General features: G+C 46.7%; 111 protein-coding genes (1 of these 111 only partly in view). 65 read left to right on the top strand and 46 right to left on the bottom strand.

Going from position 1 to position 115,343, the window contains the following annotated elements; all coding sequences use genetic code 11:
• The first annotated feature begins 17 nt into the window (after positions 1 to 17).
• Genes B2337_RS06555 through B2337_RS06540 form a run of 4 tightly spaced genes read left to right on the top strand, consistent with a single transcriptional unit; the run spans position 18 to position 2,531 of the window.
• Positions 18 to 299: a hypothetical protein gene (locus B2337_RS06555; protein WP_292361332.1), complete on the top strand. Its 282-nt coding sequence runs from the start codon at positions 18 to 20 to the stop codon at positions 297 to 299.
• Complete coding sequence (locus B2337_RS06550; protein WP_292414634.1) at positions 296 to 1,939, top strand: PepSY-associated TM helix domain-containing protein; 1,644 nt, start codon at positions 296 to 298, stop codon at positions 1,937 to 1,939. The genes B2337_RS06555 and B2337_RS06550 overlap by 4 nt, the downstream gene beginning before the upstream one ends.
• On the top strand, positions 1,939 to 2,289 hold the full coding sequence (locus tag B2337_RS06545) for a DUF3325 domain-containing protein (RefSeq protein ID WP_292361330.1): 351 nt from the start codon (positions 1,939 to 1,941) through the stop codon (positions 2,287 to 2,289). Before B2337_RS06550 ends, B2337_RS06545 begins: the two co-directional genes overlap by 1 nt.
• Before the next feature lie 26 nt (positions 2,290 to 2,315).
• Entirely contained in the window at positions 2,316 to 2,531 is a 216-nt protein-coding gene (locus tag B2337_RS06540; protein ID WP_292361329.1) for a hypothetical protein, read from the top strand.
• Here B2337_RS06540 and B2337_RS06535 read toward each other — a convergent pair.
• Positions 2,528 to 3,874: a DUF5924 family protein gene (locus B2337_RS06535; RefSeq protein WP_292414635.1), complete on the bottom strand. Its 1,347-nt coding sequence runs from the start codon at positions 3,872 to 3,874 to the stop codon at positions 2,528 to 2,530. The two genes, B2337_RS06540 and B2337_RS06535, sit on opposite strands and share 4 nt — an antisense overlap.
• A gap of 120 nt (positions 3,875 to 3,994) precedes the next feature.
• Positions 3,995 to 5,377 carry an argininosuccinate lyase gene (gene argH, locus B2337_RS06530; protein ID WP_292414636.1) on the bottom strand — a complete coding sequence of 461 codons (1,383 nt, stop codon included), beginning with the start codon at positions 5,375 to 5,377 and terminating at the stop codon, positions 3,995 to 3,997.
• Positions 5,378 to 5,495: 118 nt separating this feature from the next.
• Here argH and hemC point away from each other — a divergent pair, with 118 nt between their 5' ends.
• The 4 genes from hemC to B2337_RS06510 are packed head-to-tail and all read left to right on the top strand — an operon-like array spanning position 5,496 to position 9,405.
• Complete coding sequence (gene hemC, locus B2337_RS06525; protein ID WP_292414637.1) at positions 5,496 to 6,425, top strand: hydroxymethylbilane synthase; 930 nt, start codon at positions 5,496 to 5,498, stop codon at positions 6,423 to 6,425.
• Positions 6,415 to 7,182, top strand: coding sequence for a uroporphyrinogen-III synthase (locus B2337_RS06520; protein ID WP_292362995.1), 768 nt, complete (start codon positions 6,415 to 6,417; stop codon positions 7,180 to 7,182). Before hemC ends, B2337_RS06520 begins: the two co-directional genes overlap by 11 nt.
• Positions 7,172 to 8,206, top strand: a complete 1,035-nt coding sequence (locus B2337_RS06515) for a uroporphyrinogen-III C-methyltransferase (protein WP_292414638.1) — start codon at positions 7,172 to 7,174, stop codon at positions 8,204 to 8,206. Before B2337_RS06520 ends, B2337_RS06515 begins: the two co-directional genes overlap by 11 nt.
• Positions 8,203 to 9,405 (top strand): heme biosynthesis HemY N-terminal domain-containing protein, encoded by a 1,203-nt coding sequence (locus B2337_RS06510; RefSeq protein WP_292361323.1) that lies wholly within the window; start codon positions 8,203 to 8,205, stop codon positions 9,403 to 9,405. Before B2337_RS06515 ends, B2337_RS06510 begins: the two co-directional genes overlap by 4 nt.
• A gap of 65 nt (positions 9,406 to 9,470) precedes the next feature.
• Here the strand turns inward: B2337_RS06510 and dnaN are convergent, their stop codons facing one another.
• Together dnaN and dnaA are read right to left on the bottom strand one after the other, a co-directional pair.
• Positions 9,471 to 10,574 (bottom strand): DNA polymerase III subunit beta, encoded by a 1,104-nt coding sequence (dnaN, locus tag B2337_RS06505; protein ID WP_292361322.1) that lies wholly within the window; start codon positions 10,572 to 10,574, stop codon positions 9,471 to 9,473.
• A 14-nt stretch (positions 10,575 to 10,588) separates the two neighbouring features.
• The gene (gene dnaA / locus B2337_RS06500; protein ID WP_292361321.1) at positions 10,589 to 11,953 is read right to left on the bottom strand and encodes a chromosomal replication initiator protein DnaA; all 1,365 of its coding nucleotides are present in this window, start codon (positions 11,951 to 11,953) and stop codon (positions 10,589 to 10,591) included.
• A gap of 267 nt (positions 11,954 to 12,220) precedes the next feature.
• Between dnaA and rpmH the strand changes: the two genes are divergently transcribed.
• The 8 genes from rpmH (at position 12,221) to gloA (ending at position 18,295) form a co-directional block, all read left to right on the top strand.
• Positions 12,221 to 12,355 carry a 50S ribosomal protein L34 gene (gene rpmH, locus B2337_RS06495; RefSeq protein WP_036311011.1) on the top strand — a complete coding sequence of 45 codons (135 nt, stop codon included), beginning with the start codon at positions 12,221 to 12,223 and terminating at the stop codon, positions 12,353 to 12,355.
• 49 nt (positions 12,356 to 12,404) lie between these two features.
• Positions 12,405 to 12,737: a ribonuclease P protein component gene (gene rnpA, locus B2337_RS06490; RefSeq protein ID WP_292361320.1), complete on the top strand. Its 333-nt coding sequence runs from the start codon at positions 12,405 to 12,407 to the stop codon at positions 12,735 to 12,737.
• A complete protein-coding gene (gene yidD, locus B2337_RS06485; RefSeq protein ID WP_292361319.1) occupies positions 12,722 to 12,958 on the top strand; it encodes a membrane protein insertion efficiency factor YidD in 237 nt (78 codons plus the stop codon). The genes rnpA and yidD overlap by 16 nt, the downstream gene beginning before the upstream one ends.
• The gene (yidC, locus tag B2337_RS06480) at positions 12,951 to 14,594 is read left to right on the top strand and encodes a membrane protein insertase YidC (protein ID WP_292361318.1); all 1,644 of its coding nucleotides are present in this window, start codon (positions 12,951 to 12,953) and stop codon (positions 14,592 to 14,594) included. Before yidD ends, yidC begins: the two co-directional genes overlap by 8 nt.
• 58 nt (positions 14,595 to 14,652) lie before the next feature.
• Entirely contained in the window at positions 14,653 to 16,011 is a 1,359-nt protein-coding gene (mnmE, locus tag B2337_RS06475; protein WP_292414640.1) for a tRNA uridine-5-carboxymethylaminomethyl(34) synthesis GTPase MnmE, read from the top strand.
• Positions 16,012 to 16,016: 5 nt separating this feature from the next.
• Positions 16,017 to 16,646 carry a methyltransferase gene (locus B2337_RS06470; RefSeq protein WP_292414641.1) on the top strand — a complete coding sequence of 210 codons (630 nt, stop codon included), beginning with the start codon at positions 16,017 to 16,019 and terminating at the stop codon, positions 16,644 to 16,646.
• A gap of 118 nt (positions 16,647 to 16,764) precedes the next feature.
• Positions 16,765 to 17,718: a magnesium/cobalt transporter CorA gene (gene corA, locus B2337_RS06465; protein WP_292361315.1), complete on the top strand. Its 954-nt coding sequence runs from the start codon at positions 16,765 to 16,767 to the stop codon at positions 17,716 to 17,718.
• A gap of 22 nt (positions 17,719 to 17,740) precedes the next feature.
• Positions 17,741 to 18,295: a lactoylglutathione lyase gene (gene gloA, locus B2337_RS06460; protein WP_292414642.1), complete on the top strand. Its 555-nt coding sequence runs from the start codon at positions 17,741 to 17,743 to the stop codon at positions 18,293 to 18,295.
• Here the strand turns inward: gloA and B2337_RS06455 are convergent.
• A complete protein-coding gene (locus B2337_RS06455; protein WP_292414643.1) occupies positions 18,249 to 19,655 on the bottom strand; it encodes a sensor domain-containing diguanylate cyclase in 1,407 nt (468 codons plus the stop codon). The genes gloA and B2337_RS06455 overlap by 47 nt on opposite strands.
• A gap of 80 nt (positions 19,656 to 19,735) precedes the next feature.
• The gene (locus B2337_RS06450) at positions 19,736 to 20,653 is read right to left on the bottom strand and encodes a LysR family transcriptional regulator (RefSeq protein ID WP_292414644.1); all 918 of its coding nucleotides are present in this window, start codon (positions 20,651 to 20,653) and stop codon (positions 19,736 to 19,738) included.
• Between the two features lie 369 nt (positions 20,654 to 21,022).
• Between B2337_RS06450 and B2337_RS06445 the strand changes: the two genes are divergently transcribed.
• Entirely contained in the window at positions 21,023 to 22,063 is a 1,041-nt protein-coding gene (locus B2337_RS06445; RefSeq protein WP_292361311.1) for a porin, read from the top strand.
• A 48-nt stretch (positions 22,064 to 22,111) separates the two neighbouring features.
• Here the strand turns inward: B2337_RS06445 and B2337_RS06440 are convergent, their stop codons facing one another.
• The 20 genes from B2337_RS06440 to dsbD all read right to left on the bottom strand — a co-directional run bounded on the left by B2337_RS06440 (position 22,112) and on the right by dsbD (position 45,904).
• On the bottom strand, positions 22,112 to 24,169 hold the full coding sequence (locus tag B2337_RS06440) for a BCCT family transporter (protein ID WP_292361310.1): 2,058 nt from the start codon (positions 24,167 to 24,169) through the stop codon (positions 22,112 to 22,114).
• 194 nt (positions 24,170 to 24,363) lie between these two features.
• On the bottom strand, positions 24,364 to 24,543 hold the full coding sequence (locus B2337_RS06435) for a PLDc N-terminal domain-containing protein (protein ID WP_226070887.1): 180 nt from the start codon (positions 24,541 to 24,543) through the stop codon (positions 24,364 to 24,366).
• A gap of 80 nt (positions 24,544 to 24,623) precedes the next feature.
• Entirely contained in the window at positions 24,624 to 26,066 is a 1,443-nt protein-coding gene (locus B2337_RS06430) for an efflux transporter outer membrane subunit (protein ID WP_292414645.1), read from the bottom strand.
• Entirely contained in the window at positions 26,063 to 29,209 is a 3,147-nt protein-coding gene (locus B2337_RS06425; RefSeq protein ID WP_292414647.1) for an efflux RND transporter permease subunit, read from the bottom strand. The genes B2337_RS06430 and B2337_RS06425 overlap by 4 nt, the downstream gene beginning before the upstream one ends.
• A gap of 1 nt (position 29,210) precedes the next feature.
• A complete protein-coding gene (locus B2337_RS06420) occupies positions 29,211 to 30,389 on the bottom strand; it encodes an efflux RND transporter periplasmic adaptor subunit (protein ID WP_292414649.1) in 1,179 nt (392 codons plus the stop codon).
• 3 nt (positions 30,390 to 30,392) lie between these two features.
• Entirely contained in the window at positions 30,393 to 31,019 is a 627-nt protein-coding gene (locus tag B2337_RS06415) for a TetR/AcrR family transcriptional regulator (RefSeq protein ID WP_292361306.1), read from the bottom strand.
• A gap of 173 nt (positions 31,020 to 31,192) precedes the next feature.
• Positions 31,193 to 32,452, bottom strand: a complete 1,260-nt coding sequence (locus B2337_RS06410; RefSeq protein ID WP_292361305.1) for a DUF2254 domain-containing protein — start codon at positions 32,450 to 32,452, stop codon at positions 31,193 to 31,195.
• A 118-nt stretch (positions 32,453 to 32,570) separates the two neighbouring features.
• The gene (erpA, locus tag B2337_RS06405; protein WP_069294759.1) at positions 32,571 to 32,915 is read right to left on the bottom strand and encodes an iron-sulfur cluster insertion protein ErpA; all 345 of its coding nucleotides are present in this window, start codon (positions 32,913 to 32,915) and stop codon (positions 32,571 to 32,573) included.
• Between the two features lie 65 nt (positions 32,916 to 32,980).
• Positions 32,981 to 33,418: a bactofilin family protein gene (locus tag B2337_RS06400; RefSeq protein ID WP_292361304.1), complete on the bottom strand. Its 438-nt coding sequence runs from the start codon at positions 33,416 to 33,418 to the stop codon at positions 32,981 to 32,983.
• 8 nt (positions 33,419 to 33,426) lie between these two features.
• The gene (locus B2337_RS06395) at positions 33,427 to 34,056 is read right to left on the bottom strand and encodes a DUF6776 family protein (RefSeq protein ID WP_292361303.1); all 630 of its coding nucleotides are present in this window, start codon (positions 34,054 to 34,056) and stop codon (positions 33,427 to 33,429) included.
• 74 nt (positions 34,057 to 34,130) lie between these two features.
• Positions 34,131 to 35,159: an N-acetyl-gamma-glutamyl-phosphate reductase gene (gene argC / locus B2337_RS06390; RefSeq protein ID WP_292361302.1), complete on the bottom strand. Its 1,029-nt coding sequence runs from the start codon at positions 35,157 to 35,159 to the stop codon at positions 34,131 to 34,133.
• Between the two features lie 54 nt (positions 35,160 to 35,213).
• A complete protein-coding gene (locus B2337_RS06385) occupies positions 35,214 to 37,847 on the bottom strand; it encodes a class I adenylate cyclase (protein ID WP_292414650.1) in 2,634 nt (877 codons plus the stop codon).
• A 13-nt stretch (positions 37,848 to 37,860) separates the two neighbouring features.
• The gene (gene purH, locus B2337_RS06380; protein WP_292414652.1) at positions 37,861 to 39,426 is read right to left on the bottom strand and encodes a bifunctional phosphoribosylaminoimidazolecarboxamide formyltransferase/IMP cyclohydrolase; all 1,566 of its coding nucleotides are present in this window, start codon (positions 39,424 to 39,426) and stop codon (positions 37,861 to 37,863) included.
• 29 nt (positions 39,427 to 39,455) lie between these two features.
• Entirely contained in the window at positions 39,456 to 39,746 is a 291-nt protein-coding gene (fis, locus tag B2337_RS06375; protein ID WP_069294753.1) for a DNA-binding transcriptional regulator Fis, read from the bottom strand.
• Positions 39,743 to 40,744 (bottom strand): tRNA dihydrouridine synthase DusB, encoded by a 1,002-nt coding sequence (gene dusB, locus B2337_RS06370; RefSeq protein WP_292414653.1) that lies wholly within the window; start codon positions 40,742 to 40,744, stop codon positions 39,743 to 39,745. Before dusB ends, fis begins: the two co-directional genes overlap by 4 nt.
• Positions 40,737 to 41,606 carry a 50S ribosomal protein L11 methyltransferase gene (prmA, locus tag B2337_RS06365; RefSeq protein WP_292414654.1) on the bottom strand — a complete coding sequence of 290 codons (870 nt, stop codon included), beginning with the start codon at positions 41,604 to 41,606 and terminating at the stop codon, positions 40,737 to 40,739. The genes dusB and prmA overlap by 8 nt, the downstream gene beginning before the upstream one ends.
• A gap of 11 nt (positions 41,607 to 41,617) precedes the next feature.
• Complete coding sequence (accC, locus tag B2337_RS06360) at positions 41,618 to 42,958, bottom strand: acetyl-CoA carboxylase biotin carboxylase subunit (protein ID WP_292361297.1); 1,341 nt, start codon at positions 42,956 to 42,958, stop codon at positions 41,618 to 41,620.
• Positions 42,959 to 43,012: 54 nt separating this feature from the next.
• Positions 43,013 to 43,483 carry an acetyl-CoA carboxylase biotin carboxyl carrier protein gene (accB, locus tag B2337_RS06355; protein WP_292361296.1) on the bottom strand — a complete coding sequence of 157 codons (471 nt, stop codon included), beginning with the start codon at positions 43,481 to 43,483 and terminating at the stop codon, positions 43,013 to 43,015.
• Between the two features lie 3 nt (positions 43,484 to 43,486).
• On the bottom strand, positions 43,487 to 43,930 hold the full coding sequence (gene aroQ, locus B2337_RS06350; protein ID WP_292361295.1) for a type II 3-dehydroquinate dehydratase: 444 nt from the start codon (positions 43,928 to 43,930) through the stop codon (positions 43,487 to 43,489).
• Positions 43,931 to 44,056: 126 nt separating this feature from the next.
• The gene (gene dsbD, locus B2337_RS06345; protein WP_292414655.1) at positions 44,057 to 45,904 is read right to left on the bottom strand and encodes a protein-disulfide reductase DsbD; all 1,848 of its coding nucleotides are present in this window, start codon (positions 45,902 to 45,904) and stop codon (positions 44,057 to 44,059) included.
• 136 nt (positions 45,905 to 46,040) lie between these two features.
• On the opposite strand from dsbD, the gene B2337_RS06340 reads away from it, so the two are divergent.
• From B2337_RS06340 to B2337_RS06310, 7 genes are all read left to right on the top strand, one after another.
• Complete coding sequence (locus tag B2337_RS06340; protein WP_292414657.1) at positions 46,041 to 47,690, top strand: inorganic phosphate transporter; 1,650 nt, start codon at positions 46,041 to 46,043, stop codon at positions 47,688 to 47,690.
• A gap of 61 nt (positions 47,691 to 47,751) precedes the next feature.
• Positions 47,752 to 48,972 (top strand): organoarsenical effux MFS transporter ArsJ, encoded by a 1,221-nt coding sequence (gene arsJ, locus B2337_RS06335; RefSeq protein WP_292361292.1) that lies wholly within the window; start codon positions 47,752 to 47,754, stop codon positions 48,970 to 48,972.
• 85 nt (positions 48,973 to 49,057) lie between these two features.
• A complete protein-coding gene (phoB, locus tag B2337_RS06330; RefSeq protein WP_292361291.1) occupies positions 49,058 to 49,750 on the top strand; it encodes a phosphate regulon transcriptional regulator PhoB in 693 nt (230 codons plus the stop codon).
• Positions 49,751 to 49,762: 12 nt separating this feature from the next.
• Positions 49,763 to 51,052, top strand: a complete 1,290-nt coding sequence (phoR, locus tag B2337_RS06325) for a phosphate regulon sensor histidine kinase PhoR (RefSeq protein ID WP_292361290.1) — start codon at positions 49,763 to 49,765, stop codon at positions 51,050 to 51,052.
• A gap of 202 nt (positions 51,053 to 51,254) precedes the next feature.
• Entirely contained in the window at positions 51,255 to 51,962 is a 708-nt protein-coding gene (gene phoU / locus B2337_RS06320) for a phosphate signaling complex protein PhoU (RefSeq protein WP_292361289.1), read from the top strand.
• A gap of 200 nt (positions 51,963 to 52,162) precedes the next feature.
• The gene (gene ppx, locus B2337_RS06315; protein WP_292361288.1) at positions 52,163 to 53,668 is read left to right on the top strand and encodes an exopolyphosphatase; all 1,506 of its coding nucleotides are present in this window, start codon (positions 52,163 to 52,165) and stop codon (positions 53,666 to 53,668) included.
• 54 nt (positions 53,669 to 53,722) lie between these two features.
• The gene (locus B2337_RS06310) at positions 53,723 to 54,256 is read left to right on the top strand and encodes a hypothetical protein (protein ID WP_292414659.1); all 534 of its coding nucleotides are present in this window, start codon (positions 53,723 to 53,725) and stop codon (positions 54,254 to 54,256) included.
• 45 nt (positions 54,257 to 54,301) lie between these two features.
• Here B2337_RS06310 and B2337_RS06305 read toward each other — a convergent pair whose 3' ends face one another.
• On the bottom strand, positions 54,302 to 54,706 hold the full coding sequence (locus B2337_RS06305) for a c-type cytochrome (RefSeq protein WP_292361286.1): 405 nt from the start codon (positions 54,704 to 54,706) through the stop codon (positions 54,302 to 54,304).
• Between the two features lie 319 nt (positions 54,707 to 55,025).
• On the opposite strand from B2337_RS06305, the gene B2337_RS06300 reads away from it, so the two are divergent.
• The 5 genes from B2337_RS06300 (at position 55,026) to B2337_RS06280 (ending at position 59,085) form a co-directional block, all read left to right on the top strand.
• Complete coding sequence (locus B2337_RS06300) at positions 55,026 to 55,781, top strand: sulfite exporter TauE/SafE family protein (protein ID WP_292414660.1); 756 nt, start codon at positions 55,026 to 55,028, stop codon at positions 55,779 to 55,781.
• Positions 55,782 to 55,796: 15 nt separating this feature from the next.
• The gene (locus tag B2337_RS06295; protein ID WP_292361284.1) at positions 55,797 to 56,735 is read left to right on the top strand and encodes a sigma 54-interacting transcriptional regulator; all 939 of its coding nucleotides are present in this window, start codon (positions 55,797 to 55,799) and stop codon (positions 56,733 to 56,735) included.
• A 247-nt stretch (positions 56,736 to 56,982) separates the two neighbouring features.
• Positions 56,983 to 57,816 (top strand): thymidylate synthase, encoded by an 834-nt coding sequence (locus B2337_RS06290; RefSeq protein WP_292414662.1) that lies wholly within the window; start codon positions 56,983 to 56,985, stop codon positions 57,814 to 57,816.
• Entirely contained in the window at positions 57,813 to 58,250 is a 438-nt protein-coding gene (locus B2337_RS06285) for a hemerythrin domain-containing protein (protein ID WP_292361282.1), read from the top strand. The genes B2337_RS06290 and B2337_RS06285 overlap by 4 nt, the downstream gene beginning before the upstream one ends.
• 97 nt (positions 58,251 to 58,347) lie before the next feature.
• Complete coding sequence (locus B2337_RS06280) at positions 58,348 to 59,085, top strand: cytochrome b/b6 domain-containing protein (RefSeq protein ID WP_292414664.1); 738 nt, start codon at positions 58,348 to 58,350, stop codon at positions 59,083 to 59,085.
• Between the two features lie 8 nt (positions 59,086 to 59,093).
• Here the strand turns inward: B2337_RS06280 and B2337_RS06275 are convergent, their stop codons facing one another.
• From B2337_RS06275 to radC, 3 genes are all read right to left on the bottom strand, one after another.
• Positions 59,094 to 60,230, bottom strand: a complete 1,137-nt coding sequence (locus B2337_RS06275) for a PepSY-associated TM helix domain-containing protein (RefSeq protein WP_292414665.1) — start codon at positions 60,228 to 60,230, stop codon at positions 59,094 to 59,096.
• 75 nt (positions 60,231 to 60,305) lie between these two features.
• On the bottom strand, positions 60,306 to 62,333 hold the full coding sequence (locus tag B2337_RS06270) for a TonB-dependent receptor (protein WP_292414667.1): 2,028 nt from the start codon (positions 62,331 to 62,333) through the stop codon (positions 60,306 to 60,308).
• Positions 62,334 to 62,459: 126 nt separating this feature from the next.
• On the bottom strand, positions 62,460 to 63,134 hold the full coding sequence (radC, locus tag B2337_RS06265) for a RadC family protein (RefSeq protein WP_292414668.1): 675 nt from the start codon (positions 63,132 to 63,134) through the stop codon (positions 62,460 to 62,462).
• 285 nt (positions 63,135 to 63,419) lie between these two features.
• On the opposite strand from radC, the gene B2337_RS06260 reads away from it, so the two are divergent.
• From B2337_RS06260 to B2337_RS14440, 6 genes are all read left to right on the top strand, one after another.
• Complete coding sequence (locus B2337_RS06260; RefSeq protein ID WP_292414670.1) at positions 63,420 to 64,463, top strand: substrate-binding domain-containing protein; 1,044 nt, start codon at positions 63,420 to 63,422, stop codon at positions 64,461 to 64,463.
• A 140-nt stretch (positions 64,464 to 64,603) separates the two neighbouring features.
• Positions 64,604 to 65,992 (top strand): phosphate ABC transporter permease subunit PstC, encoded by a 1,389-nt coding sequence (gene pstC, locus B2337_RS06255; protein WP_292414671.1) that lies wholly within the window; start codon positions 64,604 to 64,606, stop codon positions 65,990 to 65,992.
• Positions 65,985 to 67,259 (top strand): phosphate ABC transporter permease PstA, encoded by a 1,275-nt coding sequence (gene pstA, locus B2337_RS06250; protein WP_292361275.1) that lies wholly within the window; start codon positions 65,985 to 65,987, stop codon positions 67,257 to 67,259. Before pstC ends, pstA begins: the two co-directional genes overlap by 8 nt.
• 11 nt (positions 67,260 to 67,270) lie before the next feature.
• Positions 67,271 to 68,167 (top strand): phosphate ABC transporter ATP-binding protein PstB, encoded by an 897-nt coding sequence (gene pstB / locus B2337_RS06245; RefSeq protein ID WP_292361274.1) that lies wholly within the window; start codon positions 67,271 to 67,273, stop codon positions 68,165 to 68,167.
• A 34-nt stretch (positions 68,168 to 68,201) separates the two neighbouring features.
• Complete coding sequence (gene phoU / locus B2337_RS06240; protein ID WP_292361273.1) at positions 68,202 to 68,924, top strand: phosphate signaling complex protein PhoU; 723 nt, start codon at positions 68,202 to 68,204, stop codon at positions 68,922 to 68,924.
• 183 nt (positions 68,925 to 69,107) lie between these two features.
• Positions 69,108 to 69,227 (top strand): DUF6434 domain-containing protein, encoded by a 120-nt coding sequence (locus B2337_RS14440; protein ID WP_363105649.1) that lies wholly within the window; start codon positions 69,108 to 69,110, stop codon positions 69,225 to 69,227.
• A gap of 235 nt (positions 69,228 to 69,462) precedes the next feature.
• Here B2337_RS14440 and B2337_RS06235 read toward each other — a convergent pair whose 3' ends face one another.
• The gene (locus B2337_RS06235; protein ID WP_292414672.1) at positions 69,463 to 70,119 is read right to left on the bottom strand and encodes an SDR family NAD(P)-dependent oxidoreductase; all 657 of its coding nucleotides are present in this window, start codon (positions 70,117 to 70,119) and stop codon (positions 69,463 to 69,465) included.
• 110 nt (positions 70,120 to 70,229) lie between these two features.
• Here B2337_RS06235 and B2337_RS06230 point away from each other — a divergent pair, with 110 nt between their 5' ends.
• The 4 genes from B2337_RS06230 to B2337_RS06215 all read left to right on the top strand — a co-directional run bounded on the left by B2337_RS06230 (position 70,230) and on the right by B2337_RS06215 (position 74,197).
• Positions 70,230 to 71,129 carry a LysR family transcriptional regulator gene (locus B2337_RS06230; RefSeq protein ID WP_292414673.1) on the top strand — a complete coding sequence of 300 codons (900 nt, stop codon included), beginning with the start codon at positions 70,230 to 70,232 and terminating at the stop codon, positions 71,127 to 71,129.
• Positions 71,130 to 71,360: 231 nt separating this feature from the next.
• A complete protein-coding gene (locus tag B2337_RS06225; protein ID WP_292414674.1) occupies positions 71,361 to 72,140 on the top strand; it encodes a PhzF family phenazine biosynthesis protein in 780 nt (259 codons plus the stop codon).
• Between the two features lie 55 nt (positions 72,141 to 72,195).
• On the top strand, positions 72,196 to 72,579 hold the full coding sequence (locus B2337_RS06220) for an iron chaperone (RefSeq protein WP_292414675.1): 384 nt from the start codon (positions 72,196 to 72,198) through the stop codon (positions 72,577 to 72,579).
• A 223-nt stretch (positions 72,580 to 72,802) separates the two neighbouring features.
• Entirely contained in the window at positions 72,803 to 74,197 is a 1,395-nt protein-coding gene (locus tag B2337_RS06215; RefSeq protein WP_292414676.1) for a phospholipase D-like domain-containing protein, read from the top strand.
• A gap of 21 nt (positions 74,198 to 74,218) precedes the next feature.
• Here B2337_RS06215 and B2337_RS06210 read toward each other — a convergent pair whose 3' ends face one another.
• Both B2337_RS06210 and B2337_RS06205 read right to left on the bottom strand, forming a co-directional pair.
• Complete coding sequence (locus B2337_RS06210) at positions 74,219 to 76,057, bottom strand: metallophosphoesterase (protein ID WP_292414677.1); 1,839 nt, start codon at positions 76,055 to 76,057, stop codon at positions 74,219 to 74,221.
• Between the two features lie 241 nt (positions 76,058 to 76,298).
• Complete coding sequence (locus tag B2337_RS06205; protein ID WP_292414679.1) at positions 76,299 to 77,585, bottom strand: MgtC/SapB family protein; 1,287 nt, start codon at positions 77,583 to 77,585, stop codon at positions 76,299 to 76,301.
• A 254-nt stretch (positions 77,586 to 77,839) separates the two neighbouring features.
• Here B2337_RS06205 and B2337_RS06200 point away from each other — a divergent pair, with 254 nt between their 5' ends.
• The 3 genes from B2337_RS06200 to B2337_RS06190 all read left to right on the top strand — a co-directional run bounded on the left by B2337_RS06200 (position 77,840) and on the right by B2337_RS06190 (position 79,167).
• Positions 77,840 to 78,097 carry a DUF1488 family protein gene (locus tag B2337_RS06200; protein ID WP_292414680.1) on the top strand — a complete coding sequence of 86 codons (258 nt, stop codon included), beginning with the start codon at positions 77,840 to 77,842 and terminating at the stop codon, positions 78,095 to 78,097.
• A 72-nt stretch (positions 78,098 to 78,169) separates the two neighbouring features.
• Positions 78,170 to 78,760 carry a uracil-DNA glycosylase family protein gene (locus B2337_RS06195; protein ID WP_292414681.1) on the top strand — a complete coding sequence of 197 codons (591 nt, stop codon included), beginning with the start codon at positions 78,170 to 78,172 and terminating at the stop codon, positions 78,758 to 78,760.
• A gap of 131 nt (positions 78,761 to 78,891) precedes the next feature.
• A complete protein-coding gene (locus B2337_RS06190) occupies positions 78,892 to 79,167 on the top strand; it encodes a DUF1971 domain-containing protein (RefSeq protein ID WP_292414682.1) in 276 nt (91 codons plus the stop codon).
• Positions 79,168 to 79,182: 15 nt separating this feature from the next.
• Here B2337_RS06190 and B2337_RS06185 read toward each other — a convergent pair whose 3' ends face one another.
• From B2337_RS06185 to B2337_RS06170, 4 genes are all read right to left on the bottom strand, one after another.
• Entirely contained in the window at positions 79,183 to 80,358 is a 1,176-nt protein-coding gene (locus tag B2337_RS06185) for an ABC transporter ATP-binding protein (protein WP_292414683.1), read from the bottom strand.
• On the bottom strand, positions 80,355 to 81,020 hold the full coding sequence (gene modB / locus B2337_RS06180; protein ID WP_292414684.1) for a molybdate ABC transporter permease subunit: 666 nt from the start codon (positions 81,018 to 81,020) through the stop codon (positions 80,355 to 80,357). The genes B2337_RS06185 and modB overlap by 4 nt, the downstream gene beginning before the upstream one ends.
• A 16-nt stretch (positions 81,021 to 81,036) precedes the next feature.
• Positions 81,037 to 81,804: a molybdate ABC transporter substrate-binding protein gene (modA, locus tag B2337_RS06175; RefSeq protein WP_292414685.1), complete on the bottom strand. Its 768-nt coding sequence runs from the start codon at positions 81,802 to 81,804 to the stop codon at positions 81,037 to 81,039.
• Between the two features lie 100 nt (positions 81,805 to 81,904).
• Positions 81,905 to 82,267 carry a winged helix-turn-helix domain-containing protein gene (locus B2337_RS06170; RefSeq protein ID WP_292414686.1) on the bottom strand — a complete coding sequence of 121 codons (363 nt, stop codon included), beginning with the start codon at positions 82,265 to 82,267 and terminating at the stop codon, positions 81,905 to 81,907.
• A gap of 176 nt (positions 82,268 to 82,443) precedes the next feature.
• On the opposite strand from B2337_RS06170, the gene B2337_RS06165 reads away from it, so the two are divergent.
• The 4 genes from B2337_RS06165 to B2337_RS06150 all read left to right on the top strand — a co-directional run bounded on the left by B2337_RS06165 (position 82,444) and on the right by B2337_RS06150 (position 86,438).
• Positions 82,444 to 82,764: a hypothetical protein gene (locus B2337_RS06165; protein WP_292361260.1), complete on the top strand. Its 321-nt coding sequence runs from the start codon at positions 82,444 to 82,446 to the stop codon at positions 82,762 to 82,764.
• A gap of 210 nt (positions 82,765 to 82,974) precedes the next feature.
• Positions 82,975 to 84,294 carry a ferredoxin reductase family protein gene (locus tag B2337_RS06160; protein WP_292414687.1) on the top strand — a complete coding sequence of 440 codons (1,320 nt, stop codon included), beginning with the start codon at positions 82,975 to 82,977 and terminating at the stop codon, positions 84,292 to 84,294.
• 127 nt (positions 84,295 to 84,421) lie between these two features.
• Positions 84,422 to 84,718 (top strand): DUF1840 domain-containing protein, encoded by a 297-nt coding sequence (locus B2337_RS06155; RefSeq protein ID WP_292414689.1) that lies wholly within the window; start codon positions 84,422 to 84,424, stop codon positions 84,716 to 84,718.
• A gap of 160 nt (positions 84,719 to 84,878) precedes the next feature.
• Positions 84,879 to 86,438, top strand: a complete 1,560-nt coding sequence (locus B2337_RS06150; protein ID WP_292414691.1) for a cation:proton antiporter family protein — start codon at positions 84,879 to 84,881, stop codon at positions 86,436 to 86,438.
• Positions 86,439 to 86,516: 78 nt separating this feature from the next.
• Here the strand turns inward: B2337_RS06150 and ycaO are convergent, their stop codons facing one another.
• The 3 genes from ycaO to B2337_RS06135 form a co-directional block, all read right to left on the bottom strand.
• Complete coding sequence (gene ycaO / locus B2337_RS06145) at positions 86,517 to 88,259, bottom strand: 30S ribosomal protein S12 methylthiotransferase accessory factor YcaO (RefSeq protein WP_292414692.1); 1,743 nt, start codon at positions 88,257 to 88,259, stop codon at positions 86,517 to 86,519.
• A gap of 148 nt (positions 88,260 to 88,407) precedes the next feature.
• Positions 88,408 to 88,608 (bottom strand): DUF3185 family protein, encoded by a 201-nt coding sequence (locus tag B2337_RS06140; protein ID WP_292361255.1) that lies wholly within the window; start codon positions 88,606 to 88,608, stop codon positions 88,408 to 88,410.
• Positions 88,609 to 88,633: 25 nt separating this feature from the next.
• Positions 88,634 to 88,993 carry a GlcG/HbpS family heme-binding protein gene (locus B2337_RS06135; RefSeq protein ID WP_414673661.1) on the bottom strand — a complete coding sequence of 120 codons (360 nt, stop codon included), beginning with the start codon at positions 88,991 to 88,993 and terminating at the stop codon, positions 88,634 to 88,636.
• A gap of 284 nt (positions 88,994 to 89,277) precedes the next feature.
• On the opposite strand from B2337_RS06135, the gene B2337_RS06130 reads away from it, so the two are divergent.
• The 10 genes from B2337_RS06130 to B2337_RS06085 all read left to right on the top strand — a co-directional run bounded on the left by B2337_RS06130 (position 89,278) and on the right by B2337_RS06085 (position 98,835).
• The gene (locus tag B2337_RS06130; protein ID WP_292361253.1) at positions 89,278 to 89,589 is read left to right on the top strand and encodes a hypothetical protein; all 312 of its coding nucleotides are present in this window, start codon (positions 89,278 to 89,280) and stop codon (positions 89,587 to 89,589) included.
• A 205-nt stretch (positions 89,590 to 89,794) separates the two neighbouring features.
• The gene (gene miaB / locus B2337_RS06125) at positions 89,795 to 91,135 is read left to right on the top strand and encodes a tRNA (N6-isopentenyl adenosine(37)-C2)-methylthiotransferase MiaB (protein WP_292414693.1); all 1,341 of its coding nucleotides are present in this window, start codon (positions 89,795 to 89,797) and stop codon (positions 91,133 to 91,135) included.
• A 21-nt stretch (positions 91,136 to 91,156) separates the two neighbouring features.
• Positions 91,157 to 92,131 (top strand): PhoH family protein, encoded by a 975-nt coding sequence (locus B2337_RS06120; RefSeq protein WP_292361251.1) that lies wholly within the window; start codon positions 91,157 to 91,159, stop codon positions 92,129 to 92,131.
• Positions 92,128 to 92,592: an rRNA maturation RNase YbeY gene (gene ybeY / locus B2337_RS06115; RefSeq protein WP_292414694.1), complete on the top strand. Its 465-nt coding sequence runs from the start codon at positions 92,128 to 92,130 to the stop codon at positions 92,590 to 92,592. Before B2337_RS06120 ends, ybeY begins: the two co-directional genes overlap by 4 nt.
• A complete protein-coding gene (locus tag B2337_RS06110) occupies positions 92,589 to 93,464 on the top strand; it encodes an HlyC/CorC family transporter (RefSeq protein ID WP_292414696.1) in 876 nt (291 codons plus the stop codon). Before ybeY ends, B2337_RS06110 begins: the two co-directional genes overlap by 4 nt.
• On the top strand, positions 93,464 to 94,975 hold the full coding sequence (gene lnt, locus B2337_RS06105; protein ID WP_292414697.1) for an apolipoprotein N-acyltransferase: 1,512 nt from the start codon (positions 93,464 to 93,466) through the stop codon (positions 94,973 to 94,975). Before B2337_RS06110 ends, lnt begins: the two co-directional genes overlap by 1 nt.
• Before the next feature lie 6 nt (positions 94,976 to 94,981).
• Entirely contained in the window at positions 94,982 to 96,433 is a 1,452-nt protein-coding gene (locus B2337_RS06100; RefSeq protein ID WP_292361247.1) for a TrkH family potassium uptake protein, read from the top strand.
• Positions 96,434 to 97,009, top strand: coding sequence for a class I SAM-dependent methyltransferase (locus tag B2337_RS06095; RefSeq protein WP_292361246.1), 576 nt, complete (start codon positions 96,434 to 96,436; stop codon positions 97,007 to 97,009).
• A 124-nt stretch (positions 97,010 to 97,133) separates the two neighbouring features.
• On the top strand, positions 97,134 to 97,334 hold the full coding sequence (rpmE, locus tag B2337_RS06090) for a 50S ribosomal protein L31 (protein WP_014705308.1): 201 nt from the start codon (positions 97,134 to 97,136) through the stop codon (positions 97,332 to 97,334).
• A 28-nt stretch (positions 97,335 to 97,362) separates the two neighbouring features.
• Positions 97,363 to 98,835: a M48 family metalloprotease gene (locus tag B2337_RS06085; protein WP_292361245.1), complete on the top strand. Its 1,473-nt coding sequence runs from the start codon at positions 97,363 to 97,365 to the stop codon at positions 98,833 to 98,835.
• 186 nt (positions 98,836 to 99,021) lie between these two features.
• On the opposite strand, the gene B2337_RS06080 is transcribed toward B2337_RS06085, so the two are convergent.
• Positions 99,022 to 101,406, bottom strand: coding sequence for a penicillin-binding protein 1A (locus tag B2337_RS06080; RefSeq protein WP_292414698.1), 2,385 nt, complete (start codon positions 101,404 to 101,406; stop codon positions 99,022 to 99,024).
• A 200-nt stretch (positions 101,407 to 101,606) separates the two neighbouring features.
• Here B2337_RS06080 and B2337_RS06075 point away from each other — a divergent pair, with 200 nt between their 5' ends.
• From B2337_RS06075 to B2337_RS06040, 8 genes are all read left to right on the top strand, one after another.
• Entirely contained in the window at positions 101,607 to 102,665 is a 1,059-nt protein-coding gene (locus B2337_RS06075) for a pilus assembly protein PilM (protein ID WP_292361243.1), read from the top strand.
• Positions 102,665 to 103,225, top strand: a complete 561-nt coding sequence (locus B2337_RS06070) for a PilN domain-containing protein (protein WP_292414699.1) — start codon at positions 102,665 to 102,667, stop codon at positions 103,223 to 103,225. Before B2337_RS06075 ends, B2337_RS06070 begins: the two co-directional genes overlap by 1 nt.
• A 2-nt stretch (positions 103,226 to 103,227) precedes the next feature.
• Positions 103,228 to 103,815 (top strand): type 4a pilus biogenesis protein PilO, encoded by a 588-nt coding sequence (locus B2337_RS06065; RefSeq protein ID WP_292361241.1) that lies wholly within the window; start codon positions 103,228 to 103,230, stop codon positions 103,813 to 103,815.
• A 14-nt stretch (positions 103,816 to 103,829) separates the two neighbouring features.
• The gene (locus B2337_RS06060) at positions 103,830 to 104,363 is read left to right on the top strand and encodes a pilus assembly protein PilP (protein ID WP_292361240.1); all 534 of its coding nucleotides are present in this window, start codon (positions 103,830 to 103,832) and stop codon (positions 104,361 to 104,363) included.
• Between the two features lie 28 nt (positions 104,364 to 104,391).
• Positions 104,392 to 106,518, top strand: a complete 2,127-nt coding sequence (gene pilQ / locus B2337_RS06055; RefSeq protein ID WP_292414700.1) for a type IV pilus secretin PilQ — start codon at positions 104,392 to 104,394, stop codon at positions 106,516 to 106,518.
• Between the two features lie 92 nt (positions 106,519 to 106,610).
• Positions 106,611 to 107,138: a shikimate kinase AroK gene (gene aroK / locus B2337_RS06050; protein WP_292414701.1), complete on the top strand. Its 528-nt coding sequence runs from the start codon at positions 106,611 to 106,613 to the stop codon at positions 107,136 to 107,138.
• A 5-nt stretch (positions 107,139 to 107,143) separates the two neighbouring features.
• Positions 107,144 to 108,229 carry a 3-dehydroquinate synthase gene (aroB, locus tag B2337_RS06045; RefSeq protein ID WP_292361384.1) on the top strand — a complete coding sequence of 362 codons (1,086 nt, stop codon included), beginning with the start codon at positions 107,144 to 107,146 and terminating at the stop codon, positions 108,227 to 108,229.
• An 8-nt stretch (positions 108,230 to 108,237) separates the two neighbouring features.
• A complete protein-coding gene (locus B2337_RS06040) occupies positions 108,238 to 109,911 on the top strand; it encodes an SPOR domain-containing protein (RefSeq protein WP_292414702.1) in 1,674 nt (557 codons plus the stop codon).
• On the opposite strand, the gene B2337_RS06035 is transcribed toward B2337_RS06040, so the two are convergent.
• The 5 genes from B2337_RS06035 to B2337_RS06015 are packed head-to-tail and all read right to left on the bottom strand — an operon-like array spanning position 109,886 to position 115,069.
• On the bottom strand, positions 109,886 to 111,067 hold the full coding sequence (locus B2337_RS06035) for a pyridoxal phosphate-dependent decarboxylase family protein (RefSeq protein WP_292414703.1): 1,182 nt from the start codon (positions 111,065 to 111,067) through the stop codon (positions 109,886 to 109,888). The genes B2337_RS06040 and B2337_RS06035 overlap by 26 nt on opposite strands.
• Entirely contained in the window at positions 111,064 to 111,639 is a 576-nt protein-coding gene (locus B2337_RS06030) for a delta 1-pyrroline-5-carboxylate synthetase (protein WP_292414704.1), read from the bottom strand. The genes B2337_RS06035 and B2337_RS06030 overlap by 4 nt, the downstream gene beginning before the upstream one ends.
• On the bottom strand, positions 111,640 to 113,025 hold the full coding sequence (gene pabB, locus B2337_RS06025; protein ID WP_292414705.1) for an aminodeoxychorismate synthase component I: 1,386 nt from the start codon (positions 113,023 to 113,025) through the stop codon (positions 111,640 to 111,642).
• A 9-nt stretch (positions 113,026 to 113,034) separates the two neighbouring features.
• Positions 113,035 to 114,078 (bottom strand): hydantoinase/oxoprolinase family protein, encoded by a 1,044-nt coding sequence (locus B2337_RS06020; RefSeq protein ID WP_292414706.1) that lies wholly within the window; start codon positions 114,076 to 114,078, stop codon positions 113,035 to 113,037.
• Positions 114,071 to 115,069 (bottom strand): ATP-grasp domain-containing protein, encoded by a 999-nt coding sequence (locus B2337_RS06015; RefSeq protein ID WP_292414707.1) that lies wholly within the window; start codon positions 115,067 to 115,069, stop codon positions 114,071 to 114,073. The genes B2337_RS06020 and B2337_RS06015 overlap by 8 nt, the downstream gene beginning before the upstream one ends.
• A 22-nt stretch (positions 115,070 to 115,091) precedes the next feature.
• On the opposite strand from B2337_RS06015, the gene B2337_RS06010 reads away from it, so the two are divergent.
• Positions 115,092 to 115,343, top strand: the beginning of a protein-coding gene (locus B2337_RS06010; RefSeq protein WP_292361231.1) for a HisA/HisF-related TIM barrel protein. The gene runs 444 nt beyond the window's last position; the window shows 252 of its 696 coding nt (coding positions 1-252); the start codon lies at positions 115,092 to 115,094; the stop codon falls past the right edge of the window.

Here is a 115,343-nt window from a genome sequence, read left to right as displayed (position 1 = left end):
GTATGGAACATCCTTATATGACTTTGTCTTACCCAGGCCGAATTTTTTCGCTGCTGTTGGCCGCTACATTTGGTGGCTATTTGCTAACTTCGGCAGTGGTGATTCTGGTCGCCGCTATTTTGCCGTTATCGCGTGCTGATGCGGTTATCACTAGCTCATTACTGAGTTTTGCTGTGTATACCGCAGTCATTATCTGGGTGTTTGCGGTTAAAGATGCCAAACGTGCCTGGACAGGCATGTTATCGGCGACAGTGATAATTGGCGGAACAGGTCTGCTGCTGACGGAGTTGCTGCGATGAAACAGGCAACAGCAGTGAATAATGAACCGGGCCGGTTCCGTCAGGCGATGGCCTGGTTGCATACCTGGGGTGGGTTAGTCGCCAGTTGGGCATTATTTGCCATTTTTCTGACCGGTACTATCGGGGTGTTTGATGATGACATTACACATTGGATGAACCCTGAAAGAGCCATGGTGGGGGAGTTTGATCCTCAGACCAACACTCAGCAGCAGCGTTTGGATGCAGTCACAAAAGGTGAAGCCTATCTGCGAGATATTGCGCCACAAAGTCATCTTTGGAGAATACGTTTACCCAGTGAGGTAGATCCGGCTATCGGCTTAACTTGGGAAAATGAAAACGAGCAGTTCCAACAAGCTCGATTGCATCCGGTCAGCGGTGAATTACTGACTCAAAAGCAGGAACGTGAAACACAGGGCGGACATCATTTTGTGCATATGCATTTTGAGTTTCATGCCGGTACAGCTGGTATCTGGTTGGTAGGCTTTTTTACCATGATTATGCTGGTGGCGCTGGTCAGCGGCATTATTATTCACAAGCGTATATTCAAGGACTTCTTTACCTTTCGCCCCGGCAAGGGGCAACGCAGCTGGCTTGATGCGCATAATGCATCTTCAGTTTTATCCTTGCCGTTTCAATTGATGATTGCTTATACCGGCCTGATCGTCTTTGTCACGGTTTACATGCCTGTTGGCGTAATAGCTAATTACGACCATCCACGAACCTTTTTTGCCGAAGTGTTCAATCAACCGGAGCATCGTCCCGAAACCGGGATTCAAGCTGAGGTTTATCCGGTAACGGAATTGTTCGAAAAAGCGGAAGCATTGATGGAAAAACCCGCTAGTTTCATCAGTGTGGAGCATCCCGGCGACAGCAGTGCGGTGGCGAAGGTGTTTGGCTTATTCGAAAAAGAAAAAAATACCGGACGCCTGTTATTTTTGAGTTCCGGCCAGGTGATTCTGGACGCTGTCACTGGTGAGTTGCTGCATATCGAAGCACCAGATTTATTTGATAAAAGTAATGCGTTTGCCGCACAACGTATTATGCGGACCTTACATTTTGCCAATTTTGGCGGTTATACCGTGCGCTGGATTTATTTTATTCTGGGCATGGCGGGCACCATCATGATGGCCACTGGCGCCATTCTGTTTATGGTGAAACGACGTCAGAGATCGCTCAATGAATTTGGTGCACAGACACCCAAGGTTTACCGCGCAATTGAAGTGCTCAATATCAGCGCCATCAGTGGATTAATGGTGGCCTGTATAGCGTTTTTCTGGGTGAATCGACTGTTGCCTCTGGAAGTAGCCGATCGAGCCGGCTGGGAAATTAAGCTGTTCTTTTTTATCTGGCTGGGCAGTTTGCTGCATGCCGCATTACGACCTGCCTCACGTGCCTGGATAGAACAATTAATTGGCTTTGCTGTTTTATCTCTGTTGCTGCCAATCGTTAATTGGCTGACCACCGGCCAGCACTTATTCCATTATTTTGCCCGGGGGGACTGGTCAAACGTGGGATTTGAGCTAACGATACTGCTGTTCGGGGTGTTAGGTGTCTTCACGGTCAAAATACTCAAACGCAAACAACAAAAAACCATAACAGAAGCCAACAGAGTCTATAAACCTGAATCGGAGTCAGCTTAATGAACATGTTGCTGATGATGTTGCTCGGAACAGCCTTGTGTTATGCCGGTATGGCCGGGTTAAGTCTTGCAATGCCGCGGAATTATTCGCAGTTAAATGCGGCTAAGTTATCTGCCCGAAACAATTTTGTATTGCGGGTTGCCTCGATTGCATTGCTGATAGTTTCACTATGGCCGGTTATCAGCATGTGGGGTGTTGTGGTCGGCATTGTGATCTGGCTGGGTTTACTATCAGTGGCCGCAGTGATGTGGGTCAGTTTACTGGCTTATTGGCCACGATTAGCGACAGCAAAGGCACTGGGATTGTCGGTTGTCGGGTTGGCAAGTTGTGTCGTTTTATGGCTATGTTAATCTTGATGTAATTTCATGGGGCAGCTATGAAAAAATTCAGACTGGATGTGATTTTGTGTGTGATTGGAATTATTGGTTTACTGATTAATCTGGCATTGAATCTCTATGCCTATATACATGTTGACCCGGTTTCATCCACACCATTGGAAGAAGGCTGGTGGTCTGTATGGTTGCCGAGTTATCTGGTGTGGATGGTATTTTTAACGATTGCTTCGTTTCTTGGTGTCTATCAAAAAGATTAATTCTGTTCTTCGGGGATATCTTGCCCATCAGTGTTCGTTAGTTCTTCGGGCACTTGCGGTTCTGGAGCATCATTTTCTTGCTCTTCAGTGTTTTCCTGTATTTCAGTATTCTCCAGTTCTTGAATACTTTCCGATTCTTCAGGATCATTCTGGCTTTCGCTCATCTCCTGAATAAACTGCGGTGCCAGACGCTCATACAGGCTTTCTCTTCCTTCCGTATTCTCAGGTTGTTGCGTGTTGTCAGGATCTTTATTGTTCTGCTGATATTCAACGCGCTCCTGAATGAAGGGTGGTTTAAGACGCTCAAAAAGGCTTTCCTGTTCGTTGATGCTGGCTTCAACGGTAAAGCGTTTGATGCCGATTAGCTGACCGGAATCTGTGACCACTTTAACCTGCCATTTACCTATCGGATCTTTGGGGAAATTCAGTTTCTGTGTCCAGGCTCGATATCCCTGTTCGCTGCCGCCTTCAATATTCAGCGTGATTCGATCTACCTGTTTGCCGTTATGCACCCAGATATGATGGATTTTTTCCTGTAAGCCGCGAGGTGCGCGGATAGCTGTCCAGGCATAGATGCCATCGCGTTTCAGTAATTCCACATCAAGGCGGTCAATGTGGATGCTATGGGTACGTTGCTCACGATCCACTTGCTGAACCAGATTAAATTCTGTCAAGCGTAACGCCGCAGGTGGTACTAAGCTTGGGACTTGCCATAAGCCAGCAGCTAAAGCGGATAACATCAGCACCATGACAGGCCGACGCCACCATTGGCCGTTGACGACAAACTTTACCAAGCTGGGCAGACTGAACAGGAGAGAGACAATCAATGCAATCGCCAGACTTTGTCCAGTCGTCAGTTGCAGCAGTATCGGTAGAGCCACCAGCAAAACAGCAAATAATGCTAATGCATGAAAAATGACAAAGAGTGAACGACGCGGCGCGAGCTGTTTGTAATACAAAGGATCGATCACTGAGATCAACGCGCATAAAACTAATAATCCGGTAAAACCTGCCTGGGTGTGGTTCCAGGTAGTGACTGCAAGGAAAAACGGTAAGGCAAAAAACAGACTTTCCTGATGCACCAATTGCGTCACATAATGCATCAATGCTGGCGGTATATTGAGGCCAAAGCGGTTTTTAAAGCTCTCGCGTAACCAGTTTTCCAGTACCAGAAACACCCAGCTCACCAGCATTACAATGGCAATTACTTGCGCCAGTGATTCTTTACGTTCCACCAGAAAATAACTGGCCACACCGGAAATAAAACCAAACGCTGCAATCAGACCGGGCCAGCGTTTCGCTAATTCAATCAGCGAAAAGAGTAATGATTTCAATGTGGCCATTTGAGCTGAGCTACCGCGGTCAGTGTAAAAGCTAAATAAAGATGATGAATTTGCTTATCACCTATGAACATCAGATTGGTAGTCGAATGATTAGCACGTCAATCGATTTTGGCAGTGGTTTTACAATTCGCTACGAGCAATTTGGATCGCTTTTTTTACCTGTTCTGGCGCTGTGCCACCGAGATGATTTCGAGCCGCTACTGAACCTTCAAGGGTTAATACTGCAAACACATCTTCACTGATCTGATCACTGAACTGTTGCAACTCATCCAATGACAGAGCCGACAAGTCTTTTTGCTGTTTTATCGCATAGGCGACTGACAGACCGACAACTTCATGAGCATCACGGAATGCGACACCCTTACGCACCAGATAATCAGCCAGATCGGTTGCCGTTGCATAACCTTTCAGCGCCGCCAGACGCATATTATCTTTTTTGACTGTAATTACAGCCAGCATATCGGCATAAACACGCAAAGAACCGAGCAACGTATCAATGGTGTCAAACAACGGTTCTTTGTCTTCCTGGTTATCTTTGTTGTACGCCAAGGGCTGATTTTTCATCAGCGTCAGCAGGTTAAACAGATTTCCGTAAACCCGGCTGGTTTTACCCCGTATCAGTTCCGGCACATCCGGATTTTTCTTCTGCGGCATGATCGACGAGCCGGTGCAGAACGCATCACCCAGATCGACAAAATCAAACTGGGCAGATGACCAGATGATCAGTTCCTCTGAGAAGCGCGACAAATGCATCATCAGCAGTGAGGCGAAGCTGTTAAATTCGATGGCAAAATCACGATCACTGACCGCATCCAGCGAGTTGCGACAGATACGTTCAAAGCCAAGCAATTCAGCGGTATATTCGCGATCAATCGGAAAGGTGGTACCGGCCAGTGCAGCAGCACCTAATGGAAGACTGTTGACCCGTTTAGAGCAATCGTCCAGACGTTCCAGATCGCGGCTGAGCATCTCAAACCAGGCCAGCATATGATGACCAAACGTCACTGGTTGCGCCGTTTGAAGATGGGTAAAGCCGGGCATGATGGTATTAAATTCACGTTCGGCTACATCCAGCAATGTAGAACGTAATCTTTGTAATTCACTGCGAATCGGCACAATCATATCGCGCAGATACAAACGCACATCGGTTGCCACCTGATCATTACGTGACCGACCGGTATGCAGTTTTTTGCCCACTTCGCCAATCAGTTTGATCAGTCTGGACTCGATATTCATATGCACATCTTCCTGTGCAATTGACCACTCAAACTGATCGTTATCAATTTCAGTTTCAATCTGCTGCAAACCATTAATGATTTGATCACGTTCGCTTACTGTTAGCACGTCGACTTTGCACAACATGGTGGCATGAGCAATGGAACCCTGAATGTCCTGCCGGTACATGCGTTTATCAAAGGTCACCGAAGCAGTGAATTCCTCAACAAACTTATTGGTGGGTTGCGTAAGACGGGCAGAAGAAAGCTTTTTATCAGATGCGGTCATAGCACGGGCCTGTGATTGCTGGCAGAAAAAGACGGCATTATAACGCGGCTGCTCGTGGATCCGCAGGGGAAAATGTTAGAATCAACCACACTGTTCATAATCAACTGGTGTTTGTTTCATGAGTCAACGTACCGTTCGTATTGCCACCCGCCGCAGCCCGCTTGCCATCTGGCAGGCTGAATTTGTTCGTGACAGTCTGCTGGCGCTGGATCCGCATTTAAATATTGAGCTGGTCCGTATTAAAACTCAGGGCGATATTATTCTGGATACACCTCTGGCCAAAGTCGGCGGTAAAGGTTTGTTTGTCAAAGAGCTGGAACAGAGTATGTTGGCTGGCGAAGCGGATATTGCGGTGCATTCGATGAAAGATGTGCCGGTGGAGTTTCCCGAAGGTCTGCATTTACCTGTTATTTGTGAACGTCATGATCCGCATGATGCGTTTGTTTCCAATCACTTTGAAAACGTTGATGATTTGCCGCAGGGTGCTGTAGTTGGTACTTCCAGTCTGCGCCGTGAATGTCAGCTGCGTCATTATCGCCCTGATCTGAAAATCGTACCGTTACGCGGTAATGTGAATACCCGTCTTGCCAAACTGGATGCGGGACATTTTGATGCGATTATTCTGGCCAAGGCCGGTTTGGAAAGACTGGGATTTGATAAACGTATCCGCAGCGCTTTAACGCCGGAACAAAGTCTGCCAGCGATTGGACAGGGTGCGCTGGGTATTGAGGCCCGCATTAATGATGAGGCAATGAATGCCTTAATTGCCCCGCTTAATTGTGCTCTGACCTCAATCACTGTCAAAGCAGAACGCGCTTTAAATCGCCGTTTGAAAGGCGGCTGTCAGGTGCCTATCGGTGGCTATGCGATGTTAAATGGCGATGATATCTGGTTGCGGGGGCTGGTCGGCCGTCCTGATGGCACTGAAATGCTGCAGCAGGAAATTCGCGGCAAGGCCAGTGAATCTGAGCAGCTTGGTTTAACATTAGGCGAGATGTTATTAAGTAAAGGTGCGGACAAAATTCTGGCCGATGTTTATGGTGACTGATACGGTGGCGTTGCCATTAAAGGGCCATAAAGTGTTAGTGACTCGCCCAATTCATCAGGCCAAAGGACTCGTCGAGATGATAGAACAGCAGGGGGGGGAGGCGATAAAGTTTCCGGTCATAGAAATCAAGGCGATTGATGTCAGGCAATGGAATGAATGGAATCCGCTACACACGAATTGGCTTGTATTTGTCAGTCGTAATGCGGTTGAAGCGTTTATGTCGGGCTACCAGCAACAGCTACCATCCACAATTAAACTGGCAGCCGCAGGTGAAGGCACTGCGCAGGCAATGCGGGAACAAGGATTAAAGGTTGATTTACTACCGGAATTGTCAAATGGAAGTGAAGGTTTGCTGCAATTACCCGAATGGCAACAAATGGATCAGCAGCAGGTCACTATTGTACGGGGCGAAGGTGGGCGAGAGCTGATGGCTGAAACCTTGCGAGCCAGAGGTGCTAGTATTGATTATCTGGAAGTTTACCGCCGACAATTGCCAAAGGTATCAGTAGATCTTCAACAAAAAGCCTGTTCTGCCGACTGGCTGACGGCGACCAGTGCCAATGGTGTCACAAACCTGTTAAGTTTATTATCAGTGAGCTGCCCGCAGATTCTGCAAAAACCTTTGCTGGTAGTGAGTGAACGAATCAAGGCTTTTGCGATTGAACAGGGATTCAAACAGGTGCATGTCAGTCTAGATGCCAGCGATGGTGCAATCATTCAGCGACTTATTGAAATGGGATCAGATCATGGAGTCTAACAACAAATCTGAGCAGGCAGAAAAGCCGGCTAAAAAAACTGAACAAACCAGTTCAGACACACCCAACAAAGCCTTTCCATGGCAAATTGTGTTGCTGGTGTTGGTGGCGATTCTGATTACTCTTCCGGGGGCAGCAGCACTTTGGTATGGATGGCAGCAGCAACAGCAACTTGTTCAACTGGAAAACCGTCTTGATGAAATAGCCGATCTTAAAACCGATATCTCCCAGTTAGGTTCTGCCCAAAGCCAGCTTGATGACCAATTGTCCAGGCTGAACCAAACACAGTTGGAACAGGGTGATGTCCTTACCAAATTACAGAATCAGTCGCCATTAACCAGTGACGAAATTGAACTCGAATGGGCGCTTGCGGAAATCAGGTACTTGCTCAACCTGGCCAACCAACGGGCCTTACTGGCAAATGATACCAAAGGGGCAGCACTTGCTTTATCTTTGGCCGATCAACAGATCCGTGAAATCGGGGACTATCGTATGCAGCCGCTACGTGAACTGATTGCCGAAGAAGAGTTGGCACTGGAAGCTGCCGGAGAAACCGATGTTGCAGGTATTGCAGCCGATATGCTGAGTTTGATTAAGTCGATCGATAATTTAAGGGTGGTCACTGGGCCGAAACAGACTTTTTATAATGAAACTGAAGCAAAGGCGACTGAGCAACCTGCCTGGCGTGAGGCGGTTTCAGAAGTCTGGGCACAACTACGCTCTCTCGTGGTGATTCGTCAGCAACAGGATGCGCCAGCAGCGGTTTTAATGCCGGAACAACGGTATTTCCTCTATCAGAATCTGCGCTTGCAGCTGGAAACCGCACGATTTTCTGCTCTGTCAGGAAATCAGCGAATGTTTGAACAAAGCCTGCAATCTGCAATCAGCTGGCTGGAACAGTATTTTGTGGGCGATCAGCGCGATGCGATGCTGGTCATTCTGGAAGATATGCAAAATCAGGCTATCAGTATAGAAACCCCGGATATTTCAGGTTCGCTACGCTGGCTAAAAGGATTTGAACCATGAAATGGTTGATTATCATTGGGCTGGCTCTGGCCTTAGGTGGCATTTTTGTCTGGTTAGCTGATTTTGAACCAGGCTTTGTATTGATGCAGTATGGTCAATGGACACTGGAAACATCGTTAATTGTGTTCACTGTTGCCTGGTTGATTCTTTTGCTACTGGCTTATATGACGCTGCGCAGTCTGGCGATAATTAAAAACACCCCTAATCGCCTATCTCATTGGCAGGAAAACCAACGCCATAAACGTGCGACCAAAGCGTTGACTAATGGTTTGATTACACTGGAAGAAGGTCGTTGGGCCGAAGCAGAGCGCCTGTTGATCCGTCATGCAGGAAACAGTGAAACTCCGTTATTGCATTATCTGGCTGCGGCCCGGGCGGCACAAAAACAGCAGGCACCAGAACGTCGTGATTCCTATTTGAAACTGGCACATGAAACTACGCCTAGTGCAGACATTGCTGTCGGGGTGGTTCAGGCGGAATTACAGCTCTCGGCGGGGCAGAAGGAACAGGCATTGGCAACGTTGCAGCATTTACGCGAAGTGGCGCCAAAACACCCATATGTATTACAACTGTTGCAACAGCTCTACCAGGACACGGCCCAATGGCAGGAAGTGCAATCTGTATTACCGGATTTGCGTAAGCGTCATGTATTGGATAACAGTTCAGCCAATGCTTTGTCAGCAGAAGCCACAGTTGGTCAGTTACAAAATGCATTGATCAGGCAGGAATGGCAGCGAATGGAGCAGATTTGGCTGCAATCTTCGGCGAAAATAAGACAGTCTGAGCAGGTGCTGAAAACCTATGTAAATGGTTTGTTATTACAGGGTGAGCAACAGCAGGCAATGCAAATGATTGAAGAATATTTACGCAAAAACTGGAGTGATGCTCTCATATACCAATACGGCAAAATTTTGCAGGGCGATTTGTTGAAGCGTCTGGCCACGGCGGAAAAATGGTTAAAACAGCGTGAAGAAAATCCCTGGTTATTGCTCACCCTGGGAAGACTCGCTCAGGCCAATAAGCTGTGGGCTAAAGCGGAAGCTTATCTGCGTGCCAGTATTGAGCATGGTCCTCGTGGCGAGACCTATCAGGCATTGGCGGAAGTGTTAATGGCGCAGGATAAACGTGATGCGGCCGCTAATACTTATAAGCAGGGTCTGGATGTGATGTTGCAGAATAATCCGAATAAAGTGATCTAGTCAGCTGTAACAATATAAAAAAACGGCGCTTTAAGCGCCGTTTTTGTGTGTATGGAATTAAATCATTACAGCCGCATCGGCATAACCACATACTGCCGGGTGAATTTTGGATCATTAGGGGTAATCAATGCGCTGCTATTTTCATCGGTAAACAGCAGTTTAACCTTATTATCCGGGATGGCGTTGAGCAAATCCAGCAGATACGCATTATTAAAGGCGATTTCCAAATCAGGGCCGCTGTATTCCACAGCCAGCTCTTCTTCAGCAGATTCCTGTTCCTGGTTGGTAACGGTGGCTTTAAGCAGATTGTTACTCAAGTTCAGTTTGACGCTGCGGTGTTTGTCATTAGCCAGGATTGAGGCACGTGACAAGGCCTGTTTAAGCTCATCACGCTCAGCGATAACTTGTTTATCACCACCTACAGGTAAGACCCGTTCGTAGTTAGGAAATTGACCATCAATCAACTTGGAAGTGAAATGCATATCAGGCAATTCAACTTTCAACTGTTGTGGACTGATTGCCAAAGTCACATCATCAGCGACATCACCTAATAAACGGCCTAATTCCAAAATCGCTTTACGCGGCACAATGACAGTGTGCTTTTCATTGGCTTTTTCTGCTGTTTCTATGCTGCCTAATGCCAGTCTATGACCATCAGTGGCAACAGCTCGCAGGATATTGTCTTCCCGCTCAAGCAACAAACCATTCAGATAATAACGAACATCCTGGCTGGCCATGGCAAAACTGGTTTCATCAAGCAGATCTTTTAATGCTGATTGAGGAACCGTCAGTTGATCAAGGTAATTGGCACCTTCGCTATCCGGAAAATCCGTTGCAGGAAGTGTGGCTAATGAGAAACGACTTTTACCCGCCCGAACTAATGATTTGTTGTCTTCTGCCTGAAAACTGATGGTGGCGTTCGCGGGTAAGGCGCGCACAATATCCAGTAGTTTGCGGGCAGAAACAGTCGTTTCTCCTTCTTTGTCGACTGCAACCGGCAGTGTAGCAATCATTTCCAGTTCCATATCGGTACTGGTCATGGTCAGCTGCTGTCCCTGACAACGTAATAAAATGTTGGACAAAATAGGCAGGGTGGAGCGCCGTTCAACGATGCTGCACACCAGTTGTAAGGGACGGGCAATAATGTCTTGGCTCACAGTAAATTGCATGATGTCTCTCTCAGCTAGCTGGATAAAGTACGAAGTAAATTACGGTAATCTTCCGCGATGCGGTTATCAGTTTCTTTCAGTTCCACCACTTTACGACAAGCATGCAAAACTGTGGTGTGATCGCGTCCACCAAAAGCATCACCAATTTCCGGCAAGCTGTGACTGGTGAGCTCTTTTGCCAGCGCCATTGCTATTTGTCGGGGACGGGCAACCGAGCGTGTACGTTTTTTTGCCAGTAAATCGGATACCCGTATTTTGAAGTATTCTGCAACAGTTTTCTGAATACTTTCCAGTGTCACCAGTTTTTGATGTAACGCCAGCAGATCTTTTAACGCATCCTGCGCCATATCAATCGACAGTGGCTGATTTGTAAAGCGTGAAAAAGCCATCACTCGCTGTAAGGCACCTTCCAGATCGCGGACATTGGATTTAATGCGTTTAGCAATAAAAAAGGCCACATCATCCGGTAGGGTAATCAGATTTTGTTGCGCTTTTTTGATCAGAATCGCAACGCGGGTTTCCAGTTCGGGCGGTTCGATAGCAATGGTCAGGCCCCAGCCCAATCGTGATTGCAAGCGTTCATCAAGGTTTTCTACTTCTTTAGGGAATCGGTCACAGGTCAGAATGATCTGTCTTTGACCTTCCAGCAAACTATTAAACGTATAAAAGAACTCCTCCTGAGAGCGTTCTTTTTTGGCAAAGAACTGTATGTCATCGATTAATAAGGCATCGGCGCTACGGTAATGTGCTTTGAATTGATCAATGGCGTTATTGCGCAGTGCGGTAATCATATCCTGTACAAAACGTTCAGACGATAGATAAATGACTCGTGCTTTGGGATTGTTCTGTCGAATTTTATTACCAACGGCGAGCATCAAATGCGTTTTACCCAGCCCGGTTCCGCCATACAAAAATAAGGGGTTATAACCAGAAGTGCCGGGTGCCTCAGCCACATGTAAAGAGGCAGCACGGGCAATCTGATTGGATTTACCTTCAACATAATTATCAAAGGTAAACAATGGATTCATTGGGCTGCCAATAGCTGGCGCAGGTTCAGTTTCAGAGAGTGAAATTGATGCCGGGGCTTTATCAGTGGTTTTGACACGTCGTTTGGTTTTTTCAGCGGAAATGGAATCTTTGGTACCGACTTCAATTTCAATTTTACTGATGTTACCGTTGGTTAAACCCTTGATCAGCGCATTAATCTGTTGCTCAAGTTGCTCATGTACCCAGGCCTTTACATAAGGATTAGGTGCTAACAGTCGTAGGCTATCTTCGGTTTCAATGGCTTGCAGGGGGCGAAGCCACGTGTTCAGCTGTTGTGCCGAAAGATCACCTTCGAGATGGGATAGACATTTTTCCCAAAGGGGTGAAGACACAGCAACTCCTTGACTATTATAAGGTTTAGATAAAGCAGACTAACTAACTTCAAACAATTTAGGTGATAGTATAGCGTGTCAGGCAGGGCATCTAAAGTTATCTGCATGCGGGATGTTTGGCAAGTAAATAATATCGCCTGGCAGGATGAATGCGGTTTGACTTGTTATGCTCACAAACTCTATAATCCCATGTCTTTTGCCCCGGCTGTTTCCGTTCGAGAGACGCTTACCGGCTGCAAAACCATTGATATTCCTGGAGTTGGTAAAATGAAAAGAACTTTTCAGCCTAGTAATCTGAAGCGCAAGCGTACTCACGGTTTCCGCGCACGTATGAAAACTGTTGGTGGTCGTCGTGTTATTAACGCCCGCAGAGCCAAAGGCCGCGCAAAACTTTCTGTTTAATTCTCTCTGTTCGCAGAGGGTGCATGACTTGGCCACTTTCAGCCGAGCCATGAAAATGAATAGCCCGGGAGATTTTACCCGGGTTTTTCGTCAGGGAAAGCGCACCGGTGGCGGTGGCCTGACGATCCTGAGCGCTGAAAACTCAGTTGGGCATCCCCGACTGGGACTGGCCATCGCAAAGAAGCATCTTAAGCTGGCCAGTCAACGTAACCGGGTAAAGCGGATCATCCGGGAGTCTTTCCGGCAGCATCAATCTGCTTTAGCTAATATCGATATTGTGGTGTTATCACGACCTGACATAAGTCAACGGGATTCATCGCAGTTATGGGCAGCATTGGAGCGACATTGGTTAACCGTGGTGGCACAATGGCAAACATCCTAATCGCTTTTGTTCGCGCGTATCGCTTTTTATTAAGCCCGTTCATGGGCATGCACTGCCGTTTCCAACCTTCTTGCTCCCAATACATGATTGAAGCCATTCAGACCCATGGCTCACTGCGTGGCGTGTGGCTCGGTTTACGCCGACTTTCACGCTGTCATCCCTGGCACGCCGGTGGCGTGGATCCTGTTCCTGAATTAAAGATAAAAAAACACAATGGATAACCTCAGAACTCTGTTTATTTTTGGCCTGTTAATTGTTTCTCTGTTGTTGTGGGAAGCCTGGCAAAATGACTATGTGCGTCCTCAGCAAGTTGCCACGCAATCGAATGCTGCTGAGCCATCTACTGCCGCAGACCAACAGGATGACTTACCTGAATTGCCTGCCGCGGTTTCTGCTGATGGCCTGCCTGCATTACCAGATAGTGATCCAGCCACGGCAAGTTCGACCAATCAGGTCAGGGTGAAAACTGATGTGATTGACGCGATGATTGATTTGCGTGGTGCGGACATACGCAAGCTGGCGTTGCTGAAATATCCTGTGGACGTAAATTTGCCGGATCAACCTGTGCAGTTCTTGAACGATGGTCGCAATAAATTCTTTGTCACCCAGTCCGGCTTACGTGCTGAAGGTCCTGCGCCAACGCATTACGAAAACTATACTGCAGAACAGAATGAATACACCTTATCGGATAATGCCGACAGTTTAAGCATTCCTTTACGTTGGGAATCGGATAATGGTCTGACAGTGATCAAGACTTATACTTTCAATCGTGACAGTTATCTGGTGAATGTCACTTATCAGATTGAAAACCGCACTGGTGAACGTTTTGCAGCATATCCTTACGCCCAATTTAATCGTAATGAAGCTGAGGACGATAGTTTCCTAATCTATACCTATACGGGTGCAGTGTTTTCCAGTGAAGGCAATGAATATGAAAAAGTTGATTTCGGGGATCTGAAAAAAAATGATTTTCGCCGTGATGTAAACGGTGGCTGGGCAGCGATGATCCAGCATTATTTTGTAGCAGCAATTATTCCTGAGAGCAAACCTCTGGAAATCAGCTTATATGGTAAATCGCTCAATAACACCAACTACACAGCAGGTATTCGTTTCCCCGTTGTGGTTGCCGAAGATGGCGAACAGGCTCAAACCGCTTACCAAATTTATCTGGGACCAAAAGAACACAAACGTTTAGAACAGATTGCTGAAAATCTGGATCTGACCGTTGATTATGGCATTCTGACCATTATCTCCAAGCCATTATTTATTGTCATGGAGTGGTTACATAAATTAACAGGCAACTGGGGCTGGTCCATCGTCTTGCTGACCATTCTGATTAAGCTGGCATTTTATAAATTGTCAGCAGCCAGTTATCGTTCTATGGCCTCGATGCGTAAATTGACGCCTAAGCTGGCCAGCCTGAAAGAGCGCTACGGTGATGACAAGCAGAAATTCAATCAGGCGATGATGGATCTGTATCGCACCGAGAAAATTAATCCTCTGGGTGGTTGTTTGCCGATCCTGGTGCAGATGCCAGTGTTTTTAGCGTTCTATTGGGTATTGGTAGAAAGTATTGAGTTACGTCAGGCAGACTTTATTTTCTGGTTGAACGATTTAACGGCGATTGATCCTTACTTTGTATTGCCGGTTTTATTTGGTCTGACCATGTGGTTCCAGCAAAAACTCAATCCTACGCCACAGGATCCGGCACAGGCGATGATGATGAAAGTATTCCCCATCGTATTTACCGTTTTCTTTGCCTTCTTTCCATCAGGCCTGGTGTTGTACTGGCTGGTCAACAATCTTCTTTCGATTGCCCAGCAATGGTATATCACTCGTAAAATGGGTGCGTTATAGACCTATCGTAGCTCAATACAGGCTGCGTTGTTTACGGCTAAAGTAAACACAATTCATTATGACTGAAATCTTCACCGATACTATCGTAGCCATAGCCACCGCGCCGGGCCGCGGTGGTGTTGGTGTAGTGCGTTTATCCGGACCGGATAGTGCTCAGATTGCCGAGCAAATCTGCGGCAAATTGACTCAGCCTCGCTTTGCTAAGTTTGCCCCTTTCCGTGCCGCTGATAAAGAGATTATCGATAGTGGTATTGCGCTGTATTTTGCTGCGCCAGCCTCTTTTACTGGTGAAGATGTGGTGGAGTTGCAAGGGCATGGCAGTCCACTGGTTATGGATCGGCTTTGTAAACGTGCGATTGAGCTGGGTGCCCGTATGGCACGTCCCGGCGAATTTTCCGAGCGGGCATTTCTCAATGGCAAGATGGATCTGGCACAGGCCGAAGCGGTAGCCGATTTAATCGAAAGCTCTACTGAACAAGCTGCCCGTAGTGCGATGAGATCCTTGCAGGGCGAGTTTTCCAACAAAGTAAATGCTTTCCTGCAGGAGCTGACTTATTTAAGGATGTTTGTCGAAGCCTCTATTGATTTTGCTGATGAAGAAATTGATTTTCTTGGCGAAGCCCAGGTGGATAAACAACTGCAGCAATTGCTTACCACTTTGGCGGGTATTCAAGGTAGCGCCCGACAAGGACGGCTATTGCGTGAAGGCATCAGCGTGGTTCTGGCTGGTCAGCCTAATGCCGGTAAATCCAGTTTGCATAATCGGCTGGCAGGTCATGATGCCGCTATCGTCACGGAGGTCGCGGGGACTACCCGTGATGTATTACGTGAGCAGATTCATATAGGTGGATTGCCGCTACGAATATCAGATACTGCCGGCCTGCATGATGCTACCGATGATATTGTTGAGCTGGAAGGCATTCGCCGCACGCAAAACGAATTGTTACAAGCCGATCATATTCTGCTTTTGATAGATGATAGGTTGGGTATGACCGAGCAGGATGAAAAAATCCTCTCTGCATTACCGGCAGAAAAATCCATAACCTTGATTCGTAATAAGATCGATCAAAGCGGCCATGTTGCTGAAATAACGAATGAAAACGACATGTCAGTGATCTATCTGTCAGCCAAAAATGGCGAAGGCATGGAATTATTGGTCCAGCACCTGTGTGAAGTCGTCGGTTTCCATCCTGAAGAAGAGGGGGTGTTTATGGCGCGTCGTCGACATCTGGATGCTTTGCAACGTGCGCAGCAAGCGATTGAAAGTGGTTATAACTGTCTTACCGGGATGGGCGCAGGTGAATTACTGGCTGAAGAGTTACGACTTGCACAGACAGCGCTGGGCGAAATTACCGGTACTTTCACTAACGAAGACCTGCTGGATCATATCTTTTCCAGCTTTTGTATCGGAAAGTAATTTTTATGAGTGCCGAGTTTCCATATCAGGACACTCAAATCAGCGCTTTACATGAAGTCCGACATCAACAAATCCTCAAATTAGTTCAACAAAGTGGTGTCAGGCAAGTTCTGGATTTAGGTTGTGGTTCAGGTAATTTTCTATGGCAATTGCTCAATGAAACTCAAATTGAGCAAGCTATTGGCGTTGAACAATCCGGTTTATCTTTAATGCAGGCCCGTGAAAAACTTGCGGTTTATCTCGACGCAACTCCTTGCCGGCTCACATTAATTAACGGTTCTTACGCCGATCCTCATCCAGAACTGTCTGGCTTTCCGTTGGCAGTGATGATTGAAACCATTGAACATGTTGCGCCGAAGCATTTATCTCAAGTTGAAAAAAATGTTTTTGCGGTGATGTGTCCAAAGCAGATCATCCTCACTACGCCGAATAGTGAGTACAATCCTTTATACGGTCTGAATCCGGGCGAGTTCAGGGACCCGGATCATCAGTTTGAGTGGACACGGCATAAATTTCAACAATGGGCCAGAGGCGTGGCTGCCCGTCATAATTATGAAATACATTTTTCAGGAATTGGGGAGGCAGATCTGCAATTAGGTTCACCCACCCAGATGGCAGTATTTCAGCAGCTTTGAAATTCATCTGTCATGGAATTGCCACGCAAATACCATAGCCTTTCGGCATAACGTGGTCAGTGCGTTACAATATTTCCACCATTCTTTATATGCGAAATCTAATCATTCAGGAGCCAGCATGCTGCGTCTATACAAAATTGCTCATGGCTTAATTAAGGAAATCAAAGTTGAAGGCGAGGTGTCGGGGCATCACTTAAAAGAAGCCGACTGGATTGATGCGTTAGAGCCTGATGATGATGAACGCGCATTACTTGCTACCTTATTCAGTGATGAAGTGCCAGATGTTGATGATGTCGAGGAAATCGAAGCATCAGCTCGCTGTTTTACCGATCAGGATGGACTGCATGTGCATTCATTGTTTCTCGGTTATTCAGAAGGACGGCATCACACGGTATCCGTGGCATTCATTCTGCAACAAGATCGGTTAATAGCCATTCGTGATGGAGAATTAAGTGATTTCCGTTTATTACGAATGCGTGCTCGCCGCGGTCAGGTGAGTTGTGAAACGCCCACGGATTTACTGATTACCTTGCTGGAACAGAAAGTCGAGAATCATGCCGATAATCTCGAAGATATCCATCGCCAGTTAGAGCGGGTCAGTCATCTGGTCCTGGAAGATGAAAGTGCCGATTTGGAGGATGCCATCAGTCAGCTGGCTCGTCTGGAAGACAGTAACGGAAAGATACGCTTGTGTCTGATGGACACTCAACGTGATATTTCGTTTTTACTGCGCCATCTACGTGAGCCGGGATCTTCCCGGGAAACCCTGTATGAGATATTGCGGGATTTGGAAACACTGATGTCACATACGACTTTCCTCTTCGATAAGATAAACTTCCTGATGGATTCCACTCAGGGTTTTATCAATATCCAGCAGGCTCAGATCATCAAAACGTTCTCGATAGCCGCCGTCGTATTCCTGCCACCGACCTTGATTGCCAGTATTTACGGGATGAATTTTAAATATATGCCGGAACTGGACTGGAGCTTTGGCTATCCATTTGCTATTGGTTTAATGGTGGCGGCAGGTATGGCACCTTATCTATACTTTAAACGTAAAGGCTGGTTATAAAAATTCATTAAAGGAGTGATTCATGAGTCGACATTTTGATAAAGCAGAGGGTTTGAGTGAACAGCATGACCCGGCGACACATGACTATGTGTTCAACCAGACCATGTTTCGTATCAAGGATCCAAAACGAACATTGAAGTTTTATTCTGAAGTAATGGGCATGACATTAATCAAGCGCTTTGATTTTCCGGAAATGCAGTTCACCCTGTATTTCATGGCAGCTATATCACCTGAACAACGTCAAGACTGGTCTGATGACAATAATGAGCGAATCAAGCAAACCTTTGCCCGTCCAGCCATGCTGGAGTTAACCCATAACTGGGGTGACGAAGACAAAGATGAGGTTGCTTATCATAACGGTAATAGTGAACCACGGGGCTTTGGTCATATCGGTTTTGCCGTACCGGATATTGATGCCGCCTGTGAACGTTTTGAGGCGTTCGGTGTACCGTTTGTAAAACGACCTGATGACGGCAAAATGAAAGGAATTGCTTTTATTCAGGATCCGGATGGCTATTGGATAGAAATTTTCACCCCTGATCGTCAGCCGACTTTGCTGAAAGATCATCTTGGTTAGGTTCTTCTTGTTTAGTGGAGCCGACTCCGAGTGGAGGACTGGCATATACCTGTACTCGGTCTGGCATTTTTTTGGCTTCGTACATTGCCTCATCAGCGTAACGGACTAGTTGCATGGCGTTACTACCATGCAGTGGGTATAAGGCAATGCCAATACTGACGCCGATATGCAGAATCTTGCCATCAACCTCATAGGGGATGCTCAGACATTCACAGATTTTTTCTGCTGTTTGCTGGGCATTCGCCAGATGATGAACATTTTGTAACAGCACGACAAATTCATCACCGCCAATGCGTCCGACCACATCTGCGCCACGCAGGCATTGGCGTATACGATTCGCCACCTGTTGCAATAATAAATCGCCAATGGCATGTCCATGCTGATCATTGACCGGTTTGAAATTATCTAAATCCAGAAATAAGACGGCTACGACTTGTTCTTCACGCTGGCTTAAGACGATGGCCTGATTCAAATGCTCGGTAAAACTGGCGCGGTTTGGCAAACCGGTTAATGTATCGTGATGCGCCATATGTGACATGCGCTGCATCAGCAGTTTATGTTCAGTGATATCCCGGGCAATACCGGTGTATGAGTCAACGATGTCATTTTTATCAAATAACGGTGCTGCATTACTGCGATGCCAGCACCAGTGACCATGTAAATGTCTGATTCGGTATTCGATGCCACTGTGTTTTTGACGGCTGTGCCGTACCTGTTGTAAAAAACTATGACAGGCAGGCACATCATCAGGATGCACAAAGTGCTCGAAATGCCTGCCAATCACTTCATTGAGCGGATGGCCCAGAATCTCTGTCCAGTTGGGCGAGGCATAGGTCAGTATGCCGTCCAGAGATAACGAATAAATGATGTCATTGGCATTTTCAACAAAGGCTCGAAATTTATTCTCACTTTTGTTCAAAGCGGCTTCGTAGTTTTTGCGTTGGGTAATGTCATTGCCGTAGCCGGTCCAGATAATAGTGCCATCAGTTTCACGTATCGGTGTGTCGTAGGCTTCAATCCAGATGGTTTCACCCCCTTTAACAAGCATTCGGAATTCACTGTGCCATGCGCTGCCCGTTTCAGCGCATTCAATGCTTTCATTAATAACACGCTGATAATCATCTGGATGAATCATTTTTAGTAACAAGTTGGCATCTTCAGCAACCTGTTGCTGGGTTACACCAAACAATTGTTCCAGTCTGGAACTGGTATAAGTGTATTGAAATTGACCGTCAGGTGTTCGACAAAGCTGGTAAATAAAACCAGGCAGGTAAGGTGAAACGGCGTGTAAATGTCTAAGCAACTCGCTGTGGGTCAGAGAGGAAGGTGTCTGCTGGCCGTTGTTTGAAGATTGCGTCATGCTTGATAACACCATTTGTTTTTTATTCAATAATAGGCCGATGCATGTATGGCTTCAAGCATTTAAATGACTTGGAAAGGTCAGTTACTCCATGCTGCAGGAAGATTATTTTTTAAATGATCAATAAATATTCGGGTGCGTCGAGACAAATGACCGTAGGGATACATTAACCAGATTGGCAGACTGGGGCCATTCCATTCGGCCAGACAGCGTTGCAATTTGATTGAATGCTTATTCAAAGCTGTTTCAACCAACCAGTCGGGATAAAACCCCAAGCCCTTTTCACGAGCGATCGCATCAGCCTGTATCACAAATTGATCCGCGGAAAGACGTGATGGTCTTGCAGCTAATTTAAATGTGCTTCCCTGAGTATGGTTTAATATGATTTCATCCATTGATTGAGACAGTGTATCAATCCATTCATGCTCAGATAGCTGGCGCGGATGACTGATTTTTTCAGCTTGTTGTAAATATTCCGGGCTGGCATAGATACCTTGAGAGAGTTGACCGAGAAACTCATGTCGTAAACCACTTTCAGAGATTTCCCCCAACCATAAGGTGACCGATTCTCCATCGGTTGCAAGGGGCAAACTAAAACCTGTACGCATTTTAAGCTGTAATTTAGGGTGCTCAGCCATTAATGATTCCACTTTATCGCTAAGCCAGCTGCAACTGAACGCGTTGTGAAATGTAAAATTGAGTTCTCCGCTCACCTCCATCTGCAGAGCATCCAGTGCGAGCTGACTTTGTTGTGCGAGAGCGATAAATTGCTGGCAATAACCGGCAAATATCTGACCTGCCTGAGTGGGGATAAGGCGGTTTGATTCCCGGCGTAGTAATTTTTGACCTATCCGTTCTTCAAGTTGAGAGATACGTCTGCTTAATGTTGATTTTGGAATACCCAGTTGCTCTGCGGTAAACGTTAAACTGCCGGATCGGGTGATCTCAACAAAGGCGTTAACGGCTCTCATATCTGGCAAAACTATCCGGTTTTTCATAATCGCTCTGTTCAGGTTTTTGCAACGGCATGTTGATCAATAAGCTCTTTTAAATGCAAATAATTAACAATATCATTTGCATTAAGTGATAAGCATTGTAATGAATTAACTGGATTTCCACCATCATTGAAATGTGTCGAAATTTTTAGTGGGTTTAGCTTAAACAAAGCTGGGTTAAGAAAGGATTAATACTGTGAATTAACAGCCAAAAGCTATTCAATGTTTCCCTATTTATAGTTTGTTTGCCCTTTCCCGGTGTCGCTGCAAAGCACACCGGGTTTTTTTTGCCTGAATTCAAGGGATATTTTCTGCTTGTCGTTTGCCAGATATAAGTCTAGTCGCCAGACTGTAAGGACAAAGGAGTGAGCGATGAGATTATTCACAAATATATTATGGCTTAACATTGTGGCCACTTTTGGGGCACAGGCCGATGAACCCGCTTTCAATTATAACTTTTACAGTTCAATCAGAATGCAGGCGGAAGCGGTGAGCCCGGATAATCAGCAAGCAATGTCTGCTTATCGTGGTATTCGTGATGCCTATTCAAGGGTTGGTTTTAATGCGGCGTATGAGTTTTCTGAAGATACATCGGTTTTTACCCAGCTGGAACTGCCTTTTGATAGCGCTAACTTTCGGTTTCGTGATTCGTATGACCAGGGAGAGGTTGGCCGCAATAAGGCTGAAAATATCCGGGTCGGTCTGATTGGCCTGACCAGCAGTGTCGGCACAGTAACCGCAGGTCAGCAGTGGATGCCTTACTATAATGCCATTACATTTCCAGTAGATCAGTTCAGCAGCTTTTACAGTGGCTTTGCGACTTATACGACTTTTCGGGTGAAAGAGACGCTGGCCTATCAAAGTCCACTGTGGAACGGTTTTGGATTTGGGGGTTCCTACTCAACACGTCACGGTAATATCCGTTCACCTTCAAGGATTGATGATCGACGAATCCAGGCTGTTGTCAGTTATCAGCTGGGGGAAACCCGTCTGGCCATTGGGATGGATGACCGTGGGAATGCCAGTGGCTTTAAAGACCGGTTATATGGTGTGACGTTGTCTCATGCAAAAGGACAATGGTCTATGGCAATTAAATATGAAATCACCGATACGGATAATCCAGACAGTTTTTATGGTGATAAAGCACAGGCAATAAATCTCTATAGCGCTTATCATCACGGTAAAAATACTTATAAAGTCATGCTTGCCAATGTTGAAGCTTATGGTGAATCCGTGATTCATCTTGGTATAGATCATCGAATCAATCAGGATTTACGTGTGTTTGCCGAATTTTATCAGGAGCAGGAAACCGCCGCGATGACTGCCAAACAGGCTGGGCTGGAAGGTTTTGATGCTGAGATCAGTGGTGGCAAATTGTTTCTGGTGGGATTCCGTTATGATCTGAATATGTAAAAACTCACTCCAGCTGAAGCCAGAGTGAGTTATGTTTACCTAAGCAGATTATTTTAACCGTTCATCATTCAGCTCACCCTGCTCATTAAGCATGTCATCATGCTCCTGCATTTTCCAGGGCAGGATCCCCGGAGAGATGTGAATAAAATGCAGGTATTTTTCAAACTGATTCAGAATGTCATCAATGACCTCCTGCTGATCACAGTTGAAGATATCGTAGGCAGCACCGCCTCGGCGCATGAATATTTCCGCTCGGTAATAGCGTTTATCACCGTCCTCGTTGCTTGCCATTTGCGGATAGGCAAATGTCGGCATGGCATAACCCCGCATCCGGATCTCATAAATAAAATCGAGTTCTTCATCACGCACAACCTCAATATAGGCACGGTGCTGAGTATCATCAAAAAATACACTTACAGGCCAACCTTTGTCACGTAAAACCGTTTCAACATTTTGCATCGCCGGATAAGCTGTGTTTTTAATAAAATCAGCGACCTGTTGATAATCCGGATAGTGAATTAACCCGGCCAGACGCTTTTTCCAGTTGCCCGGTTTATGCTGCGAACTATGCATGTAGGCGGACAGGCTTGCTTCACGATGACCCTCAATGGACAGTGCCCGCCACATACCAATTGCCGCCAGCACCATAATGATGGCAAATGGCAAGGCGCTGGTAATACTCATGGTCTGTAAGGCACTTAAGCCCCCGGCGATTAACAAAGCAGCGGCAACCAGTCCCTCTAACGTTGCCCAGAATACACGTTGCCAGACCGGTGTGTTACTGGCGCCACCAGAGGCTAAAGAATCGATAACCAATGAACCCGAGTCAGAAGAAGTGACAAAGAAGGTCATAATCAAAATGACGGTAATAAAGGACACGATTGAGGTCAGAGGTAAACGCTCGTATAGCTTGAATAGTGCAATGGCTGTGTCATTCTGCACTTCGGTAATCAGGGCGGTGTATCCCTGATTCATGATCATGTTCAGAGCTGTATCACCAAAAATCGAGAACCAGATAAAAGTGAAAATGGTTGGCACCAGTAACACCCCGAATACAAACTGGCGAATGGTTCGGCCACGGCTTATTTTGGCAATAAATAATCCGACAAAGGGCGCCCAGGCAATAGTCCAGCCAAAGATGAAAAGGGTCCAGTTTCCAATCCAGTCACTGCGAGTATAGGCCTGCAGATTAAAAGTCCGTTCAACAATATTGTTAAGATAACTGCCGGTGTTCTGCAGAAAAGTCTCCAGAATCACAATGCTTGGTCCAGCGATAAAGACAAACAGCATTAGTGCCAGAGCCAACACCATATTAACGATAGAAAGACGTTTAACACCTTTATCCAGTCCAGCTACTACAGACAGAATTGCCAGCATGGTAATCCCGGCTATGGTGACCACCTGTACAAAGGTACTGACCGGTATGCTGGGCCATAAATAGTTCATGCCGGCGTTTATCTGGGCAACCGAAAGCCCGAGGGTGGTGGCAATACCAAATAAGGTGCCGAGAATGGCAATGACATCAACAGTATGGCCAATGGGACCATAAATTCGTTCCCCAATCAGTGGATAAAGTGCGGAGCGCATAGACAAAGGCAGTCCATGGCGAAAAGCGAAATACGCTAATACCAGACCGGTCAGGCCATAAATGGCCCAGATATGAAAACCCCAGTGAAAAAAGGCGATTTGCATTGCCTGTTTGGCCGCATCAACGGTTTCAGGCGCGCCTTGAGGAGGTGAGGCATAATGCAGCACCGGTTCTGCCACACCAAAAAATAATAATGCTATGCCGTAACCCGCAGAAAACAACATGGCAAACCAGGCCGGAAAACTGTATTGCGGCTCGGCATGATCAGGGCCTAATTTGGTTTTCCCCCAACTTGAAATCGCCACCGTCACAATAAATACCAGAAAGAAAGCGACCGCCAGCATATAAAACCAGCCGAATGTTTTGGTCAGATAATTGAGTGTCGTAGCAAAGGCTTCACCGGCTAACTCCGGATTACTGATAGTCCCGATGACCAGCAATAAGGCGATAACAACGGCGGGTACAAAAACGGGTACTAATATGGTGGATGGAATTTTCGATGACTTGCTTTGCTGCATGATCAAGCTCCCTTTTTGGACTCCGAAGAATCACATAAGTCATGCAATATTATGTGCTTTATGGCCGTTATGGTCTCTGACTGACAATGCAAAATGTTCAGAAAATATTACATTATCGGCATATTGCATGCCGTATAGATAGTACAGAAAATCACCACACAAACTGATTTTGGTTTGTGTGGTGAGATAACTGTCTAGCCTTTAGGTCCGAGAAAGAACCAGATGATCAGGCCGACTACCGGGAAGAACAATAATATTAAAATCCATAACACTTTTGCTAACGTACCGGCACCACTTTTGGCCACTTTAAGAATAGCCCAAATGATGATGATCAGCCAAATAAGACCTAAAAGGCCGCCAACTTCAACACCCATTTTGTTGCTCCTTTGCTAGTGTGATATCAAGTAACTCTCCTCTAGCATAAACGATAAGCATGGTATTGAACCAACTCTTTTCAGGGCGTTGCCGGTTCAATCACCTCACCGGAGTAGGCTTTCAAGCCGCCGCCCAATGCCTTGTACAGTGTTAATTGATTTCGTAAACGCGCCAGTTGAGTATCAATTTGGGCTAATTGGGCATCAATATGACTGCGCTGCGCATCCAGAACTTCCAGATAGCTGTCTACACCGGCGTCATAACGGATTTCAGCTAACTGCAGGCTGCGACCAGTGGCTTTGGTCAAATCCTGTTGTGCATTAAGTTGCGCATCAAGCGTTTGCCTTGCCTGCATTTCATCCAGCACTTCTTTGAATGCCTGCTGGATCGTTTCCTGATAACGCGCGATATTAATATCTTTTTGCAGTTCGGCTACATCCAGGTTGGCATCGTTAACTCCCCAATCAAGCAGCGGTAGTGATAATTGTGGTGAAATTTGCCAGAGCCGACTTCCTGAGTTAGTTAAATCAGAAGGTGTTGAGCCGCCAAGACCAATAGCCGCCGCCAGACTGATTCGTGGGAAGAAAGCGGCTCTTGCAGCACCAATGTTGGCATTGGCGGCTTTGAGTTGATGTTCCGCCTGCATCACATCAGGTCTTGACAGTAATACTTCGGAAGATAAATTCACCGGTAAGTCCTGTAATGTATGTACATCTTCTCCCCATTTAGCCGTCCATTGCTGGCGGTCCAATGTTTGACCGACTAATAATTCCAGTGCGGTAAAGTTCTGATTGGCCTGTTGCTGGTAGCGTGATTCGGCAATTCGGGCTTCATGCAAAGCTGTTTCCGCCTGCCTTAATGCAAGTTCCGAGGCCAGGCCTGATTCAAATCGTTTGTTAATCAGCTCATAACTTTCTTCCCGGGCTTCGCGGGTTGAGCGTGAGAACTCCAGCTGGGCAATGGTTGCCTGCCAGCTGAACCAGGCATCAGCCACTTCAGAAACCAATGTCAATTGAATGCTTTTACGACTGGCTTCACTGGCAAGAAACTGTTCCAGGGCGGCTTGCTGTAAACTGTCAATCCGGCCAAAAAAGTCTATTTCCCAGGCCGAGATTCCGACACCAATTTGGTATTCTTCATAAATACCACCACCGCCAATAGCCTGGCTGCCGGAGCTAACACCTTCAGGTACTCGTTGACGTGTGGCACTGGCAGTGCCATCAACCGCTGGCAACCGTTCGGCACGTTGAATTTTGTACTGCGCCCGAAGCTGCTCAACCTGGAAAATGGTGGCGCGTAAATTACGATTATTTTCCAGAGACAATGCAATTAATTGTTGTAGCTGTTTGTCCTGATAAAACTCCTGCCAGCCTGTATCAGCAGCCAAAGAAGCATTGACAATCGATTCACTGCTTTCCAGCATCACTGGATTGGCTGGACGTTGATAATCAGGAATCATCGAGCAGGCACCCAGCGCAGCCGATAGTGTTATTACAGAAATCAGTTTCAATTTGGCATTCATGCCGATTCTCCTTGAGAAACCTGCTGTTTGGCAGGTGTTTTACCGGTTATCTTGCTGGCTAATGTAAAAACCAGCACAAAAAACATTGGGACAAAGAATATGGCCAGTCCTGTAGCGGTTACCATGCCGCCAAACACCCCGGTGCCGATGGCATTCTGGCTGGCAGAACCTGCACCGGTGCTGAGCATTAATGGCGTAACTCCCAGCATGAAGGTTAACGCGGTCATGGCGATGGGGCGTAACCTCATACGTACCGCTTCCAGCGTAGCATCCACTAATGACATGCCGTCTTCGTATAAGGTTTTAGCGAACTCAACAATCAGAATGGCGTTACGGGAGGACAGGCCTATCGTCGTTAACAGGCCAACCTGGAAATACACGTCATTGGACAGGCCGCGGCCTATGGCAAACAACACAGCGCCGATTATTCCCAGAGGCACAACCAGCATGACAGAGAAGGGGACTGTCCAGCTTTCATACAATGCAGCAAGGCATAAAAATACCACCAGTATGGAAATGCCATACAGCATCGGAGCCTGATTACCGGATTGTTTTTCCTGAAGGGAAATACCTGTCCATTCATAACCGATGCCATCAGGAAGTTGATTTATGATCTCTTCCACTGCCAGCATGGCATCACCGGAGCTGACGCCAGGAGCGCCTTCCCCCTGAATATTGCGAGACGAAACACCGTTGTAACGCTCAAGTCTTGGCGAACCATCGATCCAGCGTCCGCTGGTGACGGCTGATAAAGGTACCATTTCACCGGCATTATTACGTACATACCAGTTCCCCACATCTTCAGGCATCATCCTGAAGGGGGCATCACCTTGAATATAAACCTTTTTGACGCGTTGGTTGTCAATAAAATCATTGACATATCTGGGGGCCCACACACTACTGAAAGTGCGGTTAATTTCAGCCAAAGACACCCCGAAAGCGGCAGCCTTTTCATGATCGATATCGATCTTGAATTGAGGAGTATCTTCCTGACCATTTGGCCGCACGCCCATCAAGCGACTGTCCTGTGCAGCCATACCCAGAAATTGATTGCGGGCATTCATTAACGCATCATGGCCCACGCCACCGATGTCTTTTAATTGCAGGTTAAAGCCACTCGCGGTGCCAAGTTCAATAATAGGAGGTGGAACAAACGGAAACGCCATTGCATCCTTAATCTGGCTGAAAAAACCCATTGCCCGACCAGCGACCTGTTGTACATGCTGATCATCACGTGGTCGTTCATCCCAGTCTTTCATATTCACAAACGCGATACCATTATTTTGGCCCCGCCCGGCAAAGCTGAAGCCGATGACGGAAAATACAGAATCCACATTTTCTGCCTCTTCATCCAAGAAGTAATCTTCAATCTGATTCATCACTTCAATGGATCGTTCTTTGGAAGCATTCGCCGGCAAGGTCATTTGATTGAATAAAATACCTTGATCTTCATCCGGCAGGAATGCGCCTGGCAACTTGGTAAACAGAAAAGCCAGCAATCCGACTATGATTAAGTACAACAGTGCATAGCGACCCATTCTGGTCAGAATATGTCGCACACTGCTCTGATACCCGTTACTCATTCTGTCGAAGCCACGGTTAAACCAGCCGAAAAATCCCCGCTTTTGATAATGGGCCGGATCCACAGGTTTTAATAGGGTGGCACATAGTGCTGGAGTCAGCGTTAAAGCAACCAATACCGATAACGCCATTGCTGATACGACAGTAATGGAGAATTGCCGGTAGATAACCCCGGTGGACCCTCCAAAGAAAGCCATTGGAATAAATACGGCCGAGACCACCAGGGCGATACCTACCAGTGCGCCAGTGATCTGTCCCATCGACTTACGCGTGGCCTCTCTTGGTGACAGGCCATCTTCATGCATGACACGCTCAACGTTTTCGACCACAACAATGGCATCATCCACCAGCAGACCAATCGCCAGTACCATACCGAACATGGTTAAGGTGTTTATTGAAAAGCCAAAGGCATAGAGAATGCCGAAAGTACCCAATAGCACTACTGGTACCGCAATAGTCGGTATCAGGGTGGCGCGCAGGTTCTGTAAAAAGAGATACATCACCAGAAACACCAGAATAATGGCTTCAACCAGTGTGGTGACAACGCTTTGAATCGATAATTTTACAAACGGCGTGGTGTCATACGGATACACTGTTTTCAATCCCTGGGGAAAGAAAGGTTCCAGTTCTGCCAGGCGGTCCCGAACCCCTTGTGCTGTATCCAGGGCATTGGCCCCTGAAGCCAGTGTTACCGCTAAGCCGGTAGCGGTCTGGCGGTTGTATTCGGTTTCAAACTGGTAGTTTTCACCACCCAGTTCAATCCGCGCAATATCCGCCATGCGGATCTGTGAGCCATCCTCATTGACGCGTAACAGGATATTGCCAAATTGTTCCGGGGTTTCAAGTTGAGTCTGGACGATCAGACTGGCACTGATTTGCTGGCCGGGAATGGCCGGAGCGCCGCCTAATTCACCTGCAGCGATCTGTACATTTTGTGCCTGAATGGCACTCACTACATCATCACTGGTTAAACTGTAATGCGCCATACTGTCTGCATTCAGCCAGATCCGCATCGCGTACTGTGAACCGAAAATCTGAATCTGGCCAACACCATTAACCCGGCTAAGTGGCTCCTGGATAGTACCGCCAACAAAGTCAGCAATATCATATTTATCCATCTGACCGTTGGATGAGACAAAGCCCACCACCATCATAAAGCCAAGGCCGGCCTTGTTTACCCGAATACCTTGTTCCTGAACAATGGTAGGCAATAACGGCATGGCTGCCTGTAATTTGTTCTGCACCTGTACCTGAGCAATGTCAGGATCAGTACCTGGCTCAAAAGTGATAGTTATCTCACCGACACCACTGGAGTCACTGGTTGATGACATGTAGAGCATATTGTCCAGCCCGGTCATATTCTGCTCAATGACCTGAGTGACTGTATTTTCCAGAGTCTGTGCCGCGGCACCGGGATATTGCACCCGAATATTAATTGAGGGTGGTGCAACTTCCGGATATTGTGAAACCGGTAATTCGAAAATTGCCAGTAAACCAGCAAACATAATCAGAATGGATATAACCCAGGCAAAGACCGGGTGGTCAATAAAATACCTTGCCATGTTAAGACTCCGTCCTGCTATTCATCGGGACTTGCTCTTCGTTATTATCAATTTCCACCGGTGCTTCAGGTGCTATCTTCTGCAGACCACTGACTATTAATCGATCACCGGCTGATAGTCCCTCATCAACCAGCCAGTATTGCCCGACTTCACGGCGTATTTGCAACTGACGAGGTTCGGCCTGATTATTGTCATTAACGATCATTGCTGATGCGTTACCTTCCCGATCAAATGTCACACCGCGTTGGGGCACCAGTAAAGCGTTATCTATCGAAGCTTCCTCCATTTCTGCCCGCACAAACATGCCCGGCAACAATAAACCTTCAGGGTTTGGGAACAAGGCACGTATAACGATACTGCCGGTTGATTCCTGTACATTAACTTCAGAAAACTGCAGTTCACCACGATGCGCATATTTACTGCCATCTTCTAATGTCAGCATGACTGTAGGTGCTGCAGCATCATCGATTTTTTTGTCAATCAATTGCCTCCGCAGACTAAGCAGTCTTTTTGAAGGCTGTGCAATATCGACATAGATTGGATCTATTTGCACGATGGTAGCCAACAGGTCAGCTTGTTGTGCGGTCACCAATGCTCCTTCGGTGACATTAGAGCGTCCAATCCGACCATTGATGGGAGCATTGACTTTGGTATAGCGAAGATTGATCTGTGCCGTTTCAATATTGGCTTTTGCTACTGAAACTTCAGCTTGTGATTGCAGGAAAGCAGCTAATGCATCGTCATAATCCTGCTGGCTGATTGCTTTATTGTCGATTAATCCTTTAAAACGTTGTTCACGCGCTTTGGTCGATTGCAGGTTCGCTTCAGCTCGAGCCAGTTCTGCACGGGCCATCTGTAATGCGGCCTCAAACGGTGCGGCATCAATTTGATAAAGCTGCTGACCGGCTTCTACATCAGCCCCCTCATCAAACAGACGTTTTTCAATAATGCCATTTACCTGAGGACGCACTTCTGCCTGACGGAACGCTACTGTTCGTGCTGGCAGCTCAGTTGTTAAGGTAATCGGCTGCTTAATCAGAGTAACTACATTAACCGGGGTTGCAGATGCACCATTCTCGGTGTCTTCAGCATTATTTTGTTCAGATTGACAGGCCGCCAGACCGAAAACCAACAAACTACTTAAAATGAACTGTTTAACAGATAGCTTAAAGCGTGGCATGTATTACTCCTGAGTAGATTGTCCTTCTGTACCAGTTGCCTGAGAAGGCGAGCAGGCAATGGCATCCCAGCTGGCATCAATAATGTGTGTTAGTTGCTCGCTGTCAACTTTAATGACGTCTAACAGATGCTGACGAGCAAGAAACAGATAAGGTTCAAAACTTAAACTGATCAAAATATCGTCAGATAACTTTTTAATCTGATGCGTATTACGTCCTTGTTCAAAAAGTGCTTTGAGGGGTTGAAGTCCATCCCATGCATGGCTGCGCTGGCTTCGTAAAATATCCGGTGGCAAGTGATCAAACTGTGCTTTGCTATGGGTAATGCAGGGGTTTTCAATACAAAAGTGCCAAAGATTGCAGCACATGCGGCGGTATTGTTGTTTGAGTGGCAGTTGCGGGTCATGACCATCAAGTGTTGCTTTGATGAAGTCATCAATGATCTGGGTTTTCAACTCGCGAATAAGATCGTCACGATCTTTGAAATAAAGATAAATCGTACCAGTTGCAACACCTGCCTCTTCGGCTAGCTGTTTTATGGAAAAGCCGTGAAAACCATAACTGGCGAGTAGCTTTAATGTGGCACAGAAAATGGCTTCGCGTTTATCTGCAGAGGGGGCAGCAGGTGACATAGATAACTTTTTATGAATGAACGTTCATTCATAATATACATGCACTACGTTAAGGTAAAGTTAAAAAAAACAAAAAATTATATTTAATGTTCAGATCTCGTTGAGCTTTAAGAGCCGCCAGCTATATGTTGACGACTGTTCAACAGACTTGAATAAAGATGAGATGTAAGAGCTTATTTTATCAGTCGATTGTAGATGGGCTGTAAAAGCTGCTTATCGGAATCCAGGACTAATGCGTGTTCTGCACGCTGTTTGATAAGTTTTAGATGACGCGAAACCTCTGTTCCGAAAATGGCAGGTGAGTTATCGGCGAGTGCTTCCAGTGCTTTCTGTAACCTGAGTTGAACTTCGATCATGCTGGCGCCATCACGGCCAATGGGCATAAAAATATCATCAAACAAATCGCTGAGACTCAGTTCCGGTATCCAGACATTTGGATAGAGCAGTTTGTCCTCACTCTCATCAATTTTATAGTCTTTCCAATGAATCAGAATGCGAATGGCCCGGTTAAGAATATCTATTGCAGTACCGGGATCATTGACTGCAGGTGAGAGTGCCCGGGAAGCTATTTCGGCTAAGACCATTAGCCCAAAACGGGGATCCTGAGAAAAAGACCGTTCATTGCCTAAGGTAATTGATGCGGTTATTGCCGACTTGGCTTCTTCAGAAAATTGACCTTTAAACCAGGCTTTGGGTTTTGCTGGATGAACAAATTCACCCGGAAGCACCAGTACACCAATTTCAGCATTATGATATTTAGCACATTGCTGGAGAGCCCCGACATCAATATGCCTTACATAACCAATAATATCGCAAAAAATCGCTGTTGCATCATCTGGAATTTCATCTTTGTTTTCCAGTCTGCGTCCGCCTAATGTGGGATGTTCAACTCGTTGCCTGATGGTATCCAACGCCGATTTTTCTACTCTATCAGAAGTTTCTCCAAGACGACCTAATTGCGACAAATGTTCTATCCAGCGCAACATGGTCACGACAATCAGGATAATGATGCCAATCGTGACGATAAACAAAATCAGTCTGCCATTGTCATCGTAAACATCTGTGCTTAAGGCGATAATGCCGACCAGACTGAAAAGAAAAGAGCCAATGAAGGTTGCCAGTACATTTTGTGTTGTCGTATCTTGTTGAACCAGTTTAGTCGCTCGAGGTGTCGCACCATTACTGGCTGCAGAATAAGCTGCCACCATGACGCTGAGGGAAAAGGTGGTGACCGCCAACATGCTGGAGGCAAGAATGTTCAGGATCTGACCAACAGCATCAGCACCGATATTAAGTGGCAGGGGAGTATTGATAATACTCTGGGCAGGAATGGCGATCAGTGCTGTAACAACAGCAAGCAAAGCAAATAAAGCGGCGCGAATCCATAAGGTTCGGGTCAATTGAGACAGTAACCATTGCCACTTGGATATCATCTGAGGGCTTCCTTGTATCCTTGCGAATTAAATTTCGCCAACCAATTTGCGGGCAATAAAAAACCGCTGTATTGCATGGCAATATAGCGGTTTAATGAGTTCTGTGGAAAGCGAATAATTATGGTGAGAACGATGATCCGCAACCACAAGTGGTAGTGGCATTTGGATTACGAATCACAAATTGTGAACCTTCAACGCCATCGGTGTAATCAATTTCGGCACCTACCAGATATTGATAGCTGGCTGGGTCTATCAGTAAAGTCACACCGGACTTTTCAACTTCGGTATCACCTTCACTGACTTCTTCTTCAAATGTAAAGCCGTATTGAAATCCGGAGCAACCACCACCCGTAATAAATACGCGCAGTTTAAGTTGGTCATTGCCTTCTTCTGCAATGAGTTCACTGACTTTTGCCGCAGCCGAATCGGTGAACAGAACTGGACTTGGCATTTCACTAGTCATGTTTTACTCCGTTTAATTCGAGGGATGTTTAGTTATTATCCAATTCTGACTAAATTAGTCAAGAATTATGAGTTTTGTTCAAGATTTAAATTGGCATCGGTTTGCGAATGTTCAAGATTTAAATTGGATTCTTCTGCTTCGCCAACATGAATCAATTGACCATTAACTTCGCTGCCCACAGCGACTTCTAAAAGTTTATAAAAAACGTTGCCGTTTATCCGTGCTTTTGCCGCCAGCTCAATATGCTCAGCAGCATAAATATTACCTTTGACATCACCATTGATAAGTTGAAATGGCACCCGAACTTCACCTTCTATGCGGCCTTTTTCACTGAGCGTCAATAATGCGGCTTCACCTTCATCAGCAGTAATATTGCCGGTAATAACGCCATCTATTCGTAAACCGCCACTAAAGTGAATATCACCTTTAATATGGGTATTTTCACCGATCAATGTTTCAATGCGAGCGGCTTTACGGTGTTTCGATTTTTTGCTGTTGAACATGAATTACCTCATTGCCCGACGGGCGTATCTGTTTGCCAATCAAAGTTACGTGAAATTAATACTTTGTCTTTCTGGCGCAAACTGACGCTGATTTGCTCCGGAACAGAAATTTCACTTAGATTGAAAACACCTTCAATAACCTGAACATGACGCAGATTCAGCGGGTGTTCGGTAACGTTAAGATCGATGGTTTTGGCTTCTTCGCCTTCACCCTCAGAATTTTGCAGTTTGATCATGACTTCACCGGTGATCGGCTCGCTGATATTTTTGCCTTGGGTTATCACCAGACGATAGCGTAATTGTTCTGGATTTTCTGCCTCCGGTCGTAACTGCAAATCCCGGATTTGCAGTTCACTGGTGCTGTTTCCTTGCGTAATGTTCTGATAAAAAAGCAGTTCTTTGTCGAGGTCGATGACTTTCTTTTGCAACTGTTCAAGTCGATTCTGCAACTGTTGGACAGTTGCCTGATGCATGGCCTGGACTTGTTGCTGATTTTGCTGTGACTCGGATTGCTGCATAAGCTGATTTTTCATAGCGGCAACCTGTTCGGTCAGATGTTTATTGTGTTCAATCAGACGCGCCTTTTCGCCACTGTCATGATTAAACCAATACCATTGAATCAGTCCGGTGATAATCACTGATAAAACAATCCACAATATGAGCCGCCAAGGGCGCTTTGGTTGAATAACATAGCTATCCAATGGCGAAGTCATCAGGGGAGAGTCGCAATAAGATTGATGCCAGCGCGCTCATCAAGATCGAACATGATATTCATATTTTGTATCGCCTGCCCTGATGCACCTTTAACCAGATTATCAATAACTGATAACACCACAACTGTATCAGCATTCTCAGGTTGATGAACGGCAATTCGACAAACATTGGCACCGCGGACACTTCTGGTTTCGGGATGCGAGCCGGCCGGCATCACATCAACAAAAGGTTCATCAGCAAAACGCTGTTCAAACAGGCTTTGCAGGTCAGTTGCTTTAAGCAGTTGACTGTACAGTGTGGCATGAATACCGCGAATCATCGGCGTCAGATGGGGCACAAAAGTCAGTCCCACTGCTGAACCATTCATCTGTTCGAGACCTTGGCGAATTTCCGGTAAGTGACGATGTCCGGCTACCGCATAGGCCTTCATGTTTTCACTGGCTTCTGTCAGTAAAGTGCCGATACTGGCTTTACGTCCGGCACCACTGGTGCCGGATTTGGCATCAGCAATCAAGTGCTGAGGATCAATCAGTCCCATCTCGAGTAAGGGCATATAGCCTAACTGCACAGCCGTTGGGTAACAGCCGGCAACAGCCACTAACTGTGCCTCACGAATTTTTTCACGGTTTAGTTCGGGTAGGCCATATACCGCTAATTCAGCTAAATGTGGACAAGTATGCGCCGTGTCGTACCACTTTTCCCATAAAGCAATATCTTTCAGACGAAAATCAGCTGACAGATCAATCACCCTTACACCGCGTTCAATTAAGGCGGGCACACTGGCCATGGCTACTGTATGCGGTGTCGCAAAAAACACTACATCACAGGCGGCCAGGGCATCGTCATCAGGAACAGTAAAACACAGGTCAACATGTCCACGCAGATTGGGATACAGGTCACTCACTGGCATACCTGCTTCGCTGCGCGAGGTGATCACCTCCAGGGAAACGTGCGGATGAACCGCTAATAACCGGAGTAATTCAACACCGGTGTAACCAGTGCCGCCGACAATACCTACTTTAATCATACCTATTCTTTATTATTGGTCAGACGCCACATCATAAAAGAGCTGTAGCGAAATCTAAAGCGTTACCGTATTAAACTGCTGCTCAAGTTCGTATTTTCGATTCAGAAAAAACAAACTGGAATAAGCTGCCTTAGGAACAAACTGTAACTTATCGATAAAATAAAAAGCCGGTTTGCGACCCTGATGCTGTTGAAATAACTCAGCCAGAATTTGACTTAACTGCGGATCACCGAGATCGGTTTTCACCGTATGTGAATTCAAACCCAGTGCCAGTTGGGCACCGGTAATTTGCCAGATAACCGAAAAGCTTGCTGAGTCAGGGCGGTTGGGTTTAATCGCATTTATCTGCCAGCGCTGTTGTTGTCTCAGTAGTTGATAGCATTCGCAATGCATAGTCGAATCCCCGAGGCTGTTGAGGATAAATAATTTCAATTGAGCGAGTAGCTGAGATTCCGTTAATGCCGGATAGGTAAATTGCTGTATACGTCCCAGTTCATCAACAACATAGACTTCTGTGTTCTCTGTCTGACGATAGGCAAATAAACTTACCGTTTGCTGCTGCTGATACTGTAATAGGGAATTGAGCAGATTATCCGAATCCAGATAGCTGTCCACACGGCTTGGCAGATACTGTTTTTGTTCTTCAGCAAGCGCCTGGCTAAGTTTTTTTTCTGCTGCAAATTGCTTTATTAGCATGTGTCCGTCATGCCATTGCAGTTGAGAAAGACGATCCCCCAGCATCAGCAGATAACGACCTTGCTGAGGATAATACTGATAATGCGTTAATACCGCTTCAAACAAACGCTGCAAACGCATATTAATGGCCTGACCAAAAAAACCGGTGGCACACCAGACGGAAATATGGCTGCTCAATTGTGTTGCCGGCGGCCAGCTCAGCACTTGACGGAGAGTTTCAACCACTGCGTTTTGACTATCGAACCGATAATGATGCCACTGCCCCCAGCTACTATAAATCACCAGATCGAGGCTGTGCACCAGATTTTGTCTGCTCGAGGTATAACTTAGAGGGTCATTATTCAGACTGGCCATTTGCACTGCGCCAGCTTGCTGGAAATCTCCGCCGGGTGGTTGCAAATTGGCAAACAGCATCAATTTCTCGGCTTTTGCCTGCTGCAGTAATAATTCACTGCTAATTTCATGCTGAAATGAGGGTAAAGCCGATTTTAATAAGGTCTGGGTCAATTCCAATACCAGATTAATCGATATCTGGTGTTTCTGATCCGCTACTTTTAACCAGCTTCGCGTGGTAAGTATATGGTTACGCACTGCCCAGACCAGTAAACATACCAGGGAGGAATGTTGTTTCAGCCCGACCTGCTTGGCATCGTTGAGAGGAATGGTGCTGAGCTTCCACTCTGTTTGTTCACTAAACCGGTAAAGAAAAAGCTGATCCGGACCCTCAGTCGTTTGCAAAGCCATTGGCAGCTGTTCGATAACCGAATCATGGTTATTTGCAGCCAGGCTCATTAACTGTTGCAGCTCATTGAGCTCGGTCACATTGCTTACCGAATGTTGGCTGGCAAATAACTGCAAAGCAGAAAAAACCTTTTCTAATGTCCGGGAAAGATCCAGCCACCACTGGTGACGCTGCGGGTAGCTCCATCCAGTGCGGCTGTCTTCATTTTTGAGTGTCTCGGCTGACCAGTTCCAATCTGTTTGAAGCCGCAACAGGCTATGACGTCGCCAGGCAAACTGGGGATGCTTTACCTGCTGGGATAAACGCTCCGAGCAGAGTGCGTAATAAGATTGCCTGGCCCGATGCTGGTCGTTTGTTGCAGCAAATTGTTCTATCGCAGCAAGTTTCAGGCTGGCGGGTTCCACCAGCATACTGTCTGTTTCCCCTTGCTCAACCTTTTGTTTATAGCGTTCAGATAAATGGATAATATTTGGAAACAGTGCTAACTGGTGTTGAACAAACACTAAATCCAGCAGGGCAGTAATATCGCCTTGAATGCTTTTCTTGAGCGCCTGGCAGGCTTCATTAAACAGGTCTTCTGCCTTGCTGGACTGATCAAAACCAAAGTCCATTAGACTGATTTGAGTTAATCCGCGTTGTGAGAGCAGCCGTTCAGCAACTTGAGGGTAGGATAGTTGCTCTTCGGTGGTGATTAACCACCAGAGCGGTGCGCTGCCAGCAATACAAAGGCCTTGTAGATAAAACTGTTCCCGTTCAGAACCGGAAAGTGCATCGGTACGGCATTGTGTTTCATCCAGTAAGCGATATCGCAAATAAATACCCAGGCTGGCTGCCCACTGGACAATTGATTCAGCCTTGCTTTGCAGGATAGTCAAATGTTCAGGTTTTAACGTGGCGTGATGCACTAACCATAAATCAAAGCTTGCCGGTTCCGGGTAACGGATTTGCCCTGTGGGATTAAGCAGATAAAGCCCACGTAATGCATAGCGGCGTAATGCTCTTCGGCGATGACTGAAGTTGCGATTAAGACTGATAGCACTGTTCAGTGCTTCATTATCGGGCTGATAATCCATAATGCCTGCCGGGCAGTCATCACTGACATAGCCCGGCAGCAGTTTATGGTTAATATGAAATAACAGTGGCAGCAGACGAAAAAATAACGCCTGTTTGTGGGGGGCAAGCTCTGTTAAACGACTGACTCTGGCGCGGTTATGTGCCTGAAATACACGTAGAGCCTGAGCGCGATCCACAAGTCACTCAAACTTAGTGGCGGAAATGCCGCATGCCGGTAAATACCATCGCAATGCCATGCTCATCGGCTGCAGCAATGACTTCATCATCACGCATCGAACCACCCGGCTGAATAACCGCACTGATCCCGGCTTCAGCAGCGGCATCCAGACCATCACGGAACGGGAAGAAAGCGTCGGATGCCATCACGGCACCAGGAACGGTCAAACCGGCATCATTGGCTTTGATACCTGCAATACGACTACTGACTACACGACTCATCTGGCCGGCACCAATACCGACTGTTTGCTGGTTTTTGGCATAAACAATCGCGTTGGATTTCACAAACTTTGCGACCCGCCAGGCAAACAACAGATCAGCCAGTTGTTGTTTGTTAGGTTGCAGTTTAGTGACAACTTTTAATTCAGCCTCAGTGACAATCTGAATATCACGGTCCTGCACCAGTAATCCCCCTGTCACACGTTTGAAATCAAAATCAGTCGCCGGATTAGCCGGGAAATCACCACTGCACAGCAAACGCACATTGGTTTTACCGGCAACCACGGCTTTGGCCGCATCGCTGATTTTCGGGGCGATAATCACTTCAACAAACTGACGGTCAATAATGGCCTGTGCTGTTTTGCCGTCAAGTTCGCGGTTAAAGGCAATAATGCCGCCAAACGCCGAAGTCGGATCAGTTTGATAGGCCAGGTCATACGCTGTCAGCAAATCATCGGCTGTCGCGACACCACAGGGATTAGCATGCTTAACAATCACACAGGCCGGTTTGTCGTTAAAAACTTTGACGCATTCCAGCGCTGCATCCGTATCGGCGATGTTGTTATAGGACAATTCTTTGCCCTGTAACTGGATAGCGGCACCGATTGAGCCAGTCTCAGCCTGTTTTTCAACATAAAAAGCGGCTTTTTGATGCGGGTTTTCGCCATAACGCATCGCCTGCTTGAGCTGGAACTGGCTATTAAATGTGCGTGGGAATGCGGCTTTGCTTTTATCAGCCTGAATCGTGCCAAGATAATTGGCAATCGCACCATCGTAATGTGCAGTGTGTTCAAAGGTTTTCAAAGCCAGATCAAAACGGGTGTGATCATCAGTACCACCTTGCGATTGAATCTGCTCAATCACCCGAACGTAATCAACCGGATCAACAATGACCGTTACGTCAGCGTGATTTTTGGCCGCTGCACGCAACATGGTCGGACCACCGATATCAATGTTTTCAATGGCGTCTTCCAGCGGGCAGTCTTCACGTGCCACGGTGGCTTCAAACGGATATAAATTCACCACCACCAGATCAATCGGTGCGATGTCATGCTGTTGCATAATGCTGTCATCTTTACCGCGACGCCCCAGCAGGCCACCATGAATTTTAGGATGTAATGTTTTGATGCGGCCATCCATCATTTCCGGAAAACCGGTATGTTCGGAGACTTCTTTAACATTTAAACCGGCTTCGGAGAGCAATTTAGCGGTGCCGCCGGTAGAGAGTAATTCAACGTTGAGATCTTGCAATTGTTTGGCAAATTCAACAATGCCGGTTTTGTCAGAAACACTCAACAGTGCGCGTTTAATCGAGTTCATCAGGATTCCAGATTGAGATTCAGGCTTGATTACAAGCCGTATTGCTTGAGTTTTTTTCGCAGGGTGCCGCGGTTAATGCCCAGAATTTCGGCAGCGCGACTTTGATTTCCGTGGGTATGCGCCAAAGCGGCCTGTAACAGCGGAACTTCAACTTCGGTCATCAGCATTTCATATAAATTGGCCGGGGAGTGGCCGTCGAGTTGTTCAAAATAGGTTTTCAGTGCATTGGTGACACATTGGTTTAATGGCGCGTGTTGCTGTTCAGCGGTCACGCCCAAATCAATACAATCAGCTAAGTCGTTGTTCAGCGCGTTATTCATGCGGCCAGTGAATCCTTGTCAGCGAGTTGCGCAAAAAAAGCATCTGTAAAAGCGAGCTGTTGTTCAGCTTTCTCCAGTGTATTCATCTGTTGGCGAAAGGCATTGCCATTGCGTAAGCCTTTGCTGTACCAAGCAATATGTTTCCGTGCCATGCGCACACCGGAATATTCACCATAGAAATCGTACAGCGTGTTGAGGTGACTAATCAAGATCTGTTGCACTTCTGTGACAGAAGGTTCAGGTAAATTGTCACCCGTTTGTAAGAAATGCAGTATTTGCTGGAATATCCAAGGGTTGCCTTGCGCTGCACGACCAATCATTAACCCATCGGCCCCGGTTTTTTGCAAGACCATTAAGGCTTTCTGTGGCGTTTCAATATCGCCATTGGCAATCACCGGAATCCTAATGCGTGATTTGATTTCAGCAATGGTGTCGTATTCAGCATCACCTTTATAGGCATCAGCGCGGGTTCGACCATGTACTGCTAAGGCTTGAATACCGGCATCTTCAGCAATTCTGGCAATTCGTACCCCATTGCGATTATCCCGATCCCAGCCAGTACGAATTTTTAAGGTCACCGGAACGTCAACGGCTTGAACAACGGCTTCCAGAATATCGCCGACCAGTTTTTCATGTTGTAACAAAGCCGAGCCGGCCATGACATTGCAGACTTTTTTTGCCGGACAGCCCATATTGATATCGATAATATGCGCGCCTTCCGCCACATTATGGCGTGCTGCTTCAGCCATCATCTGCGGATCGGCGCCAGCAATCTGCACACTACGTGGTTCAGGTTCACCTTCATGATTGGCGCGTAACAATGATTTTTTGCTGGCCCATAAGGCTTTATTGGCGGTAATCATTTCCGAAACCGCCATGCCGGCACCGAGTTTGCGACAAAGCTGGCGAAATGGCCGATCGGTCACGCCTGCCATCGGTGCCAGAAACAGATTATTGGGCAAGGTGTAAGGCCCTATAGAAAAAGCTTTATCAGCCATGACGAATACCGCTCAGACGTGCCCACTCTTCCAGCACAACGGGGGAGTCCATATCAAATGCTGTTTGATAATGCTGGCGTAATGTCTCGGCTTGAACATCCAAAAGTCCGGATAACACCAGCTGAGTTTGAGGACGGGTTAACTCGATAAAACGCGGCATAAGTTCAATTAACGGACCCGCAAGAATATTCGCCAGCAATAAGTCACATTCAACAGTCGGGCAATGTTGCGGCAAATAGGTCTCAATTATCACGCCATTACGCTGAGCATTAGCCTGAGTGGCTTCCAGAGCCTGAGGATCGGTATCCACACCAATCACTTTATCGGCCCCAAGCAGGGCAGCAGCTATCGCCAGGACGCCACTGCCACAGCCGTAATCAATGACTGTTTTACCGGTTAAATCAGCCTGATCCAGCCATTGCAGACATAAAGCGGTGGTTGGGTGAGTGCCAGTACCGAACGCCAAACCCGGATCTAACAAGATATTAATGGCTTCTGGTTGCGGTGGTTGATGCCAGCTGGGGACGATCCACAATTTCTCACCGAAACAGATAGGTTTGAAATTGTCCATCCACTCACGTTCCCAGTCTTTATCTTCAACCGCTTCAATGCGGCAGTCAGGTAAATCCGTTAGCTGAGATTGCAGTGAGATCAGTAGCGCGTCAGTGTCCGTTTCAGCATCAAATAAGGCAATAACCGAGGTCGCAGACCACAAAGGTGTTTCGCCTATAGCGGGTTCGTAGATAGGCTGATCGGCATTGTCCTGAAAAGTGACTGCCGCTGCACCGCTCTCAGACAGAGCATCAGATAACGCTTCTGCCTGCTGCGGTGAGCTGGTGAAAATAAGTTGGATCCAAGCCATAACGGACGGACTTACAGTCCGAGTTTCTTTTCAAGATAGTGGATATTGGTGCCACCGGTCTGGAAATGCGTGTCATCCATAATGTCACGTTGCAGTTCAACATTGGTTTTGATGCCTTCAATGCCGATTTCTTTGAGCGCAGTACGCATACGGGCAATCGCTGATTCACGGGTATTACCGTAGGCAATCAGCTTGCCTATCAATGAATCATAATTTGGTGGTACACGATAGCCGCTGTAAAGATGTGAATCCATGCGGATACCAGCGCCGCCTGGCGCATGATAATGCGTAACCAGACCCGGACTAGGCATAAAGGTACGTGGATCTTCTGCATTAATACGGCATTCAATGGCATGACCGCGCATCACAATGTCTTCCTGTTTCACAGAAAGTGGCATACCAGAAGCAATGCGGATTTGTTCAGCAACCAGATCCACACCGGTAACCCGCTCTGTGACCGGGTGTTCGACCTGAATGCGGGTATTCATCTCAATGAAATAGAACTCACCATCCTGATAGAGGAACTCAAACGTGCCGGCACCGCGATAACCGATACGTATACAGGCATCCGCACAGACTTTACCCATACGATCACGCATTTCGGAAGTGATGCCTGGTGCAGGTGCTTCTTCAACGACTTTCTGGTGTCGGCGTTGCATAGAACAGTCACGTTCACCTAAATGGACGGCATTACCATGCTCATCTGCCAGTACCTGAAACTCGATATGGCGTGGGTTTTCCAGGAATTTCTCCATGTAAACCATATCATTGCTGAACGCGGATTTAGCTTCGCTTTTGGTTAAGGCAATCGCATTCAGCAAATGCGCTTCACTGTGAACTTCACGCATACCGCGTCCACCGCCGCCGCCAGCTGCTTTGATAATAATCGGGTAACCAATTTCACGTGCCAGACGTAAATTGGTTTGATCATCATTGCCCAGGGGGCCATCCGAACCGGGAACACACGGTACACCAGCGGTTTTCATGGCTTTAATCGCTTCTACTTTGTCACCCATCATACGAATAGTTTCAGGACGGGGACCAATGAAAATAAAACCACTTTCTTCGACACGTTCAGCAAAGTCAGCATTTTCAGACAGGAAACCATAGCCAGGGTGGATTGCTGTGGCATCGGTGATTTCAGCCGCGCTGATTAACGCCGGTACATTCAGATAACTGAGACCGGATGGTGCCGGGCCGATACAGACACTTTCGTCTGCCAGTAGCACGTGTTTCAAATCACGATCCACGTCTGAGTGGACGGCCACGGTTTTGATACCCAGCTCCCAGCAGGATCTGAGAATACGCAAAGCAATCTCGCCACGATTAGCGATGACAATTTTATCAATCATGTTGTTTTATCCGCAGTTTTTGGCTTGCGATAACAGCCGGAGCTGTCAGCAATATTATTCGATAACGATCAATGGTTCGTCATACTCAACCGGGTGGCCATCTTCAACCAGAATAGCTTTAACGGTTCCGCTGCGATCGGCTTCAATCTGATTGAACATTTTCATCGCTTCAATGATACAAATGACATCACCGGCTGAAACTTGCTGACCCACTTCTACAAAGGAAGCCGCTTCAGGTGACGGCGAACGATAAAAAGTGCCAACCATTGGCGAACGCACTGCATTGGCTTCGTTAGAGGTTTTAGTAGCTGCGGCCGCTGCTGCTGTAGTGGCGGCTTCACTGGCAAAAGAGGGCGTGCTGGGTGCCGCTGATGCAGGTTGTGGCGCAGCAAAATACTGTTGTTGTGGTTGGACAGTGCTGGCGCGGCTGATACGAACAGATTCTTCACCTTCAGAAATTTCGATTTCAGCAACATCCGATTCCTGAATCAAATCAATCAATTTTTTTATTTTACGAATATCCATGATTTAGCCTTGAGGGTTGGTGTGTTTAATGGCAGCTTGTAATGCCAATTCATAACCTTGTGCTCCGAGTCCACAAATTACACCGACAGCCAGATCTGAAAAATAGGACTGTTGGCGAAATGCTTCACGACGATGCACATTGGACAGGTGTATTTCTATAAAAGGTATTGCCACCGCAGCTAAAGCATCACGAAGTGCCACGCTCGTATGCGTAAATGCTGCCGGGTTTATTAAAATAAAATCATATTGCTGGCGTGCTGACTGAATAGCCGAAATAAGTTCATGCTCGGCATTGCTTTGGAGGCAATCGAGTTGGTGTCCGTCAGCCTGCGCCAACTGTTGCAGTCGGGTGTTGATATCATCAAGGGTTGTGGCACCGTAAATTTCAGGCTCGCGCTGACCCAGCAGATTCAGATTGGGGCCATGCAATACTAGAAATTTCGCCATAACGACAACACACCAACGCTGGAAATATAAGGCGGGATTTTGCACTAGCCAGCGCTTTATTGTCCAGCTTTTTAACGAAAAAACCGGCTTTTTGTCGCTAATTTCGCCGAAATACAGGCATTCTCACTATTTTGTTGATTGAGCAAGGAAATCCGCCAGATGAGCGTTCAACTGGGCGGCAGAGACATGTCCAACCAAACGATGAGAGGCTGATTCGTTAGCATTTTTATCATAAAACAACATGCTTGGCGGTCCAAAGACGCGAAGGGCTTTTAATAGCGCTTGATGCGCATCGGTATTATCGGTGAGGTCGACTTTCAGTAGCGTAAAATTCTGCAGGATGCTGACAACCTGAGGATCACGAAAAGTGGTTTGCTCCATAGCCTTACAATCGGTACACCAGTCTGCATAAAAATCCAGCATTACCGGTTGATTGCTTTGGCTTAGCGCTGATTCAAGCTCTTCAACTGAATTCACATTGGTAAACTGCAATTTTGCTGTGGTTGTTGAGCTGGCATTGCCGATTGTCAGGTTATGCAGAGGCTGCAATATGGAATTTCCGCCACTGGCGCTGCCGATCAGCAATAAAGCACCGCTGATAAGTGACAGTAAACCAAGACCTTTCCATAGTTTTTGCCAACCAGTGGCTTCAATCGGCAGACTGTTAAGTGCGCCCAGATATACTGCGCTGATAATCAACAGAGCACCACTCATAAACAGAATCGCCCATCCCGGCATAATCCGATCCAGCATCCAGATGGCAAGCGCGATCAGCATCACACCAAAAAACGCTTTGATATTTTCCATCCAGCGGCCAGCTTTAGGTAACAGGGTCCCGGCAGATGTACCGATTATCAATAACGGAATGCCCATGCCGATACTCATCGCAAATAATGCTGCACCACCTAATATCGGATCGGCATGCTGACTGATAAATAACAATGCGCCGGCCAGTGGTGGTGCCAGGCACGGTCCGACAATTAATCCTGATAACAAGCCCATTAACGCCACCCCGATTAAGGTGCCGCCTTGCTGACGATGGCTGAGCTGATGCAGGCGTTGTTGTAAACCATGCGGTAACTGCAATTCAAAAAAGCCAAACATCGATAAAGACAACAACAGTAAGATGCCGACAAAGCTGGAGATCACCCAGGGATTTTGCAGCATTCCCTGCAGATTTCCGCCGAGTAATCCGGTTAATACGCCGGCAGCTGTGTAAGTAACTGACATGGCCAGTACATAGGTAAGTGACAGAATAAATGCCCTGCGCGTGGTGATGTGTTCACCCTGGCCAATAATGATGCCGGATAAAATCGGAATCATTGGAAACACACAGGGCGTAAAGGCGAGCAGTAAGCCGAGCCCCAGAAAGCCGAACAGAATCTGCAGCAGATTATCGTTTTGCAGACGTTGGGAAATCTCATCCTGCTGGCTCACAGCATTCGAGTTCATGACCGGGTTAACAGGGGCGGATTCGACAGCCGCTGCCCCGGTACTTGCTGAATCCGTAACCGCGGGCAGACTCAGATTAATGGTCTTGCGAGTAGGCGGATAACAAATCCCAAAAGTTTCAGAGCAACCTTGATAGTGAGCCGTTAACGTCACCGAGGTTGCGTCAGTCTGGTTGCGAATTAAAGGCAGGTTTAGCTGTAGATCGCTGGTGTAAACTTCCGATAGCCCAAAATAGGCATCATTCTTCATCTCACCGCCAGGTAAGGTGAATTCACCTATCTGCACCGCATCACTATCAGTTATTTCAAAACGGATTTTATCCTGATAAAGGTAATTCCCCTCCATGATTTGCCAGCCGGCCAGAATGGTTTCTGGAGAGGTCAATACCGCATCAAAGGCAAATGCTTCATCCACTTCGGGAGGCATATCGGCATCGTTAAACCCGAACTTCTCCAGCAGACTCGGTCGCGCCTGAGCTGAAAAACTGCTGAGCAGCATAAGCAGTATTAAAAATTGTTTCATGTAAAGATCGCCACAGATTCGTTGCAGTTACAGACCATTCTAACAGCCGATTGTTACACGGGTGAATGTAACAGGGTGTCATGTTGTCTTTAAACTGTAATAATTAGCCACATTTTCGGCAAAGCACGGGTGTCCAGTGGAAATTAAAACCATTCATAAACTTGAAAAGCAGGCCTATAAAAAAAGCCATGCAGAAATAGCCAGAATAGGTTTTGCCTTATTTTTCCTCGCGGCCATCATGGCATACAGTTTCGCCACTTCCGGCGGCGTTCCCAATAATCTCTTTTTAGCTATTGCCGCCGTTTTTGGTGGTTATATGGCGATGAATATCGGTGCCAACGATGTCGCCAACAATGTCGGGCCAGCAGTCGGTTCTAAAGCATTGACCATGGGCGGCGCCATCATGATTGCGATGATTTTCGAGGCCGCAGGCGCTTTTATTGCCGGTGGTGAGGTGGTGTCGACCATCAAAGGTGGCATCATAGATATCAACCAGTTTGGTACCGATACCGATAGTTTTATCTGGGCCATGATGGCGGCATTACTGGCGGCAGCGTTATGGTTGAATCTGGCTACGTTTGCCGGCGCGCCGGTATCCACTACCCATTCCATTGTCGGCGGTGTTATGGGCGGTGGTATGGCCGCGGCCGGATTCAGTATTGTTGATTGGGGCACCATGGGCGCCATCGTCAGCTCCTGGATAATTTCGCCATTGATGGGCGGAATAATTGCAGCTTCATTCCTATTGGCGATTAAAAAAACCATCATTTTCCGCGAGGATAAAGTTCAGGCTTCATATCGCTGGGTGCCTATCTATGTCGCCGTTATGGCATGGGCGTTTTCCACCTATCTGGTCATTAAAGGGCTTAATCAGGTTTGGGGCGGTTTTGTTGCCGCTCTCAATGGTTTGCCGATGGTGACGATTGCTCCGCAAAGTAAACCGAGTTTTCTTATTGCCATGCTGATTGGTTTAATGATCGGCGTTCTGGTGTTCTGGATTGTTAAAAAGACCATTGGCAGTAATCTGCCACACATGAAAAATGATCGTGCCAGCGTCAACGCACAATTCACCATTCCATTGATTTTTGCCGCGGCGTTATTAAGTTTTGCCCATGGTGCCAACGACGTGGCAAACGCGATTGGGCCTTTAGCGGCTATTAACGATGCGATTATGACGGGCGGCATTACGTCTCAGGCCGGTATTCCAATCTGGGTCATGGCCGTGGGCGCATTGGGTATTGCGATTGGTTTGGGTTTATATGGTCCACGGTTGATTCGAACTGTCGGTGGTGAAATTACCGAACTGGATCAGATGCGCGCCTATTCGATTGCCATGGCGGCCTCATTAACAGTCATTATCGCCAGTCAGCTTGGTTTGCCGGTCAGCACCACTCATGTTGCCATTGGTGGTGTGTTTGGGGTGGGTTTCCTGCGTGAATGGCTGGATGAATCAAATAAAATTGAAAGACAGATTGATCGGGAAAAAGCTGAAATCAAAGATGATAAAAAAATGCTGAACGCATTGCGTAATGAGCTGAAAAAGCTGGAGAAAAAACCATCGAAAACGGTTGAAGAATATCAACGTATCACCGAGCTATTTCGCTTAATTGATGAAGAAAAAGCAGAATTGAAAAAAGCCAAAAAGCTGTTAAAGAAAGACAAGAAAAACCTGTTTGTAAAACGCGATATGGTGAAAAAAATTGTAACTGCATGGGTTATCACGGTCCCTGCCGCTGCTACATTATCAGCCTGCATCTTCTTTATGATCAAAGGCATTATGCTGTAATCAAATGTTCATCAATCTGACATATTCTGTGTTTTAAACCATTTGTCAGAGCACAGTCGATATGCTGAATAAACTCAAATCCCTACCCGTCGCTATTCAGCAATATCTGGTGGTCACATTCAGCTACTGGGCATTTACCGTTTCTGATGGGGCATTACGCATGTTGGTGGTGCTGTTTTTCCACCAGCTAGGTTACAGCCCGCTGGAAGTGGCGATGCTGTTTGTGCTTTATGAGTTTTTCGGCATTGTGACAAACCTGGTCGGCGGATGGCTGGCAGCCAGATTAGGGCTTAATGTCACCATGCATCTGGGCTTGTTATTACAGGTCATCGCTCTGGCGATGCTTTTGGTGGATCCGCAATGGCTCACCGTAGCCTATGTGATGGTGGCACAGGCATTATCCGGTATCGCCAAAGATCTTAATAAAATGAGCGCTAAATCCAGCATCAAAATGCTGGTGGCGGATAACGCCCAATCTACTTTATTTAAATGGATATCCATTCTCACCGGCTCCAAAAATGCACTGAAAGGGGTGGGTTTTTTTGTCGGTGCAGCATTGCTTTCATGGATCGGCTTTCGTGGAGCCATTTTTACAATGGCTGTCGTGCTGTTAGTGGTGTTAATTCTCAGCATTGTGTTACTGCAGCGCGATTTGGGTAAAGCCAAAAATAAACCCAGGTTCAGCGATATCTGGTCAAAAAGTGCCGCGGTCAATCGATTGTCGCTGGCCAGGTTTTTTCTGTTTGGTTCCCGTGATATCTGGTTTGTGGTGGCTTTACCGGTGTTTTTGCATGCTCAACTGCAATGGCCGGCCATCTATGTAGGCGCGTTACTGGCAGCATGGGTTATCGCTTATGGCATAGTGCAGGCATTGGCACCGAAACTGACCGGTTTTTCCAAACAGCATGCGCCTGACGGTTATCATGTCTGGCTATGGTCGTTGCCGTTAATGGTTCTGCCATTACTTATCGCGATGACCGTTTATTTTCAATGGGCTGTGTTGCCAGCGTTAACCGCAGGTTTATTAGTCTATGGGGCGGTATTTGCCATTAACTCTGCCATCCATTCCTATTTGATAGTTTCATATGCCGATGCGGCAGGGGTTTCACTGGATGTCGGATTTTATTACATGGCCAATGCGGCAGGCCGGCTGTTTGGTACTTTGTTATCCGGCTGGGTTTATCAGGTGGCCGGACTGGCAGCCTGTCTGGTGATTTCTGCGCTGATGATTCTGGCCGCCAGTATTATTTCAAAATTGTTACCCCGCCAAGCTCAGTATTGATAAAGCTTTCAGCGCTGTTATCAGATTGTAATAATTTCCCATTAAGCTTTATTCTAATTAAAAATGGATTAGGAATTTGCAAGATATGAGCATATCGGTTTTGTTGGTGGAAGATGATGCTGCCATTCGTGACATGATTACCTTCAGCCTGCGTCAGGTTGGTTTTACCTGTGAAGCATCGAAAGATGCTGAGTCCGGACTGGAATGGCTGAAAAATCAGCAGCCTGACATGATTTTACTGGACTGGATGTTACCGGGAATTGATGGTATTGAATTTATTCGCCGTCTGCGTGCCAATGAGTTTTTAGCTTCAATTCCGGTCATCATGCTCACCGCTAAAGGTGAAAGTGAAGATATGGTCAAAGGTCTGAGCGTTGGCGCCGATGATTACATCAACAAACCTTTTTCGCCTCCCGAACTGATAGCCCGCATTAAAGCGGTTTTACGGCGTTGCCGTCCGATGGAAGATGACGACGCGCAGAAACTGCAGATGGGTGAACTGGTCATGGATACCAAGAGCCATCGGGTGTCGGTCAATGGTGAACGCATAGAACTGGGGCCGACCGAATTCCGTTTACTACACTTTTTTATGAAAAATCCCGAACGAGCCTACAATCGTTCCCAGCTGTTGGATTTCGTCTGGGGGGATACCGTATATATTGAAGAGCGCACGGTGGATGTGCATATTCGGCGGCTACGTAAGGCGCTGGAACCCAGCGGTCATGACAACCTCGTACAAACTGTCCGCGGTGTTGGCTACCGTTTTTCTGCTGAATAGCAGGATTGTCGAATGCAATGGGATTATTGGCGTTTAATTACCCTGCTGAGCTTAGCCGGGTTTCTGGGATTGGTGCTGGGCCATATGATGCCCTTTTTGTTTGTGGCGGCACTGATCTATGCATTATGGCTTCAATGGCAGTGGACACTTTTACAAAACTGGTTATTGAAAACCAATAAAAACCGCCCGCCTTCGGCAGATGGTGTGATTGATGATGTTCGGCGCCAAATTGAGCGCATGCGCTTGCAGAACAGTAATCGTAAAAAGAAACTCACCGGGTATTTGAAACGATTCAAAACGGCGACAGCAGCCATCCCTGATGGTATTGTTGTTATCGGTGAATTTGGTCAGGTTGAATGGGCGAACCAATCTGCCAAAGCACTGTTGGGTATTCATTGGCCTCGTGACGCAAATTTGCGTGTCAATAATCTGTTGCGTGATCCGGCGTTTCATAAACTATTGGATATGCCGATTGATAAAAATATAACAACGCAGATCACCTCTCCTAAAAATCAGGCTACCCAACTGGAATTGAAACTGGTTGAGTATGCTGATAATGATCGCCTTCTTATCGCCCGGGACGTCACTCAGACCATTAAGTTACAACGAATGCGGCGGGATTTTGTCGCCAATGTTTCTCATGAGTTACGCACCCCCTTAACTGTTTTACGTGGCTATCTTGAGAGTTTTGATGTTGATAGTGATCCAGCCATGTGGCGTCAAGCTTTGCCCGTCATGCAACAGCAAACCCTGCGAATGCATCTGATGATCAAAGATTTGTTAGCTTTATCTCAGCTTGAAACGGGCGACAAGCCTCTACATCATGTGCCGACAGATGTGAGTAGATTACTGCAAAGTATTGTTGATGATGTGAAACGTCTTGATAGTTTTCAGGATCATCAAATCACATTAAATTGCCGGACGGATAAATGGTTATTGGCTGATGTAGATGAATTACGCAGCGCAATTTCAAATCTGGTTTTTAATGCCGTGAAATACACACCCGCCGGTACCAAAATCACGATTAACTGGACGGTTGATGGGCAGGGAAGTGTCATTGAGGTGATTGATGATGGTGACGGGATTGCGAGCCATCATCTGGAGCGGCTGACTGAGCGTTTTTATCGTGTGGATAACGGTCGGGATCGCGAAAGCGGTGGTACGGGGTTGGGTCTGGCTATCGTAAAACATATTGTCAGTCGGCATAAAGGTCGGCTGGAGATACAAAGTGAGTTAGGGGAAGGCGCCGCTTTTCGCTGTATTTTTCCAACAGAAAAAGCAATTTCTGCCCCAGATATTTAATGATTTTCTGTCATTAATATTACGTTTTACAATGATATTAATGAAACGCCTTTGCTATAAAATAGCCCCAGTTTGAAAACAAATTGTTCATATTAAGTGTCCACAAACTTAATGACTCATAATCATCATTTGTAAAATTTAACTCGAATACAAATTAACGATTCTGCAATCCATAAAAATTGATCTTACAAGGATATCTTTAATGTTGACCAATCAGCACATTTCCCAGCAGTTTGAAAAGCAATTACAAGATATTCGTAGTCAATTATTAGCGATGGGAGGCCTGGTTGAAAGACAAGTAAGCAACGCGATGCAGGCATTATTGACGGGTGACACCGATTTAGCGCGTGATGTCATAAGTGGTGATGATGAGGTCAACAAATGCGATCTTGCTGCAGATGAAAGCTGCATCAGTATCATTGCATTACGTCAACCCAGTGCCGGAGATCTGAGACTGGTGACGGTTATTTCAAAAATCATTACCGATTTAGAGCGTGTGGGTGATGAATCCGTGCGGATAGCCAAAATGGCACTTAATTTATCGGAAAAGGATCGCCCAAATAAAAATTACCGTGAGTTAAGAAGGCTGGGTATGCATGTAGAAACCATGTTGCGTGATTCGCTGGATGCTTTTGCCAGACAGGATGCTGACCTGGCGTTGAAAGTGGCCCGTGAAGATAACAGTGTTGATGAGGAGTATGAAAGCCTGTTAAGACAGCTTATGACTTACATGATGGAAGATCCTCGAAAAATCAGTCGTGCTATCGATATGATGTGGTCAGCACGGGCTTTGGAGCGTATCGGCGATCATTCACGCAATATTGCTGAACACACCATATATCTTGTCAAAGGCAAAGATGTGCGTCATTTGAGTATTGATAAAATGGAACAGGTCATAAAACAAAAATAAAATTAAGTGGTTTCTCGGCTAGCCTACTTATATCCCAAGTCCTATCCTGGTATACAACAGATCCTAAATCATCATTTGATTAGACTTTGAATGATATCAACGGTATTAACCATACTTCTCCTGCACCATCCTGAATATCAATAATGGTATGACAGAAAAGAGTCAGGCAGAATGCTTGCAACTAGAACAAAGCTGAGATTATGGAAACACCTGAAGATTTTGATGTACTTGCCGCTGTGGATCTGGGCTCCAACAGCTTTCATATGATTATTGCCCGCCTGCGTGATGACCACTTCCAGATAATGGATCGGCTGCGGGAGATGGTGCAGTTGCGGGCCGGGCTGGATAAGCAAAATAAGCTGTCTGATGAAGCCCAGGACCGTGCCATTGCTTGTCTGGAGCGTTTTGGTGAGCGTGTTCGTCATTTACCTGCTGGTAAAGTTCGGGTGGTAGGAACTAATACCCTCAGGGTAGCTGAAAACAGTCGTGAATTTCTACGTAAGGCGCGTCAGGCGCTGGGGCATCCTATTGAAATCGTCACCGGCGAGGAAGAGGCCCGACTGATCTATCTGGGCGTGTCGCGATCACTGGCGTTTGATAATAGTCGTAGATTGGTGATGGATATTGGTGGCGGCAGTACCGAATATATTATCGGCGAAGGATTAGATGGATTGCGCCGTGAAAGCCTGGAAATGGGCTGTGTCAGTTTCACTCAACGGTTTTTTACAGATGGCACGGTCAGTCAATTACGCATGCAGGCTGCTTTATTAACCGCTGCTATCAAGCTGCGCTCTATTCAGCGCCCATACCAGAATCTGGGCTGGGTCGAAGCAGTCGGTGCTTCCGGAACTATTCGCACAGTGGCCAGTATCGCGACAGCCCAGAGCTGGAGTGAAAACGGTGTGATCACCGCCGAAGCGCTGGATAAAATAATTGCCCATATGGTGGAAGCCGGTCATCACGACAAGTTTCAACTGGAAGGTTTAGGTCCCGAACGAGCCAATGTTCTGGCTGGTGGGGTTGCGGTATTAAAAGCGTCATTCGATCGATTGAAAATTGAACGCATGATTGTGTCGGATGGTGCATTACGTGAAGGATTGCTCTACGATCTGCAAGGTCGTATTCAGCATGATGATGAACGCGATCGCACAGTGAATGCTTTGGCTCGTCGTTATCATGTGGATGAGTCTCATGCCGAACGGGTCAGCAAAATGGCCACCGAGTTGTATGAACAGGTTGCCGCCGAATGGGAAATCAATACCGAAGAACAATTGCAGCGCTTGCAATGGGCAGCCAAGCTCCATGAGGTGGGGCTGGAGATTTCGCACTATCAATATCACAAACACTCTTCTTATTTAGTTGCCAACTCCGATCTGCCGGGGTTTTCCAGAGAAGAGCAGCAAGCCCTTGCCGCGATGGTGAGAGGTCAGCGCCGGAGTTTTCCACGTAAACATATCAAACAACTGTCCGATGAGATGCAGCAGGCCACAATGCGATTGACGATTTTGCTGCGTTTGTCACTGGTGTTTAATCGAGGTCGAAGTGAAAAGACCGATACGCATGTTGGCCTTAGTTTGCATCGTAATTCTCTGATATTGACACTGCCATCCGGCTGGCTGGAAGAACATCCATTGACTGAAGCGGACTTGATGCAGGAAAGACAGGAGCTAAAAGAAATTGATATTCGCCTGAAAATTCGTGATTAATCTGGAATTTCACTCCACTGCAACAGTCAATCTCTTATAGATAAGGGTGGTTTTATGTGGCGATCAGTTTGTGTATTTGTTTCAGGCTTGATGTTATCCCTGCCGCTTTGGGCAGAAGAGCAGCTATACCTGAGCGAAACCGGCGATCGCTTTACCATCAGTCAAACCAAAGATGGTCAATATTGGGGGTCGCTGATTATCAGTGATAAACATACTGCCAGCTTTGCTCATAATGAACTCATTCTGCTACAACTTGATGAGCAAACACCTGTTTCTCTTGAACATGGCAATTTGAGTTGCGGTTCACCCGCTAAAGCCCGGCAGACAGTGTTTTATGACGTTTCCCCTTCAGCTAATGAATTATTCATCAAAGGAGAGGCGCAGCCCTTACCTAAAGGTTTCCAGCAAGTCAGACAGCGCGATGTATTTACTACAATTACCGCCGATCGACGTGCTGAAACTGTTGATTTTGTCTTGAACGATGAAACGGTCAATCTGCAGCAGCTGCAATCTGCCAACACACTCAAGTTTCGTTTTGTCACCGATGATGGAAAACGTCGTCAGGCACTTTTTCATATACAACAATAATAAGACCGTTGGCCCTGACATAACGTCAGAGCCAACCATGACAGATTACTTGGCTTTGCTGGGTTTAACCTCGCCAATTGCGCCATCAGCACGGGCTTTCAGGTAAGCATAAATTTGATCCATGCCTTCCATCACCTGGGGATTGCTTTCCCAGGCTGGCATCATGCCGATTTGTCCCATCTTGCCGTGAGTAACAGAGGCGATAAATTCATCTTTGGAAATGACATTCAAGCTATCCGCCAGATTGGGCCCCACCATACCTTGTGCATAGGTGCCATGACAGCGGGCACACCAGTTACGATACAGTTTATAGCCATTAAAGGTTGCACTATCCAAAGCCTGTCCATCGGTTACGGTATAAGGCTTATCGTCGGCAAGACTGAAAGGGCTGAAAGCCAGCAGACTTGCGATAATGGCTAAACTACTTGGTTTTAGACTATTTTTTTGCATATTGTCCCCCCATAAATATCAATAATCAGGTCATTGAGAGTCATCCGCTTTTAATGCGGGCAACGGATAGTCAATGTTCGATTACAACGGTCAAAACCCTGATTCAATCTTCCGGTCATTTGGAAACTGCTGTGTTAATTAACATGGTTCTGTACCATTCAATCTGTTTTGAACAGCATACTCTTTAACCTTCAAATATAGTTTAGTAAATGCTAATAAATGAAAAATGTGTTTTTTGCGGCTCTTGTATGTCAAATCACACAAAAAATACAGGGTTAAAGTGTTAATCTGTCCGCTAGTTGAAATTCAGGTTACATAAATGGATGCACTTACGACTTCGTTAATCACGGCTTTTTTGCTTGGTTTGTTCAGCTCGGCACATTGCATTGCCATGTGTGGTTCCGTTATCGGTGCATTAACACTGACCTTGCCGGCACACATTCGTGAACAGCCACGCAAAATGTTGCCATTCGTATTGAATTACAACGTTGGCCGCATACTCAGTTATGCCATTGCAGGAGGGCTTGTCGGATTAGTTGCTTCACCACTGGCACAAATAGATGGTTTGCCATTTTTACGCTATCTCTCCGTATTGGTGATGATCGGTATGGGCTTATATCTGGCCGGCTGGTTCCCCAGGTTTGCCCATGCTGAAAAAATCGGTGCGCCTATCTGGCGAAAATTACAGCCCATCGGCCAAAAACTGCTCCCGGTACGCACCTTAAAACAGGCCTTTTTATTAGGTGCAGTCTGGGGCTGGCTACCATGTGGTCTGGTGTATGCCGGACTGGCAGTAGCAGCAACCACAGGTGATCCTTTATACGCTGCATCGGTGATGCTGGCATTTGGTTTGGGTACCTTGCCGGCAGTGATGGGCGCCGGGATGTTTGCCGGCTTGCTGGCCTCATTAGCCCGTAATTTACTGTTTCGTAAATTCGCTGGCATCATGATTATCATGATGGCTCTGCTGGTTTTATTGTGGCCGCATGGCGGACATGAACATCATGCTCACTCAGAGATGCAGCAGGTAACTGAACCTGCTGATGATGACTCACATGTCGGACACCAACACTAAGTCGGGTATGACAGAATGACAATAGAAATGATTGGCCATTCCCCTCAAATAACCCATCTTCAGCGGGTATTACCGATGATTGCCCTGAGTGATGCCAGTGTGCTGATTTCGGGTGCTACCGGGACGGGCAAGGAGTTGGTGGCGCAAAGCCTGCATCAGTTGAGCCGACGCTCAGATAAACCCATGGTGACCATTAACTGTGCCGCTTTGCCGGCGCAGGAGGCTGAAGTGGATTTGTTTGGACGTGCCAATGCTGCTGGTGAAGTGATTGAGCCGGGACGATTACTCGCCGCACAGGGCAGCTCGGTGTTTCTGGATGAAGTGGATGCCTTGCCATTAAGCGTTCAGGCCAAAGTGTTGCGATTTCTGGAAGCCGGAGAATGCCAGTTAGCAGGCAGTCATAAATTACATGTGATTGATGCACGTATTCTGGCCGCTACCAGCGTGGATTTGCCAGCTGAAGTCAAGGCTGGGCGATTCCGGGCAGATTTATATTACCGTCTGCAGGTTGTACCTCTGGAGTTGCCACCATTACTGCAACGCAATGAAGATATACCGCTGTTGTTAACGTATTTTGCCAAACAATTTGCCGGCAACAATGCACCACTGCGCTTTGCCAAAGAAACCCTATATCAATTACAACGCTATGATTGGCCAGGAAATGTCCGTGAACTATCCAATTTCTGTCAGCGGCTGAGTTTATTGCAGCCCGGCAGCATGGTGCAGCTGGCAGATCTGCCCGCAGAAATGCAGCAGAAATCTGCATCTGCCACCCAGCAATTTCATATTCCGCCAGAAGGGATCGATCTGGCGCAGCTGGAGCTGGACCTGATTGAACAGGCACTGGAAATGGCTGCCGGAAATCGTTCCAAGGCTGCCAGACTGTTAGGCATTACCCGCGATACGCTGCTTTATCGCATGCAGAAATACGGTCTGTCTGACGAAGCCAGATAATTATCAGCCTGGCCTTGTCTGTTTATCTTTCATCGCCGCCTCAACCCGTAGGGCTGGGACCATTTTTCCGACCAACTGTGTTGGGAATAAATTTATGCTGAACAACGACATTGCAACATTTCCGCCTTGATGGACAAAAAAATAGCTTTCAATAGTGGTGGCAATGACTGATCAACAGGTCCTAGTCCGTGCGAAAAAAGTGCCGATAGTTTACAGTAGCGGCACGGCAATAAATGAGTAAACAGGCATGAAACAGTATCTCGATTTACTTCGCGATGTGATTGAAAATGGCGTCGATAAAGGCGACCGGACCGGTACCGGTGCCCGGTCCGTTTTTGGACGGCAGGTTCGTTATGATTTGGCGGAAGGCTTTCCCTTACTGACCACCAAAAAACTGCATATTCGCAGTATTCTGCATGAGCTGCTGTGGTTTCTCAGTGGCGAAACCAATATTCGTTATCTGAAAGAAAATGGCGTATCAATCTGGGATGACTGGGCGACACCGGACGGTGAACTCGGCCCGGTTTATGGCGCACAATGGCGAAACTGGCAAGGAGCTGATGGTAAAACCTATGATCAGATCCTGGCGTTAGTCGAGGGACTGAAAAATAACCCGGACAGTCGTCGTCATATAATCAACGGCTGGAATGTTGCCTTATTACCAGATGAAAAACAAAAGCCCTGGGAAAATGCAGCGGCGGGCAGAATGGCGCTGCCACCTTGTCATGTTCTGTATCAGTTCTATGTGGCCAACGGTAAGCTCAGCGCATCTTTATATATTCGTTCAAATGATCTGTTTCTCGGCAATCCTTACAACACAGCCTCACTGGCTTTCCTCACGCATATGCTGGCACAGCAATGCGATCTGGATGTCGGTGAAATTGTGCTCAGCATTGGTGATGCGCATATCTACAGCAATCATTTCGAGCAGGTTGAAACGCAATTGCAACGCACCCCAGGCCCGTTACCTGAATTGAAAATTCATCGTAAGCCGGCCTCTATTCTGGATTATCGGTTTGAGGATTTTGAAATCGTTGGTTATGAAGCCCAGGCTCATATCAAAGCGCCGATAGCCGTATGATCGAAAAAGCTCAGAAACCACTCTATATCGTCTGGCAGGACAAATTTCTGCAACACGAATCGATCATTGATGAACAGCATCGCGGCGCAGTGGCGATCATCAATTCGCTTCATTATTTTATCCAGCAAGGTTTTACGCTGCAGCAGCTAAAACCCACAGTACATATATTGAAGAACTATCTGAATTTTCATTTCATGACAGAGCAGGGAATTTTAGAAGCTTTGGAATGCCCATTAATGAAGCAATACAAAGCGGAAGCGGAAAAAACCTTAAGAGACTTTGATGCCTGCTATTTACAGGGTATTTCAGAAGCCGATCCGACGGTATTATTGATTTGTCTGAGAAACTGGTGGCAGCAGCATCTTGAACTGCATGAAAAAATTACGCCGTTTTTGCATGAATGGAAAGGTGATTATTGTCGGGTAACGACATAAATACGTGATTGCATCATGGGTCTGATTACGCTTAAGACTCTTTTAAGAATAAGCTAATAGACTGAGAATAGAACGGGTTGAATTCAAGGAATAAAGCATGACACAACAAAGTTTAAAATCTTATCGAGTTTGGGATAGACCGGTCAGGATCTTTCATTGGTTAGCGGTGTTAACGTTTATCCCGATAGTCGCTCTCGGTTTGGTGATGATGTTCAGCCGTGACTTAGGTATATCGAGTGAAGATAAAGTGTTGTTAAAAGCACTCCATATCTGGATTGGTTATGTGTTTTTTCTGAATATCGTTGTCCGCATCATCTGGGCTTTCTGTGGCAATCGTTTTGCCAGATGGAAAGCCATTTTGCCGTTCGGTAAAGTTTATAAAGCACAGTACGCTGCTTATCGTGAAGCAGGCAAAACCAAGCGTAAAATCAATTTCCTTGGTCATAATCCGCTAGGGCGCTGGAGCGTTATGGTGATGTTGTTTTTGATGACAGCACAAAGTGTCACCGGTTTGGTATTGGGCAGCACCGATCTTTATATGCCACCGTTTGGTTCGCAGATAAAAGCCTGGGTGGCACAGGATGAAGCGTCCATGGCGTTGATTGTGCCGGGAGATAGAGAAACCGGTATTAATCCCGAGGCGTATCAGGAAATGCGTGATTTCCGTACGCCGTATCGCAGCTGGCACACTTACTTTTTCTACTTGTTGATAATTTCAGTTGTGGTGCATATTGCAGCGGTTATCAGAGCCGAGAAGAAAGAGGGCAGTGGCCTGACGTCAGGCATGATCACCGGTAATAAGGTGTATTCTGAAAAACCGTTTGATGCGGATTAAATAAGCCGTTAAGCTGAATGGCGACTGGTCACCAGTCGCCTGGCCCGACGTTTTTGTAACCAGCGGATAATGCCGGTTACAAATAATATCAGTGGTAAAAAGCCAGCAATAAACACCAGAATCCGGCCGGTCATGCCAAACACTTCGCCATTATGCAGTGGATGTAACCAGTGCATTAACACATCACCACCAGTGTCCTGTTTGGTGTCACGAAGTGCCAGAATCTCTCCCGTTAATGGATCAATCCACACTTGAGTTCGGGGAAAACGTCGACTGGGTTCACCCTCCTGATACAAAGCTATCCGCCAGGCTTTCTGATTATTTAACCCTGGTGTTTCAACCCAACGTAATTCAGCTTGGGGAAATTGCTGTCTGGCGATTTCGACCGCTTGATCAGCCGTAATTCGCGACGCATTTTCTGAATGATTTAATGCAATTTTCGGTGAACTGCTTAGATCAGAAAATGGCTTTACCAGCATCGCCGTTTCATCAGGCAGGGCGAGGGCTGCACCGGTCAGACTTAAAATCAGCAAAAAGACTAATCCATAACTGCCCGAGAGCACATGCAGATCGTAATTGAGCCGCGCTTTACCTGAGCGAAGCTGCGGTTTTAATGCCTGTTTCAACCCAGCCCAACCCGGCCACCACAGCCAAATCCCCGAAATAAACGAGATCAACGAAATCAGTCCGATAATACCAATGGCGATTTTGCCGGGTTTTTCCAGCAGCAGACTGTAATGCAAATCGTAAATCCAGGTCATCGCATAATCACCCCACAATCGGGAGCTGGTGACTTCAAGCGTGACCGGATCTACCGTCAGCATTAATGGCGCAAAGTTTTTTCCAACCGATTCAACCGGTGTGTAATAGCGCGCCATAATTGGCCAGTCATCATGCATTGGCTGTTCGATACGCCACGGATCGGTGCGCGTCGGATGTGCCTGTTGCAGGGCATCAAGAATGTCCTGTTGGGCAGGCATTTGGTACGGAACACTAGCCGGTTCAATCTGCGGATTGATGATCTGATCAATTTCCAGATAAAACACCAGAATACTGCCGGTCAGCCCCAGTAATAACAGCAATGCACCGATACTCAGACCGAGAGTTAAATGAATGCTCAGCCAAGTGCGGCGGGCGTTTTTCATGGTGAGGTTTATCCGAATGACGTTATTGATTCGCTGTCGAATAGTGACAGCGAATCAACCAAAAAAAGTAATGGGCTAGAAGTCTACCTGAACCGAGCCATACACAGCACGCCCATCACCCGGTGAATGCAACGATTGCGTGCCATCAAACCACACATATTCATAATAACGATTTGCCAGATTTTTCAATTGCAGTTCCAGGCGGACTTTTGGCGTTATGGCATAACTGGCTGACGCATTCATTAAAAAGAACTGACCAAATTCACGGGTGCTATTGGTGCGTTCCAGATAATAGCTGTCCTGAGCCGAAGTCCAGAAAGATAATCCCAGTTTTTGCGTGGCCTGATAATCGACACCGGCATTAAGCAGATAATTGGGTACATGGTCAATTTCCTGACCTTTACTTTCCGGTGACACGGAATCTGCTTTGAGGATTTCTGAACGTTGCAGTGAGGCGGCAAACCATAAGGCAAGCTGATCGGTTGCCTGAGCATTAAATTGCAGATCAATACCCTGACGCTCGGTTTTACCGATATTTTCACTGCTGTTATTCGGATCATTCAACACACGCCGAGCTTCATTGCTAGCGGTTTGCTGCCAGATGGCCACCCGTCCATCCAGCCATGAAACAGGACGGAATTTAAAACCGATTTCAAAACCTTCATTAATGGAAGGATCCAGATCACGGTCATTATCAACCCGATAAGTACCGGTCCCAACTCCAACCTGGAAGGTTTTGCCCCAGTTGGCATAAGCGGCGTAATTGTCGGTAAATGAATAAACAGCGCTAAATTTAGGTTGATGAATCAGACCATAATCGTTGATATCAAAACGTTGATCGGTAAGTTCATTGGTATAACTGCCATGCAATGATTCCACACGATAGGCCGGCACCAGTTTTAAATTTGCGGTGGGTTTCACCACGGCCTGCACAAAGGCACCATAGATATCCAGATCAAATTGCTGACCTCGCGTCTGGCTCTGTCGAATACGTTGGTTGGTTAGATAGCGATCACTTTCGTTATCCTGAAACTCGGCACTGACACCGCCCATCAGGGCAAACTCATTGGCCCAGTCGACTTCTGGCCGCCAAGTCAGTGTGCTTAATGCACCAATATGATTTTCCTTGGTATAGCGTTCCTGTTGCGAGACATTTTCCGAGAAGCGTACATAACGCCGGTCGTCAATCTGATTGAGGTAGGCTTTGGTTTCCCAATACAGTTCCTCATTCAAATCAATATCCATATGCGCACTGAATTGATTCAACTCGCGATCGCCCTGATCGAAGGCATTATGTGCCGGTGATTGTCTGTCATCATCGCGGGATTGAGCATACGTCAGATAGCCGGCTTCTTCGGCATCGGCTTTATGATGACGGGCAATAAAACCAAAACGGGCATTGCCACTTTCCGGGGTGAAAAACCATTTACCGGCAAACGATGATCGCTGGGTATCACTGTGATCACGATAGCCGGTTGAATCCAGATAACTGGCGGTGTAATTCTGTGAAAACAACCCATTATCAAACCCGGCAGCGTATTGCACATTGCGGGTATCAAAGCTGCCATAACTTGCACGGGCGGTCTGATAATTACCACCAATGCGGGTAATCACATCAGCGTTACCGGCGATATTGTGCAGACCATAACGTGGATCATTGGTGCCACGCACTACTTCAATCGCCTCGATATCCAATGGATTGGTCAGCTCCAGATACGGCATATTGCCGTCATTGCTGTTACTCGGAATGCCATCAATCAGCAGCTTCACGGCATTGATTTCACCTTCACCGTTAAAACCGCGTAACGAAAACTTGCCCGAGACATTGCCCTGATTAAACTGGGTCAGCATGATGCCCGGCATTTGCCCGAATATCTGCCAGTTATTGGTCACCACCTGATTCTGGATTTTCTCGGCACCCAGAATATCCACCGAAGTGGGTAAGTTGCGGGTGGAAATCGGGCCGCTAGCCCCACTGACCACCACGGTACCCAGTGTCAGGCTGGCATCATCCAGCAGGTTTGAAGTCTGGGCATAAACGCCATTGGCATAAATCACGGCAAGCGCAATACTGATCGGTTTAAGTGTTTTGGTTATCGTCATAATGTGGGTCGCATCTTATGAATGGGATGGTTTTACAATCCCAAAAGCATAACGATCTGCTTGCCAGCAAAAATGGGTGATATGCATTAAGGGTGTGGCAAAAGCCTTAATTTAAACCGGTTTACGCTAACAATGCCCCAATTCAGCTAATGAAGTGGTTTCCGCATCACCAACAATAATATGATCCAGCACCCGAATATCCACCAGCTCCAACGCACTGCGTAATCGCCTGGTGATCTGAATATCTGACTGACTCGGCTCCGCCACCCCGGAAGGATGGTTATGGGCAAAAATCACTGCCGCCGCATTATGTTTCAATGCCTGCTTAACCACCTCACGCGGATACACACTGGCCCCGTCAATTGTGCCCCGAAATAACGGCTCAAAACTGATTAAGCGATGCCGGGTATCGAGAAACAGACAGGCAAATACTTCATGGGGAAAATGGCGTAACTGGCGTTGCAGATAGAGCCGGGTAGTAGCAGCGTCAGTAAAGGCATTACCTCGCGTCAGTGTCGATTCCAGATGCCGCCGGCTCATTTCCAGCACCGCCTGCAACTGCACAAACTTCGCCGTGCCCAAACCATGCTGCTGACAAAACGTGTGATGATCCGCTTCCAGCAAAGCTCTCAGACTACCAAAATCAGCCAGCAGTTTTCTGGCTAAATCGACAGCCGAAATTCCCGTCACACCGGTTCGAAGAAAGATAGCCAGTAATTCGGCATCCGATAATGCTGCTGCGCCTGATTGCAGCAATTTTTCACGCGGCCGTTCACCTGCCGGCCAGTCCCTGATTGCCATGATTCGCTCCCTGCGATGTTATTTAAATGACAATTTAACGATAACGCCTGATAAATACAAACCGGTTTAGGAGTGAGGGTTGCCACATCTCCACCCAGACTGGTTGTCTGGATGATAATTCTCCTAAATAGGTTATTTCACTGAATGTCATAAAGTTGTCACACTGTCACTTTATTCTCCACGAATCGGTTCTGATGTTCCGGTTAGTCTGAGAATTAAATTGTTTCTGATTTTCAGTACTAAAAGATAGCTAACACAACTTTAAGCGAATGAAGGAGTTTTAAGGTGAGCAAACTGAAAACAGCACTTACATCTATCGCCCTTGCAGGTAGCCTTGCTGCTATTTCTGTACCGGCTATGGCTCGCGACACCATCAATATCGTCGGCTCTTCCACTGTTTACCCGTTTGCAACGGTTGTTGCGGAACGTTTTGGTAATCAAGGCGACTTTCCTACCCCTAAATTGGAATCAACCGGTTCAGGTGGTGGTTTGAAAATTTTCTGCCAGGGCATTGGTACCAACCATCCTGATATCACTAACGCTTCACGTCGTATCAAGGCATCTGAAATTGAATTGTGTAAGAGCAATGGTGTTGAAGAAATTACTGAATTCCGTATTGGTTCTGACGGTATTGTTATCGCCAGTTCAAAAGAAGCTGAGCACATGGATCTGACGCTGCAGCAGTTGTTCCTGGCGCTGGGTGAAAAAGTACCTGTTGATGGCAAGTGGGTTAAAAACCCTTATAAAAACTGGAGCGATATTGATTCCAGTCTGCCAAACAAAAAGATCGTTGTAATGGGCCCACCTCCAACTTCTGGTACCCGTGATTCGTTTAACGAGCAAGGTCTGGCTGCGGGTTGTGACACATTACCGGAAGCTGCTGAACTTGCTGAAGAAGAACATGCTGCGATTTGTGAAAGCATTCGTGAAGATGGCGCGTTTATTGAAGCCGGTGAAAACGACAACCTGATTGTTCAAAAGCTGGTTGGTGATACAGGACTGTATGGTATTTTCGGTTACAGCTTTCTGGAAGAAAATGCCGATCGTCTGCAAGCTGCCAAATTGGATGGTGTTGAGCCAAAACCTGAGCTGATTGCTGAAGATAAATACCCACTGGCACGCTCTATGTTCTTCTACGTTAAGAAAGCACACATTGGTGTTGTTCCGGGCATCGCTGAGTACGCGGCTGAGTTCATCAGCCCGGCGGCAATGGGGCCTAATGGCTACCTGAAAGATGTCGGTCTGATTGTGCCAACTCGTGACCAATTGATGGTTCTGCAGACCAAGTTAAAAGAAATGCCTAATCTGACTGCAGATGATCTTAAATAATTAATAAGTTCAATGGTATAACAAGGATACGAATCATTTTATATGGTTCGTATCCTTTCCATTTCAGCAAGGTAGAAATAAACTCGTGTTATTTAAGAGTAAAGCTTTAAAAAATCCCTTAGTAGCAGATAGGAAATAGCATGCAACCCGCTAATCTGTTTTTTTTAATCCTGGCACTTATCTTTACCGCTTACGTGCTGGGGTATTTTAGATCAAAGGCATTGGCCAGACCTTTGGGCGGCGTTCGCCACCTCAAGTCTCTTCCCGGATATTACGCTGTTCGTGCTGCGTTGTGGTGTGGCATACCAGCACTCATCATTCTGGTGTTATGGGCCTCATTTGAAAACCAAATCATTCAAATGCTGGTTCTCGGAACGCTGGCACCAGAAATTGTTCCTGCCTCTCCCGGTGAAGCCAGTCTATTGATGTCGCAAATCAATAACATTGCCAGTGGTGCCTTGTCGTCAGGTTCGGTTGACGCTTCACTGGTCAATGCGGCTGAGTTACTTACGAACCTGCGACAAAACAGCAACACTTATATGACAATGTTAGTGCTCTCCATTGCTGTACTGGCGGGTTTTGTGGGCTGGTATCGGATACAGCCGAAGCTGAATGCCAGAGAGCAGGTTGAGATAATTCTGCGCTGGTTTTTCTTTTCCTGTGCTGCAGTGGCGATTATGACCACCGTCGGCATTGTGTTTTCTGTGTTCTTTGAAACTGTCCGTTTTTTTGGGATGGTGTCTTTTACCGATTTCTTTTTCGGCACCAGCTGGAGTCCACAGGTCGCGCTTAGGGCGGACCAGGTTGGTTCAGGCGGTGCTTTTGGCATGATTCCGTTGTTCACGGGTACGTTGCTGATTTCGGCAATTGCGTTGCTGGTAGCCGTGCCGGTTGGGCTGTTTTCCGCTATCTATCTGTCGGAATATGCCAACAAACACGTTCGTAGTGTGGTGAAGCCTTTGCTGGAATTGCTGGCCGGTGTTCCCACAGTTGTTTATGGTTTTTTTGCTGCTTTGACAGTGGCCCCCTTCATCGCCAATTTTGCACAAACACTGGGTATGAATGCTTCTTCCCAGAGTGCACTGGCGGCAGGTCTGGTCATGGGGATCATGATTATTCCTTTCGTTTCGTCGCTTTCTGATGACGTCATTAATGCCGTACCTCAATCGTTGCGGGATGGATCGCTGGCATTGGGCTCTACCCAATCCGAGACCATGAAAAAAGTCATTTTCCCAGCGGCATTGCCCGGCATTATGGGGGGAATATTGCTGGCGGCTTCCCGGGCTATCGGTGAAACCATGATTGTGGTAATGGCCGCGGGGCTTGCCGCCAATCTGACAGCGAATCCACTGCAGTCTGTCACCACCGTGACGGTGCAAATTGTGACCCTGTTAATAGGTGATCAGGAATTTGATAGTCCCAAAACACTTGCTGCGTTTGCGTTAGGTGCGATGCTGTTTATCGTCACGCTACTGTTAAACGTGATTGCCCTTAAGATCGTTCGTAAATACAGAGAGCAATATGATTGATCCTAAAAAACAGGCAGAAATTGTCCATAAATCGCTGAAAAAACGCTACCGAAAGGAGAAGCGTTTCCGGGCTTACGGCATTCTAGCCATTACCATTGCGTTAGCTTCGCTGATAGTTTTATTCGCGGATATTATTAACAAAGGCCATACCGGTTTCCTGAAGACAACCATTACCCTGGATGTCGAAATGAACGCCGAGACGATGTATCTGGAGGATCCCACCGATCCAGATGCAGTGCGTATGGCCGATTTTGTAGAGCCTCTGATTCAGAGTCTGTCAGAAATATTGCCAGAGGCTACTGAGGAAGATCGGGGCAAACTGCGCGGCCTGATTAATCCTTATGCATCGAGTCAGCTTCGGGATGAATTGGTTGCCAATCCGGACTGGATGGGCACAACCCAAACCATTACCTTTCTGGCGCACAGTAATGTTGATGTGTACAACAAGCATAAAGGCAATGAGGCTTATTCCATTAAGTTGTCGGAGGAACAGCAGCAGTATGTGGATAAGTTACGCGATAAAGGCGTCATAGAAACCAGTTTCAACGATGTGTTTTTCACCAGTGGCGATTCACGTGACCCTGCCAGAGCCGGGGTGCTTGGTGCTATCGTCGGTTCGCTGTTAGTTATGTTTGTCACCCTGGTATTGTCATTCCCTATCGGTGTGGCGGCGGCGATTTATCTGGAAGAATTTGCCCCGAGAAACAGGATCACCGACTTTATCGAGGTCAACATCAACAACCTGGCCGCAGTACCATCGATCATCTTTGGTTTGCTGGGTTTGGCGGTGTTTATCAATCTGTTTGGCATGCCTCGCTCTGTCCCGTTTGTCGGTGGCCTGGTACTCACATTGATGACGCTGCCAACCATCATTATCTCCAGTCGTGCGGCGATCAAAAGTGTGCCGCCTTCAATCCGTGAAGCGGCTGAAGGAGTGGGTGCCTCTAAAATGCAGGTGGTATTACATCACGTATTACCGCTGGCGATGCCCGGCATGCTGACCGGTTCGATTATCGGTATGGCTCAGGCTCTGGGTGAAACAGCACCGTTGCTGTTGATAGGTATGGTGGCCTTTATCGTTGAAATTCCCGAAGGGTTCTTTGACGCCGCTACTGTGTTGCCTGTGCAGGTTTTCTTGTGGGCAGGCAGCCCCGAACTGGCCTTCATTGAACGCGCGTCGGCGGCCATTATGGTGCTGCTGGCATTCCTGTTAAGTATGAATGCATTGGCTATCTGGTTGCGTAAGCGCCTTGAACGCCGTTGGTAATGGAGAAAACAATGAATATGAACGATACGCTTATTAGCGAACCTTTGGAGCCACAAGAAATGAGTACACCTGTTAATCGCCCTGTTGAGGATGCTGGTGCGCAGTCTGCGAAAGTTGAAGAAGGAAAAACAGTCGGTAAGCCGTTTGCGGATGATCCCAAGTTTAAGCTTCGCAACGTGGAAGTGTTCTATGGACAAGAACGCGCCATAAAAAATGTCAGCTTGGATATTGGGCGTAATGAAGTTATTGCGTTTATCGGACCTTCGGGTTGCGGTAAATCAACATTTCTACGGTGTCTTAACCGGATGAATGACAGCATCGATATTTGCCGGGTTAAAGGGCAATTAATGCTCGATGATGAAGATATCTACCATTCCAAAAAAGACGTGGTTGAATTACGGGCCCGGGTAGGCATGGTATTTCAAAAGCCGAACCCGTTTCCAAAGTCGATCTATGACAATGTGGCCTATGGCCCGCGAATTCATGGGCTCGCCAATCGTAAGTCGGAACTGGATGACATTGTTGAAGACAGCCTGCGTAAGGCGGGTTTATGGAATGAAGCGAAAGATCGTCTGCATTCCATTGCCACAGGTATGTCAGGCGGTCAGCAACAGCGTTTATGTATCGCCCGTGCCATTGCTGTTAGCCCTGAAGTGGTTTTAATGGATGAGCCATGTTCAGCACTTGATCCCATTGCCACAGCGAAAGTTGAAGAGTTAATCTCTGAATTATCAGAAAGTTACACCATTATTATTGTGACGCACTCTATGCAGCAAGCCGCCCGGGTATCCAGCCGGACTGCGTATTTCCATCTGGGGCACCTGGTAGAAGTTAACGAAACAAGCAAGGTGTTCACGTCTCCCGAGCATGAACTGACCGAGTCCTATATTACTGGCCGTTTCGGCTAAGCCACACTTTTACGTGCTTTTGGAGAATTTTGCTATGAAGAAAGATAATAATAGTGTCTACGGAGGTCACACGTCTCATGAGTTCAATGAAGACCTTGCTTCCCTGAATGCCGACTTCCTGAAAATGGGCTATATGGTCAGAGACCAGCTTACAAATGCGATAGCTGCACTGATGGATGGCGATGGCTTTAGGGCCGATGAAGTACGCAACAATGATAAAATTGTCGATAAGCTGGAGCTGGAAATTGATGATGAAGCTGTCCGTATCATCGCTCGTCGTCAGCCGGCTGCTATAGATCTTCGTCTGGTGATTGCCGTGATGAAAATGGTTGCTGACCTGGAGAGGGTCGGGGACGAAGCCAAGAAAATTGCCAAATCAGCTTTGGCATTATCCGAGGAGGGTCAGGCTCCCCGTGGTTACGTTGAAGTTCGTCATATTTCTAATCACGTACTTGAAATGCTCAACGATGCCCTGGATGCTTTTGCCCGGCTTGACTCCGAGCTGGCATTACGGGTGATGAAGGAAGATAAAATAGTAGACGAAGAATACAAAGCGGCTACCCGAAGCTTACTGACTTTCATGATGGAAGATACCCGTAATATTTCTCGCTGCATGTCAGTGATGTGGGTCTTGCGGGCGCTTGAACGGGTGGGCGACCATGCCTGCAATATTTCTGAACATGTCATTTTTATGGTTGAAGGCGAGGATATCCGTCACACGCCCGTAGAAGATACAGAAAAACTCGTTGGCCGCTAATAACTTACGAAAAGCTGCAGGAATCTATCATATTCCTGCAGCTTTTTTAGGCTCTGAAACGCTATTTCCCTTTATCAATAACCCTCTGTCAGTTAAGTATGTTTTCAGTATTCGCCAGTCTATTAGGATGCCTTAATTAAGTGGCAGTGGGCTGATCACCTGACCTAAGGAAGCGAGGGACTGATGGTGGATAAACTCGACTGGCATGGGGAAACAATTACAACAGAGCTTCCGGTAAAAAGTGCTTATCAAAATACGCAGAATGTTCGCCGATTGTTTAAAAAATCTGTGGGTCTGACTTGAACTTTAATCATGATTATTTGGATAAAAAAGATAGAAAGCCTAAATCTATGCGTGAAGGACAGGATACTTGTGCCCGAAGTAATCCATTTTTTTTATAAGTTTTAAACAGCTTTATAATTGGGTTTAAAAATATGATTGGTGGACTTTGTTTAATATCGGTAGTCACAAAGTAATGACGGACTCCGTAAAAAGGATATAGAGGAATCTGCACTACCGATCCCTCTAACTATTATCATCAATTCGATGGATAAACGATTTCATCTGTCCAATTATCTTTAGGCTGAAGGTGAAGTTGCCAAAAGCTGTCAGCAATTCCTTCAGACTCTTCTGACTCTGGAGTCACGAAGGTCGCCACTGTAACGCTGGCGATATGAACATTTTCAGCTTTGAACGTCTCAAATAGCCCCTGGGAAATCGCTCTAATCCCGGCCTTGCCGATACTCAGAGAAAGGTATTCAGGGTGGGGCTGCAATGCAAAACCACCACCGGTGAGTAAGATTGTGCCGGTTTGGCGAGACTTCATATATTCAAACGCTTTTTTAACACTGACAAGTGCCCCAGCAATGTTGACATTCAAATCGGCTACGAAAGAATCTGCAGGTTGTTGTTCAATCGTCTGGTTTCGCAGATTCGCGGCGTTGTAATGGAGCACATCGATTTGTCCGTATTTAGATTCTGCTTGATCAATTAACTCATTAACCTGCGAGGCATCAGTTGCATCAACGTGATAATACTCGGCTTCTTTTTTGTCTTTTCTTAATGCGGCAATAAAATCAGAGGCATTGCTTTCGTCACGACCAGCAAGAAGGATCCGAAATCCTTCTTGGGCAAAACGGTTGGCTGTGCTCTGACTGATGCCTGGTCCGGCTCCAATAATAAGCAGTGTTTTCATGTTTTTCTCCTGTAATTAAGTGCTTTCCAACTACAGGCAACAGTCTAAATGTTTACAAATAAAGATAAATACGATTAGATCTAAAACATAATTTACTGTGAGTTAATAATATGGATCGTTTATTAAGCATGGAAATCTTTGTCGCTGCAGTGGAGTTGGGTACCTTCACTGCTGTAGCGGAGAAATTCAGGCTTTCCACACCAATGATAAGTAAGCACATACAGAGCTTGGAGAAACGCGTTGGTACGAGTTTGTTAAACCGAACAACACGGCAGCAGCATCTTACCGAAGCTGGCGAAAATTATTACCGTAAATGCAAAGATATCCTCAAGCAGATTTCATTCATTGAAGAGGACACAAAGACTAACGCTATTGAGCCCAGCGGTAAATTGAAAGTGAGTGCTCCCGTTTGGTATGGCATGAGTACTTTAGCACCGGCTGTAGCTGAATATTTGAGTGAATACCCAAGCGTTGATATTGAACTGGAATTAAGTGATCGATATGTGGATCCTGTTAGTGAAGGCTTCGATATTGTTATCAGAATTGGTCAGCTGGATGATTCGTCAATGGTAGCCAGGAAGCTTCCAGACTATGAACTGGTTATTTGTTCTTCACCGAAATATATAGATGAAAGGGGGGAACCCAAACACCCAGATGATCTGGTTAATCATGAATGCCTGTATTTTTCAAGCTGGGTTGCTCAAGGCGGTTGGAGACAGCTTAATAAACAAATTGGCCGACATACGCTACCGAGGATAACCACAAACAACCAGCAAGTTATTCGCCATGCAGCGCTTAGAGGAATTGGCTTAATAATGATGCCTGTGAGTTTGTTGGAAGCGGATCTGATAAAAGGCGATCTTATTGAAGTCTTAGCAGACTACAAGCCTGCACCAAAACCAGTGAATCTCTTGTTTTCCGATAGAGCGAAAACGACTGCCAAGATCAAAACATTTGCTGATTTTATGAGTTTAAATTTAGATAAGACTAAAATGAAAAATATAAAATAGACACTAGGATGCAAAAATAGTCCCAGCCCTTCGGGTTGTGACTGAAAAAGCGCCACTCAGTGTGGCAGTGTGGCCTACATGGATGTAGGTCAGGGGCGTGAGCAGGACTTTGCTCGGTCACTTATTTAGAATAACTAAAAGGCGCTCCTCGTGCCTTGATTGACGCTTTTTCAGCTCACAACAGAGGCGGAGATGAAAGATAAACACGCCCTGGGGATTTAATTTACCGATATGAAAATAAAACAGTTTCAGGTTGATGCTTTTGCAAGTCGTGCCTTTGAGGGAAACCCGGCTGCAGTTTGTCCTTTGGAATATTGGCTGGAAGACGAGCTGCTGCAATCGATAGCCGAAGAGAATAACTTGTCAGAAACAGCATTTTTTGTTCCCAGTGCGAAAGGCTTTTCTCTTCGATGGTTTACCCCGACCAAGGAGGTAGAGCTTTGTGGTCATGCTACATTGGCAACAGCCCATGTCATTTTTGAATCACTGGGTTTTAGTGAATCCAGTATTGCCTTTGAAACCCTGAGTGGGGATCTGTTTGTAAAAAAACATGGGGATTGTTTGCAGATGGACTTTCCAGCATCCCCGTTAACCTCGTGTGACATCTCAGAAGCATTGGTTAATGCGTTGGGCGTGAGGCCTGAAGAAGTATGGGCTGACAACGACTATGTCGCGGTGTTTGAGAATGAGGCAACTATTCGCAACATCATCCCAGATCAGGCTTTGTTGGGCTCACTGGATTTACGCGGTGTAATTGTGACCGCTCCTGGGGGCGAAGTAGACTTCGTCAGTCGATTTTTTGCCCCCAAGGTTGGTATTCCTGAAGATCCTGTAACTGGTGCCGCCCACTGCAAACTCGCGCCATACTGGGCTGGAAGATTGAGCAAAAACAGGCTTACTGCCAGACAGATATCGAAACGGGGTGGTAATGTTGAATGTGAAGTAAAAAACGATAGGGTGTTATTGTCTGGAAGTGCTGTTACATTTATGGAAGCAGAAATCAATTTCTAGGAATCCATCATGACCGGATGTTAATGACTTTAGCGACGGTTCGTTAATGGAAATAGTGAAGAATAGACGTATGGGCTCGAATAACTTCAGTTCAGTTGAAGATTATTTACTGTCATTGAATTCGACAAAAGCAAACACGCTGAGAGAGGTGATAGACGTTATCCTCAGAAGTTTCTCAGATCTGGAAGTTAAGCTCGCCTGGAACGTACCTCAGATTCACAGAGGTGATAAGTACATTTTCGGCGTATCAGCATTGAAAAATCATCTTGCACTGGCTCCATGGAGCACTCAGGTCATGGAGGCGTTTAATACAAAACTGGAAGACGGTGGCTATGTGGTAAAGAAAAATCTGTTTCAGATTCCCGTTGATTGGGAGATCGACAGAGCGTTAATAATTGAGCTGGTTGAGGCCCGGCTTGCTGAGCTGGATGAGCAATAATTCCCCAGTTTTGCAGATGAAATTGTCTTTTTAAGCCGATACTTCCGACTTAAGGCGCCAACAAGTATTATCTTTCAACTAAGCAGTGTCAGTGGTGGGTTCAGATGGATTTGAAGCGAATTACATTATGCGAGTGAGAAAAAGGCACCACCAAAGAATATTATTCAGCTCAGATAGAGACACTCATCACTGGCATCGATTATGGGGTCGGTTGTTCATTCTGATGATGCTCATTCTGGTCGTCACAGCGATTTATCAGGTTTATAAACCGTTGCCGCCCGGCTTGAATATGTTTTCTCAGGCCCGTCCCGCCACCGAGGTGCAGTTTCTGGTTGACAGAACTTACACCGACGATGATGGCAAGCGCTATATGGATCAGCAGATATTCGACAGCATTTTTGAAATGATTGCGGATGCCAGGCGGATCGTGCTGGTGGATATGTTTCTGTTTAACGATTTTCAGGGGCAGCTGACTGAAACCCACCGGCCTTTATCAGGCGAATTAACCGCCGCTTTGATTGCTCAGAAACAGCGCTATCCGGAACTTGAGGTCAGGGTGATTTCTGACCCGATCAACACTATATATGGCGGTCGCCCCTCACAGCATTTTGCTCAATTGGAAGCCGCTGGCATTCCCGTCACTCTGACTGATTTGACCCGTTTGCGTGACAGCAACCCTGCGTATTCTGCTATCTGGCGACTGTTCATCCAGCCTTTTGGCAATAGTGAAGGCGAGCTGCTGCCCAATCCATTTGGTGAGAGCCGGGTTTCGTTGCGAAGCTATCTCGCTATGTTTAATTTCAAGGCGAACCATCGTAAGTTGATCATTGCGGATAAGGGGCAGGATCTGACGGCTCTGGTGACTTCGGCCAACCCGCACGATGGCAGCAGTGCTCATGGCAATGTGGCATTACGTTTCAATGGCGCTGCTGCCTGGGATCTGTTTGACAGCGAGGCCGCTACGCTGGCATTTTCCGGTGATGTCCGTCCGGTATTGGAATTGCCGCAAATGTCGTATGTGACCAATACTGAGCTTACGGTTCAGGTACTGACCGAACGTGCAGTCGAGCGTGCGGCACTGGCGCTGATTGATGAAGCAAATACGGCTGAACAGTTGGATATGGCGATGTTCTATCTGTCTGATCGTGACATTATTGAAGCGCTTAAACAGGCAGCTGGGCGAGGGGTCAGGTTGCGTGTATTGCTTGATCCCAATAAGGATGCATTTGGTCGGGAGAAAAATGGTGTGCCTAATCGGCCGGTGGCTCATGAACTAATGCAGGCAGGTGCTACCGTTCGCTGGTGTGATACGCATGGCGAGCAGTGCCATGCCAAATGGCTGATGCATCGTGGCGCTGAGGGGCAAAGTATGATGTTGCTTGGCTCAACCAATTTAACCCGGCGTAACCTGCACAATCTTAATCTGGAAACCAACGTCATTCTGAGCGGTCCTGCCGAGGCCGAACCACTGCAACAGGGCCATAGATGGTTTGAAGAGCGCTGGAACAACCTGGATGATCGTCATTACAGCGTGGATTATGCAACCTATGCCGACGAGCGGTTTTGGCCACGCCTGCTTTATCGCGTGATGGAAACCACCGGACTTAGTACGTTTTAACCTTTTTTTAGATTAACAAACTCAGTCACCTAACGAGAATTCATCAAATAACTGCACGGCTGATACTGGATCACGGGTATCGAAAACATAACTTTTGATCGTTCCGGTGCCGGTATCCAGAATGGAAAAGGTGGTCAGTTCATTACTGGTGACAAAAGGCAATGCCGGAAACGTTTTATCCAGTAGGTTCATCGGACTGAAAACGCTGGGGTGGGCCATTTGCCGGCCATGTGGATCGCCATTGGCAGCGTAATCTGCAGGATTCCAACGTGAATTTTCAGATTTCAGTTCAGCCCAGAAATTGGCTTTAGCAGCACGGTTATCATGCGGATAAGCACCACTTGGGTCGGTGAAATAAGCGCCCATGGTATTGCCGACATTGGATGTTTCCAGATAATGCATATTACCGACCTTGGTACGGTTCCACAGGTGTGAGTGGCCAATCTGTACCAGATCAACGCCATGTTTTACCAACAGCGGCTCTATATCCCTTCGCCAGATATCGTCGCTGAGTGGATAGTGATAACGCACTTCACGAATTGATGACAGTTTTGGCTGCACGATGTTTTGCCAATCTGCCGGGCTGATGGGAAAGCTGAGCTCAGTAACCTGTTCAGTATTAGCATCATCAATTTCTATAAGCTGCATTAGCGGATTGGCAAGCACCGGGACGACATTATCCCCCAGCCCGAAAATGCCTTGATGGGCCAGCACCACTTTATATTTCGCCTGTTTAAACGCTGCCGATTGCAACACGCCTTCCAGCCATTGGTATTGCTGTGACTGGGCATCAAAACGCTCGAATATAAATTCGCCAAATCCCCATGCGTCCGGTGTTTGCAACTCTGATAAGGCTTCGACAAACATGCTGCGGTGTTGACTGCTTACATTCCACGAGCGCCAGATCCGGGAGACATTCATTGAGATAAGAAACACATCGCCGAATGCCATGGCGTAATATTCCTTGCCGTTTGGCCCATCATCCGGAAATGAAAACACCTCCAGATAGGTTTGCTGATTATGCGAGTTATCCAGAATCCATTGTGCTTTGATTTGTGGGTCGTTGTCAGGGTTAATTTGCTGTTTTATCTGTTCATAAGCGATTTCGGCATACCAGCGGGGTTGCGGATCATTAAAACTGTTATTCATTCGATGATCGGCCTGTTGTGGCAGAAAACGCCCCATCACTTCATGGTTGCCAATAGCAGCAAATAATGGGGTGTGTTGCAGAATTTCACCGCCGTTATAGGCTGAGTCAGGTCTGATTTGCTGATAACGACCCTGCATGGTGGGGAAGAATGGCGGTGCCCCGTCTTGAATTTGATCGAACCATTCAGAAGCCCGATCCGGGATATTCACCAGATCCCCTGCGAAGAAAACAGCATCGGGTAAACCAATTGTTTCGACGACTTTTTGATAATTGGCAGGGGAGTTGGCTTTGGATTGCAGATCTGAGGTGAGCAGAATTTTCAGCGGCTGATTTTTCTGTGGCAGCGGTGTGAGTGTAAAGCTTTCGCTGGTCAGGGTTTGTCCATCATTGGTAACGCTGGTCACCAGGTAATTAACACGGGCGCCAGAGGACAATCCGCTTGCCGTGGTTTCGTGGCGATAAACTTTTCGGGTGGTCAGCGTCTCATAATATGCTTCTGGTTGGAATGAATCCGCATCCTCAAACATCCGGGTCATTTTGCTGGTATTGGCATCAGCAACCTGTCCATCACCATAGTGCAGTTGATGGCTTTGCCCTTCAAAGTTGGTAAACCAGACCACATTGACCGAATCTTCGGTGGGTAATTGTAAAAACGGATCGCTGAGAAACTGCTGTTTTGTTTCAATGCTTTCCGGGACGTTTTTGGCCACTGTTTCTCCTGACGTATACAAACCTGATAATAGAACAAACCCTGAGATGATCAGGCTTGACTGTGTTAGCTTCAAAAAATTCATACAACACACTCTGGGATAGCGTTTAGGGGAGTTTTCCTAAGCAGTATCAATAAAGCGTGTTACCAATCGATGATCATGGATTGGTTTAACTGACCAGGTCAGTTGAAATCAGTAAATTGTCTCATGGAGATGAACACCGCTGAAAACACAGACAAATTCACATCCTCAATAAGACCACGGCCAGGCCTGCTGATAGCGATAACAGCATTGGTATTAATACTCGAAGCCCGATTCTACGGTTACCTATGCTGAGTGCCAGGCTGGCCTTGAAAAGGTTGTTGACCATGGCGGCGATAATGATGGCCAGAACCGCTGTGGTGGCAGTTAAGTCATCACGCGCCATACGCGTCAGCGATAAAGTAATGGCATCAACATCGGTCAGTCCGGAAACGGCTGCCAGCAGATAAATACCTGCATCACCCATCAGATTCTTCATCCACTCTCCAAGCAGTAAAATCACTACCAGTAACAAGCCGAACAGCAGGGCTGCCCGCAGTTCCAGTGGATTCTGTCCCTTGGGCTGAGTCACGTTTCCCGATCCGGCATGTTGCCACCAAATCCAGGCCGCGGCACCGTATAAAAGACTGCCCATGATGATGACCGGGAGCAGCAGATCTTTCAGCAATGGCGGGTAAATCAGCGCGGCGTAAAGCAGAATCCGAGGGAACATGGTGCCACAGGCGATGAGAATGCCAGCGGCTAGTAGCGGGCTAAGCTGAGTTGAGTCTGACTGGCGAGAAAGACGGGAAAAATGCAGGGTCAGCGCGGTGGATGAGCTGAGTCCGGCAAACAGACTAGTGAACAGTATGCCTCGTTCCGAACCACCGAAACGCATGGCAAAATAACCGATGAAACCAATTGCAGCAATGAGCACAACCAGCCACCAGATTTCTCTCGGGTTCAGTACATTACCGGGCCCAAAACCCTGATCAGGTAATAATGGCAGTACCACTACCGATATCAGCAAAAGCTTCAGGCCTGCGTCCAGTTCATTGGCTTCTAATGTCTTCAGGAAACGATGAATGGACTCTTTGTTGTCCAGAATTATTGCTGTGACAACTGCCGCTGCGGCGGCAATCACTGGTTGTCCTGCAACCACCAGCGCACCAAAGCAAAAAGTTAGCATCTGGCCGACCCAGCTGGTGATGCTGAAATCCTGTTGTTGCCGGTTTTTAATCAAAAGCCCGGTCATGCCTGCCAGTCCAACCATAATTAGCAATATAGCGGGTATCCAGTCACCTAATTCCCGACTGAGCTGAACTGAAAGACCGCCCAGCAAACCAAGCAGGGCGTGGGTTCGGATGCCAGCGACACGTTGCCCAGCGGCTTTATCCCTGGCGTGCCAGCCACGTTGCAACCCGATAAGGGTTCCCAGAGCCAGGGCAATACCGAGTGCAAACAGATCCTGGCTGACCGTACTGAGAAAATCACTCAGTTCGTACATAGTCGTTCATCCTGGTTAGTGACTCAGTTTCATTATAAGCATGCGATCTTAGGATCCAGTAGCAATCTCACCACAACGATAAAGCAAGGACTGAAAAAAATACAAATAACAGTAAACCAATTAAATGGAGATATCCGATACCCGTAAATAAAAATCTGATGCAACTTAGGGTATGCTGAAGAAGTCCTGTTTTTTAATACTTTTTTCCTTGTGTTTAGATGCAGCTTACAGCTTAACCAATTTAAGGAGACGTTATGGATATCGACTTTACCGGTGAATATTTGGTGAATGATCAAGATGTGACGTTTTATGCCATCGTCAATAATCAGACGGTGGCGTGTATCGTCTCTACTGCTGCCTTAGACGAGTTGGCTGACCCTGACGATCACGAAGATGCTGAAACACTGTTTTTGGATCATCAATACAAATTCGAAGAGATTGCTGAGGGCTTGATCCTTAACCATAAGGTCTTTGACGGTGAAATTCATATCCATCGTGGTGAGCTCGACTAAGTTTTATTCACTGGGTTGGGCGATGATTTTTTTGAGGCTGTTCAGAGGCGAGGCGATCTGTCTGCTTTCAGTATGACAACCGTTTCTGCATTACTGAGGGACATCCGCCATTGTCGACTCTGTGCTGAAAAGCTGCCGTTTGAGCCTCGGCCGGTTGTGCAATTTCATCCATCTGCACGAATCCTGATTGCAGCACAGGCGCCTGGCAGAAAAGTGCATGAAACCGGTATTCCATTTAACGATGCCAGTGGGGACAGATTGCGAGCCTGGCTGGGCCTCTCACGGGAGGTGTTTTACGACGATCGTCGGATTGCGATTCTACCGATGGGATTTTGCTATCCGGGAACCGGCAAGTCTGGCGACTTACCGCCACGACCAGAATGTGCACCGGCATGGCGTGAGACTTTGCTGTCACAGTTTGAAGATCTCCAACTGACGCTGGTAATTGGTCAATATGCTCAGGCGTATCATTTTCCATACAGCAAAAAGACGCTTACAGAGAACGTGTTGGACTGGCGAGAAACCTGGCCGGATAGGGTGCCATTGCCTCATCCAAGTCCGCGTAATAACCGTTGGTTGAAGAATAATCCCTGGTTTGCAGAACGTTTATTGCCGGATTTGCGTCGTCGAGTGACAGAGATCCTGTCGGATTCGGAAGAGTAAAGGTGATTTTGCCTGTTTTATCTGCCAGAACAGCATAATTGAATACTATATAGTGAACGTATAACGCTAAAATGTAATGAATTTGCTGATTTTACTCAGTGTGATGCCCGATCTGGAAATAAGAGGTACAGATGATGAAACCACTACCAGATAATGTTGTTGCTTATAAACGTACACCCGAATTTGACGAAAGTACGATTCCAACCGGCTTGCTGAATAGCCATCAGACTAAAGAAGGCGTTTGGGGAAAAATCGTCGTGTTGAGTGGCAAGCTGCTTTACACCATCCAGCAGCCTTTTGAAGAAATAGAATTGGATTCAGATAGAGTTGGCGTGGTGGAACCTACCGTCCTGCATCATGTAAAACCGATGGGGCAGGTGAGTTTTTTTGTCGAGTTTTATCAGTAACCGATTAGCCTGTGCTTACAGCTTAAGTGGATACTCTGTTCGATGTTTTGATTTGCCTTTACCATCGGCACGAATCGGCATGACATGAACTAAGCTCAAGTCCAGCCGGATCCCCAGTTTTGTTCCAACAGCCAGGTTTTTGCGAAAGGATCCAGACAAGGTCAACACAAATTCTGCTCCCGGTACTTCTTTAATGGTTAATGTCAGCAGGTTGATTTCACCTAAATGTCGGGATTCGGTTACCTCGGCATGAAAATCATTTTCCCGGGCGATTTCATTCTTTTTTATCAAAGCAATTCCATCACTCGGAATGACCCAGTTTACCGGCTGCCCTTCAGGTAGTCTGCCCTTATCACGCACTGACAGTATTGGTTGTTTGTTCAACGGCAAACCTTTACCCTTCCACCGCAGTAATCCTTGTCCGCTTTGTTCTGATGGACCAATCCATTCCCCTAAAAACCGGTTATGAATTCCAACCAGATCGGCCACCCGCGCGTTGCGCGGCGCATTGTAAATAGCCGAAGGCGTCCCCTGCTGCAGGATGTGGCCGTTATCAATCACCACCAGTTGATCGGCCAACATTCGAGCTTCGTTTAAATCATGGGTGACCAATATAATCGGGATGGCCAGTTCACGACGCAAATCCGCCAACAGCCGATAAAGACTTTGGCGATTCATTTGATCGACGGCTGAAAAAGGCTCGTCCAGTAACATCAGTTTGGGTTCACGGGCCAACGCTCTGGCAACGGCCACCCGTTGTTGCTGGCCACCCGATAAATCCGCCGGTTTACGATGCTGCTCTGCGTGAGTTAGGCCAACATGATCAAGCCACTGTTTTGCTTGTTTAGTTCGTTCGGCTCTTGGCAGATGTAATAACGGCAATGAAACATTTTCAATCGCATCAAAATGCGGCATCAGTGCATAGTCCTGGAACACCATTCCCACATGGCGACGCTGCGGCGGCAAACAAATATGGTTGTCGGTATCACACCATATTTCGTCACCGACAATCACTTTGCCATGATGTGGTTGCATCAGTCCCGACAAAATTCGCATCAACGAGGTTTTGCCTGCGCCGGAAGGACCAACCAATGCCAATAACTGTCCGGACTCACATTGAAAGCTGCCTTTCAGAGGCATAGGCTGTGACTGTTCTACCGAGACGTGAAGTGCTGGAGATGTGTGTGTCATCGTCTTACCGCCAATCGTGCCGAGGCAAAAAACGATGCCACGACTGCGGTCAAAGAGAGCGCCAATAACATCATCGCCATTTGATTGGCACCTTCAAGATCAAACGATTGCACTCGATCATAGATGGAGATGGCGATGGTTTTGGTTTCGCCGGGAATGCTGCCGCCGACCATCAATACCACGCCGAATTCACCCAGCGTGTGCACAAAAGTCAGCACCATGCCTGATAAAATGCCGGGCCAGGCCAGCAATACCTCGATGCGCCAGAAACTCTGCCATTTGCTTAGCCCACTCACCGCAGCGGCTTCACCCAACTCTCGGGGAATGGCTTCAAAAGCCCGTTGAATCGGTTGTACCAGAAAAGGAATATTAAAAATGACCGAGGCAATCACCAGACCGGAAAAATTGAAGGTAAGTTGGATACCAAAGGTATTCTGCATCCATTGGCCGAAGGGCGAACTACCCCCCATGGACACCAGCAGGTAGTAACCAAGCACCGTGGGTGGTAATACCAGTGGTAATACCACTAACCCTTCTATCCAGGCTTTATAACGAACCTGAGTGTGTGCCAGCCAACGGCCTAACCACAGTCCGAAAGGCAGTAACACCAGTAAGGTGACAAAAGCCAGTTGCAATGAAAGTGTTAAAGCCTGCCAATCCATTTAACGTTGCTCTCGGTTAGTCATCTGGCATCGCAAAGCCATAACGCAGCATGATTTTTTGGGCCCTGGGCGTGGCGAGAAAGTCATAAAACTGTTGTGCCGATGGCGGGGCATTTTTTATCACCACCATGCGTTGAATAAGTGGCTGATGCCAATGCTCGGGGATCAATTCAAACTCACCCAATCTGCCGACTTGTGGGGCGAGTGCCAGAGATAACGCAATAATGCCACCCTGAGTGGAGCCGGAGGTGGCAAACTGGGCAGCCTGAGAAATATTTTCACCATAAACAAGTTTAGGTTGAATGCTCTGCCACAGATTGGCATATTGCAAAGCTTCCATAGCCCGCATGCCATAAGGCGCATGTTCGGGGTTGGCGATAGCGAATTTGTGTAATCGGCCATCTGTTACAGCCTTCGTTAAATCAGTTAATTCACCATCAGCTTTTAAAGGTGATTGATGCGGCACGATGATGCCAATGCGACCAATCGCATAAATGCGACCTTGATCTTGAGTTTTACCGGCTTTGGCTAACTCAAACACAAAACTCTCATCTGCTGACATAAACAGATGAAACGGCGCATCTTGCAGGATTTGGGTTTTGAAGTTGCCAGATGAACCAAACACCAAACGCAGTTGCTGACCGGTTTGCTGTTCAAATAAAGCGGCGACTTCTTCAATGGCAAATTTGAGATCAGATGCTGCGGCTATCGTAGCCTTTTCAGCCATTGCCTGGGTTGAAAGCAGCACGAGAAACAGACTGGCGATTAATTTATAAGGCTTCATGTTGTCCTGACTAATAGGGCTACTTTCGTTAGGTCTGTTGAGACATAACGCTCAATATAATGCATGTTATTTATGACAACAACTTTGCGAAGGATTGAGACTAATCGGTTAAGGCACGAACGGCGGCTAATTCTTCGGCAGCTTGAGCATTGAGACGTCTTTCAAGTGCATCATACTTCTCAACCAATTGCTGACCGAGAGTCGTTAACGAAGCGCCGCCACCTCCTTTTCCGCCGCTGGTCGTTTCCACAACCGGTTTGCCAAACCCCTGATTTAGCGAATCAATGAGCACCCAGGCGCGCTTATAGGGGATGCTGAGTTTTCTGGCTGCTGCAGCAATCGATTTCAGTTCCGCGACTGTTCGTAATAAATCGATCTTACCGGGGCCAATGGCTAAACCCTTGCCCAGATAAATTCGGGGACGAACTAAAATGGCAGCTGACGTTTTGGTTGTTGGACGCATAGCGCTAGCCTAACCAAAAGCGATGCTGAAGACCAGAGCCCTTGCCAGCCGAAACAGAACTAAATTCAGGTTAAAGACTGACCGGGATTTATGCGTTGTAATAGTCATTGTTTATTACGTTATAAACAGCTGATAATGGCCGAGTATTGAACGGCATATTCATCGTGGAGAACAGAATGAAAATTATTGCGCTAATCTTAGGTTTGTCGTCAGTTGCATTGGTATCGGGCTGTGCGGTGAAAACATCAGGTGTCAAAAAAGTCGGCCCGGATACCTATACGGTTTCTGCTGATCATTTGAATGCGTCAACAGCCAAAGCATCTGTACTGGATCAAGCCGGTGCATATTGTGCGAATCTGGGACAAGAAGTATTGGTTACGAAGACCTTGAAACGTCAGAAAGTGAAATATTTTTACGATGTGACGTTCCTGTGTCTGGAAAAAGGCGACCCGCGTTTAGTCAGTCCGGAGTATGAAACCACGGTTGAGCCGAGATAATCGACTCAACCGTTGATGAAACACAAAACCGGCAGTGAGTTTTCTTGGCCGGCTTTGTATTGATAACAAAAAGAGTTTGCTGCCTGTTACACACAACCGTTAGTTATCTGCTTTAGTGTGTAGTAATGTTGGTGCTGCTAAAGCAGCCACTTTTTATCTTTTCTGCCTCTCGTTTAGTAAGCCCATCTCACCCGGAATCGGAGTATTTGAATGCCGATAAAACCCATCACCATTGCAGGCTGGTTATTGTTGTATCTGCTGATTGCCTTGTTGCCGATGATGATTGCGATGGGTATTGAACGCCCTGAACCGCGAGATTTGCTGGTGGAAATGGGGTCGATGCTGGGGTTACTGGGGTTGGGTATGCTGGCAACTCAATTGATAATTTCAGGCAGACATCGCTGGTTTGCTGCTGGTGTGGGACAAGATAATTTACTGCAGTTCCATCGTCGCACCGGCATTACGGCATGGATACTGATTCTGGCGCACCCTGTATTACTGATGACTGGAGATCAGCAGTTTATTGCCTGGCTGGATCCCACTGAAGACTGGCTGCGGGCCAGCGGTGTTTATGCACTGGCTTTGGCGGTGACAGCATTAATCATCAGTTCGTTGTGGCGTAAACAGCTCGGTTTGCAATACGAAAACTGGCGAACCGTGCATGCGGGCCTTTCATTATTTGTGGTTGCCGGCGGATTGGGGCATGCCTTAATGGGCAGACATCATACTGATGGTTGGTTAACCCAGATATTGTTCATTGCTGCGATCACCATTCCATTGTTGCTGTTGCTGGAAACCCGTTTATGGCGACCTTATCAAATGCAAAAACGTCCTTGGCGGGTAGTCGAGTCCGAGAACACTCGAGCGGATTCAACCGATCTGATTTTAGTTGCGGATGGTCATCGGGGAATGAATTTTAAACCCGGTCAATTTGCCTGGCTGACATTGGGGAGTTCGCCGTTTTCAATTCAGCAACATCCATTTTCAATGGCATCCAGTTCAAGCAATCCCGGACATCTTGAATTTGTGATCAAGGAAGCAGGTGATTTCACACATTATCTGGCGAAGGTCAAACCCGGCGATAAGGCCTTTCTGGAAGGCCCTTACGGGGTTTTTACCATGGATCCAAAAGCCAAACGCCGTGCGGTGTTTATTGTCGGCGGCATCGGCATTACACCCATATTGTCGATGATCCGCAGCCGACTGGTAGAGCATAATCAAAGCCCGATGTGGCTGATATACGCCAACAAATCTGAAGATGAAATTATCATGCGCGATACACTGGAAGCGTTTACCCAAAAATTGCCGCTTCAGGTGTTTCATGTACTTTCTGATCCATCCGATGACTGGATGGGCGAGTCCGGTTACGTTGATGGAGATTTGCTGGACGAATATCTGCCTGAAGATGCAGAGGATATTGATTATTTTGTCTGCGGACCACCACCAATGATGGATCTGGTGGAACCCGAATTACGAAAACGCGGCGTCAATATCTGTCGTATGTATTCTGAACGTTTTAATCTGGTGTAAGGAGTTTATATGTTGCATATCTATGCTCGACGAATTGGCAGTGTGGTCTCCGTCGTTTTGTTGTTGATTGCACTTACCATAGCCTGGTTATTTGCTCGATGAAAAATTTCACCAACTGGAGAAAGTAATGGTCGTCACCTTTAGCACCAAAGCCTATTCCAATATCACCATGATGGGTGATGTGGCCAAAGATATGCTGAAAATAATGGGCCACAGTGGCACTGTTCCGGGAGCCTTTCAGCCCCGTGACTTACCATCAGCTTTATCGAATCTGCAACAAGCCGTCGATTCAAGTAAAGCGGCAGAACAGGATCCTAAAGAGGGTGAATTCAAGCCAGGTTTGTCGCAGCGGGCATTGCCATTAATCAACCTTTTAAAAGCCGCCATTGACGCTAATGCGGATGTAATGTGGGATGGCAAATAGCCTGAAAACCCAGTGATAACAGGCGTAGTGAACATTTTATAAAAACGTGTTTAACAATCCGTTGGCAATGCGCTGAAAGGTAAGTTTGTCAGGTATGATTACCCTTTAACTCAATATGACGATTGGCTTGCAATCGCTCATCAGACAGGGGAGTCACATCGTGGAACCGGCCTATTTTATTTATGCCTTTGCAGGTGGTCTGCTGGCAATGATTTTACGCCTGCCACCGTTGGCCGGATTTCTGGTAGCAGGTTTTTTGCTCAATTATTCGGGCTATACGCTCACGCCGACGCTTGAGGCTGTCGCCAATCTTGGTGTGACCTTATTACTGTTTACCATCGGTTTGAAGCTCAATATCCGCACTTTATTACAATCGGAAGTGTGGGGCGTTGCCAGTTTGCATATCACCTTGTCCAGCGTGTTATTTGTGCTGATTCTGGGCTTGCTCAAATTCGCCGGTATCATGCTGATGCAATCGACAGACTGGACAGCCATTGTCATTCTGGCGTTTGCCTTATCGTTTTCCAGTACGGTATTTGCTGTCAAAGTGCTGGAAGAGCGCAGTGAAACCCAATCTTTTTACGGACGGGTGGCGATTGGTATCTTGATCATGCAGGATATTTTTGCCGTGATTTTCCTGTCAGCCACTACGGGCAGTTTGCCTTCAGTCTGGGCATTAACATTATTCTTATTGATCCCTGCAGCCCCATTTCTACGTCAATTACTGGATCGCCTCGGTCATGGCGAAATGCAGGTATTGTTTGGTTTTGTCCTTGCGTTAGTGCTCGGCTATAAGCTGTTTGAACTGGTGGGTTTGAAAGGCGATCTCGGTGCCTTAATCATGGGAATTCTGCTGGCGCCTCACAAAACCTCGGCTAATCTGGCACGATCTTTATTTAATATTAAAGAACTGTTTCTGGTCGGCTTTTTCCTGTCGATCGGTCTGACGGCATTACCCAATTGGGAGCATGTTGGGCTGGCATTGTTATTGTTAGTATTGTTACCCCTGAAAACCGTGCTATTTGTGGTGATATTTCCCCGCTTTAAATTACGGGTCCGCACCTCAGTATTAGCATCGATGACACTGAGCAATTACTCCGAATTTGGCTTGATCGTAACGGCTTTAGCGATGACTCAAGGCTGGTTGAACAGTGACTGGTTAGTGATTTTATCGTTATCAGTCGCGATGAGTTTTGTGGTGGCTGCGATATTGAACAACTATAACGAACGTCTCTATCAATTAAGCCGTAATCGATTGCAGGAAGTGCCTGCGGCTGAATTACATCCACATGACAAACCTATTGAATTAAATGGCGCACAGGTGGTTATTTTGGGCATGGGCAAAATTGGCCGTGGCACCTATCAACGGCTGCAGCAAAAATATAATTTGAATGTGCTGGGAATCGACAACGATGAAAACAAAGTGGAACGCTTGAGTCAGGATTATCAAATCGTTGAAGGCGATGCAGTGGATTCTGATTTTTGGGACAAATTGTTGGTGAGTGATCAGGTGCAACTGGTGGTACTGGCAATGCCGCATCATGCCGGTAATGTCTATGCGCTTAAACAATTGCGAGGACGGGATTTTAAAGGTCGCGTTGCGGCCATTGTTGAATATTCTGATGAAGTTGAGCGGCTGAAAAATCTGGGCGCTGATGAAGTGTTTGAAGTCTACGAAGGTGCCGGTCTATCGTTGGCGGATCAAGCGATGCAGCAGTGAATATCATGGTAAAACGGTAAATCAAAGGCCAGCAATCAGTCTGGCCTTCATTTTGGATAAGGTGTATTTCAGCGCAGTTTATTTCCAGTTGGTACGCTTGGCATGTTGGAGTTTTTCATAACCAGCCAGTAAGGCATTATGCCGCTCAAAACCTACCAGGCTGAGGCCAGGGCAATGCAGGTTGTGGAATAGTTTTTCACCTTCGACGATTTGAATGCCATCATCAACATTTTGTTGACCGTACATCAAAGCCAGGCCTTTGCTGTATTCAGCGTAATCGCGTTCATCATCCCATTTGATTTCCAGCAGTGCCTTCAGGCAACGGTAAAACAAAATGTTTTCTTCGCTGGCCTGATCCAAAGCCAGACACCAGTCAATCCAGTCGATAGCTTCTTCATCTTCTAATGCCAGATAGAGCATGGCTTTGAGTTCGCCGAGGCGAATTTCGGCCCATAAAGTACCGGGATCCGGCGCGAGACCAATAAACGGGGCGACCGGAGTCTGATCGTTATAACCGCCTTCATCCAGACGATCCAGAATATCCTGCCAGAGTTCAGCATCGCCATCTTTCAGGGTCAGGAAATCTTCGCGGAATAAAGCGCCTTCATTATTGTTTTCCCAAACTAATTCATCGACCGGATAAATATCGGACATGCCTGGTACCAGAATGCGGCAGGCATAGACATCCAGATGATGGTAATCGGCAATATAGATATCAAAACCCAAGCCGTGGATTTTGTCGGTCAGGAATTTGAACTCATCGGCGGTGGCATCATCATAATCCCAATCGAAGAAATCGTAATCAGGCGTTTCGCGGAAAAAGTCGTTAGAGATGTAACCGCTGGAATCAATAAAATGCATTTCCAGATTGGCAGGCGAAGCGACCTCATCCAAATCAAATGTTGGTGGATGAAATACATCCAGCTGATCCAGGCCGCGGCCCTGCAATAATTCGGTGACGGTACGTTCCAATGCCACTTCAAAACTCGGATGTGCGCCAAACGAGGCAAACACTGAACCATCTTTTGGGTTAATTAATGTCACGGACATTACTGGAAACTGACCGCCCAGTGATGCATCAGCTACTCGCAGGTGATAACCGTGATCACGTAATTCCTGTAAGGCCTGTTGGATTTTTGGGAAACGGTTAAGTATTTCATCAGGGACTTCTGGCAGGCAAAGCCCTTCGGCAATGATCTTGTTTTTCACATAACGTTCAAACACTTCAGACAAACCCTGAACACGGGCTTCATTCTGCGTATTACCGGCTGACATGCCATTACTGACATAAATATTGCCAATCACATTGACTGGAATGTAACGGATTTCACCATCACGCAAACGTTGGTAAGGCACGGCACAGATACCGCGTTCGCCATCACCTGAGTTGGTATCAAACAACATATCCGGCGTCAGTTCATTTTCCGGATCAAAATATTTCCACAGGCTTTCATCCATCAAGCCTTCCGGCATCTCATCACCATCAATATCAAACCAGCGTTCATTGGGATAGTGCACAAATTCGCTGTTACTGTGATGTTCGCCCAGATAGAAATCAGCAAAAAAGTAATTGCAGCTAAGCCGTTCGAAATACTCGCCCAAAGCACTGGCCAGACAGGCTTTTTCACTGCTGCCTTTGCCATTGGTAAACATTAAAGGACAGGTTTTATCGCGGATATGCACAGAATAAACATTACTGACCGGATTGAGCCAGGAGGCTTCTTCGATATCAAAACCAAACGATTTTAATTTGGCCTGCATGGTGGCGATGCTGGTTTCCAGATCGCTGTCTTTGCCTTTAATAAAGGTTTGTTCAGTCATGATGAAGTACTCGTGTGGATAAAAAAGCCCCCAGTAATGGGGGCTTTTTCAGTTAGCCTGCTTTGGCTTCACATCTTAACAGCTTTGCGGGTTGTGCTTTTTGCATAATTGCCATTGCCTGATTTATGAGTCGATGGCATCTTAAAATTTATTTTTTGCCGAGTGCTAAAAAAGCGCCCACTACCACAGCTACAGCACCACTAATGATGAACCACATGGTTTCATCGGTAAAACGGCCAGTAAGTGTTTCAGTGACCTGATCGCCTAAAGACTGTGAAGCATTCCAACCGAAAATCAGCAGAATAACGCCGACAACTAACAAGATAATGCCTAAAAGTTTGGAACTCATATTCTCTCTCCTTTAATTATTTTATTTATGTTCTCCATAGATGTTCCGGCAAATCACAGACACTGATGATTTCGGCTCCTGCATGAGCGACCAGATCATCGTTTTCGACTGAGCTGCCATTTACACCTATCGCGCCCGACATAAATGCTTCATCATCGACAATCGGTACGCCCCCCGGAAAAGTAATCATGCCATCGTTTGAATGCTCAATACCATATATAAGGCTGACCGGACTGAGACAGTTGACCTGTTTCTCCACTGGGTATGCCGAAATAAACGGCGTACGGGCTTTTTTGGTGGGAATATCAATACTGCCTACCCAGGCATCATCCATGCGATAGAATGCTTTCAGCGCAACACCGGAATCTACTACGGCAATGCCCATTCTGGTATCAGTAGATTCGGCTTTTTTGAGGGCACCATCAATGGCTTTTTGGTTCGCTTTACGGAATTAACGTGCATGGTTATCTACTGATGGGGTGCTGGATTAGAATTTGTTGAACGTATTTTTCAACAGTAATATTTCACAGAGAAATGGGTATCCAGACAGGGAATGTGATTGCAATGACAACAATGTTGAATAAAAGCGGTTCCACTATAAAAGTCCCAGATATAAGCGCATTAATGTAAGTCAAAACGACTTATTTCATTTGATGACAGGATAAGCCTATGAGAACCGTTTTTTTATTACTCAGCGTAACTCTGAGTATCTTGGTAAATCAGGCCATTGCTGAAGATCGTCAGGCTCTCCAGCAACAACTTAATCAGGCTTGCGAAGCAGCGAGGTTGGAGAAACTGAAACCTGTACGTGAAAAATATGCAGCAGAATGCGTTGCGCAGTGGGATCGAAGCCAGGAGTATTGTGATCGTTTTTACAGTGATTATGGCAATCAGGGCGGTGCTCAAACGCCGTTGTTTTACGATCTGCCGGAGTGTGAAAAGGCCTGGAATTATCTTAATAGTCAGCGTCGACCTGACTAAATGTTCAGTTCAGATATTCTTGACCAAAATTGCTTGGCAACTGAGGATTCTGGAGTGCCTGTATGCGAGTGGCTATCTGATAGTTGTGTGTGGAGGGATCATGGTTTTTTAAAGCCACTATTTTGCCCCTGAAAAAACAATCACTTGTCTGTACTAAGTAGGTAAAAAAGCGTATGCTGTGCGCCCTTTATCACTAACTGATTTTATGGCCGGAAAACTTTTTATCAGAACCTTTGGTTGCCAGATGAACGAGTACGACTCGAACAAGATGGCCGAGGTGCTTGCTGCGTCGCATCAACTGGAAACAACCGATATCGCTGAAGAAGCGGATGTGTTGTTGCTCAATACCTGTTCGATCCGCGAAAAAGCTCAGGAAAAAGTTTTTCATCAACTGGGTCGCTGGAAACGCTGGAAGGATAAAAAACCGCATCTGGTGATCGGTGTCGGTGGCTGTGTGGCCAGTCAGGAAGGTGAAGCGATTCGTAAACGCGCGCCTTATGTGGATCTGATCTTTGGGCCGCAAACCCTGCATCGTCTGCCCACCATGCTGGATGACGTCAGAAAAAATAATAAACCGGAAATTGATATCTCGTTTCCTGAAATCGAGAAATTCGACAATCTGCCAGCGCCAAAAGCGGATGGCCCAACAGCGTTTGTTTCTATCATGGAAGGTTGCAGCAAGTACTGCACATTCTGCGTCGTACCGTATACCCGCGGTGAAGAAGTCAGTCGTCCTGTGGGGGCCGTGCTGCGGGAGATTCGACAATTGGCTGCGCAGGGTGTGCGTGAAGTCAATCTGCTTGGCCAGAACGTGAATGCCTATCGTGGCATTATCGAAGATGATGAAACCGCTGATCTGGCGTTACTGATGCACTACGTTGCTGCAATAGATGGCATTGAACGTATCCGTTTTACCACCTCGCATCCGGTGGAGTTTTCTGACTCATTGATTGAAGCATTTGCCGAAATCCCTCAATTGGTCAATCATTTGCATTTACCGGTACAGTCCGGTTCGGATCGCATTCTGGCGATGATGAAACGTGGTCATACCGTCGCGCAATATGTTGAAAAAATTGAGCGAGTGAAAAAAATCCGCCCGAACCTCAGTATGTCGAGTGATTTTATTGTCGGTTTCCCGAATGAGACTGAAGAAGACTTTAATGCAACGATGGCGTTGATTAACCAGATCGGTTTTGATCATTCTTTCAGTTTTATCTATAGCGCGCGTCCCGGTACACCGGCAGCGATGTTTAATGATTCAGTCTCTGAAGAAGAGAAAAAACAACGCCTGCAAATTATGCAGGATCGTTTACGTGAACTTGAAAACGCGGTCAGTGAATCCATGCTCGGCACGGTGCAACGTGTATTGGTAGAGCGGGCTGCACATCGTGATGCAGCAGAAATTGCCGGACGAACAGAAAATAATCGGGTAGTGAATTTCCCCGGTGATATTGCGCTGGTGGGGAAGTTTGTCGATGTGCGAGTCACAGAGGCACACACCAATTCCTTGCGAGGTGAACTTCTTGCTGATAGCGTTATCTTATAACTCCTTTATGGAATCAAATTTGTGGTCACTCCAACTGTAACAGTTGACTCGATAAGCTTTGAATTAAGTCCTGCGGACAACCCCCGATTAGCCAATTTGTGCGGTCACCTGGATGAACATATCCGGATGATGGAACGTGGATTTGGTGTGGAAATTAATAATCGTGGTGGAAAATTCCAGATTATTGGCAAGCCGGAAATGCTGACTGAAGTACAGGAAGTGATTCACGCGCTGTATGCCGATACCGCACAATCCATTATAGAACCCGAACAGGTTCACTTGGCTATTCGCGAATCAGGCGGCACTGAAACCACCGGTTTTGAGGAAGAAAAAGAAGTCACTATCAAAACCAAGCGCGGTTTGATCAAGGCGCGTGGCGAAAATCAACAGGCCTATCTGCGTCGCGTCATGACCCATGACATTAACTTTGGTGTGGGACCCGCCGGAACCGGTAAAACCTATCTTGCAGTCGCCTGTGCGGTAGAAGCACTGGAACGTGATTTTGCCAGACGAATTGTGTTGGTCAGACCTGCTGTTGAAGCCGGAGAAAGACTTGGTTTCCTGCCCGGGGATCTGGCTCAGAAGGTTGATCCCTATTTACGTCCATTGTTTGATGCGCTTTATGAAATGCTGGGATTTGAAAAAGTTGCCAAGCTGATCGAGCGTAATGTCATCGAAGTGGCGCCGCTTGCCTATATGCGTGGTCGTACATTGAATGAATCTTTTATTATTCTTGATGAAGCGCAGAACACCACGGTTGAGCAAATGAAAATGTTTCTGACCCGACTGGGGTATAACTCCACAGCGGTGATAACCGGTGACATTACGCAGGTGGATTTACCGGGCTCAACCCGTTCGGGTTTGCGTCATGCTATTGAAGTCTTAAAAGATATTGATGGTATCGGTTTTACTTTCTTCCAGGCTAAAGACGTGGTGCGCCATTCATTGGTGCAAAAAGTTATCCTGGCCTATGAAAAGGCTGAAACCAAGTCGTGAACGTCATCATTGATTTGCAGCAGGCTACTGATGCAGATGTTCCATCAGAACAACAATTCCAACGCTGGGCCAGCGCAGCGCTGGCCGAAGTCAATGAAGACTGTGAATTAAGTATTCGTCTGGTGGATGAAGCAGAAAGTGCCGAATTGAATAACGACTATCGTGGCAAAAATTATCCCACCAATGTTTTATCCTTCCCCTTCGAGTCACCCGTGCCGCTGGAACCTATGTTGTTAGGTGATTTGGTGTTGTGTGTAAACGTGGTTGAAAAAGAGGCCGCCGAGCAGAATAAAGTGCTGCAAGATCACTGGGCACATCTGGTCGTACATGGCTGTTTGCATTTACTTGGTTATGATCATATTGAAGACGATGAAGCCGAGCTGATGGAATCGTTGGAAATCCGTATTTTAGATAAACTTGAGATCAAAAATCCTTATATAGAGCAGAGGGTTACATCATGAGTGAGGGACGACCGAGTCGCTCAGACAGTCCAGTTTCCTGGGTGCGAAAATTAAGTAATCTGTTTCTGGAGCCAAAAGACCAGGAACAGCTGATTGAACTGTTACGCAATGCTTCCGAGCGACATATTCTTGATGCTGAAGCCTTGTCGATTGTCGAAGGTGCCTTGAGTGTCTCGCAAATGCAGGCACGCGACATCATGATCCCGCGTTCTCAGGTGGTGATGGTTTCAAGAGATGCGCCAGCAGAAGAAACATTGAAGCTGGTGACCGAAACCTCGCATTCCCGGTTTCCGGTGATTGATGATGATCGGGATGATGTCATCGGCATTTTACTGGCCAAAGATCTGCTTTCAGCTGTTGTCAGCTCTGGTGAGTTTAATTTTGATTTGCGCGAATTATTACGTCCGGCCGTATTTATCCCGGAAAGTAAGCGATTAAATGTTCTGTTACGTGAATTCCGTGCCCGTCGTAATCATATGGCCATTGTTGTCGACGAATATGGTGGCGTGGCAGGCATGATCACCATCGAAAACGTGTTGGAACAAATCGTGGGTGAAATTGAAGACGAGCATGATGTGGATGACGATGCACCGATTTTACAGCGTGATGAAAACACCTTCACTGTAAAAGCACTGACACCTGTCGAAGACTTTAATGAGTACTTCGAAACGGAGTGGAGTGACGATGACTTTGATACCGTTGGAGGCCATGTAGTGAATCAATTCGGTCATTTGCCTGGCCGTGGTGAGCAGGTGACCATCGGTCAGTTCGAGTTTACTGTGCTACGGGCTGATAAACGTCGTGTGCATTTGTTGCGTATGGTAGTTTTACCCGAAGTTACTGATAGCGATAGCGATAGCGAAACGGAATAATGACAAACCCCGGGCAGATTGCTTGGCAAGGTGCATTTGGTCGCTGGGCAGCATTGATTGCCGGTGCCATTCTGCCGTTTAGCCTGGCACCCTTTCATTTTTATCCATTGGCGGTGATGAGCCTGCTTGTTTTATTTCTGAGTTGGCAGCATGTCACTCCGCGACAAGCCTTCTGGCGTGGTAGTTTGTTTGGCATCGGCATGTTTGGCGTCGGCGTTTCCTGGGTGTATGTCGCCATCCATGTGTTCGGTCAGGCCAGTGTATTTCTTGCAGGGTTACTGACAGCCTTATTTGTCATTGCTTTGGGGGCAATGATTGGTGCACTGGGATGGTTGCTGAAGCGTCTAACTGGTTCGAGACTTACGGCGAAAGATTTCCTGATATTACTGCCTGTCAGCTGGCTGTTGTTTGAATGGTTCAAAGCCTGGTTTTTGACGGGGTTTCCTTGGCTTGAAGTTGGCACCGGACAAATTGAAGGCCCGCTTGCCGGGATGATTCCGTTAATTGGTGTGCATGGGGCTTCCTGGCTGGTGGCATTGACTGCCGGTAGTTTGGCGGTGGTGATTTCTCAGCGTAAATGGTCGCTTTTATTACTGCCTTTAGTGATTTGGGGCGGTGCTTTTGCATTGCAGTCGGTTGAATGGACAAAACCAACCGGTGAGCCGATTAAAGCAGCATTAATTCAGGGTAATGTGCCGCAGGAGATTAAATGGGACCCGCAGCAATTGCGAAATACCTTACAACTCTATGCTGACTTGAGTCGCCAGCACTGGGATGCGGATGTGATTGTATGGCCTGAAAATGCGGCAACCGCGTTTTATCATCAAATAGATGAAGGTTATCTGGCACCCTTGGGTCGCGAAGCGCGTTCGCAAAATACCGATATTCTTCTCGGACTGCCGGTGCTGGACGAAAATGGCGAAGACTACTACAACAGCATGGTCAGTCTGACCGACACGCCGGTGTTTTATCATAAACGCCATCTGGTTCCGTTTGGTGATTATGTGCCGTTTGAAACGTTACGTGGTTTGATCAAATTCTTTGATTTACCGATGTCGGCCTTTGTCCCCGGATCAGCGGATCAGCCACAAATGTTGCTGGCCGGACAGCCTGTTGGTGTATCGATATGTTATGAAGATGCATTTTCATCAGAGGTGAGAGACACCGTACCAGCGTCAACCCTGCTGATAAATGCCACTAATAATGCCTGGTATGGCGATTCGTTTGCACCGCACCAGCATTTACAGATTTCACGCAGTCGGGGACTGGAGACTGGCAGGCCGATTTTGCGGGTGACCACCAATGGTATTTCTGCGTTTATCGATCACAGGGGCAAACTGCAGCAGCAAAGTCCACAATTTGAACTGGCAGTGCTGACAGGAGAGATTCAGCCCCGGGATGGTATTACCCCCTATGTGCGACTGGGGCAATGGCCATTATTAATATGCATTTTGTTGTTGCTGGGCCTATGGGCGTATTATCAGCTACTTCAACGCCGTAACGACTCATAATCTGATATGCAATTACTCACTATCCAGCGCATTCTGGGCATCTTACTGAGTTTATTCAGTATTACGATGTTACCTCCTGTACTGGTTTCCTTGTGGTTCGATGATGGGGCTGCTACGGCATTTTTAACGGCATTCGTAATATTGGTCAGTACCGGTCTGTTACTTTGGTTGCCAGCCAGAAAGCATCAAAAAGAGCTGAAAATCCGTGATGGTTTTATTGTGGTTGTCATGTTCTGGATTGCCTTGGGCTTTTCCGGAGCGTTACCGTTTTATTTGACGGAATCGCCTCAAATGAGCATTACCGATTCCGTATTTGAGTCAATGTCGGGTCTAACCACCACCGGTGCAACAGTGTTGGTGGGGCTGGACACTTTGCCGGAAGCCGTATTGTTTTATCGTCAGTTTCTGCAATGGTTGGGCGGTATGGGTATTGTCGTATTGGCGGTGGCTATTCTGCCTTTATTAGGTGTCGGTGGTATGCAGCTTTATCGGGCTGAAACCCCAGGGCCGATGAAAGATGCCAAATTAACCCCGCGTATTACCGAAACCGCCAAAGCACTCTGGTATATCTATTTAAGCTTAACAGTCGCCTGTGCCATCGCTTATCGTTGGGCGGGAATGACTTGGTTTGATGCTATAGGCCACAGTTTTTCTACTGTCGCTATAGGCGGTTTTTCTACCCATGATGCCAGTATGGGCTTCTTTAACAGCGCCACCATTGAAATGATTGCTGTGGCGTTCATGCTGATTTCAGCGATGAACTTTTCGCTGCATTTTCTGGCCTGGCGACATCGTAGTCTGATGCATTATTTGAGAGACTCTGAGCTGAAAGTCTTTTTAAGTATTATGTTTATTATCTCTCTGATAACAGCAAGTTACCTATATTTTACCGGCACTTTTGATGATGGCTGGACCTCGGCGCATCATGGCATTTTTCAGGCAGTTTCGATTGGTACGACAGCCGGTTTTACCACGACAGATTATTATTTATGGCCCGGTTTTCTGCCGATTTTATTGTTGATGACCAGCTATATTGGCGGGTGTGCTTTCTCCACGGGGGGAGGCATTAAGGTTATCCGTGCCATGCTGCTGTTCAAGCAGGGGTATCGTGAAGTATTACGGTTGATTCATCCCAATGCGGTATTTGCTATCAAGGTCAATGGCAAGGCTTTACCTTCTAAGGTGGTTGGGGCGGTCTGGGGCTTCTTTGCCCTGTATGTTTTCTGTTTCAGTATCATGCATTTGATGTTGATGGCGACAGGACTTGATGTTGTCACGTCATTTTCCGCAGTAACGGCGTGTTTGAATAATCTGGGGCCCGGCTTGGGTGATGTAGGGGCAAATTTCGGTCAGATTAATGCCACCTCGAAATGGGTTTTATGTGTCGCTATGTTATTGGGCCGTTTGGAAATTTTCACTTTGTTAGTTGTATTGACCCCTGCATTCTGGCGTCGTTAGATGACTGGTATTCAACAAAAGTGGGATAAACGTTACCGTGAGCCGGTTGGTAATTATCCTGAACCAGCCTGGGTATTACAGCAAAATCAGCATTTATTACCCGGACACGGAAATGTGGTGGATTTAGCCTGTGGTTTGGGAGCCAATGCTTTATTAATGGCCAGTCTTGGTTTACAGGTCCAGGCTTGGGATATCAGCGGCGAGGCGTTAGCAAAGCTCTCAATAGAAGCCGAAAGACGTCAGCTTGATTTGAGTATCGAGCAACGTGATGTTTCCATAATGCCTCCGGCTCCTGAGAGTTTTGATGTGATTGTGATCAGTCAATTTCTGGATCGTCCGTTATGCCAGCATATTGTTAATGCATTAAAGCCTGATGGATTAGTGTTTTATCAGACGTTCTGCCGCGACAAGCCCGATAACAAGGGGCCGCAAAACCCAGAATTTTTATTGGCAGATAATGAACTGTTGGACTTGTTTGCCAGTCTCAGGATCAGAGTTTATCGTGAAGAGGCTTTACTGGGGGATACGAGACAAGGCTGGCGTAATCAGGCAATGTTAGTTGCTCAAAAGTCGTAGTAAAAATAAATACTTATTTAAGGCTTGCTGAAAAGCCGATGGATCAGTAGAATTACACGGTTCAGAAAGGGCAAACATATAAAGTGTGTTTGTCAGGCAAACATTATTATTGGCGAGAACAGATATGAAAGCGGATATCCATCCAGATTATAGCGAAATCAATGTTACCTGCAGCTGCGGTAACAGCTTCAAAACCCGTTCAACACGCGGCAATGACCTGACGCTGGATGTATGCTCAGAATGTCACCCGTTCTACACCGGCAAACAGAAAATGCTTGATAGCGCCGGCCGTGTTGATAAATTCCGTCAAAAATACGGAAAGTAATCTTGCGGGCAACTTGCCGGAGATACTGATGAATATCATCAACACCACATACAAAAGCCTCTGTCGATTGACAGGGGCTTTGTTGTTTCTGGGGCTTTTATCAGGTTGTGCACAGAATCCGGTCACTGGTGGCCAGGACTTTGTGATGTTCAGCGAAAACAAAGAACTGGAAATGGGACGTACCTATCATCCGCAAATCGTTAAAGAATACGGTTTGTATGAAGATGAAGCGTTGCAGAGATATGTTCAGGATATAGGGCAAAGACTTGCCGCAGTCAGTCATAGAGATGATCTGGTTTATCGCTTTACTGTGCTGGATTCACCGGTTATCAATGCGTTTGCTTTACCTGGCGGTTACATCTATATCACCCGCGGCTTGATGTCTTATCTGAATTCTGAAGCTGAACTGGCCGCCGTGTTAGGGCATGAAATAGGCCACGTTACTGCAAGACATGGTGTGCGCCAGCAAAGTGCCGCACAGGCGGCTAATTTAGGCTATACCCTTGGTGCAATATTAGTTCCTGGATTACGCACGGCAGGTGCCCAGGATTTGTTTAATTTGTTTGGTGGCGCCTTGCTCAGCGGTTATGGCCGTGAGCATGAACTGGAGTCGGATAGACTTGGCGCAGAATATCTGGCCCGCTCTGGTTATAACCCCCAGGCAATGATTAATGTGATTGGAGTATTAAAAGATCAGGCAACCTTTGCTGAAGCGGAAGCTAAAAAACAGGGGCAGGATTATCAGGGATACCATGGCCTCTTTGCTTCACATCCTGATAATGACACTCGGCTGCAGGAAGTGGTTAAGGCAGCAGATCGATATAAAACATCAGAAGGTGTTGAAGGCGCTGAGCGCTATTTGAAGCGTATTGATGGCATGGTGTTTGGCGACAGTGAATCACAGGGAATTCGTTCAGGTAGAAATTTCTATCATGGTGAAATGCAATTTGCGTTGAGTTTTCCAGTAAATTGGCATATTCAAAATAACCCTTCCAGCCTGCGAGCTGTTGCACCTCAGGGTTCAGCGATTATTGAAATGGGTGTATCTGATCTTAATCGTAAACAGAGTCCTGCTGAATTTATCCGGGATCGGTTGAATATTAAAGATCTGAAGAGTGGAGAACCTATCACCAGCAATGGTCTTCAGGGATATACCGGCTTGGCAGCTGCTCAAGGCAAAACCGTTCGTGTTGCGGTCATGTATTTACGTGAACAGGCATTTATTTTTATCGCCACGACTAAAGCCGCTGGGGATTTTAAACGTTTTGATGCCAGCTTCCGTGAAACGGTAATGAGTTTTCATGCATTACGTGATGATGAAAAACATCTTGCCAAAGCACAGCGTATAGAAGTCGTACAGGTTAGCAAAAATGATAGTTATGCAAGCTGGGCTGCTTCGACCCGGATTAGCAATAGCCCAATCCAACAGCTACGTTTACTGAATGGTCATTATCCTAATGACGAGTTGCAACCTGGACAATTGGCCAAGCGTATTCGTTAATTTCTCTTTGCTCCTGGCTTTGCAACAGAGCAGTTTCAGGTTGTCCCTGTTGAGAACGCAAGTGCGTTAATTCCAATACTCGCTATAAGGTGTGGTGTCAGGCCTGTTGCTCTTCAACGATCACTGTTTAAAAATAACAGGCCTTACCGTCGGCAGATTTGTGTGCCGGGAGGGTAAGGGTCGTATTCAGAACAGATCAATGAGTGAATCATCCTCGTCACGACTTGAACTGCTGCCTCCACGCATTGCAGGAACATTATCCTTATGGAAGGATTCGTAGATAGCATTCTGATCGCCCGGGCGGGCCAATAATCCTGTTTCAGTATCTATTCGAACGGTGACCATGTCCACTGGCTGTTCAAAGGCGTGTTCAGGCTGATCTTCCAGAGCAATACGCATAAAATCAATCCACATTGGCAACGCAGCACGGCCACCCGTTTCATAACGGCCAAGCGTTCGAGGGTTATCAAAACCAACCCAACCGATAGCAACTAAATCCGGGTTATAACCATTGAACCAGGCATCAAGTTGATCATTGGTTGTGCCGGTTTTTCCGGCCAAATCATTTCGATTCAAACTCAAGGCCTGACGACCCGTGCCGAACTTCACAACATCACGCAGCATGCTGTTAATAATATAGGCATTTTGCGGCGTGATAACCTGTTTAGCAGGATAAAACCCTAATAACTCAGCCTGCATTAACGCTTCTTCTTCAGTTATATCTTCATTGGGAACAGCACAGCTATCGCAAACCTTCTGCGGTTTGGTCTGCATTAAAATCTCGCCTGCTGTATTTTCTACACGGGAAATCACATAAGGATCCACCAAGTGACCGCCGTTAGCCAATGTTGCGTAAGCGCGGGCCATATCTAATGGTGCAGCGTTACCACTTCCTAACGCTATAGAAAGGTTTGGTGGCACCTGATCCGGTTTAAACCCAAAACGCTGTACGTAATCCACCGTGTAGGCGATGCCGATATCTCTTAACAGGCGAATAGAAACTAAATTTCGTGAGTGGGTAAGCGCTTCTCTAAGGCGAGTTGGTCCAAAAAAGCGTCCACTGTAATTTTCGGGGCGCCAGACATTTTCAAGACCAGGATCATCAAATACAACGGGTGCATCGTTGACCACGGTAGCGGCGGTATACCCTTTTTCCAGAGCGGCAGAATAGACAAAGGGTTTGAAGCCTGAGCCGGGTTGACGTTTTGATTGTGTCACCCGGTTGAATTTATTCTGAAAGAAATCAAAGCCGCCTTGCAAAGCAGTAATGGCACCATCTTCTGATGCAAGTGAAACCAAAGCACCCTGTACTTCCGGGATTTGCGTCAACTGCCATGCATCATCTTCTAAAGCTCGTAGATAGATGATATCGCCCACAGACAATACATCCGCTATGGTTTGTGGTTTTTTTCCCATACTGTTGGCACTGAGCTGTGGTTGCGCCCAGCTGACGGCTGAAAAAGGTAATTCGATTTGCCCGAAGCGTTTTACAAATACCTGGGCAATGTTGTCTTCGATACTGAGCACTAAGGCCGGGCTGATTGAGCCGATAATGGAATAATCTTTCAGATGCAGTTCCGATGCGGCCAAATCCGGCAGTTCGCTCAGTTCTACCTTGGCCGCTGGTTCCCGATAACCATGGCGTTTGTCATAAGCCAGCAAGGCATCCTGTAATGCTTTTGTTGCCGCCTGCTGATGTTTGGCTTTAATGGTGGTAAATACGCGAATACCGTTTTCATAGATTTCTTCACCATATTCGGCGACCAGGTAAGTTCGGACCATTTCGGCAACATACGGTGCATAGACTTCTATTTCGCGTCCATGATAGCGAGCACTTACATCTTCTTTAAGTGCTTGCTGATACTCGGCTTGTGTGATGAAACCGACATCCAGCATTCTTCTCAGCACATAATTTCGACGATCGAGAGCCCTTTCGGGCGAGGTAATCGGGTTGGTCGTTGAGGGGGCTTTGGGCAATCCCGCTATCATGGCCATTTGCGCGAGCGTCAAGTCTTCGAGTTTTTTTCCGTAATAGACTTCTGCAGCTGCCCCAACGCCATATGAGCGATGTCCCAGAAATATTTTATTCAGATACAAAGCCAGAATTTCTTCTTTAGACAGAATATTTTCTATTTCAAGTGACAGAAAGATTTCATTGATTTTGCGCAAATAGGTTTTTTCGTTACTTAAGAAAAAATTACGTGCCACCTGCATGGTGATAGTGCTGCCACCCTGGGCTTTTTCACCCGTCAGTGCCAAAGAATAAGCGGCCCGAAGCAAGCCTTGATAATCCACCCCCGGATGCTGGAAAAAACGATCATCTTCAGCAGCCAGAAACGCTTCAATAAGTTTAGGAGGAATGTTTTCGTAAGTGACAGGTATACGACGTTTTTCGCCAAACTCTGCCATCAGCAGACCTTCTTCACTGAAAATACGTAAAGGTATCTGCAACTGCACCGTGCGCAACGATTCTGCGTTTGGCAGTTTGGGAGATAAAAACAGATAGACGACAGCGATAAACAGCAGGCCAGCTATGAAAAAGGTAAAGCCCCATTTAAAAAGGCGTGACACAAGTCGCGACATTGGATTATTTGGTTCGCAAAAAATAAAACCGTAGAGTATATATAAACATCGTAATAATGCCAGTTAATCACTTTTCGGGAAGATGTCACATTTTTAGTTGTTGACATCCTGGTAATTGTTAATAAACTACTTTAACTTACAAAGGTAAGTGTACTTCACACATCATTTCGATGGAATTGGGGCGATGCATGTTTGGACGTAAAAAATCCCCTTTACTAGGGATAGACATCAGTTCTTCAGTTGTGAAGCTGTTGGAACTTAATAAACGGGGTGATCGTTACACCGTCGAATCGTATGCGGTAGAGCCTTTACCGGTCAATGCTGTGGTAGAAGGACGAATTGAAAACAGTGACGAAGTTGCCGGCGCGATAAAACGTGCGGTGAAACGTTCAGGTACTAAATCCAAAGATGCCGCCGTAGCGGTTTCGGCAAACTCAGCCATTACCAAAGTGGTTTCCTTTCCCGCCTCGATATCAGAGCGGGATATGGAAGAAAATGTGATGCTGGAAGCTGAAAACTATATCCCTTACCCACTGGATGAAGTTCGACTGGATTTTGAAATTCTGGGGCCTTCGGCCGCGGATGCCGATGCCGTAGATGTGTTACTGGCCGCTTCACGGCGGGAAAATGTTGATGCCCGCACTGATGTATTGGAAAAAGCCGGACTTAAGCCTCGCCTGGTTGATGTTGAAGCGTATACCGTTGAAAATGCTTTTTCATTAATCGCCAGGCAATTACCCAATCAGGGAAATGGTTTAACCGTTGCCGTTGCAGATGTCGGGGCAAACGTGACCACACTGCACGTACTGGTCAATGGCAAAATCGTTTTTACCCGGGAACAGACCTTTGGTGGTCGAATGCTCACTGAGGATATTGAGCGTTACTATGGCATGTCTTATCAGGAGGCGGGGCGTGCCAAAAAAGATGGCAGCTTACCGGATGATTATCAGCCTAAAGTGCTTGAGCCCTTCAAACGATCCATGGCCGTCACTATTACCCGCGCCCTGCAATTCTTCTTTTCCGCCTCCAGTCAGTATCAATCCATAGACCACATCATTATTGCTGGTGGTTGTGCCTCAATCGAAGGTGTTGATCAAATTGTCGAGGCGGAAACGGGTACTTCTACATCGGTGGCCAATCCATTTACGGATATGGCTTTAGGCTCTCGAGTCAAAGTACAGGCGATTAGTAATGATGCCCCATCGATGATGATAGCGTGTGGGCTGGCCATGAGGAGCTTTGACTAATGGCACATATTAATCTTCTGCCATGGCGTGAAGAAAAGCGCCAGGAAAGACAGCAACAGTTTTATGTCGTAATGGGACTCACACTGGCATTTGCGATATTGGTTTTTTATGTTTTTACCAGCTATATGAACGGACTGCTGGATAAACAAAATCAACGTAATAATTATCTGCAACAGGAAATCACCAAATTAGATATTCAGATCAAAGAAATTCAGGACTTAGAGAAAAAACGTGATCGGCTACTGGCCAGGATGCGGGTGATTCAAGACTTGCAACAGAGTCGACCAAAAGTTGTGAAAGTGTTTGATTCGGTGGTTAGAACAGTTCCGGAAGGAATTCATCTTCAAGTTTTAAGCCGCGAAGGCGATAAATTGATTGTGCAGGGAGTTGCACAAACCAACGCCAGGGTATCTGTATTTATGAATCAACTGGATAAGGATCCGGAGTTTAGTGAATCAAAACTTCGTGTTGTTCAGCGTACATCTACCCGCGATGATGCAATTCGTCAATTTACTTTGGAAGTTACTGAGTCCAAACCTGAAACGAATGAGGAGCAATAGGCGTGGATATCCCTTCAGTTAATGATATTGATTTCAATGAAAGCGGCGAATGGCCGCTGGTTGGAAAAATCGTTGCCGCCTTGCTGATTTGTGCAGTGATCTGGGGTGGAGGTTATTACTTCCTGATTAAAGATAAGCGTACTGAACTGGCACGACTTGAACAAACTGAAACTGAACTGCGTACAAGCTTTGAAGTAAAACAAAGTAAAGCCGTTAATCTGGAAGCATATAAAGAGCAGATGAAAGAAATGGAAGTTTCTTTTGCTTCCATGTTGCAGCAGTTACCCCGTAAAAGTGAGGTAGCTGATCTACTGGTAGATATTTCCAGAACAGGTTTGGTGAATGGATTGGAATTTGAATTATTCAAACCCGAAGAAGAACGGCCTATCGATTTTTATATAGAGCTGCCAATCACTATGCGGGTCACTGGTTCCTATCATCAGTTTGCTGAATTTATTAGTGGAATAGCGGCACTGCCACGTATTGTGACTATGCATAACTTCAAAATGGGACCATTAACAGCCAACGGCAATATGACCATGGATATTACCGCCAAGACGTATCGTTACTTTGACGAGCAAGGTAACTGATAATGAATATGTCCATGACAACTCAAACATTTATCCGCAACGTCATTCTGCTGTCCATTACCTTTATGCTGGCAGCCTGCTCCCCGCCAAAAGATGATCTGCAAACCTATGTGGCAGAAGTGAAAGCCCGGCAGGTAGTGGATATTCCGCCAATCCCGGTAATGAAACCCTATGAAAAATTCAGCTATGCAGCATCTGAATTACGTGACCCATTTGTTCCTACAGTCATTGATGTTCCAGAGCCGGAACCTGAAAAAGTGGTTGATAACGGTATTCAACCTAATGAAAATCGCAGAAGGGAAGTTCTGGAAAATTATTCTCTGAGCGACCTGCAATATGTCGGTACTCTGGAACAGGAAAGCTTATGGGCATTAATCCGGGCTCCGGACAGCACAATACATCGCGTGCAAATTGGTAATTATATGGGGCGGAACCATGGCCAGATTGTTGCAATCAGTGAAACACAGTTGACATTAAAGGAAATCGTTCCTGAAGGAAACGGCTACAACGAGCGTGAGACGACAGTATCCGTCGTAGAGATAAATTAAGGGCCAGAAAATGATGAGTAAATACGGAATGACAATCACACGGCGTCAAGTCACGGCAACGTCAGACAAAACTCTATTTGAACGGTGGCGGTCCAGTCTGGGGATGCTCTCATTATTTCTTATCAGTGGTTTTGCGTCGGCAAATGAATTGCAGTCACTGGATTATTCATCACTTTCAGGAAATAAAGGCCTGGTAACGCTGACATTTTCTGAAGCGGTAGAAACGCCAGAAAGTTTTGCGACGGATGAACCCGCTCGCATCGTCCTGGATTTCAGAGGTGTCAGCAATAAACTGAGTGAGACAACCAAACAGATAAACAGTGGACAAACACGCAGTATCGCAACGGTTGAAGCTGGCGAACGTACACGTATGGTCATTAATTTATTACGTAAGCTGCCTTATCAGGTTGAAGTTGAAGGTAACGTTGTAAAAGTGATGTTAAATGACAATACCAGCGTGGCAAGTACACGACCTGATTCAGCAGTTGCTTCCAGGGGGGGCAATTCAGTTACGGATATCGATTTCCGACGCGGTGAACAGGGCGAGGCCAGATTAATGGTGGCTTTGCAAAATGAAAATACCTCATTGGAAGTGCGCCGTGAACGTGGGGATTTGATTGTGGATTTACCGGGGGTAAATTTACCGGACAAATTAAAGCGCCGACTGGATGTGATGGACTTTGCCACTCCCGTGCATTTAATTGACAGTATTCAAACCAGCAACGGTACACAGCTGATTTTGACAACCACCGGTAAGTTTGAACATCTTGCTTATCAGTCAGGCGATATGCTGGTAGTTGAAGTAAAACCCATTGCTGAACAAACTGCTGCGGAGTCTTCGGGTAGCGAGTTTGGCTTTGAAGGTGAAAAACTCTCACTGAATTTTCAGAATATTGAAGTAAGAGCCGTATTACAGCTATTGGCGGATTTCAATGGGATGAATCTGGTCACCAGTGACACCGTGACCGGTAATCTGACGTTAAGATTGAAAAATGTTCCCTGGGATCAAGCCCTGGATATCATCCTGAAAACCAAAGGGCTGGGAATGCGTCAGAATGGCAACGTCATGCTGATTGCGCCAGCGGCAGAAATTGCTGCGCGAGAAAAACAGGAACTTGAGGCAAGAAATCAATTAGTAGAGCTGGAGCCGCTTTATTCTGAAATATTTGAGGTCAATTTTGCCAAGGCATCAGAAATGGCGGAGATTCTGACCACTACCCAAGGCCAGAGTACGGCTGGAAGCTCCGCAGGTGGTTTCCTTTCAGAACGTGGCAGTGTGGTGGTTGACCAGCGGACAAACTCTTTATTGCTGCGTGATACCGCCAGTAATCTGGCCGATGTGCGTAAATTAATCGAAAAGCTGGATATTCCGGTACGACAGGTATTAATTGAATCGCGGATTGTTATTGCGAATAACGATTTTGCCAAGGAACTTGGTGTGCGCTTTGGTTCTTCTGCCCGAAGCGGAACGCTGGGAGCAGGTACTTCTGGTTCACTGGAAGGGCTTCAGGTTCCTGCTACAAATAACAATTCTGTGATACCCACAAACTCTACCGGTGTGCGTGGGCAGGACTTGAATGTGAACTTGCCCGTAGCCAATCCAGCCGGAACCATTGCTCTGGCCCTGGCGAAATTACCTTTGGGTGCGGTGCTGGAGCTGGAATTGTCTGCAATGCAGGAAGAGGGTAAAGGTGAGATAGTGTCCAGCCCACGGGTAATTACCTCAAATCAGAAACAAGCGACTATCGAGCAGGGTACGGAGATTCCTTATCAGGAAGCATCTTCAAGTGGGGCAACCTCCGTTTCGTTTAAAGAAGCGTTGTTAAAACTGGATGTCACACCGCAAATCACGCCGGATGATCGTATTGTGATGGATCTGGAAGTAAACAAAGATGAAGTGGGTGAGATTTTCCTCGGCGTGCCCAGTATTGATACCCGTAGTGTTCGTACTCAGGTATTGGTAGACAATGGCGAAACGGTCGTTCTGGGGGGGATTTATGAGCAAACTTCGACGCAGTCTTCAACACGGGTCCCATTCTTTGGTGATCTGCCTTATGTCGGATTCCTGTTCAAAACTGATCTGAATGAAAACCGGCAGCGTGAATTGCTGGTATTTGTGACACCAAAAATTATTAAGGAAGGTATGGATTATTAAATCCAGCTTTTTCAGTTAAGATAAAAAACCGGATCGACGAAGGCCTGTCGATCCGGTTTTTTTTCATGATAAACAGTTGAGTCATAAGCCGCGTGATTTCAGGTAATATATTTCTGGTGGGACCAATGGGGTCTGGAAAGTCTACTATTGGTCGACAGCTTGCCAAAAAGCTGCATCGAAAGTTTTTTGATAGCGATCGTGAGATTGAAAAACGCACCGGCGTGTCTATTTCCTGGATTTTTGAAATGGAAGGTGAGGCGGGTTTCAGAGAACGTGAACAAAAAATTATTGATGAACTCACGGCGATGGATAATATAGTCCTTGCTACCGGCGGTGGAGCAGTGCTTTCGGAAACAAATCGTCAGAATCTGGCGCGTGGCATGGTTGTCTATCTGGCGGCTTCAGCAGAACAGCTGTACCGTCGTACATCAAGAGATACCAGCCGACCCCTGTTACAAGTGGGCGATCGTCGACAGCAAATTAAACAACTTATGGCTCAACGTGACCCCTTATATCGGGAAGTGGCTGATGTGGTCCTGCAAACAGGTGATCAGTCTGTGACACGAACCGTAAATGCCGTTATAAAACAGCTACAACAATTAAAAACAAAAGATATCTGACTATGATGAATACGCTCCAGGTTGCGCTCGGTGATCGCAGTTACCCAATTTATATCGGTGAAGATTTGCTTGCTGAGAGCAGCTTATATAGTGCGCATATTCGAGGCAAGGAAGTGCTGATCGTTACCAATGAAACCGTGGCGCCATTGTATCTGGATACCGTGAAAACCGCTTTAGCTGACTATCGGGTTGACGTCGCTATTTTGCCTGACGGTGAACAATATAAAACGCTGGAAGTCATGCAGCGGATTTTTGATCGCTTACTGGAAACCCGAATGTCCCGTCAGGTCACAATAGTTGCTTTGGGCGGTGGCGTTATCGGAGATATGGCGGGCTTTGCAGCTGCCTGTTATCAGCGAGGTGTGCCGTTTATTCAGGTTCCCACTACATTGCTCTCACAAGTCGATTCTTCTGTGGGAGGCAAAACAGCGGTCAATCATCCCCTGGGCAAAAATATGATCGGCGCATTCTATCAACCTCAGTGTGTGCTGGCAGATACTGCGACGCTGAACACCTTGGATGACAGACAATTGTCTTCCGGGCTGGCTGAAGTCATAAAATACGGGCTGATTAATGATGCTGAATTTTTTGACTGGCTGGAACAGAATATGCCGTTACTGGTGGCACGGGATCCTGCCGCATTAGCGCAGGCGATTGCACGATCCTGTCAGGATAAGGCCACGATTGTCGCAGATGATGAACGCGAACAGGGTGTCAGAGCATTGTTGAATCTTGGTCATACCTTTGGCCATGCCATTGAAACCGGCTGTGGTTATGGGCATTGTCTGCACGGTGAAGCGATCGCGATTGGCATGGTAATGGCTGCCGATTTATCACAACGTATGGGATGGCTTAACGATGATAAGGTTAACCGGATTCGCACCATTATGATAAAGGCAAACTTGCCCATTACAGTTCCGGGTCAGTTAAGCTCTGCTGACTTTATGGATCTGATGGCGGTGGATAAAAAAGTTCAGGATGGACTGATTCGTTTAGTGTTATTACGCGATATCGGACAGGCTATTATTTCTGATGACTATGACAGTAAGGCGTTGGCTGAAACGCTGTCTACATTTACAGCTGGAAATTGAGAAATGCAATGACTGCGGCGGCAGCTGAACCAAAATACATTTCAAGATTAGCGCTTCAGGCAAACCCATTTAGTACTGAGGTAGGAGAAGCCGGTCTGTATCTGGGGCCGGAAATCAAGCAGCGTCTTGATTTGGTATTGCATCTGCTCAGAGCCAGCGACAAAATCCCTTTACTGTATGGCCCGAATGGTTTGGGTAAAACCACAGCCTTAAAAGCATTAATGAATGTTGGCGGTGATGATCTGCGCTTTTGTTTTATTCAGGCAGAACCTTCACTGACCATTCAGTTTATGGTCAGCCGATGTTTACAGGTATTTGGTGCGCCACAGGAAAGCACCCTTGGCAGTAACAATCTGCAGCTTTTGCAACAACGGTTGCAGCAGTTGCAAACTTTACAGGTGCGCCCGGTTTTATTGATCGATGATGTCAGCAAACTGGCTGACCCGTTACGTCAGCAATTAAAAGTCTGGTTTGACTGGCAGCATGAAGACAAATATTTATGGCGTGCTGTCGTGGCGGATGTTGCGGCGGATGCTATTACTTTAGAGAATGATCGCATACAGTCATTAATGCTCAGTCCCATTCCAGCACAGGAAACGGGTGCTTATTTATTGCAGCGGCTTCAAGGTGTTGGGTTCAACGGTGATAGTCCGTTTAATGAGAAAACCTTAACGCGTTTTCATCGACAATCAAACGGCCTTCCTGCCAAACTCAATCGTCTTGCCCATCAATTTTTATTAGGCCAGGGACAGGCCAGACAGTTGCAGCTTCCGCTCCGCTTCAAAATACCGCAAAGCCTGAAAACGCCTGCTATTAAGCTCAGGTGGAATAAATGGTTTGGACTGATTCCAGTCGCTATCCTGTTCGCCATGATACTGTTTTATCAGCAACAGATTAATGACTGGTTTGTTGCGGATAAAAATGCCATTGAGGATGCTGAGGTCAGCAATGATGCTTTAACCGAGGAGCTGCCTTTGGTTATAGCAAATGAGCCGGAACAGTTAACCAGTGTTGCAGAAGCCGATCGCTTAGAGCTAATGGCGTTGCTTGATGAACTTGAACAAACGGTTTCTGAGCCGGAAGCTGACCCTGCAGAGTTTGATTCAGAAGTCGTTGCAGAGACCGAATTCCCCTTAGCGTCAGAGCCTGAGCCAGAAAATAATATTGCTGATTCAGCGGATGAAATGACCTTAACAGAGGAAATTCCTGAGGAGTCTGTTACCGCTGTTAATGCCAATAAAGACGAAGAGAATAACGATACTGACACAATGGTTTCTGAAAATTCTGCAGCACAAGCAAAGATAAACCCTGTCGAATTAAATCCAGCACCTGCTGAGCCTGAAAAAGTCGATAATTCATTGGCGGATACTGAGTTGAAGGATAAGCAGTGGGTTCTGCAGCAATCCAGCACCGCTTACACTTTTCAATTGATGGGGACGTGGGACCGCGAGGAAATTGACAGGTTTGTGAAAAAACATTCCCTCACTGGCAATGTCGCTGTGTTTGATAGTCTGCGTGAAGATAAAGTATGGTATGCCTTGATTTATGGCGTTTATCCATCGCAGGAGGTTGCCATACAATCCAGCAAAAAGTGGCCATCTCCACTGAATAAAGTATCACCGTGGCTGCGACGTTATGACGGCGTGCAAAAACAGATTATAGATAAGGCGCCAGATCGTTAATTAATGACTCACACCGAGTGGTGTGGCTGGTAAATACGGCTCGGTATACAGGTTTCCCGGCCAGTTCAGTTAGCGAAAAAATGCCTTTCCCGATTAAATCCGATAAATTGTGGTGTTGTGGGGCTGTAAAACAGACAATTCCACTGGGTGAATATTGCGCCCACCAGCCTGACTGTTCGTTAATATAATCGGCAAACTGTCTTGCCTGCTCAAGCTGTGTTTCTATTTGTCCGGCCAATCCCGTTTTACCCTGTGTTTTGATGGTCAACCACAAAGGCAATAATAGTTCGGGACCATACGAACCCACTAAAGTATCTCGTGGTGGCTGGGCTAAATAATGGGTGGATACGCTCATTGTTTTTATGGGTTGCTGATACATCAACAGGCCGCATGGCCGAGGCTGGCCTAAACTTTTATGTGGATCAAAACAGACAGAATCGGCCTGACCGAGCTGTTTATCCGTTAACGGACTGTTCTCTAGCAGACTTAAAAAACCACCCCAGGCGGCATCAATATGCAGCCAGCATGGCAATTGCCCAATAATCGTTTTGATGGCGCTCACATCATCCAGCTGACCACTACTGGTGGTGCCTGCGGTTGCCACAATGGCCATAGGAGCATGAGTGCTGCAGGCCTGTTTCAGCACATCAATATCCATCTGCTGTTCAGGATTGGTTGGAATCAATTGTAAATCCAGTCCAAGAATGTCGCACGCCTTGACGACGGAGTAATGAGACTGTTCACTGGCATAGACTCGTTTTGAGTTTAACCCGAATTTTTTCCGGGCTTGCCATAAAGCATCGAGATTGCCATAAGTGCCACCATGCGTAGCATGCCCTGATTTTTGTCCGAATAATGGGCAGAAAAAATCAAAAATATCTTTTTCAATGTTGCCGAGCTCGGGGTAGAGCTCTGGTGACAGTAAATTTCCCTGATGCAAAGCAGCCACAAGCTGTCCGAGAGCCGCTAATTCATTAACGGCCGGGGTCATATGGCTTGCCCAGTTTTTTTGGTTGTGACGCGTTGCTGTGTGAAGGATAAGCGTTACTTGTTCAGCCAGTTGCTGTTGTTGCTCCGTAGTTAACTCCGTCATTCGCAGATATTGATGAATGACGTTGTTTAACGAGGCAGATAATGGGGTTTCATCAACGCTCATTCCAATACCAGCCCGTTATCAGGAAACAGATTCGGTCTTTGATAGTGGATTAGCTGCGATGGTATTGGTCGCTGTTGAAAGAGTGACTGAAAACCCTGATCAAGAATATTCCTGCTACTCAATTCGCTCATCACACCGGTATCGACCGAGACACATTTGATTAAGCTGAGTTTGCTGTTCGGCAATTGCTGGGCAAACCACAAGGCAAGGCTGTCAGACGTTATCTGCCAATTTTGCGTGATTTCATCTGCTTTCAGCAGTTGATCATCTGGTAGCCAGATAGCCAGTTGGGGTGTTACCGGCACTTCAGCTGGGGTATGAATGGTTAAGGCTGTGGGCATCAGTGCATGTAATAACAGTCCATATTGGGCCATCGCCAACAGTGCCATATGGTGAGCATGATGATCATCAAATTGATGTATTGTCTGGGCCTGGCGAACCATATCGGCAAAAGGACCACCACCGGGGACAATCACCACCGAATCATGAAGCGAATAGTCAGACAGTAGAGCTAACCAGGATTTGAGTTCTGCCGTGTGATAAAGACTGCCGCCCAGTTTGACGATGTGCATTTAACGTAATGACTCCACCAGACCTAGCATTGCGGCTGCTTTATCCGCCACTTCCTGATACTCGGCAGCTAATTCAGAGTCAGCAACAATTCCGCCGCCCGCCCAGAATCGCAGGCGTCTATCACTGAAGACCAGCGTACGAATAGTAATATTACTGTCCATATTGCCATCGAATCCAATATAAGCAACGCTGCCACAATACACACCACGGCGTTGTGGTTCGAGCTCTTCGATGATTTCCATCGCGCGCATTTTTGGCGCACCGGTAATGGAGCCACCCGGAAAACAGGCTCTCAACAGACTCACAGCATCCTGATCCTCGGCCAATACACCGGTGATGGTACTGACCAGATGATGAACTGTCGCAAAGGACTCCAGGGCAAACGGTGTGGGAACAGATATTGAACCCGGTTCACAGACCTTTCCCAGGTCATTGCGGAGTAAATCCACAATCATCACATTTTCTGCCCGATCCTTAAGGCTGTTTTGTAATTGTCTGGCAAGCAGTCTGTCGCGCACGGGATTCTGCAGGTCGCGTGGACGAGTGCCCTTAATCGGTTTGGTTTCCACCTGTCTATTTTTGACACGTAATAATCGTTCAGGTGATGAGCTTAATATGGTCGCGTCAGGTGTGGTTATAAATGCCGAAAAGGGGGCAGCATTCTGCTGGCGTAATTGCTGATAAGCCGTCCAGGGATCGCCATCGGCTTCTATTTCATAGCGTTTGGCCAGATTGACCTGGTAACAGTCACCTTCGGTAATATAGTTTTTTATTTGCTGAAATGCCGTTTGATAGGTTTGTTGATCCATATTGCAACGCAATTCACCAAACACGTTAAATGTTGAGGAACCTGATTGTGCGGGTGTTTGCAGCCGATTTAACAGCTCAGGCCAGTATTGCTGCGTGTGGGGATCTAATCCATGACTGACTAACCAGCAGCGCTGCTGTTGATGATCATTAATGACGGCCCAGTCATAAATGCCCACAGCCATTTCCGGTATCTGTTCGGAATCCACTGCCAGGCTCGGCAGATTCTCGATTCTGCGGCCGAGGTCATAACCGAAATACCCAATGGCACCACCACAAAAAGGGAGCTCATTGGATGGTTGCGGGTACTGTTGCAAAATCTGTTGCAGCAATAAAAAAGGATCTTCAGCTGATTGGCTGGAATCAGTATTCCGATATTGAATAGCGGTTGTCTGGTCACGGGTTTGCAGGGTTATAAACGGATCCGCTGAAATAATGTCAAAGCGCCCGTTTTCTCCTTCAGTCATGCTGCTATCCAGAAAAACCGCCCACGGCAAATCACGAATGGCAGCAAACAGGGTAGCGCTGTCAGTTTGGTAAGTTAGCTCAGCGCATAAGGTGGGTAATTGAGAAGTCATCACGATATTTTACGTGAACTGCCTCTGTGCTAGAAGCGCAAGCGCACTTGCAGGCGCATAAGCCGCAGCTGTTTCGTGCGTGCCAAGCAGATTATCAAAATCGACATATGGGCGTTGTAGCCGACTGGCGATCAGTTGGGTGACAAATCGTCCAGTTCCAGCACCAATAACCGGTGCTTGCCAATCAACATCCGGATGTGCGGACAATACCTGCAAACAGGCATTGTGAATCTGCTGAACCTGTTGTTCAGTGAACCAGTGTGCGACATTCTTCCAGTCTGCTGCAGAATATAGATTGGCATCGGTCCCCAGCATTCTGGCCAGTCTTCGTTGGCAATTTTCGATTGACCAATCATTGCCGTCAGCGCTTTTATCATTAATTTGTGCTGCGCTTATTTCATCCAGAATACGCCAGCAATCGCCGGTTGTAGCAAATAACTCAGCGGCCATGGTTTGCCATTGTCCGCGAAAAGGCAACCTCCGACTGACAGCCATTAAAGGTGTCCGAATGACCCCCGTATACAGCAGTTCACCACTGTTTAACCGACCTTGATCATCATAGGCCGTCAGCTCGGGCAGTGATTGAACCAGCGTCATAATATCCGTGGTGGTACTGCCGCAATCAATCAGTAAGGCTGTCGGATAATGGGCTGCGGCTAATTGAGCACTGGCGAGCCAGTTCATCGAAGCTACCGCATCCCAGTTAATCCGGGCTTCTTCCTGACTTAACCAGCCATTTTTACTGAATACCGAGACCCGATCGGCTGGAAAGTATTCTGCTACACAAGCCAGAATTTCCGATACGCCGGCAGCCCGGTCAGTAAAACAATCCGCGAGTTCTCCAGTCATAGTGATCAGTTGCTGATCCAGTTCATTATTCAGTGTATCCAGAGCCAGCCGGATGGCTTTACGCAAAGCATTTTTTCCATGCCAGAGCGGGCAGGGTAATTCGATGGCCTGTAACAACTGTCCATCATTGTCACAGCGAACCACTTTTAAGTGTGCCCCACCAATATCCCAACCACTGAAACAACCTTTTTCCTGTCTATGCATAGTGCGCTTCTTGTTGATTCAAACGTTGTAAATGCTGCCATAAAGGCAGTCCGGAATTGTATTTGCTGGCCGTCGACAGACCGACATAGGCCGTTGTCAGTCGTGGATTGATATCTACCACGACCGGACCTTGCTTGCTTAAAATAAAGTCGATGCCCACAAAGCCTGATAATCCACTTATAGCCTGCTCGATCTGGCTGGCAAGCTGCATTGCCTGCTGTTCAGAAAATGCTTGTGTGGCAACACTGTTTATCAAACACCCTTCAAAGACAAATTGAGTGGCATGTTGTTCGATTAATTGTTGATTAATTGACAGTAGCTGGATTTGAGCATTATCAAGATAGAGACTGATGCTTAATGTTGCCCCATCAATATAGGGCTGAACAATGAGTCTGTCACGTTGGCCTAAAGGTAAAGCGAGTAAATACGCTCTTGTGTGCTCAACAGAATCAAAAATGAATGTATCCAGACAACCTGCTCCATCCAGCGGTTTCACAACATAGGATTGGTTTATCAGACAGGTATCCAGTAATGCATTTTTGGCAGAAAAGGTGGTAGGTGTGGCAATCTCTGCTTTTTGCAGTTGCTGATAACAAAGTAATTTATCACTACAGAGCCGGGTTGCCTCTGCTGAGCAGCCGACGTAGGTTTTACCGGCAGCGAGAACCTGCTGTTGCAAGGAGCAGAGAACATTGTCTGTTTCGGGGGCAATCAGCAGAAAAAATGCGTGATTTTCCAGACAATCCCACCATTGTTGTTTAAATTCCTGTGGATTAGCACATGTGTTTATAGTGATTCTGGAGGAGGATATCATCCATGCAGGCGGCGTTAGTCTGGCATCCCGGAGAATCGTGATTTGAATCTGGCTCAGCTCAAGCAGATCCTGCAAAATGGCTGAAAGCATCATTTCACCCTCATGTGCGAGCGATGATGGCAACGGCTCGTCACACAAAGCGCCACTGGTGATATGCTCGTAGACGACTAAGTTCATTTTTCTGAGGTTTATTAAAGAAGTGTTGATTATACCGGTCATTGATCTGATGGGGGGCAAGGTTGTGCATGCCCGTGGTGGTCAGCGAGAACAATACCTCCCAATAAAGTCACAACTCACGTCCAGTGTGTATCCACATGCGGTGATAAAACAGCTTTTAACATGGTTTTCATTTCCGGTTATCTATATAGCTGATCTGGATGCCATTGAAAATGGCAGCATTGATAAAGCGTTTTATCTGCAATTACACACACTTTTTCCTCAACTGACCATC

Source organism: Methylophaga sp. UBA3192 (assembly GCA_002363955.1).
GTDB lineage: Bacteria > Pseudomonadota > Gammaproteobacteria > Nitrosococcales > Methylophagaceae > Methylophaga.
Note: the sequence above shows the minus strand (reverse complement) of the source record. Positions and strands in the feature narration are given on the sequence as shown.

Bases quoted from the DNA above. Each gene is read 5' to 3' on its own strand.
- B2337_RS06555 (WP_292361332.1), top strand. From the start codon at position 18: ATGACTTTGTCTTACCCAGGCCGAATTTTTTCGCTGCTGTTGGCCGCT.
- B2337_RS06550 (WP_292414634.1), top strand. From the start codon at position 296: ATGAAACAGGCAACAGCAGTGAATAATGAACCGGGCCGGTTCCGTCAG.
- B2337_RS06545 (WP_292361330.1), top strand. From the start codon at position 1,939: ATGAACATGTTGCTGATGATGTTGCTCGGAACAGCCTTGTGTTATGCC.
- B2337_RS06540 (WP_292361329.1), top strand. From the start codon at position 2,316: ATGAAAAAATTCAGACTGGATGTGATTTTGTGTGTGATTGGAATTATT.
- B2337_RS06535 (WP_292414635.1), bottom strand. From the start codon at position 3,874: ATGGCCACATTGAAATCATTACTCTTTTCGCTGATTGAATTAGCGAAA.
- argH (WP_292414636.1), bottom strand. From the start codon at position 5,377: ATGACCGCATCTGATAAAAAGCTTTCTTCTGCCCGTCTTACGCAACCC.
- hemC (WP_292414637.1), top strand. From the start codon at position 5,496: ATGAGTCAACGTACCGTTCGTATTGCCACCCGCCGCAGCCCGCTTGCC.
- B2337_RS06520 (WP_292362995.1), top strand. From the start codon at position 6,415: ATGGTGACTGATACGGTGGCGTTGCCATTAAAGGGCCATAAAGTGTTA.
- B2337_RS06515 (WP_292414638.1), top strand. From the start codon at position 7,172: ATGGAGTCTAACAACAAATCTGAGCAGGCAGAAAAGCCGGCTAAAAAA.
- B2337_RS06510 (WP_292361323.1), top strand. From the start codon at position 8,203: ATGAAATGGTTGATTATCATTGGGCTGGCTCTGGCCTTAGGTGGCATT.
- dnaN (WP_292361322.1), bottom strand. From the start codon at position 10,574: ATGCAATTTACTGTGAGCCAAGACATTATTGCCCGTCCCTTACAACTG.
- rpmH (WP_036311011.1), top strand. From the start codon at position 12,221: ATGAAAAGAACTTTTCAGCCTAGTAATCTGAAGCGCAAGCGTACTCAC.
- rnpA (WP_292361320.1), top strand. From the start codon at position 12,405: ATGAAAATGAATAGCCCGGGAGATTTTACCCGGGTTTTTCGTCAGGGA.
- yidD (WP_292361319.1), top strand. From the start codon at position 12,722: ATGGCAAACATCCTAATCGCTTTTGTTCGCGCGTATCGCTTTTTATTA.
- yidC (WP_292361318.1), top strand. From the start codon at position 12,951: ATGGATAACCTCAGAACTCTGTTTATTTTTGGCCTGTTAATTGTTTCT.
- mnmE (WP_292414640.1), top strand. From the start codon at position 14,653: ATGACTGAAATCTTCACCGATACTATCGTAGCCATAGCCACCGCGCCG.
- B2337_RS06470 (WP_292414641.1), top strand. From the start codon at position 16,017: ATGAGTGCCGAGTTTCCATATCAGGACACTCAAATCAGCGCTTTACAT.
- corA (WP_292361315.1), top strand. From the start codon at position 16,765: ATGCTGCGTCTATACAAAATTGCTCATGGCTTAATTAAGGAAATCAAA.
- gloA (WP_292414642.1), top strand. From the start codon at position 17,741: ATGAGTCGACATTTTGATAAAGCAGAGGGTTTGAGTGAACAGCATGAC.
- B2337_RS06455 (WP_292414643.1), bottom strand. From the start codon at position 19,655: ATGACGCAATCTTCAAACAACGGCCAGCAGACACCTTCCTCTCTGACC.
- B2337_RS06450 (WP_292414644.1), bottom strand. From the start codon at position 20,653: ATGAAAAACCGGATAGTTTTGCCAGATATGAGAGCCGTTAACGCCTTT.
- B2337_RS06445 (WP_292361311.1), top strand. From the start codon at position 21,023: ATGAGATTATTCACAAATATATTATGGCTTAACATTGTGGCCACTTTT.
- B2337_RS06440 (WP_292361310.1), bottom strand. From the start codon at position 24,169: ATGCAGCAAAGCAAGTCATCGAAAATTCCATCCACCATATTAGTACCC.
- B2337_RS06435 (WP_226070887.1), bottom strand. From the start codon at position 24,543: ATGGGTGTTGAAGTTGGCGGCCTTTTAGGTCTTATTTGGCTGATCATC.
- B2337_RS06430 (WP_292414645.1), bottom strand. From the start codon at position 26,066: ATGAATGCCAAATTGAAACTGATTTCTGTAATAACACTATCGGCTGCG.
- B2337_RS06425 (WP_292414647.1), bottom strand. From the start codon at position 29,209: ATGGCAAGGTATTTTATTGACCACCCGGTCTTTGCCTGGGTTATATCC.
- B2337_RS06420 (WP_292414649.1), bottom strand. From the start codon at position 30,389: ATGCCACGCTTTAAGCTATCTGTTAAACAGTTCATTTTAAGTAGTTTG.
- B2337_RS06415 (WP_292361306.1), bottom strand. From the start codon at position 31,019: ATGTCACCTGCTGCCCCCTCTGCAGATAAACGCGAAGCCATTTTCTGT.
- B2337_RS06410 (WP_292361305.1), bottom strand. From the start codon at position 32,452: ATGATATCCAAGTGGCAATGGTTACTGTCTCAATTGACCCGAACCTTA.
- erpA (WP_069294759.1), bottom strand. From the start codon at position 32,915: ATGACTAGTGAAATGCCAAGTCCAGTTCTGTTCACCGATTCGGCTGCG.
- B2337_RS06400 (WP_292361304.1), bottom strand. From the start codon at position 33,418: ATGTTCAACAGCAAAAAATCGAAACACCGTAAAGCCGCTCGCATTGAA.
- argC (WP_292361302.1), bottom strand. From the start codon at position 35,159: ATGATTAAAGTAGGTATTGTCGGCGGCACTGGTTACACCGGTGTTGAA.
- purH (WP_292414652.1), bottom strand. From the start codon at position 39,426: ATGAACTCGATTAAACGCGCACTGTTGAGTGTTTCTGACAAAACCGGC.
- fis (WP_069294753.1), bottom strand. From the start codon at position 39,746: ATGAATAACGCGCTGAACAACGACTTAGCTGATTGTATTGATTTGGGC.
- dusB (WP_292414653.1), bottom strand. From the start codon at position 40,744: ATGGCTGATAAAGCTTTTTCTATAGGGCCTTACACCTTGCCCAATAAT.
- prmA (WP_292414654.1), bottom strand. From the start codon at position 41,606: ATGGCTTGGATCCAACTTATTTTCACCAGCTCACCGCAGCAGGCAGAA.
- accC (WP_292361297.1), bottom strand. From the start codon at position 42,958: ATGATTGATAAAATTGTCATCGCTAATCGTGGCGAGATTGCTTTGCGT.
- accB (WP_292361296.1), bottom strand. From the start codon at position 43,483: ATGGATATTCGTAAAATAAAAAAATTGATTGATTTGATTCAGGAATCG.
- aroQ (WP_292361295.1), bottom strand. From the start codon at position 43,930: ATGGCGAAATTTCTAGTATTGCATGGCCCCAATCTGAATCTGCTGGGT.
- dsbD (WP_292414655.1), bottom strand. From the start codon at position 45,904: ATGAAACAATTTTTAATACTGCTTATGCTGCTCAGCAGTTTTTCAGCT.
- arsJ (WP_292361292.1), top strand. From the start codon at position 47,752: ATGCTGAATAAACTCAAATCCCTACCCGTCGCTATTCAGCAATATCTG.
- phoB (WP_292361291.1), top strand. From the start codon at position 49,058: ATGAGCATATCGGTTTTGTTGGTGGAAGATGATGCTGCCATTCGTGAC.
- phoR (WP_292361290.1), top strand. From the start codon at position 49,763: ATGCAATGGGATTATTGGCGTTTAATTACCCTGCTGAGCTTAGCCGGG.
- phoU (WP_292361289.1), top strand. From the start codon at position 51,255: ATGTTGACCAATCAGCACATTTCCCAGCAGTTTGAAAAGCAATTACAA.
- ppx (WP_292361288.1), top strand. From the start codon at position 52,163: ATGGAAACACCTGAAGATTTTGATGTACTTGCCGCTGTGGATCTGGGC.
- B2337_RS06310 (WP_292414659.1), top strand. From the start codon at position 53,723: ATGTGGCGATCAGTTTGTGTATTTGTTTCAGGCTTGATGTTATCCCTG.
- B2337_RS06305 (WP_292361286.1), bottom strand. From the start codon at position 54,706: ATGCAAAAAAATAGTCTAAAACCAAGTAGTTTAGCCATTATCGCAAGT.
- B2337_RS06300 (WP_292414660.1), top strand. From the start codon at position 55,026: ATGGATGCACTTACGACTTCGTTAATCACGGCTTTTTTGCTTGGTTTG.
- B2337_RS06295 (WP_292361284.1), top strand. From the start codon at position 55,797: ATGACAATAGAAATGATTGGCCATTCCCCTCAAATAACCCATCTTCAG.
- B2337_RS06290 (WP_292414662.1), top strand. From the start codon at position 56,983: ATGAAACAGTATCTCGATTTACTTCGCGATGTGATTGAAAATGGCGTC.
- B2337_RS06285 (WP_292361282.1), top strand. From the start codon at position 57,813: ATGATCGAAAAAGCTCAGAAACCACTCTATATCGTCTGGCAGGACAAA.
- B2337_RS06280 (WP_292414664.1), top strand. From the start codon at position 58,348: ATGACACAACAAAGTTTAAAATCTTATCGAGTTTGGGATAGACCGGTC.
- B2337_RS06275 (WP_292414665.1), bottom strand. From the start codon at position 60,230: ATGAAAAACGCCCGCCGCACTTGGCTGAGCATTCATTTAACTCTCGGT.
- B2337_RS06270 (WP_292414667.1), bottom strand. From the start codon at position 62,333: ATGACGATAACCAAAACACTTAAACCGATCAGTATTGCGCTTGCCGTG.
- radC (WP_292414668.1), bottom strand. From the start codon at position 63,134: ATGGCAATCAGGGACTGGCCGGCAGGTGAACGGCCGCGTGAAAAATTG.
- pstC (WP_292414671.1), top strand. From the start codon at position 64,604: ATGCAACCCGCTAATCTGTTTTTTTTAATCCTGGCACTTATCTTTACC.
- pstA (WP_292361275.1), top strand. From the start codon at position 65,985: ATGATTGATCCTAAAAAACAGGCAGAAATTGTCCATAAATCGCTGAAA.
- pstB (WP_292361274.1), top strand. From the start codon at position 67,271: ATGAATATGAACGATACGCTTATTAGCGAACCTTTGGAGCCACAAGAA.
- phoU (WP_292361273.1), top strand. From the start codon at position 68,202: ATGAAGAAAGATAATAATAGTGTCTACGGAGGTCACACGTCTCATGAG.
- B2337_RS14440 (WP_363105649.1), top strand. From the start codon at position 69,108: ATGGTGGATAAACTCGACTGGCATGGGGAAACAATTACAACAGAGCTT.
- B2337_RS06235 (WP_292414672.1), bottom strand. From the start codon at position 70,119: ATGAAAACACTGCTTATTATTGGAGCCGGACCAGGCATCAGTCAGAGC.
- B2337_RS06230 (WP_292414673.1), top strand. From the start codon at position 70,230: ATGGATCGTTTATTAAGCATGGAAATCTTTGTCGCTGCAGTGGAGTTG.
- B2337_RS06225 (WP_292414674.1), top strand. From the start codon at position 71,361: ATGAAAATAAAACAGTTTCAGGTTGATGCTTTTGCAAGTCGTGCCTTT.
- B2337_RS06215 (WP_292414676.1), top strand. From the start codon at position 72,803: ATGATGCTCATTCTGGTCGTCACAGCGATTTATCAGGTTTATAAACCG.
- B2337_RS06205 (WP_292414679.1), bottom strand. From the start codon at position 77,585: ATGTACGAACTGAGTGATTTTCTCAGTACGGTCAGCCAGGATCTGTTT.
- B2337_RS06200 (WP_292414680.1), top strand. From the start codon at position 77,840: ATGGATATCGACTTTACCGGTGAATATTTGGTGAATGATCAAGATGTG.
- B2337_RS06195 (WP_292414681.1), top strand. From the start codon at position 78,170: ATGACAACCGTTTCTGCATTACTGAGGGACATCCGCCATTGTCGACTC.
- B2337_RS06190 (WP_292414682.1), top strand. From the start codon at position 78,892: ATGATGAAACCACTACCAGATAATGTTGTTGCTTATAAACGTACACCC.
- B2337_RS06185 (WP_292414683.1), bottom strand. From the start codon at position 80,358: ATGACACACACATCTCCAGCACTTCACGTCTCGGTAGAACAGTCACAG.
- modB (WP_292414684.1), bottom strand. From the start codon at position 81,020: ATGGATTGGCAGGCTTTAACACTTTCATTGCAACTGGCTTTTGTCACC.
- modA (WP_292414685.1), bottom strand. From the start codon at position 81,804: ATGAAGCCTTATAAATTAATCGCCAGTCTGTTTCTCGTGCTGCTTTCA.
- B2337_RS06170 (WP_292414686.1), bottom strand. From the start codon at position 82,267: ATGCGTCCAACAACCAAAACGTCAGCTGCCATTTTAGTTCGTCCCCGA.
- B2337_RS06165 (WP_292361260.1), top strand. From the start codon at position 82,444: ATGAAAATTATTGCGCTAATCTTAGGTTTGTCGTCAGTTGCATTGGTA.
- B2337_RS06160 (WP_292414687.1), top strand. From the start codon at position 82,975: ATGCCGATAAAACCCATCACCATTGCAGGCTGGTTATTGTTGTATCTG.
- B2337_RS06155 (WP_292414689.1), top strand. From the start codon at position 84,422: ATGGTCGTCACCTTTAGCACCAAAGCCTATTCCAATATCACCATGATG.
- ycaO (WP_292414692.1), bottom strand. From the start codon at position 88,259: ATGACTGAACAAACCTTTATTAAAGGCAAAGACAGCGATCTGGAAACC.
- B2337_RS06140 (WP_292361255.1), bottom strand. From the start codon at position 88,608: ATGAGTTCCAAACTTTTAGGCATTATCTTGTTAGTTGTCGGCGTTATT.
- B2337_RS06135 (WP_414673661.1), bottom strand. From the start codon at position 88,993: ATGGGCATTGCCGTAGTAGATTCCGGTGTTGCGCTGAAAGCATTCTAT.
- B2337_RS06130 (WP_292361253.1), top strand. From the start codon at position 89,278: ATGAGAACCGTTTTTTTATTACTCAGCGTAACTCTGAGTATCTTGGTA.
- miaB (WP_292414693.1), top strand. From the start codon at position 89,795: ATGGCCGGAAAACTTTTTATCAGAACCTTTGGTTGCCAGATGAACGAG.
- B2337_RS06110 (WP_292414696.1), top strand. From the start codon at position 92,589: ATGAGTGAGGGACGACCGAGTCGCTCAGACAGTCCAGTTTCCTGGGTG.
- lnt (WP_292414697.1), top strand. From the start codon at position 93,464: ATGACAAACCCCGGGCAGATTGCTTGGCAAGGTGCATTTGGTCGCTGG.
- B2337_RS06100 (WP_292361247.1), top strand. From the start codon at position 94,982: ATGCAATTACTCACTATCCAGCGCATTCTGGGCATCTTACTGAGTTTA.
- B2337_RS06095 (WP_292361246.1), top strand. From the start codon at position 96,434: ATGACTGGTATTCAACAAAAGTGGGATAAACGTTACCGTGAGCCGGTT.
- rpmE (WP_014705308.1), top strand. From the start codon at position 97,134: ATGAAAGCGGATATCCATCCAGATTATAGCGAAATCAATGTTACCTGC.
- B2337_RS06085 (WP_292361245.1), top strand. From the start codon at position 97,363: ATGAATATCATCAACACCACATACAAAAGCCTCTGTCGATTGACAGGG.
- B2337_RS06075 (WP_292361243.1), top strand. From the start codon at position 101,607: ATGTTTGGACGTAAAAAATCCCCTTTACTAGGGATAGACATCAGTTCT.
- B2337_RS06070 (WP_292414699.1), top strand. From the start codon at position 102,665: ATGGCACATATTAATCTTCTGCCATGGCGTGAAGAAAAGCGCCAGGAA.
- B2337_RS06060 (WP_292361240.1), top strand. From the start codon at position 103,830: ATGACAACTCAAACATTTATCCGCAACGTCATTCTGCTGTCCATTACC.
- pilQ (WP_292414700.1), top strand. From the start codon at position 104,392: ATGACAATCACACGGCGTCAAGTCACGGCAACGTCAGACAAAACTCTA.
- aroB (WP_292361384.1), top strand. From the start codon at position 107,144: ATGAATACGCTCCAGGTTGCGCTCGGTGATCGCAGTTACCCAATTTAT.
- B2337_RS06040 (WP_292414702.1), top strand. From the start codon at position 108,238: ATGACTGCGGCGGCAGCTGAACCAAAATACATTTCAAGATTAGCGCTT.
- B2337_RS06035 (WP_292414703.1), bottom strand. From the start codon at position 111,067: ATGAGCGTTGATGAAACCCCATTATCTGCCTCGTTAAACAACGTCATT.
- B2337_RS06030 (WP_292414704.1), bottom strand. From the start codon at position 111,639: ATGCACATCGTCAAACTGGGCGGCAGTCTTTATCACACGGCAGAACTC.
- pabB (WP_292414705.1), bottom strand. From the start codon at position 113,025: ATGACTTCTCAATTACCCACCTTATGCGCTGAGCTAACTTACCAAACT.
- B2337_RS06020 (WP_292414706.1), bottom strand. From the start codon at position 114,078: ATGCATAGACAGGAAAAAGGTTGTTTCAGTGGTTGGGATATTGGTGGG.
- B2337_RS06015 (WP_292414707.1), bottom strand. From the start codon at position 115,069: ATGAACTTAGTCGTCTACGAGCATATCACCAGTGGCGCTTTGTGTGAC.